We start from the raw sequence: 114,445 nt of genomic DNA on the forward strand, positions 1-114,445 counted from the left end.
AAGCGAAGGAATCAAATATTCTCCGACAATGCCCCACAGCAGTGCAATGATGACCAGCTCAACCAATAAAAAGACCCAGCCAGCATACATCAAATCCCCTCGATCAGCTTCATGCGCTGATTGAATCGAACGAAAGAGCACCACTGCAATTAACTGGAGACCGACAAACATCATCACAGATAAAATGACCGTCACATATGGAATATTCAGCATGGCAAATACAAGCCAAAGGATGGATAAAACCAAAACTGGTACAAGCGCAGCACCAAACTTCATGATCACTACTTTTAGCGATATGTTCCCTTTGAGCATGTACTTACCAAGCACCCAAACCGTCAGCACCATGAGTGTCAACAGAACGAGTGTAAAGACCGCTACCTTCAAAAAGGCATCACCAAAAGAATAATGAATGCCAAAGCCTAATAAACGAGTCTTTGACGCCTTTAATTGAACATAGTTGCCTAAAGCAAAAAACACGCTGAACAACACAATTGAAATCCAAGCGTACTTCAAGCGTAAAGTTTCCGCTTGATTTATAGCATGACTAGGTGATTTTAACATCGCAAGCCCATATGAGCTATAGCGCTGAAAAGCACCTCCCACACCTCTCATCATGCGCTGAAGGGCTGAACGTTCATCATCCGCTGTCTTTGCGGTTCTCCCTCGTTTTGCTGCGCTGCGGCTGAGGCGGGATTGCCTTGTTTCTTGATCTATTGATGGCTCTTCGTTTTTCGTTTCAGATGTGACCTGCTCTTGATCTTTCTCTAACATCTCATATCAACTCCTATCCCAACACAATCCGCACAGGCTCAACGAATGACCTGTTCGGATGACTCCTATTAAAGTAGCGGAGTCTTTCGATTCAGTCAAGATTCCTTGACCTTCATACGAATAGACGGATAAAAGACGGCAGAGGTTTTAAATGGAGAGAAAATAAGACAAAACAAAAAAGCTGATGACTGCATCAGCTTGTATGAGCTCATCATGAACGATAGTGACTCCTCTTTGCTTTCTGTACCCGAAGATTCTCCTGATGAGTAGGGAAACGGGTCTTTTCTGTTGTATCGACTTGTGTAATTTGTCCATTGTGGATGGTGATCACCACCGATCCGTATTCAATGCCTTTTAAGGCAGATAAAATAAAATTCAGCTTTTGTTCATCCATCACTCATCCCCCATCCCACTACTTTTGCTTTCGTTCTTTTAAATAGAGAACCTCATTTTCCAACTCATGAATCGTATAATGCATGAGTGCTTCCTGTTTTTCTTCATGCCCCCATAACAGGAGCTTCTCAATCAAATCCTGCTTTTTCCGCTCAATCACCTGCCTAAGCCAGCGTGACAAGACATCCCCTCCCCTTTTTCATCAATCAAAGAAAAAAAGGCACTCTGAAACCTTCTATTGAAAAAGGAAATCAAAGCGCCTTTGGTGATCCAATCAGCGAATTATGTCTTTTTATCATAAACAGATAATTCCTATAAGTCAACTATGTTTTTAAAATTTTCCTACAAAAAAACAGCAGCTTCCGTGAGCTGCTGTCAGATTGTTGACAAAGGGCTAAAATGAACTTTATTTTAGCCCTTTGTCTTCTTTTCAGCGTGAACTGAAAACCTTTGCAGTCTAGGAAGGACGAGTACCGGCGCGGAGCGAATTTGACATTCGTGAGCACCGGCACGCAGGACTGACAAAGAATGCGAGGGTTTGCCTACACGCTGAAACAGCAGCTTCCGTGAGCTGCTGTTTCAGACGAATGATTAATGATTTAAGAAAGCAAAGTATAGAATAAAGATGACAAACAATCCGTACATAATTGGATGCACTTCTTTTGCTTTTCCTTTAAAGATCATAGTGATCGGGTAGAAAATGAAACCAATCGCAATCCCTGTCGCAATGCTGTATGTGAGTGGCATCATAATCATGGTTAAGAAGGCTGGTACCGCAATTTCAAAACGATCCCATGCGATCTTCGCAAGAGGTGCTACCATCAGTGCACCAACAATGATTAAAGCAGGTGCCGTTACATTCGGTGTCACGACAGATAATAGCGGCGAGAAGAACATCGCAAGTAAGAAGAAAATTCCTGTGACGACGGCTGCAAAACCAGAGCGGGCACCCGCAGCAACACCTGAACTAGATTCAACATAAGACGTCGTTGTTGATGTTCCAAGAATAGAACCGACGACGATAGAAGAAGAATCCGCCAGCAGTGCTTTTCCTGCACGCGGCAGCTCATTATTTTTCATTAAACCAGCCTGCGTTGCCACAGCCACAAGTGTACCAGCTGTATCAAAGAACCCAACGAATAGGAACGTTAAAATGACAATAAGCATTTGAATGGAGAAAATATCTGGCAAGTGAATCAAGGCTTGGCCAAAGGTTGGAGACAAGCTTGGAATGCTTCCGATAATTTGAGATGGAACTGGCACAAGACCAAAGATCATTCCAGCAATGGCTGTCACAAGCATCCCAATGAAGACACCTGCATTCACTCGAAGAACCATTAAAATGACGGTTACAACAATCCCAAACACCGTTAACAGCACAGGGCCACTATGAATATTTCCAATTGAAACGAGCGTATTATCATTATTGGCGATAATACCAGAGCCTTGTAGACCCACAAACGTAATAAACAAACCAATCCCTGCACCAACAGCCAGCTTCAGCTCAGCCGGAATGGCATTGATGATTTTTTCACGAAAACCTGTTAAAGAAAGAGCAACGAAAATTAATCCTGAAACAAAAACACCTGAAAGTGCTGCCTGCCATGAGATTCCCATACCAAGAACAACCGAGAAAGCGAAAAACGCATTCAGTCCCATACCTGGTGCAATCGCAATCGGATACCTGGCGATTAACCCCATCAGGAAACACCCTGCCGCAGAAGCTAACGCCGTAGCTGTAAAGACAGCCCCCTGATCAATTCGTAATTTATCTGGAAAATCCGGTACTGCTACTAAAGCAAGTGTGATCGGATTGACAAACAAGATGTAAGCCATCGACAAAAAGGTCGTTAAACCGCCGATGATCTCTCTGCGATAATTTGTACCTAACTCATCAAACTGAAAAAACTGTTTCAAAGCCAACTGACTCCCTTCATGTCCTTTTGCTTTAGTCTGCCCCATTCACAAGTCAAATAAAAAACGCCCCAACAGTTTTTGGGACGCTTGACTACAATGTGAATTCAGACCGTGACATCAAACAAGAACAATGCATGATTTATATCAAACGAGTGTGAATTGACGTAGTCAAGCCATTTACGGTAGCTTGGTAGAAACTTGCGGGCCATATCCCCGCGATTATACGACTTCTATCTATTTGATTTCTGTGTCTATTGTACCAACTTCATTTTTAAAACACAATACGAAAAGCGAACATTTCTGAAAGAAATGTCCGCTTCATTCGTCTTATTACACGAATTTGGAAAATCACATCTAGTTCTTTATACACCCTTCACTGAATTCCTATCCTTTGCAAAAACCGATTCAGCTACATGGAAAAACTCTTTTACTGCCGGGGAAGCATGTGTAAGCGCTGGACAGGCAAGCGCCACCTCACGATGATGCGCCACATTCAACTGACTAATCTGCACATGCTGCTGCGTTTTCAAGAATAACTTAGGACCTATCGTCACACCGAGCCCTTCCCCAACCATACGGGCAATGGTCGTACAGTCGTGCACTTCAAATAAAGTAGCCGGCTTGATGTGCGCCTTTGAAAAAATATCCTCTACATGTGATTGATACATGCCAGTTGGCATAATAAACGGTTCATCCGCTAACTCTGCCATCTCTACAATCGGTTGCTGCTGAAAACGATGATTTTCATGATAGGCGACCACCATTTCATCTTGAATCAGTGGCAGCAGATCAAATGCTTCATCCGCTTCACCTTTTACAACAAAACCAACATCAATAATGCCGGAATGAAGCCACTCCAATATTTCTTCATATGTCCCCTCATAGAACTTAAATTCAATTTTCGGATGCTTTTTCTGATAGCTCACAAGCAGTTTCGGCAATAAACAAGCCGATGCACTGGCAAAGGTTCCAATCCGAATTAAGCCTGTTTCAATATTTTTCGTCAGCGCAATTTCCTGCTGAATCTTCTCCACTCTATTTAACACTTCTCTTATATGAGGGAGCAGGGTTCGACCGATGTCTGTCAGCATGATACCCTTTTTCCGGTCACGAATGAATAAAGACACGCCCCACTCCGTCTCTAAGCTTGCCACCGCATGACTCACGGCAGACTGCGTCATATTTAATGCTTCAGCTGCAGCGGTAAAACTGCCTAGCTCGATCACCTTTGCCATTGTTTCGAAACGAACAAAACTCATGAGTATTCACTCATCTCCTTCATGAAAAATATCAATTTTACTTATGTTAGCACGCAATTTAAAATGAACACAACGTTTCAACATAAAGGAAGGGTTCAAAATGAAAAGTACATCTTATCCATTGCTCATATTTCTTTTAGCCGTCGGTTCTTTCGTCACAGGCACTTCAGAATTCGTCGTATCAGGCATTCTAGATATCATTTCTGATGACCTGCACATCTCAATTCCGGCTGCTGGACAGCTCATCACCGTCTACTCCCTCTTTTATGCAGTGGGCGCCCTCTTTTTAGTCATGGCCACGTCGAAATGGAACCGAAAAAAGGTTCTTTTATCGGCGATTTCCATGTTTATAGCAGGCAATGTGCTCGCCTTTTTCAGCCATCATTTCATGCTGCTCATGCTTTCGCGGGTCATGATGGCCATGAGTGGCGGCTTATATATTGTGCTTGCAACGAATCATGCAGCGCAGCTCGCCCCGCCAGAAAAAAAGGGACGTGCGATGGCAACGGTGATCACTGGATTTACAGTATCACTAGTACTCGGTGTACCGATTGGAACATTTTTATCAGGATATGTAGATTGGCATGCCATTTTTCTCATCATTGCAATAGGGACCGCTTGTCTCTTGTTTCTTCTGTATCGATTATTACCGCCTATGGAGGGACATTCCCATGTGCCATTCAAACAGCAAATGCAAATTCTTCAAGACCGCAGGGTGTTAAGTGGTTTAGCCACGACAGCTTTTTGGATTTTAGGATATACAATGGTATTTGCTTATATCTCGCCATTATTGCGGCAGACGGCCGGATTTACTCTTGACATGATCAGCATTGCCCTGCTCATCTTAGGAATTTCTGCTTTTATTGGCTCACGCTTTGGCGGCTTCGCCGTCGATCAATGGGGACCAAATCGAACCATTGAAATCAGCATCACGGTTCAGATGCTCACTCTCTTTGCGTTATCCTTTACACAATTCTCTATAGTTGGCGTCTTCATCACGCTCGCCATATGGGGCACCGCAACATGGACGACAACACCAGCGAAACAATTTTATCTGATCTCCCTGAAACCCGAAACATCGGAAACCGTGCTGAGCTTTAATACAGCGATTATGAATATCGGCATGATGCTCGGCTCGTCAATGGGTGGTCTGATTATTCAATATACAAATGTAACGAATTTAAGTTGGATCGGCGGGCTAGCCAGTTTTGTTGCGTTGATGTTGATTCGGTACTCGTTCAATCGTCATCGACTGGCGAATCAACAGATAAAAAGCGAACATGTGTAATTATGTTCGCTTTCTTATTTATCGATTAGCTTTTGATGTTTCTTTTTTGACTGGAATGGTTACCGTTATATCTTTTTGTGGTGCCAACAGATTCAGATTTGACAGATCAAGATACAGCCCATAATCCTTAAATGAAAAATGGTTTAATGATAATTTGTCTAACTCCTTCACATCAAAATCAAAGGTGGATTGCATAGAAGCTGTCTTTAAATTGGTCACCTTTGCATTGTTCCCTTTCAAATAATATCCGTTCTCATAATCTGCTTCAGGGTCTGACCATGATTTCATTTTTTTAACATCACCTAATCCTATCCATTCCCCTGCATTCTTCATCACACCTTCATCTAATTCTTTCTGGCCTACTCCAGTAAATTGATAATCTACTATCACAGAACGGCCTTTTTGCTCAATTTTATTAATTTTAATCCCAATCCCATAATGCTTTGTCTTGAACTGAATAGGCAGCTTCGTCTGGAGGGGAATGATTTTACTTTCTTCATGTTCTACCCATAAAGTAGTAAAAAATGTTAGTTCTGTTGCCTTTGGATCGATTGGCTGATTTAAGATTGTCATATGATTTATCCTAGTTTTTTTGTTTGAAAGTTGTTTTTCCTCAAATCTTGTCCCAGTCTCAAGTCTGTACTTATTTCCTAAATTATCTCTCATTCTATCTATTAAAACTTCATCGTCTTTTGCGATACCATTGTAATCAATCGCATATTGAATCACAGAGGAATTCACTCCATTTTCCACCTTGATATCTTTCAATTGATAACGTCCATTTAAAATAGATACTTCTTTTTGTCCTGCTAATAAGATGGTTTTTTGCTTAACCACAGGCAACTCAAATCGCCAATTCCCTACAATATCTCCAATTTTCGAAATCACGAGTTGTGCTTTTTGACCTTGCTTAATCATTTGTCCATTTGTATAGAATTCTATTCGTCCAGCATATTGACCATCTTTTAGTTTTTTCAACTCTGGACCACTTGTATCTGGTTGGAAATTTTCATTGATTTGATCTGAATCAATGTTGATCGGTATAAAATCTTCATTTGTATGGAAGTTCTCCACAGTAAACGTATAAACAAGCCGCCCGGCATCATAATACACACTGTTCACTTTCACAGTAACCCCTCTTGATTCAGCCCCCTCATTGACATGCTTCACCAACTCACTCTGAAAAAGAGACATTCCTACTTTATCGTGAAACATCATATATAACTGTCCAACAAACGGCACTCGAGCCATCGCTGTATTAAGAGAAGGAAAAAGGAAGCCTGATGAAAAGTAAAGGACAACAAGGGCGATAACTGAATAGATTGGCGTTCTCCAATTCCATGTGAACCAACGTCTTTTCTTTTCCGCTTTCACATCTCCTATTGCTTGGCGAACCGCAGAGGTCACTTCAACCTTTGGTACATCAATCTCATCATAAAGCTTCTTCATTTCTTTTCGTTCCATCGACACTCTCCTCCTTCTCCAATGTTTGCTTTAATAACTTTCTTGCTCGATACAAATGAGTTTTAACCGTTCCTTCAGGCACACCCATCTGCTCAGAAATCATCGAAATTGAATAATCTTGAAAATAAAATAGCTGAATCACGAGCTGATATTGCTCATCTAATACATCTAGTGCATTTTTTAAATCGAGCTTGTCTTCCAAAAAATCATGACGCTCAACGCTTTCATGATGCTGTTCAAACGGAACAACATCTTGCTGCTTTTTCTTCATCGCAAAAATCGTATGAATCAAGATCCTAGTCAGCCATGTAGAAAAATAAGCCGGTTCTTTTAATCCAGATAAATGTTTAAACGCTTTAATGACCGTCTCTTGAACAGCATCTAACGAATCCTCTTTATTTCTTGTATAGAGAAAAGCCGTTTTATATAAACGCTCTTGATACATCAGCATTAATGTCTCAAATGCCGGGACATTCCCTTTTTGTGCTTTTTTAATTAGACGCACTTGCTTCATCTCATCCACACCTCCTACACCTGTTAGAGCACACTTTCTCACAAACGGTTTCAACAAATAGAAATTTCTTTTACTTAGCATATGTCGGACAAAAATAGAAAAAGTGAAGAATGGGCCGCAAAGATCGTGTTGAATATTGATATAATGGAAGAAATATCTACGAAAAGGAAGAGATTGATTGTTTCTATTGGAAGAACCCACATGTGCTAGCTGTCAGAAGAAGATAGAAGGTAACGAAGAAGTGTACGTCAAACTGTTCTATCCAAAGAGACGAGGGATGACAGAAGTAAAGGCTTGGCTGAGGAATGAAGGCATTTTTTATTGTAAGGCATGTTATGGAACATCAACATAAAAATGAGCATTAAATAGAAATGCTCATTTTTACTCTCTATTACTAATCTCGTTTACTACGAAGTTCAATGAGTGCTAGTGTCTCGTCATTGAAAAAGAACTCCAAAATGATGCCATTTGATTGATCTTGGTATTGTATACCTTTGCCATACCCTTCGACAAACCAAAGCTTTTTGAATTGATCTCCGTATGCATTTATCACGGATTGATAATCATCTCCAATAGTCATTCCCTTAGATGTTCGGAGATTCTTTTGTTTCGATTGGTGGTAAATAGACGTCACTCGATAATATTGATCGACTGTCACTACAAATTGGTGATTCCCCTTTTCCATATAGACCTTCTGTTTTGGATTTGAGAATTGAGGATTCTCCACAAAAGAGTGGTTCTCCTCAAATTTCTGGCCAATCTTGAAATGACCTAGCGATTCATCTGACAAAGATATAGAGTGGAAATTGAAAAACATTGTTACCCAAACAAAGAGCGCAGCTCCTCCTAAAACAGCCCCTGCAACAAGTAGCACTTTTGAATTGATGATTTCCTTCGTAAATAAATAGATGACGAAAGTTATAATGATCATAACGATGACGATCATGATTAAAAAAATACCCATTTTTCTGATCCTCTTTTGCTCTTAATCCAATCCTGATTGTGAATTCATTCCACAATTATATTTTCACATTATACCAAAGAATCCCACAAAATCGACCAATACAGATATAATTTAAAAAAACAGACATTAGGAGAAAACTATGACTAGACATAAGCTGATATTCCCCCTATCATTCCCAACGATACATACAGACAGACTGATCTTAAAACAACCAACGATCGCAGATGCTAAGGATATGCACACCTATTTATCAAATGAAACCGTGTGCCGCTACATGGGCATTGATGCTCATGAATCCATCGAAGACACAAAAGGAGAAATCAAGTGGTATGACAATATCTTCAAAGAACAAACAGGCATCCGCTGGGGCATTTCTCTAAAAGAAAATCCAGCCATCATCGGCAGCTGCGGCTTTCTCAATCTAGAAAAACAGCACCGCCGTACGGAAATTGGCTATGAATTACACCAAGATCATTGGCGAAAAGGCATCATGAAGGAAGCAATTACTGCGGTGTTGCGGTATGGATTTCAGGAGATGAACTTGAATCGGATTGAAGCGATCATTGATCCAGCAAATACGTCTTCTGTTCAATTATTGGAGAAGATACATTTTGTACAAGAGGGTTTATTAAGAGAGTATGAATTGGGTCAGAAGGGATTCGATGATGTGTATATGTATTCAATTTTGAAGAGAGATGACGAAAAATCCTATTAAACAGAGGAGAAACAAATGAAAACGGATATTCATTTCATCCAAAAGCCGCAACCAGAGTATGTTTCTTTTCACATTTATGAACTCAATCCGGCGGTTGAAAAACTTGTCCAGCAAGTGGAGCAGTCAGCCCCCTATTTCTTAGCACAAGAACCAACGAAAGAAAGAGTGAAAAAGGTCTATTATCACGACATTTTATATATAGAAAGCGTTGATAAAAGATCGTTCTTGTATACGTCAGATGGAGTGTTTCTCTTAAAGGAAAAGTTATTTGAACTTGAAGAACGGCTTGAAGCGCACGATTATGTCAGGATTTCAAAATCGATGATTCTGAATATAGATTCTATTGCCGCTATTTCTCCTAAAACGAGTGGCCGTTTTGAAGCAAGCCTTACAAATAAAGAAAAAGTAATGATTTCACGTTTTTATATCCAAGCATTAAAAGAGAAGCTTGGATTACGGAGGAAGTGAATAGAATGAAACGTTACATCATCAATCTTTTGATCACATTTTTATGATCTTTACAGCCTTAGTGTTGATTTACTGTTTCACATTTGGATCGATGCCGATTTACATTTTAGAAGCGATCATTTCCAATTCCTTTTTTTCAAGCGCCCTGACTTTCTTGCTATACCCAAAACAAACATATAGCCATCAACGGATTCTTTTTCAACAAATCCTATATATTGTCCTTGTGATGTGTATGATAATGACAACTATCATTATCGTCAGCGGTGAAATCAGTCTCCTTTCGATCATCGTGAATTTCCTTGTGGTCATGGCATTATTCTTTTTAATTAAGTACCTATTGTATAAGAAAGATCAGGCAACCGCTGCGGAAATCAATGACCTTTTACAGCAACGAAAAAAACGAACAACATCTTAATATGCATCTTAGGGTTAAAAATTGACATGTTAGGAAGATTTGATTGAGGCTTCTGCTTGATTCCACTACTCTGACATTAGAGGAGGAATCAACAATGAAACCAATGACAATCATTCGAAAAGCTGTGCTTCTACTGCTGTTTTCTTTAATTATTCCAACAAGTGCAGGTGTCTATATATCCATCAAAGAAGTGACCGATCCTATGACCATCTATTTCATCAATGGCAGCGCCATGCTGGCTGGGTCTCTCTTTCTTCTATTCATTATTCAAAAAAGCCGTTTTCAATTGACAGAAATAGGTTTTCAAAAAGGGTCTCTTGGTATGTGGGTCATTCCCATTCTTCTCATTGAGGCCATTCCGTTTATTGCTGGATTCAACAAGGATTTAACTGTTTCTTCCTTTCTAGCACTTTGTTTCTTCATGGTGTGTGTCGGTCTTTTTGAAGAAGGAATCTTTCGAGGCATTCTGTTTCAATATTTAAAACAAATGAACTTGAGCACTGCCATATGGGGCTCCGCCGTACTATTCGGACTTGGTCATGCTGCGAATCTGCTAAGCGGAAAAAGCATCACCTTAACCGTCGCACAAATCCTATTCGCCTTTTTATTTGGATTCGTCGCAGCTGAAATCGTTGCACTCACGAACAGCTTGCAATGGGTGATCTTATGGCATGCCGTTCATAATATCGTGGATCAAACCACAAATGGGCAAACGCCTGTGGAATTACAAATGCTTTTACTTTCGATTCAATGTGTCATTTTGTTTGTTCTAGCGTTGGTATTGTGGGAGAAATTAAGGAGAAAAAATGAATTTTAATTTTCGCCGAACGATATTTCCTCCAACCATATGAGAACATGATGCAGAATGGACATTAATTGTATTTTAGGAAGGACATTTTGCAGGGAACAGAACTCTAAATCAATTAAAAACTCAAAACGAACAAGAATTATTAGTTACGCTATCAGATAAATTTGAATTTAAAACAATAAGTAATATTTAAAAATGAACTCTATAATTTAATTGCAATTTTCAATAACTCTAAAAGTGATTTTACTTTTTAAGCATAATGTTCTATTAACGAAATAATCGATACTAAATATCTATTTATTTTTTCAAATTCCTTTTGTTCACTTATAATCTCCCCAACCTTCTTTATTCCATGGAAAAATTTATTGCGCATTCTTTTTGCTATGTGAAATAAAAAGATGATTTTGTCCATAATGTTTTGCTTTTTCAATGACTTGACAAAATTCATAAATTCTTTTTTAGCTTTTTGAGTTTGACTATCTGTTTGGTTGTAAAGATGATCGATAAATTTTTCACGATCATTAGTATACTTTTGAAAAAAATGATTAAATGCATCGTTGATATATCCAATTAGCTCAGTGTTTATATATTTATGAGTGCTTGGTTCTTTAATTGAAATCCCATTTTGTTCTTTTTTTATTTCTAAGACTTGCACCCATGAAACGAAATCCGAAGTTCTTAGATTACCTATACAACTCATTATTTGACTCTCAAATAAGCCCCATATTAAAACAAAGTTTTTTGATTCTTGTAATCCATTTTCATCCGAACTATATTTATTGTAAACCCATTCTGTTACACTCACCTTTTCTCCTCCTATAATCTCATCTGAAAATCAAGTATATGCCACGTACGATCAAACATTATTGAAAGGTTTGCAATTGCAAGAAATTCTTTTTCTATTCACTATAAAAAATAACCAAATTTCATATTGATATTTGAATTTAAATTAATTACTTTCTCTAATAATTTTATCTTCTAAAAACAACTAAATTCACAAATGAGATTTGAGTCTTATCGTAAATTTGCTGGACTTGTTTGTGGCTAATAGTGGTTCCCCCATAGTAAAAACAAACCCACTCCACATGCTTGAATAATGTCATCATAATCATCCTAAATAGAAAACAATAATAAGACCTTAAACACCACAATAGTCCGACATAAAGCACCCAACTAACTGGATGCTTTAAATCGTTCATGCTTTTTATATGTTCTAACCGTACTATATTCAATTTCTTGCAAACTAGTTAATCTTTCACCAATAACAAATAAGAATAGTGCTAAAAATACACTACATAAAAACAATAGCAGCTACACCCCATCGTAATGATGAGGAACAACTACACTCCTTCAAATATTACACCAGTACTCTGTATGTTAATGAACTCATATTATCCTTTTTTGATCACAAACTAACACTTAATGATAACTTGAATATATCAGGTTAAAAGACTTAATATAACACCTCTCTGAGCATCTATGAGCGTGTATTTGTATGTTACTGGATTCCTATGCTCACTCCAACCTGCCCGTTATAATTTTTGCCTAATTTTATAAGATCTCAATTTCGCTTCAACAACAGATTTTATTAAGACATCAACAATACTATCAATGGACGCACCTCTATCTGGGTAAACATCGAATGTTCTAGCAAATTTAAGCAATTCATTTTTATTCGAGTAAAGCGGCGAATTTACAATGAGATCCCTAGCTTCTTTTGCATCCATCGAATTTTCGAAAGCAAGGGATAAATGAGATAAATTTTCTTCTTTAGTATTTTCCCGCGTTAATTTATAAACAATCTCACCTTTGAGTTCTTCCGCTTTAGGGATAATCTTTTTTATCAATTCATCTATAGTATCTCGTGATTTCACTTGTATATCTATGAATTTTGCTAACTGTATCAAATCATTCTTTTGGCTGAATTTATTTTTAATTAGTGTTTGTTTGCCTTCAAAGGTGGATTCTGAATTAACCTCTGAAAGAATATTCAAATATACATATTCATCATTAATATTGATGTTTTTTTCAACAACTTTTATTTCTGAAAAACCATTAATCAGACTCTCGTACTGACTATTAGTCATATTTTGAACAAAATTGTGAAATAATTTGAATAAAATTTCACTATCCTTTTTTGAGTTTGACACTTAATAGTCCCTCCTCACAATGTAACTCCAGTTAAAGAAATAAATTCATCTACTAATTTCTCTACTTCACCTCGAATATCTAAGTACACACCTGAGACTTCCGTGTCTAGAACTACAGGAACTCCATCTTCTGGTGATTCAGCAAATAACGTATTATTGTTTCGAATATAGCTATTAAAAACGGGGTATCCTGCACGGTTAACCTGCGAAATGTATACTGATTGAGTTTGAATAGGATCTCCTCCATATATATTAATCATAGTAAAAATTACACCAGACAGCCTAGGATTGATTTCAACCCAATCTCCTGGCCCATCATTTACATAATTATTATATCGAGTTTTAAGATTTTCAATATGACGTACTAACTGGTCAATACCTAAAGTAGATAAAAAATCAGCTTTTGCTGGAACAATAAATAAATCACTAGCTATAATAGCATTTTGGGTCACGATATTAAAGTTAGGTGGACAGTCTATTAATACAATATCATATTCATTCTCAATAGCTTGAAGTCCTCTTTTTAATCGAGTAAATAATCTTAAAAAACTGCTTCTAATAGTTCTTTGTGAATTTCCCCCATACTGAGTAGCTAATTCTAAATCTAAATTAATTAATTCCAGATGTGAACTGATTAAGTCCAATCTTCCTTCAGAACGCATAGCTCTTAGGTGTCCATTTACTTTTTCAGGAGTTACAATTAAGCCACTTAATGAAACATCTCTATTATCATTTAGAAACTCATCATACCAGTGCTTAATAGTCCTTCCTGAAACATCTAATTCTCTCCATTCATCAACGTTTATAAATGAAAATGTTAAATTTGCTTGTGGATCTAAATCTACAGTTAAAACTCTGAACCCCCTAAACGCTAGCTCAGCCGCAATATTAGCAGTCAAAGTTGTTTTCCCAACTCCGCCTTTGTAATTAATAAAAGAAATTATATCCATTTTGTAATACCTCCCTTTTAATTAAATATACCATTATAGGATTATTTTTGAAATATTTAAAAATTAAAGAACTTTTAACATTATTTAAATACTTAAAAAGATTATCGTTTCCGAATTCTTTTTATTGGTTGGTTCACGTTATTAGAGTGTATAAAAACAGCGGAATTGATAAGTGGCATTTACTCTTACTCTTATTAATACCACAGTTTCATTTTCTTTTTCAGATTTGTATTTAAGGGGAGTTAATCCTCATATATTGAATGTAGATTTAGTTATTATGAGGATTCATGGAAAAATAATACCAATGTGCTGTGAAATTACATCGTTCTAGTATATATAACTATGATAAATAAATCAGAACTCGAAAAAGAGGATATGGTTGCAATAGTTCTTCTATTTAAGTCGTAATATTGAAAGAAAAGGTGAAGTATTACAATTAAAATGGTATTCAACCGACGATTAAGCATCCATGAACATATCTCAATATATTTCGGTTACCTCCTTTCGAAATATTGATTCAGTTTAAAATCATCAAGTAGTTCAGCAATTTTTGTCATAGAAAAAGACTCTCTTTTTTCACAAACAATGTGAATAAAAGAGAGTCTCATTTTGAAATACAATTGTTGCGGGTGAATTGCTATTTTAACCACACACAAGCAGTTCAAACAATTGATACAACTGGCTTTAAAGCTTTTTTAATCATTCGGTTCTTAGAAGTTTATTCCCACTCAATCGTAGCAGGCGGCTTACTCGTAATATCATACACCACGCGGTTCACATGCTTCACTTCATTCACGATACGAGTTGAGATCTTCTCAAGTACATCCCAAGGGATTCTTGCCCAGTCACTCGTCATACCATCAATAGAGGTAACAGCACGGATGCCGATTGTGTAGTCGTATGTTCTTGCGTCACCCATGACACCTACGCTGCGGATGTCTGGGAGGACTGTGAAGTATTGCCAGATGTCGCGATCAAGGCCGAAGTTGGCAATTTCTTCTCGTAGAATCGCATCAGATTCACGGACGATTTCTAGTTTTTCTTCAGAAATTTCACCTAGGACACGGATCCCTAGTCCTGGACCTGGGAATGGCTGTCTCCAGACGATGTCGTCAGGAATGCCTAGCTCTGACCCTAGAGCACGAACTTCATCCTTGAATAGTGTATTGAGTGGCTCAATCAATTCAAACTGCATGTCTTCTGGAAGACCGCCTACGTTGTGGTGAGATTTGATTGTTTGTGCCGTTGCTGTTCCGCTCTCAATGATGTCTGTGTAAAGTGTTCCTTGTGCTAAGTAGTCGATGCCTTTTAGCTTGTCCGCTTCATCATCGAATACATAGATGAATTCGTTACCGATGATTTTACGTTTTTGCTCAGGATCAGACACACCTTTTAGCTTGTTTAAGAAGCGATCTTTCGCATCTACTTTAATCACGTTCATGTTGAAACCTTCGCTAAATGTCTTCATGACCCCTTCTGCTTCGCCTTTGCGAAGAAGACCGTGGTCAACGAAAATGCATGTCAGCTGATCGCCGATGGCTTTGTGGATCAATACGGCCACAACAGATGAATCCACACCGCCGCTTAGTGCGCACAATACTTGTTTGTCGCCCACTGTTTCACGGATTTTTTGCATTTCGATTTCAATGAAGTTCTCCATTGACCATTTGCCATCACAATCACACACGCCGAAGACAAAGTTTTTCAATAGGTCATTTCCGTACTCAGAGTGACGTACCTCTGGGTGGAACTGAACGCCATAGAAATTCTTCTCAGCTAAGCTCATCGCTGAGTTTGGACAATGTGCACTTGTTGCATCAACTGTAAAGCCTTCTGGTACTTCAACGACAAGGTCGCCATGGCTCATCCATACGACTTGATCCGTAGGAAGGTCTTTGAATAAAGCAGGTGTTCCGTTAATATGGATGTCTGCTTTCCCATATTCACGCTGGCTAGCGGCTTCTACTTTCCCGCCTAAATAGTGAGTCATCAGCTGCATGCCGTAGCAAATGCCTAGAACCGGAATGCCTAGATCAAAAATCTTTTCGTCACAGCGGAAAGATCCTTCATCATATACACTGTTCGGTCCACCAGAAAGGATAATTCCTTTAGGCGCCATTTCTTTAATTTCTTCAGCAGTTAAAGTGTGCGGATGAAGCTCACTGTACACACCAAATTCACGAATACGGCGAGTGATCAGCTGATTGTACTGACTACCGAAATCGAGAACCAAAATCATTTCATTTACTAAATTTGTCATGGTGTCACCTCTATGTCCAATATAGTTTTTTATAAACGCACAGAAAAAATGAGAGGAGAAAACCTGCTCTCAGTGTGGAATCACGCTTTTGAAGCGCCCAGACTCACATCCGAACGCTTCAATTTCATGTATTTTAGAAGGTTTTAATATTCACCTATTCTAACAACAGGAAGGTACGGGGTCAAGACTATCTCCTGTTTATTAAATTTTCCCATAACTTTGCCGATTGCCGCCAAAGCGCCGATGCATCTTCTCGTCGATAGAGCGCCCGCTCATAAAGCTGCGTCAACTCAGACATGTGATGATCTCCATCCTTGTCATCGATCAAAGAAGCGAATTCTCTTAACGTCATGCTCGGCTTTTTCTCGTTCCCTCTGCGCTTCAGCTGTTTTAATAGAGCCGCATACGCATAGAAAAATGCTTCCTCATCTGGCATACGTTTCACCTTTCGTACAATGAAGAACGGAAGCCATCTTGATCTGAATCGATAAAGCAACCAACTAATGAAGCCAAGAAGGACAATAGCACCTGCTACATAGCCCAAGATTGAACCAATATGCACCATACTCGGCTTTGTTTGAGCTGTTTGTTCCTCTTGCTGCGGCGGCTGTTCCGTCTCCGGCTGCTGCGGCTGCTGTGTCTGCTCGTTTTCTTGTTCATCAGACGCAGGTTGATCTTCTTCATCCTTTTGATCATCCGTTTGGTCGCTGGCAGTGGTTTCATTCGTAAATGTCTCTGGGTTCGTGAACCCTTTTGTCGGTTCAAAGGTCACCCATCCCCGATTTGGAAAATAGACCTCCACCCATGAATGCGCATTGTTATTGGTTACTTCATACACATTGTCTACACCTATCTGTGTTTCATATAACTGGCCAGACGTATATCCTTTCACCCATCTAGCCGGAATCCCGATCGAACGAAGCATCACAATCATTGAGGTTGAAAAATTGTCACAATAGCCCATCATCGTATCAAATAAGAATTGATCCACATAATCTTCATTACGTCCCGGCACCGCAACATTTTGCGTTTCATATGAAAACTTTGCAGATCCTAAATAATCCTCAATTGCTTTTGCTTTATCATACATATTATCCTTCGTTTCCGTTAAACTGTTTGCCAATGTTTTCACACGCTCTGGCAATGTGGAAGGGAGCTGCAAGTATTCACGTCCGACCTGCTGATTTACCTGCTGCTTGGTCGGCACTTTGATCCGCTGTAAATCCTCAAGAATAAATGTAGGTGATAAGAAGCTGATTTGATAGTTCCCTAAATTTTCTGGCGGGTTTTGATTAGCCGGCACAATTTTTTCAGTCTTCCCCATCATTTGTAGTGGAATATTTTCCATTGGCGTCAGATTGGTCGTCCCAATTGGATAGACCGCATGATTAAAGCGATAGTCCGATTCTATATCGACTCTCATTTCATGCTCCTCTGTTTTCACACGGTCGGTAAACCACCGATTCGGCACATCGTCATCTTTTAACCGAGTAGGCTTTGTATCATTTGAAGCATCCTCCCAGCCTTTCCCGGTGTAAATACTTTTGGTTTCTACACGAAAATAAGAAGGCTCCTTTCCGCTCCATTTAAATACTGGTGTGCGGTCCTCACTAAACGGTCCTCCAAGTGACGAATCATCCGCACTATATCCCACCTTATTCTGTCCTGCCGTTCCATCTTGATTCGTAACCGCCTTAAAAAATGGTACAGGGTCAGGCCATTTCGGATCAGACTTTGGTAAAGAAGCACCGAGTGACGCTGATACAAGGACTAGCACCAGCATGGGCAAGAACCAATTGAGACGCGCTTTCTGCGACACACGAACGCCTTCAGCTGCACGAAGTCGATCAAAATATAGCAACCCAAGCAAACAAAAGCCAAATACCATAATTCGAACAATGGCAAAGGTCGCGTCATAAGGCGTAAACGTATCCAGGATCGTGACATACACAATCGTCATAAGTAAAAAGAAAAAGATACGCTGCTGATACACAACCCAATAATGCAGCAAATAGACAAGCAGCCAAAGCAAAATATAAAACAACAATGTGCGGAAAGACGGATACATGTCACTCCACATGCCCATGCTCATTAGAGAGAGATTATCTTTAATATCAGCAAAAAGCGCAGCCAGATAGCTTGGCTCTGATTGATAAAAGATCAAATATAAAGCAAGCAGGATCAATCCAGCGCAAATAGGAAAGGTCACATACCACTTCAGACGAAAGAACGTAAACAAACACGTAAGCCCTATAAAAATGATGAAATAAGACGTATGACTCGTCTCTGTAAAATCTTGAAGCGGACGAAGCCACTCCCAAAGCAGCAGAAATGCTACAGCATAATAGATAAACAACTCAAAACGGCTTTGCCGCTGATGAGTATGCAGCATAAAAGTTTGTCACCTCACAGTTCTTTCGTGCAGCCGGTCTTCAAATAAAAAGGTCGTGTGTATACCAGAAGCTTTGAACCGGTCTACAAGCTGTTTTTCTTTTGTCGTTAATCGGTCAACAGCTCTCTTCACTAAAAGAACAGTGATGTTCTTTCTGTTTCGATTGCCTAGAAGACTCGCAGCCAGCTCTTCCTGCAGCTGACCCGTCACAACATATTTCCCGGTGTGCTGGTACTCACTCGCTGTTAATGATTGATAATCGGGTGCGCGAGAAGGCTGATGCTGCACCCTTGTTAAATAATAGAGCATGTCCTGTAAATGCAGATCTCCTTGATCCACTCGAAATGACTGCTGATCTCCAAGTGGGACAAGGCCTGCTGGCACGCCTTTTTTCACAGCCGTTTGAAGAACAGAAGCGGCAATAGACACAACCGTCTCAAAAGCGGCTTTATCTGTAAAATCAGCAAACACCACAAGGTCCTTTGTCTGATTCTGTTCAAACTCCTTTGTCATCAGCTGACCTCTTCTAGCCGTTGTCTTCCAGTCCACCCAAGCAAACCGGTCTCCTTGCTGGTATTCCCGCACACCTGTTGTTACATTGGTCGGTTCATTTAACCAGGAGTGCACCGCTTTGCCTCCATTTTCATTCACCGATTCAGCAGATTCAACTGGAATATCCAGCATTTTTGGATAGACAAGCAGCTTTTGCTCTAACGGGAGGATCACTTCTTTTTCAACAAACCCAAACATATCACCTGTTTTGATTCTAACCGCAGTTAATTGATGCTCTCCCCGTTTGATATCATTCAATTGATAAGAAACTCGCCACGTTTTTCGAAACCATGGAAACAGCATTCGCTTCATTTCAACCTGTTCCTGCAAATGAAAGGTGTCCGGCGGATTATCCTCAAGGATGACGTACACGTACGGAAATGGATTCGTCCGCTTGATTTCAAGGTCAACAGACAGCACATCCCCTGCCCTCAACCGGGTATGCTGCAATGTCCTTTTGGCTGTCGCGCGAAGCGGAACAAGCGCAAACAGAAGCGAATACAAAGCATATGGCAAAAATGCATAAAAAAGGAACCAACTCACAAAGCCACCCTGAAACATCGCGTAGCAAAAGGCAGCCGCAGTGAGGAGAAGTAGCATAAAAACCCGTAACCATAGTGAAAAAGCGAAGCGGTCACGTGACTTCATTGAGTGATCGACTTCTGAACTGGCACGCCAATGTGCTCAAGCACCTGTCGCAGCAGTGTCTCCGCCTTCTTCCCTTCATATGTTGCTTCTGATGTCAAAATCATACGGTGCGGCAATGTGTAAGGCGCCAAATACTGTACATCATCTGGAATCACATAATCACGCCTGTTCAACAGCGCATACGCCTGAGCCGCTTTCATCAGTGCAATCGACCCCCTTGGGCTCACGCCTAAATAGACGGAAGGATGATTCCTCGTTGCTTGAGCGATTTCGACAATATATTCCTTAATGGATGCATCCACATGTACGGTCTGAACAGCTTGCTGCAAAGCATGAATATGATCCTTTGTCATGACGGCTTGGAGCGTGTCAATCGGGGATTGCTTCTCCTGTAAATTGAGCACCTCCAGCTCCTCTAGCATGGTCGGATACCCCATCTGCAGTTTGAATAAAAACCGGTCCATTTGCGCTTCTGGGAGCGGATAGGTTCCTTCATATTCCACTGGATTTTGAGTAGCCATGACAAAGAAAGGATCTGCAAGCGGCATCGTTTCTCCGTCCACGGTGACACTGCCCTCCTCCATCGCTTCAAGAAGCGCTGATTGTGTTTTAGGAGAGGTACGGTTAATCTCATCAGCCAAAATAATCTGTCCCATAATCGGCCCTTGTCTAAATTCAAACTCATTGGTCTTTTTATTATAAATCGATACACCTGTTACATCTGAAGGCAAAAGGTCAGGAGTGAATTGAATTCGTTTAAAATCACAGCCAATTGATTTTGCCAAAGCACGAACCATCATCGTTTTCCCAACGCCAGGCACATCCTCTAATAACACATGTCCCTTCGCCAAAATCGCAACAAGGCTTAATATCGTAATGTCTTTTTTCCCAACCATGACTTTATTGATGTTATCTACGATTTTTTGTAAATCTGAATGCATCGGTTCATCAAATGCCATCCTGATCCTCCTATCACGTTTCCGTCAATTTTCATATAGTCTAACTTTACCATACAACGCGCATCTGTATAAAACATCAGTACATAGAAAAGGAAAAGAAGCCTTCTCACGATGGAAAAGACTTCTTCTCTTCATTTGATACATTTGCTGGCTCCATATGAACATGAGAATGTAAAATATCATGTTCCGTTTTCATTCTTCGTTCGATTTCATCTGCAATATCATGGCTTTCAGCAATGTTCAAATGCGGTTCTACCTCTACTACTACATCCACATGGACCGTACTTCCAAGATAACGAGCCTTGATATCTTTCAAATCGCCTACTCCTGGTGTCGACTCAATGGTCTCTTTATACTTTGACATATCTTTTATATGGAAACCGTCCGTTAACGAATGAGATGCATCTCTGAAAATCTCCCAAGCCGTCTTACAAATAATTAAACCAATCACAAACGCAGCAAGCGTATCAATCCATGCCAGCTGAAATTGTGAGGCGATGATCCCTACAAACGTCCCGATACTCACATAGGCATCGGATTTATTATCAGCAGCTGCCGCATAAAGAGCCTGGCTATTGATCCGTTTAGATAGATTCCTGTTATAAATATACACAGCATACATGACAACAGCACTTCCTGCTGCCGTCCAAGCCGCGACCATATCAGGCGTTTGATGTTCGGATGAGAAAAGCGACTGGCCTGCACTCAGCAAAACCTGAAGCCCGACAAGCATCATAATAAAGGAAGCCACAAGCGACGCAATATTTTCAGCTCTAAAATGACCGTATGGATGATCTTCATCAGGCGGCTTCTGAGAAATACGCAGCCCAATTAATACCGCAAGCGAGGCAATGATATCTGTCGTATTATTTAAGCCATCCGCCGAAAGGGCTTCTGAATGAAACACATACCCTATGATGAGTTTGACAGCAGATAAGATCACATAGGCAATAATGCTGACCCAAGCACCTGTTTCACCTTGTCTTAATTCGTTATAGCGCTCCATATCGAACAGCGCCTCCTCACACATAACTTTTTCTATTATTTATCTTACAAAGCAAAGCCCGTGTGGGTCTACAGCAACATGATTCGCTTGCGTCAGCAAAATAGGATACATAGAAATGTGTTGACTTAAGCAAACTTATTTTTATAAGGTCAATTGACCTCAAGACCTACTCCCATCAGCATTTTTCCCATTCACTCCGAAACGTGAAAAAGAACAAAATTTCTCTATCGTTAAATTGTCAGAATAATTTTATTTTAAGACACAACTTTTTTTTCTCCTATCTTATGCTAATTTTAAGAATGAGTAGAGAAAAAAGAGGGAACATAATCTCTCAAATCTTTTATACTTTTTAACATCATGTTAATAGGTTTGAAATGTCAGTTTGATAACCTGTCCAATGCTGAATGGCAATTCAGTATGATAAAATTTAAAATATTCTAAAAACAAATTCTCTATTAAAAGAGAAGTGTTTGGAGGTAAAGAAATGTCCAACATGACAAACGGTCTTCAAAAAAACCTTAAGACAAGACATATTTCGATGATCTCCATTGCCGGGGTCATTGGGGCAGGGCTATTTGTTGGTAGCGGCGCTGTCATCCATTCTGCAGGTCCTGGATCCATTCTTTCCTATTCATTTGCCGGACTTCTGGTCATCTTTATTATGAGAATGCTTGGAGAAATGGCATGTGCCTATCCGACAAGCGGTTCTTTCTCAAAATATGCGAGCGATGCCATCGGCCCATGGGCTGGCTTTACAATCGGCTGGCTTTACTGGTTCTTCTGGGTCATCGTCATTGCCATCGAAGCCATTGCCGGTGCTTCCATTATTCAATATTGGTATGGAGATGCACCTGTTTGGCTCACAAGTCTTATCCTCACAATCCTCTTAACATTGACAAATATCTTTTCTGTTAAATCTTTTGGCGAATTTGAATATTGGTTTTCATTAATTAAAGTCGTCAGCATTATTCTATTTCTACTCATTGGTTTTGCATTTATCTTTGGTTTTGGCGGTCATCATACTTCAGGTCTTGCCAATTTAACAGCGAACGGCGGGTTCCTTCCAAATGGATTCGGCTCTGTGCTGCTCGGGATCGTTGTCGTCATCTTTTCCTTCATGGGAACCGAGATTGTGGCAATTGCGGCTGGTGAATCAGCAGACCCTGTCAAGTCTGTTACAACAGCTACTCGTTCTGTTGTATGGCGTATTATTGTTTTCTACGTCGGATCAATCGCTGTCGTGGTTACCTTACTCCCATGGAATTCGGCAAGTATTTTAACAAGTCCATTCGTTGCGGTATTAGATTACATTGGCGTCCCATCAGCCGCTCAAGTCATGAACGTTATCGTTTTAACAGCCGTACTTTCTTGTTTAAACTCTGGCTTGTACACAACGTCCAGAATGCTTTATTCATTAGCAGAAAGAGGCGAAGCGCCGAAACGTTTCATGAAAATCAGCAAAAGCGGTGTCCCTGTAGCGGCTACAGTCGCAGGTACCTTCTTTTCCTACATTGCCGTTATGATGAACTACTTTTATCCTGAAACCATCTTTCTATTCCTAGTCAATGCATCTGGTGCCATCGCACTTCTTGTTTACTTGGTCATTGCCGTTTCACAATTAAGAATGCGTCGTAAAATGGAAAAAGAAAATCCAGAACAGCTCAAAATCAAAATGTGGCTGTTCCCATACCTCACGTACTTTACCATTTTGGTCATTTGCGCCATCTTGGCCTCTATGCTGTTTATTGAATCGATGAGGCCGCAGCTCATATTGACATGCATCATTACCGTTAGTGTACTAGCTGCCTACTTCATCTTTAAACCGAATAAAAAGATGCCTGCAAGTGCGGCGCTTGAAAATAAACACCCTTAATTCTCCCGCTGAAAAGCGGGTTTTTTTAATTTATTCACCTATTTTGATATCCGCACTTATAATGTATCAAATTGAATGTAAGTGAGGATTAATCAACATGAACCTAGAAAAATTTGTTGACGAGCTTCCAATTCCAGAAGTTGCAGAGCCCGTCAAAAAGAACCCAAGACAAACGTATTATGAAATCGCCATGAAGGAAGTGTTCTTAAAAGTTCATAGAGACCTGCCCCCAACCAAGCTATGGACCTACAATGGCAGCCTGCCTGGTCCGACCATTAAAGCGAGTCGAAATGAAAAGGTCAAAGTGAAATGGATGAACAAATTGCCGCTGAAACACTTTCTGCCTGTCGATCACACCATTCACCCCGGGCATCATGATGAACCAGAAGTCAAAACAGTCGTTCATCTGCATGGCGGGGTCACACCAGCAAGCAGCGATGGTTACCCAGAGGCTTGGTTTTCACGAGACTTTGAAGCGACCGGGCCTTTCTTTGAACGGCAGATTTACGAATACCCTAACCATCAGCAAGCATGCACATTGTGGTATCACGATCACGCGATGGCATTGACGCGCTTAAATGTGTATGCAGGCTTAGCTGGATTTTACTTGATCTCAGATTCATTTGAAAAGTCGCTGGAATTACCGAAAGATGAGTATGATATTCCATTAATGATCATGGACCGTACATTTCAGGAAGATGGAGCATTGTTTTATCCAAGCAGACCAAACAACACACCAGAAGACAGTGACCTTCCAGACCCCTCCATCGTGCCCTTTTTTTGCGGGGAAACGATTTTGGTCAATGGAAAGGTGTGGCCGTATTTAGAAGTTGAACCACGAAAATACCGTTTTCGGATATTAAATGCATCCAATACAAGAACTTATGAGCTGCATCTAGACAACGATGCCACGATCTTACAAATTGGATCTGATGGCGGCTTTTTGCCAAGACCGGTTCATCACCAATCCTTTAGCATTGCACCTGCTGAACGTTTTGATGTCATCATTGATTTTTCAGCTCATGAAAACAAAACGATCATTTTAAAAAATAAAGCAGGCTGCGGTCAGGAAGTAAATCCAGAAACAGATGCGAACGTTATGCAATTTAAAGTCACACGTCCGCTAAAAGGAAGAGCACCTAAAACATTACGTCCGATTTTCAAACCACTTCCATCGCTTCGACCGAGCCGGGCAGATAAAGAACGTACACTAACACTTAGCGGCACACAGGATAAATATGGCCGCCCAATTTTATTGCTAGATAACCAATTTTGGAATGATCCTGTCACGGAAAATCCGCGACTTGGCAGTGTAGAGGTTTGGTCTATTGTCAATCCAACAAGGGGTACACATCCTATTCATTTACACCTTGTTCAATTCAGAGTGATTGATAGAAGGCCATTTGATACAGACATCTATCAATCGACAGGCGAAATTGTGTACACAGGACCGAATGAAGCGCCTCCTTTGCATGAACAAGGCTACAAGGACACCATTCAATCGCATGCCGGTGAAGTCATTCGAATCATCGCCAGGTTTGTCCCATATAGCGGCCGCTATGTGTGGCATTGTCATATTTTAGAACACGAGGATTATGACATGATGCGGCCGATGGATATCATTCAGTAATAACCATCATCGTTTCACAAACTATATGCAATTTCGTTTGACATAGATTATCATGAAAAGGCTAACTGACATGAATTCATTAGCCTTTTTTCCTTTTGGCGGTCGATCTATTTGGAAATTGAATAATAAACTTAATGAATGGTTTCTCCGAACATTTAACACTAAAAAAATAGCGTAGCAAACCGATAATACTACTATATACCCATTACCTCTATCAAAAGGCACTGAAGAAACAATACACGAACAAATAGAAAATCGTCATAAAAAACGGAGGAGTTCAATTTGAATGAAGAAAAAGAGACTTGCCAGGTCAATCGAGAAACAGTGGCAGGAAACATAGAGAAGCTTTCAACTCATGAAAACGAGAGCATTCGATCAAACATTGAACAACTAACAATTGAACTCGGTGAACAAAAAGAATTCAATCACTTCATATTGGATGAAAAACAAAAGGCCATCAGCACACTATCTGCTCTGATTACAAAAGGCGATTGTGGTGAAGAGTTAAAAGCTCATTTTGCACAAGCATTACATATCGGGCTCTCTGTTATAGAGATTATGGAGTTGATTAAGCACTGTACAAAGGTTGCAGGATTCCCTCATTCCATTAATGCCTTGTTTATTTTTCAAAACTTACTAGATGAAAACATAAAATAAATAAGAGAAAACGAGAAGTCATCTGTCCTCTCGTTTTTTTATTTCTACTTATCTTAATCTCTTTCGTTGATTCTGTCACAACAGCAAAATATGAAAATACCACTCATTTCCTTGCTTAAAAAATGATTTTCATTTCAACAATCCTTATCTTTCACCGACATATCCCACGACAAAATAAAAAAACGTCCAGTTATATGACATAACTGAACGCACCTTTTATCGATTGACAGTAAAGTTGTTAACAATCCCGCCATCTTTCTCCCAAGCAGCTTCTACTGTTTTCTTCTTGAGGTCGTATTCATAAATGGTTCTAACCTTCGCCTTCCGGCCGGTGTCATCCTTTAATTCCTTTGCGTTCTTTGCAGCACCTAAGAAATAAATCGATGTCCCATCCGAAGAAAATTGCGGCTGTGCAGTACTTAAAATATGCACATCCTTGCTGTTTTTAACGAGTGTCTTCGTTTTTCCCGTATCTACATCAAGCATCTTAATAGAGGAGACTTCTTTTTCGTTTCGAACCTTCACTTCTGTATAAACCAGCTTCTTGTGATCTGGTGAAAATGAAATATCATTAATTGTTTGAGAGATGCGCGCAATGTTTTTCCCCTTCTCACCTGCTTGAAGGGTAATCTTCATGGTCGTTGGCTCAGGGTCCATTCCTTTTTCATTCGCTTCATCAGTCTTCTTATAATCTTCTTTTAACGAATAATGCTGAATGGCCAAAAGATTTGATGCTGGATCGTAGGCAAAAGAGCTCACCGTATCATCATCACTTTTTTTAGGATATAACACTTTCACTTTGTGTTTTTTCAAATCAAAAGATGCTACATAAAATTGCTCACCTGAAGCCTTATTATACCTTAGATATAACTGCTTTCCGTCGCCAGACAGCCTCATACTGTCAATTGAATCTTCACTCGTAAAGAGCGTTTTTTCTTTATCGGTTTTTACATTCAGTTCTCGGATACTCACCTTTTGCGTGTCTTCATTCGTATACGTGTAGTATAAAGTCTGTTTCGCCCGATCATAAGCAATCGAAGGATATGCTGTGAGCTTCTCCGTATGAAGTGCCTTGTCGTGCAGGTAATATGTGTTATTTAACTGTTGATCTGTAAATGAAACAAGCAATTCGTCTTTTGCATCTTGATTTATTTTCACTTTTCCTGCATGTTTCGCCTCTTGACCCGGCTTCATTATGAAGAAAATGACGGCCGCAATCACTGCGAGTCCAATGACCGTGATGATCCACCATGTTGATTTTTTCATTGACTTTCAGACCCTCTCTACAACAAAAGAAGCCAGAAAATGAACTTTTCCCGCTTCTTTGCATGCCTATGTATTAATAAGTGTAATGCCCTTTGACGACACCTTTACTTGTTGAATACCCAAGTGCTTTGAATGCTTTCGGACTTACGTCTAATACTGCGTTTGGCATTCTACCTACATCATATTTATATACTGTAATCACTTTATGTGGTTTCGCTTTTGTTGTCACTCTTAGTTTTGTACCTTTTTTCGGTACGTCAAATCCCATTTTCGTTGCTGCATCCCAATGACCGAGTTTTTTTCCATCTGCGCCTTTTTTGCCGACACCATTATACCAAGTAATATTGCCGCTTACTTTTTTTGCACTTGCTCCATGTGAGAAACTAAACGCTAAAAATAAACTAGCTACTGTTACGATTGTCGCGATAAGCTTTTTATTCATTAAAAAATCCTCCGTATTTGGTTTCTGCACTTATTATACATGAAGATGCACCCAGTTATTTTACAGTCACATTACAATTCGAATACAAGTTAACCACTTTATGACCGATTATCAACATAAATACCACCAAAAACAGTCAGAACTTTGTAAGTCAGACCTGTTTTTCATTTTATATTATATAAGTGAATGAACTATAAGGAGGAATTATCATGAAAAAATGGATCACGATGTTCAGTCTGAGCTTAGCGTTTGTTTTAATGTTTTCAAGTCTGCCTGCCTCAGCGGCTAACCCCCGTCACGGTGCGATTGTGACACAAACGGATGAAGCGAAATGGTCAGGTATCTCTGCTGATATTGTACTGCCGAAAACAGCAACCATTAAAAATGGCTATGCTGACTGGTATCTCGGTCTCGGCTCTGCCGTTATTGAAAGCGGGATTTCAAAAACATCTTCTGGCTATAAGGTCTTTTTGGGCAGCGGCTCCCAAGGCGGCAGTCAATATTGGAACAGCGAATACGATTCAAGTATTAAAGATGGTGCACGTGTCAACTTAAAGCTCATCAACAATGGTGATGGCACAGTGTCACTATATGTCAACGGGAAACTGCGTTATAAACAGCCTGTTTTCAATCCTAGTCGTCTGAAAGACCTCGATGTCGTCAAAATGGTACATGGGGTTCAGGATGATGGGACAAACAGCTACTCACAAGCAAGCTTCTCTAATGTACAGCTTCGTGCAAATACATCTGGAAGTGTCTATAAAAAATGGGACGGCACCGTCAAATCATCTCTTTTACGTAAAAATCTAGAGTCAGGTGCTGCGGCTCCAGCATTCACAGTCATTTCTTCCATTCCACTTAGTACAACCCTTTCAGCACAATAAGAAAAAAGCGCCCATCCTTGGGTGCTTTTGATTGTTCACAGCTTGTCAACATTCTTTTTTAATCAAAACAACGTTTCGTGGTAACATAAGCATACATACTTCGAAGAAAAAAGGAGAAAGAACGTGAGAAAAAGTCTACTTATTTTCTTGAGTCTAGTTGCAAGCTTCTCTATTTTAGCTGCGTGCTCAAATACAACAAAAGAAAAAACATCAGAATCTGTAGCACTTCCGACGATTAATGAACGCATTCAAAATGAAACGAAAGAAGTAATGGAGCAGTCTAAACTCATTAAAGACACAGCGATTACCGTTGATCAAAAGAAAAAAGTCATTTCCCTAAACGTGACGGCCTCATATGATACCAACAGTGATTACGCTGAAGTCATCGGATTAAACTTTGCCAAAACGCTAGCCATTGGAGCATCCACTGAAAAAGAAAACAACCTGCATAAGCCGGAAAATGACAGCCTTGGTGCCCTCTACTCCTTTTATGACCTGGATATCACCGTAAAACAGGAAAACGGCAAGGTGCTGGCAAAAGGAAAGAAAACGACAAATGAAACAAAGATCACCTGGGAGAGAGCCCAGTAATTGGACACAAAAAAGCTTGTAGAGAGCCGCTCTACAAGCTTCTTTTATTGTTCATTCCGTTCAAATCTTCTCTCATTATATGAATCAGTGTATCGATACCCGAGTGAGACCTAGATGCTAATCGCACCAACAAATGATCAATATACTCATACAAATGACGATCTCTCAAAATATACTCCCCATAAAACGGGATAACAAAGAAATAGAGCAAATCAGCAAATTCAAGTGCAACGTCATCTTCATCTTCATCCTCTAGCGCCTCTCCAACACATTGAATCAACCAATCCACATCTTCTTTCTTCTCAATCGGAACATACATCAATTGATGAATACAGTCCGTATCCTTCGTTTGCAGCAGCTGCTCCGCCGCTTCCTTTGATAAAGCACCAATTTCTTTAGAAGATATATTAAGAACCGCTAGTTCATTCTCTGATCTGTCTTGATCCATTTGCAGCACATTTTGGTCCATCTCGACTCACTCCCCGTTCTCAGATACTTTTATTATAAGGAATTCGTCTGATTTTTTATGGAAATGGTGGATTTTTTTATGTAATTTTAAACAAAAAGAGCATCCAACAATTGATGTTCAACTTCAATTCTAAAAAAACATCGCGCTTGATTTGAATCTATGTGTATTAGTAGATTGAAGGGTGAGAGAGTGAAGTTGAAACAGCCATAGATCAAGGAATAATGGTTGAAATGATTCTTGTAGACGGGCTTGGAATCTTTTCTGCGCAGCTGACCTTTTTACACATGACTTAAGCGGCACCAGTTGCAGAAGCAGCGAAACCCACTCCCTTTGTGGAAGTGGGTTTCGAAGTATGATTTCTAGCGCTTTTTTGATCCAAACAATCCAAACACGATGACGAATACAAGAATAATCGCCACCCAAGTCGTCAATCCCATATGTTCACCGCTTTTCTCTTTAAAAGTCTTTTATTCTAACGCCTGAAAAGAGGTGAGGATTTCGATTTCATTTGTTCTTATATTTTTCCATCATTCATTAGAAATCAAATTTGCCGTAAGTGACCAATACGTGACCAGTAAAAAAACAAAACAAAAACCCCTATATTTCAAGGGGTTTTCGGGGGGGTGTTACATCATTCCACCCATTCCGCCCATTCCGCCCATATCCGGCATTCCGCCGCCTGAGCCGCCTTCTTCTGGTTTGTCAGCTACGACTGCTTCAGTTGTAAGAAGCATAGCTGCAACAGAAGCTGCGTTTTGAAGTGCAGAGCGAGTTACTTTTGTTGGGTCAACGATTCCTTTTTCGATCATGTTTACCCATTCGTTTGTTGCTGCGTTGAAGCCTACGCCAATTTCTTCGTTTTTCAAGCGCTCAACGATGACTGATCCTTCAAGACCTGCGTTGTGAGCGATTTGACGGATCGGCTCTTCAAGAGAACGTAGAACGATGTTGACACCAGTTTGAACGTCACCTTCAGCTTCAATTGAAGCGACTTTGTTGTATACATTCACAAGTGCTGTACCACCACCGGATACGATACCTTCTTCAACTGCTGCACGAGTTGAGTTCAATGCATCCTCGATGCGTAGTTTACGCTCTTTTAGTTCTGTTTCAGTAGCAGCACCAACTTTGATGACAGCGACGCCGCCAGCTAGTTTTGCAAGACGTTCTTGTAATTTTTCTTTATCGAATTCAGAAGTTGTTTCTTCTACTTGCGCACGGATTTGGTTCACACGTGCTGCGATTTGAGCAGAATCTCCTGCACCTTCAACGATGGTTGTGTTTTCTTTTGTGACAACTACTTTAGACGCGCGGCCAAGCTGACCAATTTCAGTTGATTTCAGATCAAGTCCTAGGTCTTCTGTGATTAATTCTCCGCCAGTTAGAACAGAAATGTCTTCAAGCATTGCTTTACGACGATCACCGAATCCAGGTGCTTTCACTGCCACTGCATTGAATGTACCACGAAGTTTGTTCACAACAAGTGTTGCAAGTGCTTCGCCTTCTACATCTTCAGCAATGATCAATAATGGTTTACCTTGTTGTACAACTTGCTCAAGTACAGGAAGGATTTCTTGAATGTTTGTGATCTTTTTGTCAGTGATTAAGATGTAAGGATTTTCAAGAACTGCTTCCATCTTATCAGAATCCGTCACCATGTACGGTGAAGCATATCCGCGGTCAAATTGCATTCCTTCAACCACTTCAAGCTCAGTTGTAAAACCTTTAGATTCTTCGATTGTGATAACTCCGTCGTTTCCAACACGCTCCATAGCTTCAGCGATCAAGCTTCCTACTTCTTCATCTGCTGCAGAAATAGACGCAACTTGAGCAATTGATTCTTTGCCTTCGATTGGTTTAGAAATCTCGTGTAAGCCTTCAAGTGCGACTTTCACTGCTTCTTCAATTCCTTTACGAACGCCAACAGGGTTTGCACCAGCTGTTACGTTTTTAAGGCCTTCACGGATCATTGCTTGAGCTAGAACTGTTGCCGTTGTTGTACCGTCACCAGCTACGTCGTTTGTTTTGCTTGCAACTTCAGCCACAAGTTTTGCACCCATGTTTTCAAATGCATCTTCTAATTCGATTTCTTTTGCAATTGTTACACCATCATTTGTGATAAGTGGAGAACCGAATTTTTTCTCAAGAACCACGTTACGTCCTTTAGGTCCTAAAGTTACTTTTACAGCATCTGCAAGTGCATCTACACCACGTAACATCGCACGACGTGCTTCTTCACTGAACTTAATATCTTTTGCCATAATAACGAAACCTCCTCAGTCTTTTTAGAAATATATCTCAATGCGTTTTTATGTGATTAACCAATAACAGCTAAAATGTCGCTTTCACGAAGAATTAAATATTCTTTTCCTTCATATTTCACTTCAGTGCCTGCATATTTTGAGAAGATAATGCGGTCGCCTGTATTGACTTCTAACGCAACGCGCTCACCACTTTCAAGTACACGCCCTGAACCTGCTGCAACAATTTTACCTTCTTGCGGTTTTTCTTTTGCAGAATCCGGTAAGACAATACCGCTAGCGGTTTTTTCCTCAGATTCAACGAGTTCAATGATTACGCGATCGCCTAATGGCTTTAACATAAGAAACAACCTCCTCAATTTTTATATGTAGTCTCTTTTAGCACTCATCAATAGAGAGTGCTAACACATTTATTATAATAAAGAATGTCTTCTGCAATTTCAAGTAAAAAACTCAAAAATTTTTACGCTTTCATGATCTTTTTTTATCACCGATTCTTTCCTTTTCAACGAAAAAGAAGACTTGTGTTACAATAAATCTAGTTCTTTTAGTAAAGGGGTTTTCGTTACTTGAAAAAACAATATTGGTACATCATCTTAACGTATATATTGGTACAGGTTTCTGCGATTCCTTATGTGTTCATTATGAAATGGTTAGGATACATTCAGACACCGATGACACAAGCAGAGCTCTCTGAATTGTCAGGAACCTGGACCATCATCAGCTTCTGTATTGGATTGATCATCATTTTGTTCATTCTTCGAACCGTACCAAAAGCATCACTTCGGAATGAAGCACCTGTTTCCATCGGTTCTGCTATCGCCTGGATCATTGGCGGTTTCTTTCTTTCTCTGTTCACGCAATCGGTTGCTGGCATGATTGAACAATATGCATTCGGCATTGGCCGTGAGTCAGAAAACACACAAAATATTTTATCTATTATGGAGACTTTTCCTTTACTTGTCATCATCATTGCGCTGATTGGGCCAATTCTTGAGGAAATCATTTTCCGGAAAATTATTTTTGGTGTGATCTATGAAAGAACGAATTTCTTCATTGGGGCACTTGTTAGTTCGGTATTTTTCGCTGCTGCACACTCTGATTTTGCCCACTTCTTGCTCTATACCGCAATGGGCTTTACTTTTTCTTTCTTATATGCGAAAACAAAACGAATCATTGTTCCAATCGGCGCACATATGCTAATGAACTCGCTCGTCATTCTTGTGCAGATTGAGCCAGTAAAAAAAATGATTGAAGAACAAACTCAAACAATGCAAATGATTATTGGAGGCTTTTTCTCATGAGAAACCCTGTCGTATGGGGCATTATTTATTTTGCCGTAGGTGTGGCGTTCACCTATATGGCCATTCAAAATCCAGGTGATATGTGGTCATTTTACAACATTTTGCTGATGGTGTTTGCGGCCTATAATATTAATATCGCGTTTAAAATGTTTGCTTTTTCTGTCAAACTGAAAAAACAGCAGCAAAAATAAACCAAAAACCATTTTCCTCTGCTTGGAAAATGGTTTTTTTATGGAGGGGATGTCTTCATGGAACAGGAAGAACTGAACATCATGAATGATCGTCATGAAACGATAGGTACAGCCGCCCGGTCTGATGTTCATGCCCAGGGCCTTTGGCATGAAACATTTCATTTCTGGCTTTTAAAAAAAGAAGATGACACAGTGTTCCTTTATTTTCAGCTTAGAAGTCCCGAAAAAAAGGATTTTCCTTCTCTCCTTGATATCACAGCAGCAGGCCATCTTCTCGCAGTTGAACAGCCTCCTGATGGTATGAGAGAGGTCGAAGAAGAGCTCGGTCTCTCCATCCCTTTTAAGGAAGTGACCTATACAGGTATCATCCAAGATGAAATTCATCTGCCATCGTTCATCGACCGTGAATTTTGCCATGTGTATCTTTATATGGAGCAAAAAGAACACATGGATGTTCATCTACAGAAAGAAGAAGTTGCTGGTCTTTATAGAGCAAAGTTAATGGATGCACAGCAGCTTTTAACAGGAGAATGCAAAAGAATTCAGATCGAGGGCTTTGACGTTGATGCAGCCGGAGAACGACGTGAGGAAAGCAGAGAAGTAGACGTACAGGATTTTGTCCCGCATGAGTCCGCATATTACAAACACCTATTTCATGCAATCCATCAATTCCTTTCACAATAGAAAAAGCATCGTGATCACATGTTGGATCACGATGCTTTTTTTATGAGACATCAGCACTTTCTTTCTCCTCTGTTTGCTGCATTTTGCGATAGGTTACTCTTGAAATGATTATACTCACTTCATACAAAACGAGCATTGGCAAGGTAACCATGAGGTGAGAAACGAGCTCTGGCGGTGTAATCAGTGCGGCAATGACAAGGAGGACAAAATAGGCATACTTCCGTATTTTCGATAAGAACATCGGTGTAATGATGCCAAGTCTTGTGAAAAACATCAACACGACAGGCATCTGAAACAAAAATCCAAATGGAAGTGTTAACTGCATCAGAAATGTAAAATACTCATGAATCCCAATCACTTGCTCCACATGTAAATCATTCGACATCCGCATCATAAAATCGACGACAAACGGGAACAAAATAAAATAAGAGAAAGCCACACCGCTCAAAAATAAAAGCAGTGCAATCGGAATGTAAGCAAGTGTCACCTTTCTTTCTTTTTCATATAAGCCAGGACTCACAAACGCCCAAAGCTGATATAAAATCACGGGACACGTCAAAACGAGTGCAATGACAAATGCGAACTGCATAAACACGTACAGTGGATCTGTGAGCTTAAATGCGTTCAATGTCAATGTTGCCGCTTCATCAGTATTTTGCAAATACACAATGACCGGCTTAGCGAGAAAAAAACCTGCCACCATAAAGGTGACAAAAAACATCGCAATGATCACTAAACGTTTTCGCAGTTCCACAATATGCTCCATAAGCGGCATATCTTTGACATTCATGAAGCTCATCCTATTCTACTGATCTTCTTTTTTCTTTTTTTCTTCCTGATCATCAGCTAAACCTTTTGTGGCATTTTTGAATTCTCGTAATGTATCTCCTGCTGCTCTTCCTAATTCAGGAAGCTTTTTCGGCCCAAAAATAATGAGCGCAACAATCGCAATTAGAATCAAACTTCCAGGACCAATCGGACCCATTTGCTCCACCCCCTTTACCCCTTTTCGTCAGTCCTCCTGCGTAACAGAATAATGCTTTAAGAAATACACAAGAGACTGAAGTTCAACCGCCAAATCTATATGATGAATTCGAATGTGTTCCGGCACATTCAATCGAGCCGGCGTAAAGTTAAGGATTCCTTTGATGCCAAGGGCAATCAAACGATCTGTAATGGACTGAGCTGCTACGGCAGGTACTGTCAAAATCGCAACAGGAATATCTCCTACCTCTTGAACATGCTCTTCAAGCTTATCCAAATCATAGACAGGCACGCCGCCTATCTCACTTCCTATTTTACTCTCATTGACGTCAAAAGCCATTGAAATTTTTGTATTATTATTTTTGATGAAATTATAGTGTAAAAAAGCAGTCCCTAAATTCCCGACACCGATGAGCATGACATTCGTCATTTCATCTTGGTCAAGGGTTTTTCTGAAGAAGGTCAAGAGGTAATCGACATTATAGCCATACCCCTTCTTCCCAAGTGCACCAAAGTACGAAAAATCTCGGCGAATAGTGGCAGAATCCACTTTGACTGCATCACTAAGCTCGGCCGATGACACCCTTTGTTTTCCTGATGCATGCAGATTTTTTAAAAAGCGGTAGTAAAGCGGCAAACGTTTGGCTGTCGCTTGTGGAATTTTTGACTGGTCTATATTCATATAAGATCCTCCAACTTAAATATCAGATGCTCTGTGAAAATCACCGTTTTTCCCGCCTGTCTTTTCAACTAGATAGGTCGGACCGATGATCATGCCTTTATCAATCGCTTTACACATGTCGTAAACGGTCAGTGCACATACTGACGCAGAAGTGAGCGCTTCCATCTCCACACCCGTACTTCCTTTTGTTTTCACCTGTACTTGTATGTTCAGAATGTGCGCATTTCCGTCTTCCTCCCAATCAAAGGAGATATCCACGCCTTTTAGTGCAAGCGGATGACACATTGGAATGATATTGGACGTTTGCTTTGCTGCCATGATGCCGGCTACCTGTGCGACAGACAGCACATCCCCTTTTCCAATTTCACGATGTTGTATTTTATCAAACACTTCTTTTATCATACGAACGCTTGAAACAGCAACGGCGGTTCTCACTGTAGACGATTTATCACTAATGTCGACCATCTTTGCTCTTCCTTGTTCGTTAAAGTGGCTAAATTGACTCATCTTTCAACGCTCCCTCACTCAAATCATACACTATTTTTCCTTATCTGTCTTTCATTTGACCATGGCTGTCGTCTATAAGATTTGCCGGTTTACTGCTGATAAGCTACACTTAACATATTATAGCAGAGGTGAAGTTACATGATGATTCTACAAGTGAATCAGCTGTCAAAATCGTTTGGCGCTGATACCGTTTTAACGAATATAAAATTGGAAGTCAAAGCAAAGGATCGTATTGCCATTGTCGGCCGTAACGGTGCAGGCAAATCCACGCTTTTAAAAATCATTGCCGGTCAAATGTCTTACGAACAAGGTGAGATCATCAAACCGAAAGACCTATCTATTGGTTATTTAGCACAGCACACCGATGTGACGTCTACACGTACGTTAAAGGACGAACTCCTATCGGTTTTTGATCATTTAAAAGAGATGGAACAAGAGATGAGAGCCATTGAAGAACAGATGGCTTCTTCCACAGGCTCAGAACTAGATTCCCTGATGAAAACCTATGACAGGCTGCAACAGGCTTTTAAAGATCAAGGCGGCTATCAATATGAAGCAGATGTCCGCTCCATTCTTCATGGACTCGGCTTTAGCCATTTTGAAGATCACACAACCGTCCAATCCTTAAGCGGCGGCCAGAAAACTCGTCTAGCGCTTGGAAAGCTCTTATTGATGAAACCAGAACTCTTAATTCTGGATGAGCCGACCAACCATCTAGATATTGATACCTTATCATGGCTTGAGCAGTATTTGCAAAATTATACAGGGGCGATTCTCATCGTTTCCCATGACCGATATTTCTTAGACAAAGTCGTGAACCATGTATATGAAGTATCAAGAACAGCCATGAAGAAGTTTGCGGGAAACTATAGCAAGTATCTTGACCAAAAAGCTGAACAGCTAGAGCGTGATATGAAGCTGTATGAAAAACAGCAAGAAGAAATCTCGAAGCTCCAGGATTTCGTCGATCGCAACCTAGCAAGAGCCTCTACAACAAAACGCGCTCAAAGTAGACGGAAGCAGCTGGAACGAATGGATCGCTTAGACAAGCCATTAGGTGATGAAAAATCGGCAAGCTTCCATTTTGATATTACAAGACAGAGCGGTAACGATGTGCTGAAGGTACATGATCTTGATATTAGTTATGATGAAAAAACGCCGCTTCTATCCTCCCTCTCTTTTCATATAAAACGCGGGGATAGCGTGGCACTGATTGGTCCTAACGGGATCGGCAAATCAACTCTTTTAAAAACATTAACGAATACGCTGAAGCCTGTAAAAGGAGATATCATCTTTGGCTCTCATGTGACGATTGGCTACTATGATCAAGAACAAGCCAAGCTCACATCATCCAAGAAAGTACTTAATGAGCTTTGGGATGATTATCCGCATATGACTGAAAAAGAAATTCGGACATGCTTAGGGAACTTCCTTTTCTCAGGGGATGATGTCTTAAAGCCTGTACATGCATTAAGCGGTGGAGAAAAAGCACGCCTTGCCCTCGCAAAGCTGATGCTGCAAAAGGCCAATTTCCTCATTCTCGATGAACCGACGAACCATCTTGACTTAGATAGTAAAGAAATTTTAGAGAATGCACTAATTGATTATCCAGGAACCATTTTGTTCGTTTCGCATGACCGATATTTTATCAATCGCCTGGCAACAAAAGTACTCGAGCTCTCACCAAATGAAACAACTGAATACCTCGGTGACTACGACTACTATCTTGAAAAGAAAAACGAACAATTAGAGCTTGAAGCACTTCAAACTCAGGAGACGCATAAAAAACAAGCAGCAAAACCAGTAGAAACAGCCAAGCTTTCTTATGCGGAAGAAAAAGAATTGAAAAAGAAAGAAAGACAAAAACAACGCAGAATCGAAGAAATTGAAGAGCGGATCGCTGTTATTGAAGACAAGCTCGCTGAAAATGAACAGCTTTTGTGTGATCCTGCTATTTTCCAAGATCATGAGAAGGTACAAGCCATTCAAACAGACAATGATTCTCTCAACCAAGAGATGGAATCCCTTTTTGCAGAATGGGAAGATCTATTAAATGCTTAAAGAGCGCCCTAACGGGTGCTCTTTTTTCTGTGAGCGAAAACTTCTTATCCACAAAAGTACCCACAACAACTTCTTGATTATCCTTAAATATATTAAAGTTATCCACTTTATCCACAGTGTTTTAATCACATATCCACATAAAAGATCCTGTTTATACACATTCTTCTCATTTTAAAACAAAATTTTCTAACAATTGTGGATATATAACGTTTACATGTGAATAAATCGTTTTCATTTTCATAAAAAAACCCCTGTATATCCACAGGAGTTCTCATTCATAGGACACAAGCGGCAATCCCGGCTGACCATTCATAGCCATATCGCCTCTTATTCCTTTTTCAAACGCAATGGTTCCCGCAGCAGCAATCATAGCTGCATTGTCTGTACAAAGAGACAATGGCGGAATGATAACATTGACTTCAGGCAGCTTCGCAAAGGCTGATGTTAATGCTTCTCTAAGGCCTTTATTGGCAGCAACCCCACCAGCTAAAACGACTTGCTTCACACCGTACGCTTCAGCCGCTTTTAATGTCTTTCCGACTAGCACCTCAATGACGCTTTCTTGGAAACTTGCAGCCAAATCCTCTGGCGCAATCGTTTCACCTTTTTGAGACGCATTGTGCAGTGTGTTGATCACAGCTGATTTTAAACCGCTAAAACTAAAATGGTAGGAGCCTTCTTCAAGCCATGCGCGAGGAAGCTTGATTACAGGCTCCCCTTCATGTGCTAATCGATCAATGTGAGGTCCACCTGGATATGGAAGACCCATCGTCCGAGCCACTTTGTCATACGCTTCTCCAGCCGCATCATCCAATGTTTCTCCAATGACCTCAAAAGACCCATGCTCTTTCATGAGAACGAGCTCAGTATGTCCCCCAGAAACGACAAGAGCTAAACATGGAAACACCAGTTCATCAACGAGCTGGTTCGCATAAATGTGTCCAGCAATATGATGAACACCGACAAGTGGAATTTGATGTGCGAAGCTCAGTGCTTTGGCTGCATTGACACCTATCAATAGTGCACCGACTAAGCCCGGTCCTTCTGTCACAGCAATGGCATCTAAATCCTGAAAGGTCATATTGGCCTGAGCCATCACTTCTTCTAATACGATGGTCATTTGTTCCACATGATGTCTTGAAGCGATTTCTGGCACAACACCGCCAAATCGTTTGTGACTTTCTATTTGTGAGGCGACAACGTTCGCTACAATCTCTTTCCCATTTTTCACAATGGACGCAGCGGTTTCGTCACAGCTTGTTTCTATACCTAATATGAATCGATCTTTTTGTTCACTCATTTATATTCACCCACATGACTAATGCATCTTCCCCATTATCTGTATAATATTTCTTTCGAATAGAAGCTGGTCGGAAACCAAGTTTTTCATAAAGGGATTGTGCTGGAGTATTCGATACCCGCACCTCTAATGAAAGATGATCTGTCTTTTTTTCTTTGCAAAATTCCATAACATATCGCAGCAATGCTTCTCCGTAACCTTTTCCTCTATGCTCAGGCAGAATCGCAATGTTCGTAATTTGTGCATCGTCCATGACAATCCAGACCCCGCAATAACCAACAGGCTCACCAGCTTCTTCGATGAGGAAATAATGGCTGTATTGGTTATGGAGAATCTCATAGACAAACGATTCTTTTTTCCAAGGTGCTGTAAACGAATGCACTTCGATCGTATACACCTCAGGAATGTCCTCTACTGTCATTCTTCGAATCCCTACTGTGTGGAGATTATTTTTGTCCTTCAAGCCATTTCACTTCCGCTTCTGCCAAACGAATATAGTTAGGAACTAGCTGATGTACATCTTCAGCAGAGCGATCTGCCCCTAAACATGCAAGCACTGAAGGTCTTGGATTATGAAATGTCCCCTCCGCTAAAACAGCCGTTTCTCCAAGTACGGAGCGAATGCTCTCTTGATGAAGATGCACATCATGTCCAAGAAATAAGACAGGCTTCCCCTCCTTCTTCAGCTCTTGAAGCCAATCTGTGAGCAGGATATTTTGGTCTGGTTTGACTTCTTTTATTTTTCCAGCTTCAAACGTATATAGCCCAGTATAAACTTGTCCTCTTCTCGCATCAAATATAGGCGAGATCCATCCATCAAAATATTGAGCATTAGCTGCCAGCGTTTCTAAACTTGAAACAGCAGATACCGGAATAGACAGCGTCCAAGCGAGTGTTTTTGCAATGGTCACACCGATTCTGACACCAGTGTAAGAACCAGGTCCTTTTGCCACAACAATTTTGCTTAATTCACTCGGCGCTATACCGCATTCTTTCATCAGTGCTTCAACTGTCGGCATCGCTCGGACTGAATGATTCTTTTTTAAGTACGTAATGCTTTCTCCAATCACAGTGTCGTCTCGGACAAGAGCAATTCCTAGTGTGTGGTTTGACGTATCAATCGCCAGTATGGTCAAATTCTTTCATCTCCTTACAAAGGGTCTCATAGCGCTCCCCTTTTGCATAAAACGTGAGATGACGTTCTTCTTCACGTTCTGTTCTCAGCATTTCAATTTTTAAATAGGATGAAGGCAATTGTGGCTCAATGAGATGTGCCCATTCAACCAAGCATACACCCTCTCCCTCAAAATATTCTTCGAGCCCAATATCTTCTTCCGCATCTTCCATACGGTACACGTCCATATGATAAAGTGGCAGCCTGCCATCTGTGTATTCTTTTATAATTGTAAAAGTAGGGCTGTTGACGATACGGGTAATACCGAGGCCTTCTGCAAATCCTTTTGAAAAAGTGGTTTTACCTGCGCCTAGATCTCCTTCTAATGTCAGTACATCTCCTGGCATCACAAGTTTGGCCAAGGCAGCGGCAATTCGTTTCGTCTCATCCGCACCTTTTGTTTTCCACGTTAACTGCACGATGGGTGTCACCTCATTTCTTAAAATGATTATATCCTTTTTTCATTAATATTGTTTGTTGATCATTGTCTTTTAAGATCACACTGGCTGCTTCATCACCTTTGACTTGTCCAATGCACGTAACCTGAATGCCCTGCTTTTTACATTGTGTCTCAAAGCTTTCCCAATCAGCCGCTGGAATCGTACCAGTTAAAACAAAGTCTTCTCCCCCGAACAACACCCATTCAAGCCAGTCTTTACGTAACAACGGTAAATCTGGGTGCTTCGGAAGCTTATCAGCTTCGATTTCCAACGTCACATGACTGGCTTCCGCAATTTCGTTCAGCTCACTCGCTAATCCGTCACTCACATCATTCAAGGTCACCCGGGGGAAGCTTGAACAAATAAGACCAGCAGCAACGTGCGGCTGCGGCATTTTGTGACGCTCAAGAAAAAAAGCAGTGTCGATTGAATGTGCAGCATTCACTTCATTCATTAAGAGTGATAGCCCAGCAGCTGATGAACCTAATTCGCCTGTGACAAAGACAACATCTCCTGCCCTGGCACTGTGACGGTAACAGGCTGCTCCCTTTGGCACTTCACCAATGACCGTCACTGTAATAACAAAGTCACTGCGGGTGGCTACCGTATCTCCACCGATTAAATCCATATGATAGGTGTCAGCCAAAGCGTTCATTCCCTCGTAAAGAGCAGTGACAATTGCCTCATCACCATGAGGCGGGATCGCAATGGATACAAGATAATACTTTGGGGTTCCTCCCATGGCCGCAATATCGCTTACATTAACTGCCAGCGCTTTAAATCCAACTTCAAAGGGTGTGGAAAAATCAAATCGAAAATGTACATGCTCCACCATTGTATCAACACAAACGACCTCTTCACAATGTGAATGAGATTGATAAACACTAGCATCATCACCGATACCCATGACCAAAGAACGCTGATGTGTTTCTTTTGGTGTAATTCGGCGAATAAGATCAAATTCATCCATAAAAGACAGCCCCTTCATCCAATCAAATGATTGAGTAGACATGATGTCAGACACAGTTAGTATTAGTGTAGCGAATATGAGCCTCAGTTCCAACTAAAAATGATATAAAGAAAGCCTGGTATAAAAAAACCAGGCTTTGTTGAATGAAGTCATTATCTTTTCTTTTCACATATAGTGTAGCCAAACAGACGATATTTCATCGCATCATTCATACTTGTTGAAAGAAAAAGACATAAAAAAAAACGAAACTATACGTTTTCGTTTACAAGTCATAAAAATGGCGGTCCGGACGGGACTCGAACCCGCGACCTCCTGCGTGACAGGCAGGCATTCTAACCAACTGAACTACCGGACCATTTTGGTTGCGGGGGCAGGATTTGAACCTGCGACCTTCGGGTTATGAGCCCGACGAGCTACCGAACTGCTCCACCCCGCGACGATATAAAAACAACAAGCTTGGCGGCGTCCTACTCTCACAGGGGGAAACCCCCAACTACCATCGGCGCTGAAGAGCTTAACTTCCGTGTTCGGTATGGGAACGGGTGTGACCTCTTCGCTATCGCCACCAAACCTGATGGAGAGAATGTTCTCTCAAAACTAGATAACAATGTTCATGCTTCACATTAAATATAGGTTAAGTCCTCGATCTATTAGTATCTGTCAGCTCCACGTGTCACCACGCTTCCACCTCAGACCTATCAACCTGATCATCTTTCAGGGATCTTACTTCCTTGCGGAATGGGAAATCTCATCTTGAGGGGGGCTTCATGCTTAGATGCTTTCAGCACTTATCCCGTCCGCACATAGCTACCCAGCGATGCCCTTGGCAGAACAACTGGTACACCAGCGGTGCGTCCATCCCGGTCCTCTCGTACTAAGGACAGCTCCTCTCAAATTTCCTGCGCCCGCGACGGATAGGGACCGAACTGTCTCACGACGTTCTGAACCCAGCTCGCGTACCGCTTTAATGGGCGAACAGCCCAACCCTTGGGACCGACTACAGCCCCAGGATGCGATGAGCCGACATCGAGGTGCCAAACCTCCCCGTCGATGTGGACTCTTGGGGGAGATAAGCCTGTTATCCCCGGGGTAGCTTTTATCCGTTGAGCGATGGCCCTTCCATGCGGAACCACCGGATCACTAAGCCCGACTTTCGTCCCTGCTCGACTTGTAGGTCTCGCAGTCAAGCTCCCTTGTGCCTTTACACTCTGCGAATGATTTCCAACCATTCTGAGGGAACCTTTGGGCGCCTCCGTTACATTTTAGGAGGCGACCGCCCCAGTCAAACTGCCCACCTGACACTGTCTCCCTGCCCGATAAGGGCAGCGGGTTAGAAGGTCAATACAGCCAGGGTAGTATCCCACCGATGCCTCCACCGAAGCTAGCGCTCCGGTTTCCAAGGCTCCTACCTATCCTGTACAAGCTGTACCAACATTCAATATCAGGCTGCAGTAAAGCTCCACGGGGTCTTTCCGTCCTGTCGCGGGTAACCTGCATCTTCACAGGTACTATAATTTCACCGAGTCTCTCGTTGAGACAGTGCCCAGATCGTTGCGCCTTTCGTGCGGGTCGGAACTTACCCGACAAGGAATTTCGCTACCTTAGGACCGTTATAGTTACGGCCGCCGTTTACTGGGGCTTCAATTCGCACCTTCGCTTACGCTAAGCGCTCCTCTTAACCTTCCAGCACCGGGCAGGCGTCAGCCCCTATACTTCGCCTTACGGCTTCGCAGAGACCTGTGTTTTTGCTAAACAGTCGCCTGGGCCTATTCACTGCGGCTTCTCGGGGCTTTAACACCCTAAGAAGCACCCCTTCTCCCGAAGTTACGGGGTCATTTTGCCGAGTTCCTTAACGAGAGTTCTCTCGATCACCTTAGGATTCTCTCCTCGCCTACCTGTGTCGGTTTGCGGTACGGGCACCTCTCACCTCGCTAGAGGCTTTTCTTGGCAGTGTGGAATCAGGAACTTCGCTACTATTTCGCTCGCCATCACAGCTCAGCCTTCACGGGAAACGGATTTGCCTATTTCCCAGCCTAACTGCTTGGACGCGGATATCCATTACCGCGCTTACCCTATCCTCCTGCGTCCCCCCATTGCTCAAATGGTGAGGAGGTGGTACAGGAATATCAACCTGTTGTCCATCGCCTACGCCTTTCGGCCTCGGCTTAGGTCCCGACTAACCCTGAGCGGACGAGCCTTCCTCAGGAAACCTTAGGCATTCGGTGGACGGGATTCTCACCCGTCTTTCGCTACTCATACCGGCATTCTCACTTCTAAGCGCTCCACCAGTCCTTCCGGTCTGGCTTCACAGCCCTTAGAACGCTCTCCTACCACTGTTCGTAAGAACAGTCCGCAGCTTCGGTGATACGTTTAGCCCCGGTACATTTTCGGCGCAGAGTCACTCGACCAGTGAGCTATTACGCACTCTTTAAATGGTGGCTGCTTCTAAGCCAACATCCTGGTTGTCTAAGCAACTCCACATCCTTTTCCACTTAACGTATACTTTGGGACCTTAGCTGGCGGTCTGGGCTGTTTCCCTTTCGACTACGGATCTTATCACTCGCAGTCTGACTCCCAAGGATAAGTCATCGGCATTCGGAGTTTGACTGAATTCGGTAACCCGGTAGGGGCCCCTAGTCCAATCAGTGCTCTACCTCCGAGACTCTTACCTTGAGGCTAGCCCTAAAGCTATTTCGGAGAGAACCAGCTATCTCCAGGTTCGATTGGCATTTCACCCCTACCCACACCTCATCCCCGCACTTTTCAACGTGCGTGGGTTCGGGCCTCCATTCAGTGTTACCTGAACTTCACCCTGGACATGGGTAGATCACCTGGTTTCGGGTCTACGACCACGTACTCATGCGCCCTATTCAGACTCGCTTTCGCTGCGGCTCCGCATCTTCTGCTTAACCTTGCACGGGATCGTAACTCGCCGGTTCATTCTACAAAAGGCACGCCATCACCCGTTAACGGGCTCTGACTACTTGTAGGCACACGGTTTCAGGATCTATTTCACTCCCCTTCCGGGGTGCTTTTCACCTTTCCCTCACGGTACTGGTTCACTATCGGTCACTAGGGAGTATTTAGCCTTGGGAGATGGTCCTCCCGGATTCCGACGGAATTTCACGTGTTCCGCCGTACTCAGGATCCACTCTGGAGAGAATGACATTTCAGTTACAGGGCTGTTACCTTCTCTGGCGGGCCTTTCCAGACCTCTTCGCTTATATCATTCCTTTGTAACTCCGTATAGAGTGTCCTACAACCCCAAGAGGCAAGCCTCTTGGTTTGGGCTGTTCCCGTTTCGCTCGCCGCTACTCAGGGAATCGCATTTGCTTTCTCTTCCTCCGGGTACTTAGATGTTTTTCCCCGGGTATGCCTTCTCATACTCTATGTATTCAAGTATGGATACTACTCCATTACGAGCAGTGGGTTTCCCCATTCGGAAATCTCCGGATCAAAGCTTGCTTACAGCTCCCCGAAGCATATCGGTGTTCGTCCCGTCCTTCATCGGCTCCTAGTGCCAAGGCATCCACCGTGCGCCCTTTCTAACTTAACCATTTCTTACTTTAGAAAGAATCACTATGTGTGATGAACTTTGCATTGCATTCAATGTGAATGTATTACTTATTGTTATCTAGTTTTCAAAGAACAATCCTGTCTCGCTAGAGACATGTTTTGAAGGAATGATCCTTCAAAACTAAACAAGACCAAAACGCACACTGCTCCATATATCCTTAGAAAGGAGGTGATCCAGCCGCACCTTCCGATACGGCTACCTTGTTACGACTTCACCCCAATCATCTGCCCCACCTTCGGCGGCTGGCTCCATAAAGGTTACCTCACCGACTTCGGGTGTTGCAAACTCTCGTGGTGTGACGGGCGGTGTGTACAAGGCCCGGGAACGTATTCACCGCGGCATGCTGATCCGCGATTACTAGCGATTCCAGCTTCACGCAGTCGAGTTGCAGACTGCGATCCGAACTGAGAACAGATTTGTGGGATTGGCTAAACCTTGCGGTCTCGCAGCCCTTTGTTCTGTCCATTGTAGCACGTGTGTAGCCCAGGTCATAAGGGGCATGATGATTTGACGTCATCCCCACCTTCCTCCGGTTTGTCACCGGCAGTCACCTTAGAGTGCCCAACTGAATGCTGGCAACTAAGATCAAGGGTTGCGCTCGTTGCGGGACTTAACCCAACATCTCACGACACGAGCTGACGACAACCATGCACCACCTGTCACTCTGTCCCCGAAGGGAAAGCCCTATCTCTAGGGTTGTCAGAGGATGTCAAGACCTGGTAAGGTTCTTCGCGTTGCTTCGAATTAAACCACATGCTCCACCGCTTGTGCGGGCCCCCGTCAATTCCTTTGAGTTTCAGTCTTGCGACCGTACTCCCCAGGCGGAGTGCTTAATGCGTTAGCTGCAGCACTAAGGGGCGGAAACCCCCTAACACTTAGCACTCATCGTTTACGGCGTGGACTACCAGGGTATCTAATCCTGTTCGCTCCCCACGCTTTCGCTCCTCAGCGTCAGTTACAGACCAGAGAGTCGCCTTCGCCACTGGTGTTCCTCCACATCTCTACGCATTTCACCGCTACACGTGGAATTCCACTCTCCTCTTCTGCACTCAAGTTTCCCAGTTTCCAATGACCCTCCCCGGTTGAGCCGGGGGCTTTCACATCAGACTTAAGAAACCGCCTGCGAGCCCTTTACGCCCAATAATTCCGGACAACGCTTGCCACCTACGTATTACCGCGGCTGCTGGCACGTAGTTAGCCGTGGCTTTCTGGTTAGGTACCGTCATGGTGCAAGCAGTTACTCTTGCACTTGTTCTTCCCTAACAACAGAGCTTTACGATCCGAAAACCTTCATCACTCACGCGGCGTTGCTCCGTCAGACTTTCGTCCATTGCGGAAGATTCCCTACTGCTGCCTCCCGTAGGAGTCTGGGCCGTGTCTCAGTCCCAGTGTGGCCGATCACCCTCTCAGGTCGGCTACGCATCGTCGCCTTGGTGAGCCGTTACCTCACCAACTAGCTAATGCGCCGCGGGTCCATCTGTAAGTGACAGCCGAAACCGTCTTTCATCCTTGAACCATGCGGTTCAAGGAACTATCCGGTATTAGCTCCGGTTTCCCGGAGTTATCCCAGTCTTACAGGCAGGTTACCCACGTGTTACTCACCCGTCCGCCGCTAACATCCGGGAGCAAGCTCCCTTCTGTCCGCTCGACTTGCATGTATTAGGCACGCCGCCAGCGTTCGTCCTGAGCCAGGATCAAACTCTCCGAGGTATGCAGGATGCATATCACACATGCGTTGCTACACGATGTAGCGAACTTAGCATGTGATCATTTCCTGTCTCGTCAGTTTGACTGACTACCTATGATGTTTCATAGGATTTTTTTATTAAAACTCGAATTAACAGGTACGTTTTGTCTTGTTTAGTTTTCAAAGATCATGTTTCAAAATGGAGCGGGTGATGAGAATCGAACTCACGACATCAGCTTGGAAGGCTGAGGTTTTACCACTAAACTACACCCGCACGAATTATTATTGGCGCGCCCGAGAGGAGTCGAACCCCTAACCTTTTGATCCGTAGTCAAACGCTCTATCCAATTGAGCTACGGGCGCTTAATCAGGCGACTTAATTATCTTAACATATCGTTTTTATTAAGTCAACATCTTTTTAGAACTTGATGATCGAATGCGTTTGAACATCCGTGTTTCATTTGCGTCATCAGCGACGAATAATAATATACCACGGATCATCTAAAAGGGTCAATACATTTTTCTGAAAAAGTTTACTATTTTTTAAGAAGTGCTCTTTTCTTAGATAAATAGAGATGCGATAGCTCCATTTTCATTTCTTTCTTCATCATTCTAATGATTCTTAAATAAAATCTTTCTAAATCCAAAGAAGGACAAAACATGACCATCTAGAATTTTTATTTATTGGAAAATTCTTAATATTTTCCTGAGCATTTAAAGGAGGTAGGAGATGATGAAAAAGTTCGTCGCTTTTCAAATCATGATCGCTTTGGTGATAGGGGCTCTTATTGGCCACTTCTTCCCTGATTTCGGAATGGCACTGCGGCCCATTGGGGATGGCTTTATCCGATTGATTAAAATGATTGTTGTTCCTATCGTTTTCTCTACGATTGTCATCGGCGCAGCTGGCAGCGGCGGGATGAAGAAAATGGGCAGCCTTGGTTTAAAGACAATCATTTGGTTTGAGGTCATCACGACCATCGTTCTTGGAATCGGTCTATTATTGGCTAATGTTTTAAAGCCCGGCGTTGGACTTGATTTCTCTCAATTAGCGAAGAAAGATATTGGGGAACTAGATGGTTATACTCAAAAAGTCGTCGACTTTAAACAAATGGTATTAGATATCATTCCAACCAATATCGTCGATGTTATGGCTCAGAATGATTTACTCGCCGTCATTTTCTTCGCCATTTTATTCGGTGTAGCCGCAAGTGGGATTGGTAAAGCATCCGCTCCTGTTTTGACCTTCTTTGAATCAGTGGCACAAATTATGTTTAAACTCACACAAATGGTGATGGTAACAGCACCTCTTGGGGTTCTTGCATTAATGGCTTCTTCTGTCGGCCAATATGGCATTGTGTTATTAATCCCTATGATGAAACTTGTTGGAACTGTCTTCTTAGGATTATTTATTATCCTATTTGTTCTGTTCCCTCTTGTCGCACTGATCTTCCGTTTTAACTACTTCGAAGTGTTAAAAATGATTTGGGATTTGTTCTTAGTCGCCTTTTCCACCACAAGCACAGAAACTGTTCTTCCTCAGCTCATGGCACGAATGGAGAAATACGGTTGTCCAAAAAGAATCGTTTCCTTCGTGATTCCATCTGGTCTTTCTCTCAATTGTGATGGTTCAAGCTTATATTTATCGGTTTCCTGTGTATTTCTTGCGCAGGCGTTTGGTGTCGATATGAGTTTATCACAGCAGCTCCTGATGATGCTTGTCCTTGTTTTAACAAGTAAAGGCATTGCAGCTGTGCCCTCCGGTTCACTCGTCGTTCTTTTGGCAACAGCTCATGCAGTAGGTCTTCCAGCCGAAGGTGTCGCCATTATTGCCGGTGTTGATAGAATTATGGATATGGCCCGAACAGGCGTGAATGTTCCAGGGCATGCGATTGCATGTATTGTCGTCTCTAAATGGGAAAAAGTATTTCGTGAGACTGCGTGGGAAGTTCCAAAAGCAGGTGAGGAAACAAAAGGAATGTAATGATTTCTATGAAGGAAAGGGTTCGCCCTTTCCCTTTCTTACGGCAAAAATGTTTGCTTCAGCACCGCTTTGCCTCCTTGTTGTATGTGCACTTCTGCATATGCTCCATTAATCAGGGTCATTTGCGGCGGGACGTGTCCACAATCAATATCGTAAAAAATCGGCGTTTGCAGTTCCTTGTGTAATTCTTCATATAGATCCGTATATTCATATCCTTCTACAGGGGCATCTACTGCACTTCGGCCAAACATGATCCCAGAGCAGTGATCAAACCACCCTGCTAATTTTAATTGAACAAGAGATCTCTTCATGCTCGCAGCATTTAATGCGCAGTTTTCGAAATACCAGAGAATGGGTTCACCTTTCAGGAATGTATCTTGAAAGGCTTTGACATCTCCAAAAGGCGTTCCTGCTAAGTGGCGTATCACATCAATGCAGCCGCCCATCAATCTCCCCTTCACCATCATCTCCTGCTGATCAACAGTACGCCATGCGGTTGGCTCGGTTAAATGAAAGACATGTATACTTGGATTGTCATGCTGCCATTCCTTTTGATACATATAAGAAGAAAATTGAGTAACGTCCTTCTTCTCTGGAGTGGAAAGTATTTGTTCCCACATCGCTGTCACCTGATCAAGCTCTTCCCCCCGAAGATCTACAAAGTTCGGTCCATGCGCTGTCGCAATGCCTGTTTTTAATGTCAAGGCCAGCAGAAGTACACTCGTATCTGAGTAACCAAGAATCCACTTTTTTGGCATCACTGAGAAATCAAGATGCTCTAATATTTCAATAAGTAGCTGTCCACCCCATGGCGGGATGATGTGGTCAATCTCATCACTTGTCATCATGATCTGAAGCTCGTTTGCGCGTTCTATGGCAGGGGCTGATTTTGCTTTTTCCTGCTGCCATACCGTCTTTCCACATATAACCTCATACCCTCTATTTTTCATCCGCTCACATGACAGCTTAAACATCTCATGCAAAGATGGTTGTACACCTGAGGACGGGGCTGTAACGCCAATCGTTTGTCCTTTTTGCAAATGCGGATACTGTATCATCCTGCTTCCCTCCCCCTTCTATTCATTGTAAAGAAGATACCCCTTGGTAAAAGGGGCATCTCGTCTTACTCTTTCTGACGCAGTACAGTGTATACACCTGCAAAGATACATAGAATTCCAATGAAAGAGCGTAAACCCATCTCTTCACCCAGAAGCAGCCAGCCAAGGACTGTGCCAACGATTGGTTGAAAGAAGAAAAACAGACCTCCGCTCGCGGCATCCATCAGTTGAAGCCCCCTATTCCACAAAAAGAAAGCAAGGGCTGTTGAGATGATACCAAGATAAAGAATACCACCCCAAATTTCCGGTCTCGCCATTTGCTGCACATCTAAATGTGGCAGACGAAATAGAACAGGCGGAGTTAATACGATAAAGGCAATAATGATCGCATATGTTGTTATCACTGCCTGAGGGTACTTTCTTGGAACCCGTTTCAGCAGAACAGACATCAGCGCCCATGTTAATGCAGCGATCACCAATGAGAGACCGCCAACAAACTCATCTGTTTGAACAGTGACAGGCCCAATCATGGTGAGTACACCTGCTGTAGCAAGCAAGATAGAGACACACTTCCTAACAGTGAATGATTCTTTCAATAGAAAGAAAGCGAAAAGCACCATAAAGGCAGGTGTTGCCGATGTGATGACAGCACCCATTTGCGCAGACGTGTACATCGTACCAATTTCTTGAGTCACGATTGAAAGAAAGTTACCGATCAATCCAATGGCCGCAATAAGCGGGATATCTTTTTTATCTAACCGAAAAGAATATCCTAAACGCCAAATGGTGAACACAAGAACGACTCCTGCTACTGCGTATCTCATCCATACGAGTTCAAGTGGCGGGACAACCGCTACTGCTACTTTGACAACTACGTACATACCACCCCAAATACTAGCGGCTGCCGCTAAGTAAAGGGCTCCTATATATTTTCCATTCATCTTTTTTCCCCTCCGTTACTGGATATATCATTTGCGATATCCACAAACGGAGATCACTCTCCGTTATGGACGGAGGTGATTTGGTACATCATCTTCAAATAAAGGTTTCCATTGCATGACAGTCACCCCAATTGTTATTATTTTCTGATTACTTTATAACAAATTCTGGTTGACTTCAATCCTTTTTTATCGCCATGTTTCTTCATATAATAGAAGTTACATAGGATTGACATGATAAATTCGTTTTCATATAGTAAATAAAACGATAGACGGTCAAGAGAAAAGGAGTAGAGGTCGTTGGATATTGAAGCTAGAAAACGCATTCCCAGCGCGGGACACGAGCCGTTTTTCGAGGGAATAAAAGATTGTGTACCGACCTTACTCGGCTATATGAGTATTGGGTTTGCCTTTGGAATTGTTGGCATAAGTGCACAATTAAGTATATGGGATATTGCGCTCTTATCCATCTTTATTTACGCAGGCGCTTCACAGTTTATCATCTGCGCACTGCTCGTAACGGGGAGCCCTCTTTCCGCAATTATTTTCACCACATTTATTGTGAATTTGCGCCATTTATTACTCAGCCTTACGCTCGCCCCTCATTTTACACGCTACTCTGTGAAACAGAACATTGGGTTTGGTCTTTTGCTGACAGACGAATCCTTCGGTGTGGCGATGAATAAATTAGCGCAGCAAGGAAGGTTGAATAATCGGTGGATGCATGGACTGAATGTAACGGCTTATTTGTGCTGGATTGCGGCATGTACACTTGGCGGCATCTTTGGACACTGGATCTCAAATCCAGAGGCGCTTGGTCTTGATTTTGCTTTATCGGCGATGTTTGCTGCGCTATTGATCCTTTCTTTGCAAACAGTCCCCAAAAATAAGTTAATCCATCGCCTGTCGCTTGTTTTGTATATGGTCGTTGCGATGTTTGTTCTGCTTCATTTTGTTCCTTCACACGTGGCTGTTCTGTTAGCAACTGTGCTTGTCGCAACCATTGGGGTGGTGACAGATAAATGATCAGCAGCTTTATGATATGGCTGATTCTTGGTTGTATGCTCGTAACCATCATTCCAAGAATCCTTCCATTTATATTTGTACGGAGTATTCGGCTGCCTGAAGTGGTGCTGAAATGGCTATCGTTTATTCCAATTTGTATATTCACTGCTTTGATTGCTGAACACCTTTTCATACATACAACAACAGGCGTCACCATTCACTGGATGTATCTTGCTGTGTTGATTCCAACGGTGCTTATGGCTGTTTGGACAAAAAGCTTGTCCCTCACTGTTCTGGTTGGCGTCTTGCTGATGGGTACAGCTAGATGGTTTTTCTAAAAGAAAAGGCTTAACCGTTTGCGGTTAAGCTTTGTTTCATTTGACGATTCCGTATATAAACCCGTCATAGCCTTTTTCACCAACAGTTTGAATAGCTGTTGCCTCAATTCTCGGCTCTTGTTTGAGTAAATCAAATAATTCACGAGTTCCCTTCACTCGCTCATCTTGATCAGAGGCATGAATGACTGCTCCATTTCTGACAACATTGTCTGCAATAATGACGGTTCCCTTCTTTGAGAAGTGTAACGCCCACTTCAGATACTTCGGGTTGTTTGGTTTATCTGCATCAATGAAAATCAAATCGAATGGGGGCGTATCCCTCTCTTTTAACTGAGATAAAGTATCTAACGCTTTTCCTTGTAAAATCGTTACCCGTTCTGTCAAGCCTGCTCTGTCGATGTTTTGCTGCGCGGTTTCTACATGATAGCTGACAGCCTCTAATGTCATGAGTTCTCCATCCTCTTCAAGAGCTCGTGCCAGCCAAATGGTGCTATATCCGCCAAGTGTCCCGATTTCTAAAATACGCTTTGCTCCTTTGGTTTTTGCTAATAAATAAAGCATTTTCCCTTGGGCCGGAGACACATCAATTTCTGGCAGCCCCGCTTGTTTATTATTGGTAAGCGCTTGCTCCAATACGTCATCTTGAGCCATCAATTTGTCTTTGATATACTCGTCAACTTTCCCCCATACTTGCTCCATTTCATCCATCTCCCTTGATTCATGTCTTCTACCTAAAGTCTACATGACGTACAAGAGGACGTATAATCAATTCTTTTCACACACCTATTCATTTAATTGATGAAAGGCATGTGATGATGGAGACATGAGGCGAGTACCTACAGCTATGTGCAAACTACTGATTCAGCTTATTTTTCACGTCACCTTTTTTATCTTGAAGCTTTCCTTTTGCTTGATCTTTCTTTCCTTCTGCTTTCAGGTTTTCATGATCTGTCGCTTCGCCAAGCTTTTCTTTCAATTGACCTTTGACTTGATTTGTTTTTCCTTTCGCTTTATCCATATGTCCTTTTTGTTCACTCATTTGCTCCACCTCCACGTTTGATACTGCTTATTTAGCCTTTTTGAACATGACAAAACATCTGAGTGTGCTGCGTGCACGTTTCAGGTATGATAGACATAATGGAATGAAAGGCTGGTGGTCTGTTTAATGATCATATCTGAAAACATGTTCACTGTTCGTGGTTTGACCTATCGTATTCGATCTGCTGCACTAGCAGATGCCAAACCGTTATCTGCTCTCAGACTAAAAATTGATGGGGAAACAGAATATTTAGACCGTGAACCAGGAGAAGCCTTTCTTGATGAAAAAGGATTTGCAGCTCTCATTCAAGAGGATTCTAAGGAAAGCCGGCATCTATTTTTGGTCGCGGACATTGAAGGGGAAATTGTAGGCTTTTCAAGATGCGAAGGGCATTCACTAAAGCGCTTCGCTCACAAAGTGACGTTTGGCGTCGCTGTACAGAAGGCAGCTTGGGGCTATCACATCGGGAAAGAGCTTTTAGCCGCATCGATCAAATGGGCAGGCAGCGGCCGGCCTCCTAACCGCTTACATGACATAGCCCCAGATCATCGAAAATGCACTATACATAAGCAGAAGTCCCATGACGAGCTGGAACGGCCGTTGATAAAGATTCAAAAAACGCTTGAATACAGAGCCAAATAGACTCCAGCTGAACGTACCTAAAAATCCAATGAGTGCGAGAATCAGTGTCATTAACATGTACTGCATATTGGACTGTCCATATGGCAGAACAAAGGTTGAAATCACCGTTAACCCATACAAGATCGCTTTCGGATTGATAAATTGCAGTAGCGGTCTAGTGTATCGTCATTGCCGCCCTTACTTTTCATGATTTTGACAGCCAAAAAAATCATGTAGCCAGCTCCGATGAATGCCATCACCCAGCTTATTTTCGGCATGACTTGATAAAGAATCATATTGAAGAAACCACTCAAACACAAAATGACGAAAAGCCCGATACCCACACCTAAACAAAATCGAAATGTTTGCTTGACCCCATATTTGTTTGTAAAGACCATGGCCATGATATTGTTTGGTCCCGGGGTGAAGCTGGTGACAAAAGCATAGATCAGCATGGAAACAATCAAGATGTTACCCCTCTTTCATACGTTATTTAGACCTAAAAGTCTTTATTGCGTATATTACGTTTTATTGTACCATTCGGTCGTTATAAAGCAAATGCAGAAAGGAGTTTTTTGATGGAAGATGTACAATCGATTATTGCTAGAAATGTAAAACATCTAAGAGAACAAAAGAAATTAAGCCTAGAGAAGATGGCTGACATAACGGGTGTGAGTAAGACGATGATTGGACAAATCGAGAGAGGAGAATCAACCCCCACCATCACGACTTTGTGGAAAATTGCGAATGGATTAAAGGTGTCTTTTAGTGAACTCATTTACGCACCGCAGCCTGAAATCAAGGTAGTGCGAAAAGAAGACGGACAGGTTTTAACTGAGGATGAGGGAAGGTATCGTGTGTATACGACTTTTCCCTTTGATGATCGAAGAAAATTCGAAGTGTATCAGGTAGAAATTGATCCCGACGGGTCGTTAAGTGCCGAAGAACATATTGGCGGTACAGAGGAATTGATTACCGTTTTTGAAGGAACGCTTGATTTATCCATCGGTGATGAGCAATATACATTAGAAGCTGGCGACTCTATTCGTTTCAAAGCGGATCGTGCCCATGAGTATAAACAATCAGGAGAACAGATGGTCCGAATGCAAATGATTCTTTATTATCCTCATTAAAAAAGCTGACAGGCTTGTCCACCTGTCAGCTTTTATTTATTCAAACCCCGGATCACGCACAACCGTTCCAGTAAATGTGACGTTGTATTTTCCAAGGCCTAACTCTTCAATTGATGATTGATATAAAATACCGACCCAGCCATCCTTTGCATATGTAATACTTGATGGGATATTTGACGTCGTATAAGTTCTTGTTTCCGAGACCGTTCGACTCGCTTGAACCGTTATGGCACTGTTCGCTTTCTCTTTTGCTTCCACCGGGACAGTAGTGACCCCAGCACCTGTTAAAACGATTGCTCCAACCAAAACAGAAGACATGACCTTTTTCATAAAAAAATCCCTCCCTTTTTTTGTTGAACATATTAACCATACCATAATCTAGAACTTTCGTAAGTTATTTTTTCATTTTTTTGAAAATTATGATATGATTGTCTTATACTGGATAGAGATCGTTACATACTACTATGATTTTCTCCTCATCTCATTCTAGTGAAACAATTGATAACGGAGGTGATTTCATGAAAAAATGGCTCATCTGTTTTCAACTTGTTTTCCTCTTTACCTTGACGGCCACACCACTTGCTTCTGCTGCTTCATGTCCTACAGTGAAACCATGTGTTATTGATCCTTAAGCATAAGAAAAGGTCGATCAAGCCTATTCACTTGATCGACCTTTTTGTTTATTCTTGCTCTGCTTCCCAGCGGGTAACTTCTTCTCTTACTTTAGGAGCGACTTCTTTTCCAAATAGCTCAATGGCTTTCAGCACTTGATCATGCGGCATTGAACCAACTGGTACATGCAGCATGAAGCGTGTGATTCCTACATTTTTTCGCAGATGAATGACTTTTTCTGCAACAGTATCTGGATCTCCCACATACAAGGCACCTTCTAACGTTCTCGCTGCATCGAACGTAGAACGAGTATAAGGTCCCCAGCCTCTTTCTCTTGCTAATGTATTCATGACATGCTGTGTAGAAGGGAAAAATTGATCTGCTGCCAGCTCTGTTTCTTCCGCTACAAACCCATGTGAATGTGAAGCAACTGTTAATTTCTCAGGATCATGTCCCGCGTGAACAGCGGCTTGCTTGTATAGCTGAACAAGCGGTGCGAATTGTCTAGGACTACCACCAATGATGGCAAGTACAAGCGGTAACCCTAATAATCCAGCACGTACGACAGATTCTCTGTTTCCTCCGCTGCCAATCCAAATTGGAAGCGGGTCTTGAACAGGTCTTGGATATACGCCAACATCCTGGATGGCTGGACGGTGCTTTCCGCTCCACGTCACACGCTCTGACTGCTGTAATTTCAACAGTAAATCTAATTTTTCTTCAAATAATTCTTCATAATCATTTAAGTCATAGCCAAAGAGCGGGAATGATTCAATAAATGATCCTCGGCCAGCCATGATCTCTGCACGTCCGTTAGATAGTCCATCTAATGTCGCAAAGTCTTGAAATACACGCACAGGATCTGCCGATGAAAGGACTGTGACAGCACTTGTCAGGCGAATATTCTTTGTTTGCGTGGCTGCCGCTGCTAATACGACTGCTGGATTCGATGCGGCGAAATCTTTACGATGATGCTCTCCTACTCCAAATACATCAAGACCTACTTGATCTGCTAAAATAATTTCTTCTACGACTTCTCGAATACGCTGTGCGTGGCTGACTGTTTTCCCTGTTTGAAAATCAGGTGTTGTTTCTACAAATGTACTAATTCCTAGTTCCATGGATGGAACCTCCTATCTTATAAATATGTTACAAATTCAGAGACAGGCTTTCGGTAGCCTCTCGCTTGTCTGCTTTCTACTTTTTCTTTACCGAGCGTGATCATTAACACAGGAACCAGATCGGATTCGATGTTTAACACTTTTTTCATTGCTTCGGGATCAAAACCGATCATCGGGCACGTATCCCAGCCCTTGTTTTTGGCGGCAAGCATAAATAGCATGGCAGATAATGAAGCATTGCGAATCGCTTCTTCTTTCTGAAAATCTGACCCTCTCTGCTCATAAAAACTCTTTGTCTCTCTGACCATTTCCTCATATTGCTGCGCATTTAAGATGCCGAGCATTTTTAGGCCTTCATAAATGTTTCCTGCTTGCTCATAAGCTTTCGGATCGCCGAGCAAAATGATCGCTGCTGAAGCGGAATGTACCTTATATTGTCCAAATGCTGCATCTCTTACTTGCTCTTTAAGCGCTTCTGATTGGACGACGACATATTGCGTATGCTGTAAATTAAAGGCTGAAGGTGCCAGCTTCACTTCTTCAAAGATGCTGTTAAGCTCTTCTCTCGAAATCGAGATATTTGGTAAAAAATTGGATGCTGATCGTCTTTCACGTACCAATGTATCAAAGCTGAGTGTCATCCTGTTTCCCCTTTTCATGAAGTTGTTTTGCACCTAAACCGATTTTTTTTAGCAATTCAATGAGCTGCTCTTTTTCTTCTGATGTAACAAAGGACAGATTTTGTGAAATGACATCTGTATGTTTTGGAAAAATGTCGTCAAATAGCTGCTTCCCTTTATCCGTCAGCACTACATGGAATACACGTTTATCCGTGGGTGCACATTGCCTTTTGACCAGTTCTTGTTTTTCTAGCTTGTTGACCACATATGTAATGCTTCCGCTTGGAATGGACAAGATCTCACTGATTTTTTGGACGGGATGCGGTCCTTTACTATAAAGCAATTCAAGGATTTGAAAATTTTCAAATCCGATATCATAGCGTTCAATGTCTTTTTGGATATTTGTAAAAAGGGCTTGATAGGCTTTCATCCATACACGGAAAAGCCTTAAGTCTAATTCATGTTCTGGCTGCACCATGGCAACTACTCCTTTTTCAAGAAATCCTAAAACTAGGATAAATTTATCCTAACACTAGGATATTTTCTTGTCAACGTGTTTGTTTCATCAAAAAAAGACCACCCCAGGTCAGTGATCCTCTTCTTTTAAGACAACATGCATTTCAGCTATTTGCTTATATTGTCGTACTTCTTTTAATGAAAATCTGGATTCCATATCCGCTGGGGAAAACAGAGGAATGCCTCTCCCAATCATGACAGGTACGATTTGAAGATAAAGCTCATCAACCAATCCTGCTTTTATGAAAGATTGGAGCAGTTCCCCGCCGCCGACAATCCAGATATGCTGACCTGTTTCATTTTTTATTTTCTTCACAAATGATAGGATATCTTCGCGAATGATGTGAGTTCCTTTCAGACTGTCTTGTAAAGTACGTGACATGATATAACAAGTCTTTCCTTCATAAGGAAACTCCTCTGGTGACAGCTGAAGAACCTGTTCATATGTATTGCGCCCCATGATCAGCGTATCAATTGACGCATAAAAGTCATCATAGTTCGTATCTTCTTCGCCCTCTGTCCCTATTAGCCAATCGAGCCGGTGATCCTCTCTCGCTAAATAGCCATCAATACTCATTGCCCCATAAAAAAGCAATTTCCTTTTCTGACTCAATCTCATCACTCCTTAACCTAAATAAGAACACACATTCTATTTTGATTGTATCAGAAAGGAAAGACAAAGGATACATGGATTTGTCATCATCCAGATTCATGTCTTCAACACCGTGATTCAATAAGGTATCCTCTTCAGGTAATGATATAATAAAATCAGTTCAATCAATGATCATACTTGGAGGAGAGGCTGATGATACGACGACTTGATCATATCGTGTTGACTGTTCAACATATGGAGGAAACCATTCGCTTTTATACAACCGTATTAGGAATGAAGGAAGAAACTTTTGGAGAAGGCCGTAAAGCCCTTCGTTTTGGTTTGCAAAAAATCAACCTTCATGAAGCCGGACATGAATTTGAACCAAAAGCGGCTCACCCCCAGCCTGGATCTGCTGATCTATGCTTTATCACCGATTTAGATATGGACAGTTTGCTGCTGCATTTGCGAAAGCAAGTTGTTCCCATTGAAGAGGGACCCGTAAAGCGAACAGGTACATTAGGTCCGATTGAATCCATTTATATCCGTGATCCTGATATGAATTTAATTGAAATCTCCCGATATATAGAGGAGGATGATCCATCATGAGTCGTTTATTTTTGAGACCGATTGAAGAGCCAGATTATCCTGGTATCCATCGAGGTTGCCAGCATGAAGAAACTCTTTACATGACTGGCACACGCAAAACGTTCACACTAGAGGAAATTCGTTCAGCCTATACCCGCTTTCTGCAGGATGACAGTAGACGGGACTTCGCCATTTGTCTGCTTGACACAAAGGAGATGATTGGGGATGCGGCGATTGTGGACATTGATCCAATCAATCATACGGCCAGCTTTCGCATTGCACTTCATGGACCAGAGCATTTTCACAAAGGCTACGGGACAGAGGCGGCTCGGATGGTTCAAGCATTCGCTTTTGATACATTAGAACTCAACCGCCTTGAGCTTGAAGTCTTTTCCCATAATCAAAGAGCTTTTCGAAGCTATGAGAAAGCCGGATTTCAATATGAAGGAAAAAGACGTCAAGCGTTCTATTTCAACGGGACTTATTCAGATGTCATCATGATGGGCATCCTGCGTGAAGAATACAATCAAATCAACAATCAAGATACCCCCATCTAAGAAGCGTCATCTTTTTTAAAAAAAAGAAGCCCTGTGACGATGATCAAACAAATCATAGAAGATAGAACGATAGAGACGCCTGATATACTAAGCATCATTCCTTCCCATCTGCCAATGAAGAAACTGCTCACCAATAAGACCAATCCAAACAAGGTGATACATATCGGAACAATTAGCCCAGCATGGCGGTGTCTTCGCCTTTTTCCTGCCCACCATGAGAGGCAGAGCACAACGATCGTAAAAATAGCGGTTTGCAGCCAGAACATATAACAACAACTCCTATTCTCTTTTTATCCTACGACAACGGAGGTTTTTCCAATGAACATTAGACCTATTCAACCACAGGACAATCCTTTTATCGCGGACATTATTCGTCAGTCATTAGAATCAGCGAATCTTGCGATTGAAGGTACAGCCTATACAGACCCACATCTGGATCAGCTTTTCGAATACTATCAATCATTGACTCATGCAGCCTATTGGATTGCAGAAAAGCATGGTGAAATTGTTGGCGGCGTTGGCATCGCCCCTTTCACAGATAGCATATGTGAGCTACAAAAGCTTTATTTAAGTCCAAAAGCACAGGGAAAAGGGGCGGGCAAGAAGCTGTTGGATACGGCACTGCAATACGCCTCTACATATTATGATGCCTGTTATTTAGAAACCCGACGTGAATTAAAAGCTGCTACTGGCCTTTATCAACGGTATGACTTTTCTCTGCTTTCTAAGCCACTTGAAGGCTCGGAGCATTCTGCCATGGATGCTTGGTATCTCAAAACCTTCTCAGCGTGAGGCATAAAATAAGACATACGTTTTTGTCCAATGAAATCCCAGCTTCTCTGCCAATTTGGCTGAGACTAGGTGATGGACATCGCAATCCCAATGAGGCGTCTTCCCTTTTTCAACACAGATGCTGATCATTCGCTGAGCTGCTAACAAAGCCAATCCTTTTCCACGGCAGGGTTCATCTGTCCAAATATCGATTTCCACACGTTTTTCACTTGAAAAAATAGAGATACATTCGCTGACCACATCTTCACCATCTACAACGGCCACCCCGATCCCATTGGATAGAAAATGATCTATTTCTCCCCAATAGGCTTCGTAATAGCTAAAGTGCATATTTGTGAATGGAGGGATGATTCTGTATCTTATGGATCAACTTATATAAAGGAGCGATTCAAATGATTAAGGAAATGAAACATCAATTTATGCAAACGTCCTTTGTCTCGATTGTGTGGCTGACTCTCATCCTGTCGATGACTCAATCGTCAGCTGCTGTCCCTGCTGCCGCTTCTGTCACCTTCCCCTTCCAAATAAGGGTTAAGCCTAACCCAAGACATAAAACAACACCCGCGAATAGGAAGGGGAAATGAATATTTTGATCGAATAAAATACCGCCAAGCGCTGGACCGAAAATTGTACCGAGGCTCGTGTAGGTAGAATTCATGCCCGCGACAAATCCTTGCTGATTACCAGCGATTTTTGATAAGAAGGTCGTTAATGCCGGCCGCAATAAATCAAACGCAAGGAAAATGACGCATGTGACGATCAGCACGACCAAAAAGCCTGAAACGACTGTCGAAACAAAAGCGAGGACCGCCCCGATAATCAAGCATAGCTGAATGACTCGTTTCTCCCCAAGAGCATTCACCAGTTTACCGAACACAAGCACTTGGATGATGACTGCTACAATCGAACTGACAGTAATGATAATCGCAATATCTTTTGGACCAAATCCAAACTTATGATTTGTAAACAAGCTAAAGACCGTTTCATATGCAGATAGTCCAAACGCCAGAACAAACACAATGATGAAGGCGATGAGATAGCTTGGATGAATAGATTTTTTCAAATCTTTAAAGAAGGTCGATTCCTTCGCTTGATCTATTTGTTTCGCTCGTTCTTCTTTTGTTAACGGCTCCTTTAGCATAAACATAGACGAAATGACGGCAATAAATGCAATACCAGCTGCAAAGAAAAATGGCAGGCGAACACCGTATTCTGCAATAAACCCGCCAATTCCAGGTCCAATGATAAAGCCGGTACTAATGGCCGCAGATACATATCCCATCGCCTTTGATCTTTCTTGAACAGTTGTAATATCTGCGACATAGGCAGTGACAGCCGGCATGATAAATGCCGCACTAATGCCGCCCAGAACCCTTGCAAAATAAAGAACATACACATGTGTCCCTAAGCCAAAGACGAGTTCTGATAATGCGAATAGAAACAGCCCTGACACGATCATCATCTTTCTTCCGTAGCGGTCTACCCATCTTCCAGCAATGGGTGATGCTATGAGCTGCGCAACAGCAAACGCAGCCACAAGGTATCCCATTGTACTGCCCGTTAAATGCATCACATTCATAAAGAGCGGCATGACAGGAATGATGAGGCCGATGCCTAAAAACGCAATAAATATATTACTTAATAAAATAACGAGTACCGCTTTTTGCTCACGAATCGCTTTTTGCATGATGTTTGTTTCTCCTTTACTGACTCACTTGTTACTCATGATGGTTGATTCCGTGAATAAACAATGAGATCGCCTCTTTTTGTAATTCCTTTTTCTCCTGCATCGTGTCATTTCTATATAACACGTCTAATCCGTAAAAAACGGAAAGTAAGATTTTCACTTTCGATTCAACATGCTCAATCGACCAACTGCCGTCTTCGTTCCCTTCAAGCAATATGTCTCTCATCACATCATCAAAGTCGGCATCAATTTTATTCAGCCGTTCCATGACTTCATCTGATGTAAATGCACTGGCACAAAATTCTTCACTAGCTCTCATTAAAGGATAGTTAATCCCCATTTGACTGAGCAGCTCTGCAAACCCTGCGAGCTTATCAATGGCCAGATGCAGCGTTTTCTTCTTCTCATGCCACGTCTCCATCATCAATCGATGATCCTCTTCCATAATATGAAGGAACAAAAACTCTTTTCCTTTAAAATGATGATAGAGGTTGCCTTTACTAATCTCAGCAGCCTCTAGAATATCTCGCACAGATGTTTCGGAATATCCTTTTTTCGCAAATAAATCACGTGACGCGGTGACAATCTTTTGCTTCGTCTTCTCACTCTTTTCAGCGCCGCTTTGTGTACTTGTCATCTCTTTACAATCCCTTCTCCCTTACATTTCTTCATACGGACAAAATAAAACCGACCAGTTGGTTTATTTTTATTATAAAATGATCTTACCCACAGCACAATGAAAAAGCGCCCATCCACAAGGATTGAAACACGTAAAACTAAGCCGGGCATTTCCAATAATTAATTTATCTAAACATTTAACTTCACTTAACTATTAAAATGGCATATAATAAAAAAGAAAAGAGGTGATGTATTTGGATGAGGAAATCCTACATTTCAGCAAACAGATTATAGATTACTCGAATGCATTAGGCTCTATTTATGTAGAAGAGTACCAACGATTTTTAAAAAATGAATATGCGGATTTATCAACGAAGCAACAGCTGACTCTAGAATTATTGCGTACCAAAACGAGAACAATCAATGAACTAGCTGATTATTTTTCGATTTCTTCTAGTGCCGCTAGCCAGCTCATTTCAAAGCTTGAACAGCTAGGATATATCAAACGAGAAATTAATCCACATAATCGAAGAGAGATTATTGTTGATTTTGCGCAAAAGGGGCATGAATATCACAAAAATATCGAAAAAATTCAACTGCACCTTATTCAAAAATACTATGCAAAGCTTCCAAAGGAAGATTTAAAAACACTCTTATCTCTTTATGAAAAGCTCTATACAATTGCAAAAGAAACACCTTAACAGGGTGTTTCTCCGTTCAATATTTAAGATAACTTAACTATTAAGGAGTTGAATGTATTAATGAATATAATTCATTTGCAAGATGGACGTAAATTGGGGGTAATCGAATACGGTGATCGTGAAGGCTATCCCGTGTTCTTTTTTCATGGTACACCTGGTTCTAGAATCATGTTTTTAGAAGATGATCCTCTTTCAAAAGAGCTTGGCATTCGTCTCATTTCTTTAGACAGACCGGGTTTTGGTTTATCTGATCCGAAGCCTGACCGTACCATTTTAGACTGGGCAAAAGACGTACAGGAAGCGGCCGATCACCTTGGCATCTCTCATTTTTCAGTCATTGGAGTCTCTGGAGGCGGAGCATTCGCTGCTGGTTGTGCCTATCAATTGCCAGACCGCATTCTTTCAGCTGCTCTCGTCTCAAGTGCCACCCCGTTTCAGGACGGTAAACCACCTAAAAGTATGCTAAAGGAAAATAAGCTTGCCTTTTTCCTCAGTAAAAGATTTCCTTGGCTGTTAAAGGCAAGCTATCGCGCTCAGAAAAAATTAATTGAAAAAAAACCAGAGAAATTCAAGAAACTCACGAAAAAAGGGAACAAACATTTACATCCTTGGGATCGTCAATTCCTTCAAACCGATGAGCAGCTGGAGCTAATGATGCTTCATTTATACGAAGCTACTCGTCAATCTGTGGATGAATGCATTCATGAACCAGATTTGCTCACTCGACCGTGGGGGTTCGCTATAAAAGATATACAAATCCCGGTTGATGTTTGGCATGGAAAGGAAGATACGATGGCTCCATTTGCAGAGATAGAAAGAATAGCTGCAACGATTCCAAACGTCAAAACCTCTTATATAGATCAAGCGGGACATTTTCTTACTGACGTAGACGAGATTTGGCGAGATATTTTACTCTCTTTAAAGAAGCGTGCTGAACATCAGGAACATGTATAAAAGAAGACCTACTATGTGAGATGATCCCCCTAGGTAAATAGTGTGAAATTCCTGTTTTTCATTCGGCTGTTACACTATACTTGGAGGGGGTTTTTCTTTATTAATACTGCTCGAAATAGGCTTGAATTTTATCTGGATCTTTTGTTTTCGTCAATGCGAGCATGAGCAAAATACGTGTTTTTTGTGGATTTAATGAATCCGATGACACAAAATGAAGCTCGTCATCCATCTTTTCATGTGTGACAATGCCATTTCCTACGCGGCTTGATCTCACGATAACCACATCTTTTTTCACTGCCTCTTTTGCTCCTTTGATCGCTTCGGTGGACATCGTTCCATTTCCTGCTGCGGCAACAACAATGCCCTTCGCTCCTGCTTTGACCGCTGCATCATACATATATTTTTGATCATTTTGATAGCCGTATAAGATATCGACTTGCGGAAGTTCTTTTAGTTTAGATATATCAAATTCACTGTCAGCTGTGTGTTTTCTTGTCGGTTCGTTGTAAAAAGACACCACTTCACCAGCCACTTCTCCAATGTATCCTTGCTCAAGAGACTTGAAAGAATCTGTTGTGGTGGTATTCGTCTTTGTAATAAACCGGGCAGAGGCAATTCGGTCATTTAATGTCACCATCACACCTTTGCCTTTTGCTTCTTTTGTGGATGCAATTTTTACAGCATGGTACAAGTTAAGCGGACCATCTGCACTGATAGCTGAGGCAGGTCTCATAGAGCCAACGACCACAACCGGTTTATCACTTTTGACAACCAAATGTAAAAAATAAGCCGTCTCTTCAAGCGTATCTGTGCCATGTGTGACCACAATGCCATCCACTTCGTCATCATTTAACAGTTGATTGACTCGTTTGGCTAATTTTAAAAGAAGTGCGTTATCAACATTTTCACTGCCAACATTCGCTACCTGCTCACCTGTCACGTTCGCAATATCCTTCAGCTGAGGAACTGAATCAATGACTTTATCAATGCCAAGTGAACCAGATTTATACCCCGTCGTATCTGTATCGCTGTCCGAACTACCAGCAATTGTCCCGCCTGTTGCGAGCACCTTAATATTGGATAATGACTTGTTCCCTGTCTCAACAGTCGTGTTTTTTTCTTTTGTTTCACTGGTTGCGCTTTCTTTTTCGCTTTGATTATTATTCTCTTGCGTGTTCGTGTTGGCACAAGCTGCTGTCATCAATAATGAAACAGAAAGAAGAACAGCTCCAAACCATTTTGTTACGTTCATTCGATCATCTCTTTTCTTAAATGTAATGGATGAAAGGCTATATCTGTGTCTATAGGATTTACTTTATACCATTCCTTCATTCATCAGCATGAGGCAAAAGAGCTAGTGCCAAATAAAGGTAAAAAATCATGGTGATCAACATTTATTTCTATCCAAATACCTAATTTCACAGAATATAGAGTGAGCCGGTCCCACTTAACCTATTGATGATAGCCCGGCATCCGTTCCCATAATGATCCTAAGCAGTCTCATCTACTGGATTTGTGATTCTTTGTTTTAGCAGAGGATTCAGGGACTGACCCCCGTTTTTGAGACAGGGATCAAAACACCTTTACGAAACAGCCAGTTGCCGAAACTCTTTTGGTGACTGGCTGTTTCATTTCAATTGAATTCGGATATTGTTATAATAATCAATATACTCCCTGACTGTTTTTTCTACAATGGCTGTTGTAGTGTTTGTCAGGTGGTGGAGATAAAATACTTCTGATTTTAAACTGGAGTGGAAGGATTCGATGGGGCATTATCAGCGGGCATTCCCTTACGGGACATGCTCATGGTAATGCCTTTTTCCTTTATCTCCTTTTGATAAGCATATGAAGTGTAGACCGAACCTTGATCGCTATGAAGTACGCAGCCTTTAGGCAGTGTCTTTAACTGCTTCAATATATCTAAAACTAGAGAAACATCCTGTTTATCACCAATCGTATAAGCCACAATCTCACTTGTATATAAATCTTTTATGCTGGATAGATAAAGCATTTTTTGCCAAAATGGCAAATACGTGATATCAGTCACCAATTTTTCAAGTGGCTTGGTCGCAGAAAAATCTCGTTTTAAGTGATTTTCTGCAATGTAATAGGGTTGACCGGTCTGTTTACGCTTTTTCACTTTCACACGACACTGCAAACCGTAGGTTTGCATCATTCGTTGTACTCTCTTATGGTTGATCTTCATTTCTTTGCGTAGAAGATCCGTTATTTTACACCCATACATATACTTGTGCAACTTACAAAGTGTTGAAATAAGCTTGATTAACCCATGTTGCTTTGAGTGATGATGATCTTGTTTTTTCCAACGATAAAATGTTGATTTAGCCACTTCAAATAGCTGACAGAATTCACTGACACTCACTTTATCTTTTACCGTTTCGTAGATCGACACGAGTGCTTCTTTTTCCACCACCTTTCCCATTCTCGGTACTTTTTTAATATGTCTATTTGTTGATTTAGATAGCGATTTTCTGTTTTCAATCTCTCGTTTTCATCTTGGTATTCAGGTCCTTTACCGTATGAATACTGCTTTCCAACAGGTTGATGAAACCGGTGGGTTTCACCATTGTGATACCATTTCATCCAAGTTTTCACTTGTGTTTTATTCTTAATTCCTAGCTTGTCCATGATTTCTTTTGTTGAGACTCCTGCCAACTTCATCTGAACCGCCTCTTCTTTTACACTTGCGGGGTAACTGGCTCTTGTTCCCATACAAAAAACACCTCCAAATTGTTTTCAGGTATGATATACCCGATTTTCAACTTAAAGGTGTTTTTATTTGTCTCACTTTATGGGGTCAGTCCCCAATGCCCTCAGTGCTTTGAATATGTCTTATGATACTTGCTGTTCAACCTTCACTCGTTTTATAAAGAAAGCAATGATCAAACCTACGACGGTCATGATGACAGCAAAGATAAATGCATGCTGTACGCCGTTTGTAAAGGCTAGCAGCTGATTGACCGGATTTGACGGATCAGCCACATTTTTCATAAAGCTACGAGCACCTGAAGACAGGATCGAGATCCCGACCGCTGTGCCAATCGCTCCAGCCACCTGCTGCAATGTATTCATAATCGCTGTACCATGCGGGTATAGCTCTGGTGGGAGCTGATTTAATCCGTTTGTTTGAGCTGGCATCATAATCATAGCGATCCCTACCATTAATGTAATATGAAGCGTCACGATATAGCCGATTGACGTATTCACACTTAAATTCGTGAAGCCAAACATCGTGACTGCGACAATGGCAAGGCCTGGGATGACAAGCCATTTCGGTCCGAATTTATCAAATAGTCCCCCCATAATTGGAGATAGTAATCCGTTGATAATGCCGCCTGGGAGCAGCATTAAACCAGCTGTAAATGTAGAAAGCGCCAGAGACGTTTGCAAATATAACGGTAAAATCATCATAGCAGATAACATCACCATCATACATACTAAGATCAGAAGTAATCCTATGACAAACATCGGATATTTAAATGGGCTTAAATTCAGCATTGGTTCTTTCATGTTCAGCTGTCTGAGGGAGAACACAAGAATACCAATCACACCCACTACAATCGCCACAATCACATGCATACTGCTCCAGCCGCCGCCTTCACCGGCACTGCTAAAGCCATATACAATTCCACCGAAACCGATCGTTGAAAGCACAATTGATAGGATGTCGATTTTTGGTCTTGTTGGTTCCGTAATATTTTGCATAAAGATATAACCAAATACAAGTGCAGCCATTAATAACGGAAGCGAAATCCAAAAAATCCAATGCCATGTTAACGATTTAAGAATAAGACCTGAGACCGTTGGACCAACTGCTGGTGCAAACATAATCACAAGACCAATAATCCCCATTGATCTGCCTCGCTTATGAGGTGGAATGATGACCAAAATCGTATTAAACATCAATGGAAGAAGTAAGGCTGTTCCGACTGCCTGCACCACACGTGCAATCATTAAAATACTAAAGACTGGTGCAACTGCGGCAATAAATGTCCCAATGATCGAAAAGACGAGCGACGTAATGAAAAGCTGTCTTGTTGTAAACCATTGAAGAATGAGGCCTGAAATTGGAACGAGAATACCAAGTGTTAATAAATATCCTGTTGTCAGCCACTGAGCAGTCGTCGCTTCAATGCCAAAGTCTAATGTTAAGCTTCTGAGCGCCATGTTTAGTGCCGTTTCACTAAACAGACCAATAAACCCAGCTGTGATAAATGAAATAATTATGGGCAGCGTTCGAATATCAGAAGCTGCCGCTTGCTGTTTGTTCATATTAAGTTGGCTCCTTTTCTTTTTCAAATAAGGGTAAATCATAAGAAGTCAGGCTGGTCAGAAATGAGCCACTTCAAAGTCTATGAAAAGACGGATAAAACCTGTCTTTCTGCAGCGAATTGTGCAATTTTCTCGATTGAATAGCCAGATTCATGAATATAAAACATGAGTTCAGGCGTCATTGGAGAGGACATACATAATGTCGTCAGCTCAATATCTTGTATGTTCGCTTCCCCTTTTTCTTTCGCTTCCTCCAGCAAACCGCGAATGATTTGTTTGAGTGATTGACTGTAATGACAATCATATACTTTACTTGTCTGCTCTAAATTCCCAGAGATCGTGAGCATCCGAACCCAGTCTAAGTGGTGTCCGACAATCAGATGGATCTCCTCGAGAACATATTGCAGACGATCTCGAACCGGTTGATCACTTATTTTGCTCAAATACAGATGTAAAGCAGGGATCAGCTGTTCAAATTTTTCTCCTAATATAGAAAGACACAAGTCACTTTTATTTGCATAGCGGCGGTAAAGAGTCCCTTGACCGACACCAGCTGTTTTTGCGATCTTATGCATGCTGACATTTTCTACACCAAACTCTTCAAACAAGGAGAAGGCGACCTCTTCAATTTCCTTTCCAATATCCTTTTCCATGATGCCTTACCTTCTTTCCCTTCATCCACACTGCACTTATCTCTATATTTTACATCAAGACTCTTTAGGTTCTTTTCAGGACAATTGTCCCGGTCTTATGTTACGGACAATTGTCCGCCTTGTCAATTGTTATTTTCGACTCATCCTCCTTCTTTCCCTTCAAAAAAGAACCTCATAACAAAACCTGTGACTCGTCACAGGTCTTCATTTTTAATAAAGAAAACAAGATGCTTTTGGTTCAATTCTTTATTCAAGGATGATGCAAAAGCCTGAATTGATGGCAGCAGAAGGTTCTCTCTTGACTTAGAGTTCACTTTAAGACGTACAGTATAGTGGAACAACCGAAACTTACTTTTGAAAGGATGATCAAGAATGTGTCAGACGCATCAATCAAACGTTTTAAGTGTTTCACATGCAAAAGCGAATTTTGAACGGACAACCATAATCACCGGCCGGCGTAGCATTGCCGGGTCACTCGTTGGCGGCATTCAAGAAACACAAGAAATGCTTGATTTTGCAGCTGCTCACAACATCGCGCCACAAATTGAAGTGATCAACGCCAATCAAGTCGATGAAGCGTACGAACGTGTGCTGAAAAGTGATGTGCGTTATCGCTTTGTTATTGATATTTCAACATTATGATCGAAATTGATTTTGAAAGGCTGGCCTGATTAGCTGGCCTTTTGATGCTTCAACCATTTATGGTGAAGGTGGAGATATCCTGTTTAAACATTTCTTGCTTATCTTCGTTTTCGTGATGTTATGGAATAAATCAATAACCCTCTTATATTTTGATCAAAAATCGTTGACATAAAATAATTAATCGTGTTATTATTAAAAATTTGATTATTTTACTCTTATGTGTGGTACCCTTAAAGTAGGTTCTATATATGGAGGTGGATGATATGTTTCAAGTCGGTGATAACATTGTTTATCCAATGCATGGTGCAGGTATAATTGAGGCCATAGAAGAAAAAGAATTTTCTGATAAAAAACAATCGTATTATGTCATTAAGATGGCCGTTAGCCATATGAAAGTGATGATTCCTACAAAGAAGATGTCAAGGTCAAGGATAAGACCTGTTACAGATATACTTGCCTTAAAGAACATCATATACACTTTTCAAAATGGAACATCAGATAAGTTATTGCCATGGAAAGAGAGATATAAAATCAACACGGACAAAATAAAAACGGGTAACATATTAGAAGGCGCTGAAGTGGTACGTGATCTCATGCGAATGAAGAAAGAAAAAAGACTGAATGCAAGCGAAAAGAAAATGCTTGACGATGCTTATGGGTATTTGCTTAGTGAGCTAGAAGTCATCAAAGGAATCACTGAAAAACAAATCAAGAGTTTCTGCTAATATTGTCTACCTGCTTCCCCATTTTTTGAATACATGTTCTCTACGAACAAATCCCCCTATCTTCGGCTCAGTAAAGAAAAAGAAATTATTTAGGAAAATTCCGCATTTTGTAAATCTAATATGCTATACTGTAACTAAACCTTTGAAGCATGAATTTTTTTGCGATTACCTTGTAACATCTCCCTACTTGCACGCTGAGTAGGGTTTTTTGATGCAAAAAAACAGGCTCTCTGTTAGAGAACCTGTTTAAAAAAAATGAAGATTAAGCAGTTTTTTGAACGTTAGCAGCTTGAGCTCCACGAGAACCTTGCTCTACGTCAAATGTTACTTTTTGACCTTCGTCTAAAGATTTGAATCCGTCACCTTGGATAGCTGAGAAATGTACGAATACATCGTCTCCTTCTTCACGTTCGATAAATCCAAAACCTTTTTCTGCGTTAAACCATTTTACTGTACCTTGTTCCATGATTGTTGCCTCCTCGTGCGTTTACCACACAATGTATTATACTATCCTTGCCCAAAGTACCCTCAAGACGAAAAGTCAATCTTCATGCTATCCTTTACGCCGAACAAAAATAATTATTTTTATTATAGCATGAATCGGAAATTATTGCAATTTGTTGATTTGAAAAAGAATCACACATGACATAGTGACACAAATAAGACAGGAGAATGATTCAACGTCAGATTACTCCTAAACAAGTCTTTGAAGCGGTGAAATACGGTAAAAAGTATTATGATCCAAAGTATAACTCTACAATATATCATTATAAGGGTGTAGCAGTAGCTAAACAGGGCAATACTTTGACTACAACATATAAAAGTGGAATTAAAAAGAGGTGGAAATAATGAAGATAATGAAAAATAGGATAACTTTTGATAAAGCAGCTAACTTTGGATATATATATGTCTTTAATAAAAAATATAAATATAAAATTAAGGAAACAGAAGAGTTAGAAGCTAACGAGTTAATAGCATTAGATATTGATAGAGAAAACAAGATAGTCGGTTTGGAGATTTTCGGGGAAGAAGCAATTTATATAAAAAATAACGAAATTTCTCAAATGTATAAACAAATAGATGATTCATATTATTTTTTATTGGTTGATAAACCTGTAAAAAGCTCATCCACATTTTTAGGGATTGAATTCCTTTTTGAAAATGAAGATTATACTAACTTTATCGGTTATAAAATTTTAGATAATGAAAAATATAAAAAAGAGCTTTTAATTTAAACAAGCTCATGTAGCCTGATTTATTTATATTTAAAACACTCACCTAAACAGTGAGTGTTTTTGAGATAGATTATTCAATTTCTATATTTTTTGGCTGTGTCATTAATCAATGTTTAGATATGAAGGTCACATTTATAAAAGCATTGCTAAAAGATCCTCTATAGCCTTTAAAAATTCCCCCGTCTCCTCTAGGAAGTAAAAAATTTCTTTATCACCTGCAAAGAGATTTCAACGCTTTTAATGACCATTATTATGTTATTTTGAGGGGAATTCCTCCAAATGCCACAGTTTTCTATTTTCCAGAACAAACCCAAATAATCATAAATAAATCTTTTAGTACCAACAGAAGATTTATTTTTAACGACCGAAGTCAATCACATCTAAAGACAGTAGCGTCACCGTTCCAATTGGAACAGCTTTATGATTAAAGCTTAAAAGAGAGAATAACTTCAAAGACCACGGCAGAAAAATCAGACGACATTATATAATAAAAATTCAATCTTAAACAAAAAAAACACTTACATAAAATAGGTGGGTAGATACTGATTAGATTCACATTTAGAAACTAAAAAACCAAAGGTTTAACCACCTTTGGTTTCATTAATGCGGCCGAGAGGACTTGAACCTCCACGGGTTATTCACCCACTAGGCCCTCAACCTAGCGCGTCTGCCATTCCGCCACGACCGCGTGTATGGTGTGCTCATATGTTCATATGTGCACTGTTTGAAAAAACAATGCGGGTGAAGGGACTTGAACCCCCACGTCATAAAGACACTAGATCCTAAGTCTAGCGCGTCTGCCAATTCCGCCACACCCGCGTGACAATGGTGAGCCATGAAGGACTCGAACCTTCGACCCTCTGATTAAAAGTCAGATGCTCTACCAACTGAGCTAATGGCTCATCTGCTATGCAGAAAAACATATATATAAAAATGGCTGGGCTAGCTGGATTCGAACCAACGCATGACGGAGTCAAAGTCCGTTGCCTTACCGCTTGGCTATAGCCCAACGAATCAAAAAACAAAACATGACCCGTACGGGATTCGAACCCGTGTTACCGCCGTGAAAGGGCGGTGTCTTAACCGCTTGACCAACGGGCCATATGATCATGGCGGAGAAGGAGGGATTTGAACCCTCGCGCCGCTCGCGCGACCTACACCCTTAGCAGGGGCGCCTCTTCAGCCACTTGAGTACTTCTCCATTATGGCTCCGCAGGTAGGACTCGAACCTACGACCGATCGGTTAACAGCCGATAGCTCTACCACTGAGCTACTGCGGAATAATAAGACATGTTTCATTATATCTATGCCAGAAAAATGTGTCAAGAATTTTTAAGCGTTTCATTCCTGCTCCATTTGCGACGGCTTTTATAATTTAACATATACTAATATAACAGTCAAGCCTTTTTCCCTTCCTTTTGGTAACATGGCAGAAAGACCCCGACCTCTTAACGGAGACCAGAGTCCCTTGATACAGGCTTCTTCCGGATGATTACGACAGCCTAAACTTTCGCATCCACTTGTAAAAAGTGCTTCTTGGCACCCCTGCTAACCTCGCTGCTTCTGACACATGACCTTTCGTTGTATGCAGTGCCTCTATCACTGTTTGCTTTTGAATCTGCTCCCTAAACGTGAGTTCTTTTGGAATTTCGGTACATTGTGGTGGGTGCAGCTTCTGTTTTTTCTGATCGATCGTTTCTAATACTTCAGCATATTGTGATGCACCCATCCATCCTCCTTCAGGAAACAGTACCCTTATATGTTCAAAAAGATTAAAAAGCTCACGTATGTTTCCTGGCCAATGATACGCTTCCAGTTTATGAAAAAATGATTCAGGAAACGTCGCATTCCAGCGGTTTTTCTTTTGATAGTAACGATATAAATCAGGAATGTCTTCCTTTCTTTCTCTCAGTGGCGGGATGTTGATTGGATAGACATGAAGACGGTAATACAAATCTTCACGTATTTTCCCTTCCTTCAATAGTTCGTTCATATTACGGTGTGTCGCTGTAATGATTCTAATATCCAAAGGGATTTCATGTGTCCCGCCAAGCGGTACGACTTTCCTTTCTTCTATGACCCGAAGAAGCGCCACTTGCATCGCATATGGAATTTCGCCAATTTCGTCTAAAAAAAGAGTGCCTTTATGGGCTTGTTCAAATTTCCCTTTAGCTCCATGACGCCTTGCCCCAGTAAAAGCCCCTTCAGCATAACCAAATAATTCGCTTTCTAATAGGCTTTCAGGAATGGCCCCGCAATTAACAGCAACAAACGGTCCTTTATGCCTTTCACTGGCTAAGTGAATTGCTCTAGCTACCAGTTCTTTCCCTGTACCTGTTTCTCCCCATATATATACATTTGCATCTGTTTGTGCCGCTCGCTTCATTTCACTGAGCGTCTGTTGAAATACCTTACTTGTACCAGATTCCCCGGGAAATTGAGCAAAAGAAACGGTTATGTTGCTTTTGGCTGCTTCTTCAAGCGAAAAAGACATGCCAAGCATCTTCCCGTCTTGCTCCGACTGAATGATCTGCGTGCCCCGGATCGCAAATGGTTCGCCCATCAGCCGCTCGACATCCATTCCGTACCAGTCTGAAAATCGTTTTCTAATCGGCCTGCTCGCAGAAACAATCTGCTTTTTTTCATTACAGACAACATATGGTTCGTCCGCTTCCACCTGATGGAGACAATGACTGATCAGCTCCATCTCTCTCTTTTTTTGCTGGACTTGAATATCTCTTTCTATGGCATAAGCAACTGTTGAAGCCATTCCAAGCATAAAAGGGTGCCTGTTATCCGCCATACAGGAGATATCAATCACCCCGATGATCGTACCGTCTGCATCACGGATAGGAGCAGCTGAACAACTCCAATGATGGGAAGCGACAGAAAAATGCTCCGTTCCGTTTATCGTCACAGCCTCCCCGATGACCAGTGCCGTTCCAATAGCATTCGTCCCTACATCTGTTTCGGTCCAGCGCGCGCCCTCCATAAAGTTAATTTTTCTTGCTTCTACCATCGTCCTTTGGCTACCTGTCAGACTTAGCACATAACCGTCTGCATCGATGAGTAAGGCCACCATGTCAGATTCTTTTAATTGCTGACTGATTTTATTTAAGTAGGGAAGAGCGGCATTTAGACATAATGAATATTTCTTTTTTTGGGCACTGAATAATTCATGATCTAACAACGACTGTCCTTTATCTAAATACGGATTTACATTTGCCTGTTTACACCTGTGCCATGACTCCATCACTCTCTTATTCAGACGTGACCTATCAAGCAAACCTTCACGAACAAAACGTTTCCATGTATTTAAATAACAAGGCGTCGGATTCATTCCATCCTCTCCTCTGGGGGCTTTTTATTCATTATAGTTAATTATAAAAGCGCTTTCAATTAACGTTGCTAACCCACGAAGTCAGGCGGATAGAAAAAAGTCTCTTTCAGCAGTGCACTGCTCGTCCAATTGTTTGCAGCAAGGCTTCGTGTATCGCCTCTGAAAGTGTCGGATGTGCCGCAATAAACTGCTCTAATGAATCAGCGGTCGACTCTGTATGCATCATCACCGCCGCTTGTCCAATCAGTTCTGTTGCATTCGGCCCAATGATGGATACACCTATAATTTCTTGATGTTGCGGTTCTACAATGACCTTTACGTGACCAACTGGTTGATTTAAGATTAACGCTTTTCCATTTGCAGAAAATGAAAATGTCCCTATCTGAATATCCCCATATTGATGTCTAGCTTTCTCTTCATTTAAACCCACACTGGCAATTTCAGGAGATGTGTAGATGCATCTCGGAATCACTTGTTCATTGACCTTTAAATCTTCTCCTGATGCATGTGATGCCGCAATTGTCCCTTCATGAAAAGCAGCATGAGCAAGCTGAACACCGCCTGTCACATCACCGCACGCATAGATATGCGGGAGATTGGTTTGCATATGCTCATTGACGTAGATTCCGTTCCTGTCATATTCAAGGCCAATCTGATCAAGGTTCAACTCTCCAAGCTGCGGCGTTCTGCCAATTGCCACTAAACAAAGATCAGACTGGATTTCACACCGCTCACCTTGACTTTTCTCAATGACAACTTTTCTTGAGGTTGAATCAAGCTGTTTGACTGAAGACGACGTCAACATTTCCACCCCATCTTCTTCAAGTTGATCGTGAAGACATTGTGCAATATCGCGATCTTCTTCAGGTAAAATGTGTACTGCCTGCTCAACCATGACAACCTTTGTCCCCATTCTGCTAAAGATGCTCGCAAACTCACAACCGATCACCCCTCCACCAATGATACAAAGCGAATCTGGTATCGAAGAGAGCGACATGGCATCCTTACTGTGAATGATCCAATTCCCATCGAATGGAGCAAAAGGTAAGGAAGCAGGCACAGCCCCTGATGCAATGATGATTTGTTTTGCTTGAATGATTTCAACATTTCCGTCACGTTCAACCAACATCTCATGTGCAGAAAGAAATGATGCCTTCCCATGTAACACGTTGATTTTGTTTTTTTTCATCAAATAGCGAACACCATCAGTCAGTTGCTTGATGACTGACTGTTTTCGCTTTTGAACAACATCCCATTGGATGATAGGCTTTGGGTCTGAAAGTTCAATTCCAAAATGTCTAGCCTTCTTCACCTGCTCGTACATATCAGCGCTTTGTAAAAGTGCTTTGGTTGGCACACAACCTTCATTAAGACAGGTTCCCCCCAACTGACCTTGATCAATTAACACAACCTCCCTGCCAAAACGAGCGGCTGTCAATGCCGCTACATACCCTGCAGGTCCACCTCCGATAATGACAAGTGTCATCGTGTTTTCACCTTCTTCCTATAAAAGAATGGATGCTGGTTTTTCTAAAAATGATGTAACCGTTGATAAAAATGCGGATGCTGGTGCCCCGTCTAGTACACGGTGGTCAAACGTAAGGCTAAGTGGCAGGAAGGTACCTTTGCACAATTCATCCTCTTGGTAAACAGGGGTTTCATACATGGTGCCGATGCCAAGGATACCCGCTTCAGGCGGATTCAAAATTGGCGTAAAATACTCTACACCATAGGCTCCAAGATTGGTCATCGTAAAGGTAGAACCTTTGATTTCATCATGCTGAAGTTTGCCTTCACGTGCTTTTTTGCCATACGATTTAATCTTCCTCGCAAGCTCTATGAGCGTTAACCGCTCTGCTTGGCGAATAACCGGCACAGCCAGCCCGTTATCTAAAGCAGCCGCTATCCCAAGATGAACGTCGTCAAACGTTTCCACTCTGTCATTTTGATATTGACTGTTCATCGCAGGGTGCTCTAGTAATGAAAGGATGGCTGCTTTGGCTACAAAGTCGGTGATGGTCAACTTTGTATCGTAACGTTCTATGGCTGTTACATTCAGTTCATGTTGTAATTTTGTCAGTGTTGTCACGTCCGCTTTCATCGTAATTGTTAATTGTGCACTTGTTTGCAGGCTTTCCATCATCCTTGAGGCAATTGTTTTCCTCATCATGTTAACAGGTGGATGCGCTGGCTCATTTTGCTTTTTCTCTGTCTGTTCTGGAAGCGCATGAAGCACATCCTCTTTCGTAATTCTTCCTCCGGGTCCTGTCCCCACCAGGGTATCAATGTCTAGGTTGGCGCTATTAGCAATTTTCCGAGCAACCGGGGAAATTTTCTTTCTCTCTTTCTTTGGTTTTGACTGCACGTCTCTTTCTGTCTTTTCCTCCGCCTGTTCATTCCCTTCACCGATATAACAGATGACCGTGCCAGGCGGTACACCTTCTCCTTCAGACACTTTTATATCCAATATGGTGCCTTCAGCAGGTGATTCGATCTCCATCTCAATTTTTTCAGAGTTGATGCTTGCAATGCTTTCCCCTTTATTTACGGTCTCTCCGACTGACTTATTCCAGACGGATACCATTCCTTCTTTCATCGACATGCCCAATTTCGGCATCACAACCTCAACAGCCATCTCCCTCTCTCCTTTCTTTAGTTCAATATCTTGTCATGACTCTGGCCAACCATCTCTAATACGGTGTTCACCACCTTATCAGGTGTTGGCAAATATATATCTTCAAGTGGCGGTGAAAACGGTACTGGTGTATGAGGAGCTGTCACTTTTTTGATTGGGGCGTCGAGTAAATCGAAGCCTTTATCCGCAACCAAAGAAGAGATATCTGCGGCAATTCCGCATCTAGGATTGGCTTCATCTACAATGACAAGCCGATTTGTTTTTTCTACCGAAGCCAAAATGGCCTCTTCATCGAGTGGTGACAAGCTTCTTGGATCAATCACCTCAGCTTCAATACCACGTGCAGCTAATTGTTCTGCCGCTTCGAGTGCTGTATACACTTGTTTGCCTACTGCAAAGATGGTCACGTCCGAGCCTTCTCTCTTCACATCTGCTTTGCCAAGCGGCAGCGTGTAATATCCTTCCGGAACATCTCCGGTGATATTGTACAGCGTTTTGTCTTCAAAAAAGATGACAGGGTCCTGATCCTCGATTGCTGTAAGCAGCAGCCCTTTGGCATCATATGGTGAGGAAGGCACAACCACTTTCAATCCAGGGATACTTGTAAATAGCGCATATAAGCTTTGCGAATGCTGAGCAGCTGCTCTAAAGCCCGCTCCATGTGTTGTTCTAATGGTGATCGGCACCTCTGCTTTTCCGCCAAACATATATCGAAATTTGGCGCCTTGATTCAGCACCTGATCCAGACAGGTACCGATAAAATCATTAAACATGAGTTCCGCAATGGGTCTTAGCCCTGTTGAAGCAGCTGCCATGGCGGCCCCTACATAGCCCGCTTCGCTAATCGGCGTGTCAAGCACACGCTCACGTCCAAATTCCTGAACAATTCCTTTGGTCACACCAAGAACACCGCCCCATGCTTCATCATCCTGTAAGTGATCTACATGAGCGCCTCCAGCAACATCTTCCCCCATTAAAATGACATATTCGTCTCTTCTCATTGCCATTTTCATTGCTTCATTTAATGCACTAGACATGCTGATTTCTCTTGTCATGTTCCTCTCCCCTTTCTGATTTATTGGTACGAAACATACACGTCGGTCAATAATTCAGTATGATCTGGATATTCACTTTCTTCACTGAATCTAACGGCTTCATCTATCGCTTCCGTTACAGCCGCTTCGATATTTGCGATCTCTTGATCCGTAAGTAGCTGTTTTTGTATCAATTTATTTTTAAAAAGAGCGATGGCATCTCTCTCTTCTTGATGTTCGGTTCTTTCTTGAGTTGTTTTGTAACGCTGGGCGTCTCCTTCAAAATGGCCATAGTTTCGATATGTCATGCATTCAATCAGTGTTGGACCTTCTCCATTTTTTGCTCGTTGTATTGCTTGTTCTGCTGCCTGATAAACTGCTGTCACATCTTTTCCATCTACTTGAATACCAGGAATGCCATAACCGGCGGCTCGATCCACAATCGATGTACAGCTTGAAGCATAGGAAAAAGGTGTCGCTTCCCCGTATCCATTGTTTTCTGCGATGAAAATAACAGGCAGTTTCCAGATGGCCGCGAGATTGATTCCCTCGTGAAATGTCCCTTGATTGTTTGCACCATCTCCAAAAAAGCAAACGCTTACATTATTCGTCTTTTTATATTTGGTCGTAAGGGCTGCTCCACACGCAAGAGGAAAACCACCTCCAACAATTCCGTTGGCACCGAGCATTCCTTTATCAAAATCTGCAATGTGCATGGATCCACCTTTTCCTTTACAGAGACCTGTGGCTTTTCCATAGATTTCTGCCATCATTCCTTTTAAATCACAGCCTTTTGCTATACAATGGCCGTGGCCACGGTGGGTACTTGTGATGCTGTCTTGTTCATTCAGATGAGCGCAGACTCCTACAGCAACAGCTTCTTCGCCAGCATAAAGATGGACAAAACCCGGCAAAATCCCTTTTGTAAAAAGCGTGTGTACTTGATCTTCAAATTGGCGGATCTCCTGCATCTTTTGATACATCCAGACGGCTTTTTCTTTTGTCAATGCTATTTCCATGTTGTAAAACCTCCTATCTTTTTTGCTTGCACTTATATACAAGCAAAAAGCGTGCCAACATGATGACACATGAAAATTGAGATTTTGAACGATTCAAACCGATAAAAAAAGAAACAACATGAGACACGCGTCTCTCTTTGTCTCAATCTGTCTACTTCTCTCGCATCTATCATGATGATCCATTTTACTTGGACAATAAAAAAACATTCCCATAGAGGAATGCTTCTCACACTCAATCGTTTGTACGGAGCCATTTCAACTTCCCTTTGCAGACACCGCACACATAACGAGTGGTATCAAATCGTCTTTTCCTTATAAAATGCTGTCCGCATTCTGTACAAACATATTCATGTCGTTTTTGCACACGCCGCTTGTTTCGTACAGTTTGTAGCGGCGTGCAAAATCGAGGGGCTCCCACTCGCTGCAAGAGCTCACGAAAATCCCGGTCCCGGTGCTGATAGCCCTTTCCTTCTAGATGCAGATGATAATGGCACAGTTCATGCTTAATGATACCGATCAATTCGTCTCTTCCATGCTCCTCTAGATATCGGCGGTTCAGCTCAATATGATGTGTACCCAGTAAATATCGCCCGCCTGTCGTTTTTAGACGGGCATTAAAAACAGCCTGATGGCGGAACACCTTTCCAAAGAACTGCTCGGAAATGTGCTCTGTTAACTGCTGTAGCTCTCGCTCGTTCAATCAAGATCGTTCCTTTCTATAAAAACCTCGAACGGGACAATTTCCCCTTTGCATACATTGAAGGTACATCCACTGTTTCGATCAAAGGAGGAATGGGCGATGCCCAATTGGCTGAAAAATCAGATGCAGAAAGCATTTTATGAGAAAAATCATTATCAAATCAAATTGCTCAATCAATGCTGGTACTTCTATAGAAAAAAACATTCAGTCACATCAAGGCACACCCCATCCTAAGGTGCGCCTCGTTTTTTGTTTACTCTGGTTTTAGCATGGAAAGAGCCACTCGGCCTTTTGCTTGGTCGACGGAGTCTACCCATACAGTCACAATATCACCGACTGACACGACATCAAGCGGATGCTTCACAAAACGGTTGCTTAGCTTCGAAATGTGGACAAGTCCATCCTGCTTTACGCCAATATCAACAAATGCGCCGAAGTCCACGACGTTTCTCACCGTTCCTTGAAGCTCCATTCCCTGCTTCAAATCCTCTAATTTCAATACATCTGTTTTTAAAAGCGGTTTTGGTACTTCATCGCGCGGATCACGCTCAGGTCTTGTCAGTTGATCAATAATATCTTGAAGGGTGATTGAACCAATTCCAAGCTGCTCTGCTGCTTCTTCCAGCTTCACCTCAGCGATTTTCTCTTTTAATTGCTCTGTTCCAAGATCGTCTGGCGTCATTTTCATCATGCGTAAGAATTGTTTTGTTTCTTTATAGCTTTCAGGGTGAATGCCCGTGCGGTCAAGTGGGTCTTGTCCGTCAGAAATGCGTAGAAAGCCGATACACTGTTCATATGTCTTAGCGCCAAGTCTTGGGATATCCTTCAGCTCTTTTCTGCTTGTAAATCTACCAATCTCTTCGCGGCGCTTGATGATATTCCCTGCGACAGCTTTTGAAAGACCAGACACATACTGCAGCAGCGCCTGCGAGGCCGTATTGACGTTTACACCAACTTGGTTGACGACCATCTCTACCACGAAGGTTAACGAGCTGTTTAATTGCTTTTGACTGACATCATGCTGGTATTGACCAACCCCGACAGATTTCGGATCAATTTTCACAAGCTCTGCTAATGGGTCTTGCAATCTTCTCGCGATGGAAATGGCGCTTCTTTCTTCCACTTGCAGGTCTGGAAACTCCTCTCTCGCCAGCGCAGATGCGGAGTATACACTTGCCCCTGCTTCATTCACGATCAAATATGAAACGGGCTGATCCAGCTCTTGAATCAAGTCTGCGATAAATTGTTCGGTCTCTCTTGAGGCTGTTCCGTTTCCAATTGCAATGACTTCAATATTGAACGATTGAATGATCTCTTTGACTTTTTGTTTGGCTTCCGCTTTTTTATGGACAGGTGGATGCGGATAAATGACGCCAATATGATGGACTTTTCCTGTATCATCCACGACGGCTAATTTACAGCCTGTACGAAACGCAGGGTCTACCCCAAGTACACGTTTTCCTTTCATCGGCGGCTGAAGCAGGAGCTTTCTTAGGTTTTCAGCGAAAATATGAATGGCTTGCTCCTCAGCTTTTTCTGTCAGCTCTTTTCGTATTTCCCGTTCAATTGACGGCTGGATGAGGCGCTTGTATGCATCATCAATGGCCGCTTCAATATACGGTCTCGCCGTCGTTTGCTTGCCTTTTATGACTTGCTTATCGAGATAGAAACGAATATTTTCAGCAGGTGGTTCGATGGCTGCTTTCAAAATGCCCTCTTTCTCTCCTCGGTTGACCGCAAGTACACGATGGGGCACAATTTTTTTAATCGGCTCTTGATAATCGTAATACATTTCATAGACGTTTTTCTCATCGCTTTCCACGTCTTTCCCTGTTGTGACAAGGCTGCCTTTTTGATACGTTTCACTGCGAATCCATTTCCGCATATCAGGGTCATCTGCCAGATGTTCCGCAATGATGTGCAGTGCGCCCTCTAGCGCTTCTTCTACACTTGTCACTTCTTTCTCTTCGTTAATAAAAGCAGACGCTTTCTTTTCAATATCATCATTCGGCAGCTTCAGTAAATATTCCGCCAGCGGCTCAAGTCCTTTTGCTTTGGCTACATTTGCCTTCGTTTTTCGCTTTTGCTTGAATGGTCTATATAAATCTTCGACCTCTTGCAGTTTATGAGCCTGTTCGATCTTCTTTTTTAACTCATCGGTCAATTTGTCTTGTTCAGCAATTAAGCGAATGACTTCTTCTTTTCGGTTCGTCACATTTTGAATATATGTATAGCGCTCTGATATGGTTTGAATTTGCACCTCGTCCAGTGAGCCTGTCTGCTCTTTCCGGTAGCGTGCAATAAATGGGACGGTGTTGCCATCCTCTAATAGCTGGATCACCTGGTCAATTTGTTTTGTTGAAAGCTTTAATTCTGTTGCAATTTGTTTTAATAAAAAGTCAGATGTCTTCATACTTTGCATCCTCTCACTGTGTCTTCTCTTTTAGTGTATCAAAAAAACCGGCAAAACAGAAAAAAGGTCAGCTATTTTATATGAGCTGACCAAGTACATAGGTGAGATCGTCCTTCTTGTCTTGTGTGTATGTTTCAAGTTGTTTTGCGATGTCTGCAACTGAATGGCTGTGCTTTAAACACATTCGCATGTTTGGCACATTCAGTCCGTCTGAATACATAATGAATGTCGATCCTTTTTCGTAGGAATAGGTGTATGTTTTATATTTTCTAGGTTTACCTGATAGATATCCTGATGTCGGAAGTGGATATATATAGTCGCCAGAAGGTGCATTCAAGATAAATCGGATATTACCAACCGAACAATAGGTAAATTGCTGCTGGGAAAAATTCACCTTTAATATGGCTACAGTGGCCCCGCGTTTATTTTTCATGGCCTGATTGCATCTGTCAATGAGGGTCGTCACATCCTCATGTCCATATTCTTCGACAATTTCGCTGACTAAAGAAGATGATTCATTGGCGAACGGGCCGCTGCCTAATCCGTCTGCTACAGCACAAATTAGTTCTTCATCATCTGCTTTAATAAAAAAACTGTCCCCGCAGCATGATTTCCCTTCTTTATTCGATTGATAGATGATGGCATTCACATGCTCATGCTGTTCAATCTGCTTCATTATCCTAGCTCCATAGACGCATCTTCTGATAATGCATCTCGTAGCTTTTTAACTGCCTTCCGCTGCAGTCTTGATACATGCATTTGAGATATGCCGAGTAAGTCGCCTGTTTCTTTCTGACTTTTATTTTGCAAATACGTGAGATTGATAATTTCTTTTTCTCTATCTGTCAGAACGTGAAGCACACTCTCAAGCATCATTTTTTGATTTACGCGTTCGTAGCCTTCTTCTTGTGAGCCGACGACGTCTAAAATCGTCACAGTGCTTCCTTCAGAATCAGCCTCTACGCCTTGGTCAACAGACAGCGCTTGATAGCTTTTGCCCATCTCCATTGTTTCAAGAACTTCTTCTTCTGTTACATCTAGATATTCTGCAATTTCTTGTACTTTAGGTGACTTTTGCGTTTCCGTTGTCAGGTGATCCACTGCCATCTTGATTCTTGGTCCAAGCTCTTTAATCCGCCTTGGTACATGGACACTCCATGTTTTATCACGTAAAAAGCGTTTGATTTCCCCGATAATGGTTGGAATGGCAAATGCCTCAAATGATTTACCGACAAGCGGGTCGTATCGCTTCATTGCGCCGAGTAAACCAATCATTCCAACTTGTCTTAAATCTTCATGAAAGCTTTTTCCTTTGGAATATTTCTTTGCCAGCATATCAACAAGGTTTGTATAGCATTCAACTAGCGTCAGCTGTGCCTGCTCGTCTTGATTGGATTGATAGCTTTGGATGAGGCGATCCACTTCATCTTTAGTTAGTTTCATAGTTTTGGATGGTTGTGTCATGGTCAACTCGCTCCCTGTTTAAAAACTTTGTCATCGCCACGGTAACGCCGGAGTTTGCTTGCACCTCGACTTCATCCATCAATGTTTGCATTAAGTATAAACCAAGACCTCCTTCTGCCAATTGATCCACCGTATGAGCAGATGTGTACGGCCCAAGGTCTTCCTGCTTTTGCTTAAAGTCAAAGCTGCCGCCTTTGTCCGCCACAATGATTTCTAGACGATCCTCAAAGACAAGAAAGCGAACCGCTACCTCTCCATCTTCGCCATCTGCACCTTCATAGGCATGCTGAACTGCGTTTGTACAAGCCTCGCTGACAGCAATTTTCAAGTCCTCAATCTCTTCGTAGGCATAGCCCATCCGGCTTGCTATGCCTGAAAGAGTTAGACGAATGATCCCTACGTACTCTGGTTTCGCCGGAATTTTCATCTCAATTAGATCTACTGATTCGTTCATTGTACCCCACCTTCTGACTTTGCAGAAATGTCAATGATGTCCTTTAATCCAGTGATTTCAAACAATCTGACAAGCCGATCTGACAAGTTCTCAAGCTTTAATGATCCTCCAGCTTTTTGAACCGCTTTGAACAGCCCAACAAACACACCTAAACCTGTACTATCCATGTAAGTAACATCCTTCAGACAGATTTCAAGATGCTCTCCTTGCTCTGCCTTAGGCATTAGCGTTTCTCTTAGCTCTGGAGCGGAGTACACATCGATTTCTCCGCTGACACTAATTTTTGTCTTCTGATCTATTTGATGCTCTTTTACAGACATATTCATTATGCATTCACCTCGAAATTCTTGTTTCCTAAAGTTTTATATACCCGCATAGCCACTTTCTAAACCTTTCTTTTGAGGACAAGTAAAGTAAAGTCATCGTGAAGCTGAAAATCTTGTAACTTGAGTAAGCTCGCATAGATGGCATCCACCATTTCCTGCGCTGAGTAAGATAGGTTCTCTGATATGAGCGCTTTGATATCCTCCCGCTCTAAGAAACCGTCCTCTACCTTGGATTCTGTGACACCATCAGAGAATAAAATCACCATATCTCCTACGTCCAAATGCTTCTCATACTGTCTGTAATCAAAATCTGGTGCGATCCCAAGGACAAGTCCTTTCGCATCTAAATCGTAAAATTGATTCTCTTTTTTACAATAGAAAAAGCCCGGCTCATGCCCAGCCGATGCATACTTAAATTCATGTGTTTCTTTATTATAGCTCCCATAAAACATGGTGATAAACATGCTTGGGTCTACGTTTTGTTCGACAACACGATTCAGGGTTTTCAGCACTTTTGTTGGACCGCTTCCTGACTCCGGCAAGGAATCCATCGCATACTTAATCATCGACATACAGAGCGCAGCTGGGATACCTTTCCCAATCACGTCTGCGATCGCGATATTGATTGTATCGTGATCAGTGACAAAGTGATAATAATCTCCACTCATCTGTTTTGCCGGCACACTAATGGCTCCAATATCAAATGTGTCTCCTTCTGGAATTTTTGTTTCCAGAAGGGTTTGCTGTACATTTGCAGCAATTTCAATTTCTGATTTAATTTCTTGCTGGATGCCTCTTAGTGTTAAATGTTCCTGATAGGCAAGTCCATATCCAATCATGACTTCAATTAAGAAGTCTAGTGAATGAAAGACATCTTCTGGTAAATCAGGATAAAGCTCCTGAATCACTTTTCGGTGAACACTCACTATTTCCTCAGGAGGTATTTGATGCTCAATGGTTTTTCGGCTGAATTTTTGAGCTTGATAAAGCGATGTTTCAGTTAAATCACTGATATAACGACTGAGCAGTTGATGGTACCGCTGCTCCATTACCTCCTTAAAATCCATGGTTTCCCTCCTAGCGAAGCCACTTGACAGCTTGAATCTCAGTTCCTTGTTCTGGTGCAGAGTCTAATGTAAAATCATCCATCAGCCTTTTCACTCCCGGAAGGCCTGCTCCGAGTCCGCCTGATGTAGAGAATCCATCTTCCATCACTTTGCGTATATCCATAATGCCAGGTCCCTCATCGGCTGCGATGACTTTGAGTCCGCGCTTTCCGCGCTCCATTACTTCTTCTATACAAATCTGACCTTTACCAGCGTATAAATAGATATTACGAGCTAATTCTGAAATGGCCGTCGTAATTCTTGCTTGGTCAACAGTTCCAAAACCAAGTTCTTTTGCAACATTGCGCCCCAATTGTCTTGCTGCGACTATGTCCCATTCCGTCAATATTTTTACACAGGATTGGTCTTTCATATCTATTCCCCCAATTCCCGCTTCAGTGTCTCAAGCCCTTGTTCAAGATCTAGTGCTGTCTGAATTTCTTCCAGCGAAATGCCAAGTTCAATCAGCGTCACAGCGACCGCTGGTTGTATTCCTGTTAATACTACTTTTGCCCCCATGAGCTTAGACATTGTGATGACATCACCTAATACTTTTGCGATAAATGAATCAATCATATCAACAGACGTTAGGTCAATCACAACACCGCTTGCTCCTGTTTCGTGAATTTTATTCAGTAAATCTTCTTGAAAGTGAAGAGCAGTTTGGTCGTCAAGCTCCCACTGTATTGAAATCAGTAGACAGTTATATAATTTTAAAATCGGAATCTTCGGGTGATTTCTCACTGGGTTATCCCTCCAATGAAACAATTTTTCGATTTGTCATTTCTAAAGCAGTTTGAATTCCTTTTTGAAGGGTATTCTTTGTTGTAACCTGAGATAAATCAATTCCAAGGTTGACGATGGTTTGGGCAATTTCTGGACGAATTCCGACAAGCAGGCACTTTGCACCTACTAATCTCACAGCCTCTGACGCTTGAATGATATGGTGCGCGACCATTGTATCAACGACAGGTACACCCGTAATGTCAATCAAGACAACCTGTGAACGATGTTTCACAACGCCATTGAGCAGATTCTCCATAATTTTTTTCGCACGTTCTGTATCAATTGTTCCAACAAGCGGCATAACAGTGATGTGCTCAAACACCGGGATTAGAGGAGCAGACAGTTCCTGCAGCGCAATTTTTTGAAGGTTTACGGTTTTCTCCCATGAGATGGAATACTGATTCAAGATTTCGTTATGAACTGGTGTGATGAATCGGTCAATTTGCCAGATGAGGTCATGACTTTCTTCTGCTGTATCTTTGTCATTATTCATTTTTTGATATAAGTGGGTACGAATTTTCGTTAGACCATTTGCCAGTAACTTAAGTGATATACCCATTTGAACAATTTTTAAAGCAAAAGTTTGCACTTTTTCTTCAAAATCTTCAGCATATCCCTCTGAAAGGGATGTAATAATCAGCTGAACGTATTCCGAACAGATGGTTTCATACATTTTGTCGTTCAGCATCATGTCCGTTTCTTCTTCCCCAAGTCGTTTAAAAATGTCCGTCCACTCTTTTTCTAATTCCTTTTGATGCTCTCTTGCGAATGCTAACACGATATGATTCGACATGATTTACCCCCTGCGTACATAAAAAAGCACTTCTTATTAGTCTTTCTTCATTATAACGTTAATAAAAATTGAACACAAAAAAAGTTGCTCCCAAGAGAGCAACCAAATCTCACCATATTAAAAATCAATAAGAGCCAAACTAACTTGTAAGGCTTCATCAACCTTCTCCATCATCTCATCATCAAGATGTGTAATTTTATCTGTCAATCTTTGTTTATCAATCGTACGAATCTGTTCCAAGAGAATGACAGAATCTCGTTCAAAGCCGTAGCGCTTTGCATTAATTTCGACGTGAGTCGGTAATTTCGCTTTTTGTATTTGGGCTGTTATGGCTGCAACGATAGCAGTCGGGCTGAAGCGATTTCCAATGTCATTTTGGATCACCAATACCGGGCGAACCCCGCCCTGCTCGGAGCCAACAACAGGAGATAAATCAGCAAAGTAAACATCACCGCGTTTAACAATCAAATGTTTAACCCCCGCTGACTAATCGCTCAACTGTATTCTCAGCCTCAAATTCTGCGTATTGTGCCTCTGAAGAGATATTCAGATTAATTTTCGCCATCTCCATGTAGCCGCGTCTCATCGATTCACGATTTTGTCGAATATTACGTTCACGAATATACGTTTTTGTCGCTCGGTAGATCAATTCATTTCTTGTTACCTTATCCTGCTCTGCTACTCGTTCGATTTCAGACATTAAAGCCTCCGGCAGTTGAATCTTCATTTCGTTTGTTGCGCTGGATTCAGACAAAAAACATACACCTCCACAAAACTTACGGATACCGTTTCGATCCATTCCAAGATTAATCATACCATTATTCAATGCACAAGCAAAGCTGTTTTTTCATGATTTCTTATTAGAACATGAAGCGGCCCGCCACCCGTAAATCAAGATGATAATGGAGTTCCTCTTTCCCATTATACGCTTTTTTCCGAAAATCATACGGAATTTCCAAAATCTCTAAAAAAGGGAGAATGTTTATTCTTTGTTTGTAGAATAAAAGAGAACGATGTCCGTTTGACCATCGTTCCCGTGAAAGCTGTTGATCAAAAGTTTGGTCCGTCTTGAAGGAGCGAATTCCGTACATAAACCCTTTTGCCGTCCTCTATATAGACTCTTGGGACGCGGTGACCTATAGAGCAAGTGACTTCATAGTTAATCGTTTCAAGTCGTTTGGCAATTTCATCAACTGATACCTTTTCCGCGCCTTGTGCTCCGATGAGAACGACTGGCTCTCCTGCCGGCATGTGCTCTTTCAATTCAACCATGAACTGATCCATACATACCCTTCCAGCGATCTTCCGGCGCTTTCCGCCAACGAGTACTTCCGTTCCCGCCAGCTTCCTGATCCAGCCGTCTGCATAGCCGACTGGAACCGTGCCAATCCATGTATCTTGATTGGCTGTATAAGTCGCTCCATAGCTGACACTCTCACCCTTTTGAATGAGCTTTACATGTGCAAGCTTTGTATGAAGAGACAATGCTTCCTCCAGCTTAAAAGGCAATTCATCTTTGATTTCCTCTGAAGGTGACAGCCCGTACATACTGATGCCAAAACGAACCATATTAAACAACACTTCTTTGAACCTTAGACCTGCTGCACTGTTGGCGCAATGAACGAGCAGTTGGTCTGCACGAAGCGGCTGAAGCAATGTGTGAAAGGTATCTACCTGCCTGTTAAAGTAGTCCTCATCCTGTTCATCCGCTGTTGCAAAGTGAGTAAATACACCTTCCAGCTTTAAATATGAATGTTCGCGGACAAGCTCTTTTACTTCGTTGACTTGCTCTAATGTTTTAACACCTAAACGATTCATGCCGCTGTCCATTTTCAAGTGGAAACGAATCGGTTGTCCCATCTGCCCTTGCACCACTTTGGCCACTTCTCTCAGCCATTCGATGGAGTATGCTGTCATGATCACGTTGTATTTCACGGCGACTTTGACATACTCTGCCGGTACTGCTCCGAGTACAAGAATCGGTGCTTTGATGCCTTTATTTCTTAAAGAAATGGCCTCATCTAAAAAGGCTACGGCTAACAAGTCTGCTCCTGCTTTGAGGGCAGCTCTTGCCACTTCTATATCTCCATGACCATATGCATTGGCTTTCACAACAGCCATCAGTTGAACGTTTTGACCGATATGATCTTTCATATGTGAAACATTATGCTTGATTGCGGTTAAGTCGATTTCTGCCCATGTGTCTCTATAAAAGGCATTTGTGTCCATTCGTCACACTTCCCTATTGAATGATTCAATACCTTCATTATGATACTAAAAATCAAGAATAATGTGAAACAAATCAAAGAACATCAACCCTTGCACAGGGCTGATGTTTCATTTTCAAGGCTTTCACCTGATATATTCAGTTATTTGGCTGACTGGCCCTCTACACTTTTTGCGACCATTAAGAGCTCTTCCTTCGTTAAATCATTTGAAGAAATTAAGTAGTCTACTCCGTCAGATGTCCATGAAAGGGATTGATCTGTCAGAACACCCACTGTCATGCCAAGATCGACTGGCTCACCGTTCATCGTCACAGGTGTAGACGCTTGTGCTACCCGCGCTTTTTCCTGAATGAGTGTGAAGGATTTCTTTCCGCCATACGTCATCACATACCGCTTCCCAGCATCTGTTGTCATTTCTTTCTCTTCCATCTTCTTCACGCCCTCTGGCACATCCACCGGTGTTTTCACTGCAAAGCTGTCAGATGGATCTGCACTTGTGGCCACATCCATTTGAGAGAGTGTCATATTTTTCTTCTCATCAAATGCATCTTTGTCAAAGGATTTATTGAATTCAAAGTGAGAGAATTCTACTTTCACCATTGGCTTTTTATCGCTATCCAGTACTTTCACACTGGCTGGTGCCATTGTTTTTTTGTGAAAGGTAATCTCTTGGGTTGGCAGCATTTGGTTGTGCTGATAGTTGGTTTTTGTTTCGAAAACATACTTCGACTCTTTCGCCTTGAACTGCGCTGCACTGTCGTTTTTAATGTCTTTTACTAGTGATTCAAATAAATAGACCTGACTGCTATTATTCGGCCAATCACTATGGAAACGGAAGCTTTTGTTTAATGAAGGTGTCAGCACAAACACACCATTGCCATTCCTTAAAATGACTTGACTCTGATCCTTTTTCGGATTTTCTAAATAGACACGGTAAAGCTCCGGCTTCTTGTACCAAATTTCTACATGGTATTCCTGCGGATCATTTCCTGTCTCAATGGTCATTTTTGCTTTGGCTTTGTATGATGTCATTTCCTCTGCCTTTTTGTTTAAATCTCCAACGATATCCTGTTGAGATTTTTGACCGCATGCGGAGAGAATCAGTACAAAAAGGATTCCCGTTACAAGCAAAACAAAGCTTTTTCTCACCCTTTTCAACCCCTTCGTTAATTGTGTTAAAAGGAAGAAACCGCTTGTTTGACTTTAACAGTACGCCTCAAGAGTTAACTGCGTACCGCGAACCATCAAAGCCTGTTAGCAACTCGCCCTTCCTTATCGCACTACCCAATATATGAAGGGGGGACAAACAATATGCAGACTAGCTTGACAACCTTTCAATTAAAACTTGTGCAGCAGCATATTCTCTTGTGTGTGTAATGGACAGATGAACGTGATCTTCCTTCGTTTTCTCACTTTTGATGAAAGGCTTTCCGCTCGCATCTTTTTGTATCTCGATGTCATGAAAGCTTAAATACTGACCAATTCCCGTACCGTATGCTTTAGCGAATGCTTCCTTTGCCGCAAAGCGTCCTGCCAAAAATTCGAGCTGTCTCTTTTTACTTAGTGTGTGAAAGGCGTCCTGTTCACTTAAAGTCAAAATTCTTTCTGGTAAACGGGGCTGCCTTCCGAGCACTCGTGACAGACGGTCGATCTCTACAATATCAATGCCAATTCCTTTGATCATGGGGTACCTCCTAGGATACTCGTACTAATTTGGATGTTCGCTTCATAAACGTGTTACTATAAACTTACCATTATCTAGTCAAAAGGGGTTTGTTATGTTTATTCGAACGGAGAGCTTTCAACAATTTATTAGATCGTATCCAATCGTCACAGCCATTCTTGCTTTACAAATAGGCCTATGGCTTGTATTTGCGATTCCCATCCCTATTATACAGCTTGGGCAGGACCATCTCGTTGGTTTCAATTATGGTGTCGCCGCAGGAGAATGGTGGCGGCTTGTGACGCCTATTTTTCTCCACGGGAGTCTGACACATATTTTGTTCAATTCCATGTCACTCTTTCTATTTGCTCCAGCACTTGAATCTTTGCTTGGTAAGGTGCGATTTCTCCTGATTTATATTGGTGCAGGATTCATTGGCAATCTCGGAACCTATTGGGTCGAGCCTTTAGAGTACGTACATGTCGGGGCTTCTGGTGCTATATTTGGTTTGTTCGGCGTTTATCTTTATCTTGTCCTATTTAAACCGCACATGATGGACCGCGGCAATTCTCAGGTCATCTTAACGATTCTTGGTGTCTCTGTCATCATGACGTTCGTCAATTCGAACATCAATATCATGGCCCACTTGTTTGGATTGATTGGCGGCATGATCCTAGCACCGATCACCCTATTCTTCCACTCAAAAAAAAGACGCTATTAATCTCATAAAAAATGTCGATCACTCCTTTTAAGGGAGCGGATCGACATTTTTTTGGTTTAAGAAGATTTGTTTGTTTCATAGGAATACCAATCACATACACGTGCCGCATCTTCCTCTTTAAGATGATGCACACCAAAGGAATCAAGCAGTGCAGAGGATTTCACGAAGGTGTGAATACTCGCCACTCGGCCTTTTTTTTGAAAGTATGATTGGGTCATCGTATAGTTTTGCATTCGTTTTCTCAAGATGAGTCCAGTGGTTTTGCCGATCCCTCTTGTCGTTAACTGAATCAATTGATCTTTTATGACATACCCTGATTGTTTATAGGCTAAATACCCAAAGAACAAGGCAAATGGTAATGGAATGAGCGCCAAATATCCCCATGGCGGAAACCGTACGGAAAGGATGATCCCTACAAGTAATGGAACAAATCCATAAGAAATCAGATAACGTTTCAGTGAACGCTTCGGCACCTTATTCAGCTCACGTTCCGGTGTCAGATGATATTGATCTGTAAATTGAGATAACAATTCATTGATTTTTTTCTTCCGTATGAGTGGAAATAAGACAGAAGAGGTTTCTTTTTCTGTAATCGAACCTCCTGCACTAACAAGCATTACCGTCGCAAAACCAAAGGGTTCACGGAGAATATTTTCTTTCAATTTCACTGCTTGAATTCTCGCAAGTGGAATGGTCATTTGATGCCTCTCAATCAGTCCTCTTGTAATGATGATGTCATTTCCTTTTCGTTTTGCAGCAAAATTCGCATATTGGAGCGCTGTGACCCCAACACTAAGTATCCACGCAATCAATACTGCCAGAAAAATGAGAATCGCATATATTTCAATGCTCGCATGACTTAAAAAGGAGAATTGCTTGACGAACCCGTCCAATGGAAGAATTTCATCTATTTGTGTGTAGATGGCGAGACACCCTGAAATGATCACACCGATTCCGCTGGAGGTGGTCGCCGCCAAAAGCAGCTCCGGGACACCCATGCGATAGGAAACATTGACTTCTTCCTCCATAGGTTTTTGCACGGTCAGATGTTCATTCGTTCCCTCACCATTTTCATTGAATGGTTCCCCTTCTTCTTGCTGTAAGCTTTTCTTTCGGTTGAAAATCGACTGTTTCAACTGTTCTGCTTCCGCTTTTGTAATCGCCGTCAGGCTCACTTCTGGACCATCCGTCCCGCCTGCCGTTTCAATTTGAACTCGCACCAAACCGAAAATCCGCTGAAAGATGCCTTCACTTGTATTGACCGTTTGAATTCGTTCGAACGATATATATTTTTTCTTCTTTGTGATGACACCTGATTCCACGCGAAATTCATCGTCTTCCATTCGGTAGGTGAATCGTCTCCATGCTAAAACGGTTAAAACCGCTTTCCATAATAGAAGCACCCCAAGTATGATAAACGCATAAAAACGAATACTTGAATTCGAATTCACAAAAATCAGCACGAAAAAAGGGATAATGAAGTTTTTGATCATGGATACGGCATCTGAGATAAAATCAATGAACATCGAGATGGGATGTACTCGTTTTGGTTCAGACATCATCTTCAGTCACCCTTGCTAAACGAGATATGTAATCACGAAGCTCATCTGCCTCTTCTAATTCCAGTGCTGGAATATCATGCACTGTAGCAGCAGTAGATATTTGAACAGATGCCAGACGATAGCGTCTTAAAAGCGGCCCCTGAGATGTATCGACATGCTGGACACGTACCATTGGCACAATCACACGTGTGACACGAATAAGTCCATGCTGTATTTCAATTTCGTTTTCGAATACTTCGTAGCGCCAAATGTGATGACGGATTTTCGGTATGAGCCAGATTCCGAAGATGACCTGTAGAATCCACAATCCGACGAGGATGGCCCCAATCCAATATGGCCATTGAAAATAATAACTAGCAACAAATACCCCAATGATAACGAGTAAGAAAATCAATGAGATAATTCCATTTTGAAGACGCCATACCTTTAAACCATTTAAACTAATTTGACGTTGCGGCTGTTTTCTCACATTCTTCCCCCATTCTCTTACTTTTCTATCAATATATTACGAAACAAAGCCTGAAAAGTTTCAATCAGCCTGTTAAAAAAAGCGAACCCTGCAAAGGATTCGCTCTTGTATGTTAGCTGTTATAAGATTTCTTTTGACGACGATCGTTAGAAGAACGATTGCGGTCATTTGAAGAACGTTTTTTATCACCGTAAGATGAACGGCTTTTTCCGCGATAGCCGCCTCCGCCGCCACCGTCTCTACGTTTTGAAGAGCTGCGGTTGTTACGATTGCGTTTTGAAACCATTGGTGCTTCATCTGTTAAACGAACAGGTGTTGCATCTGGCTCTTTTGTCATCATTTTGATAGCAGCCGCAACAACTGTGACAGAATCATGATCTTCTAGTAATTCAGCAGCTGCTGTCATGTAGAAGTTCAAGTTGTTTTCACTAATGATTGTGCGTAGACGGTCAACTGTTACTTGTTGTTGTCCTTCAATCGCCTCGTCTAAAGTTGGCTCTTTCATACGATCCATTTTACGTTTCGTCGTTTGCTCAATCGCACGAAGCATATCTTTTTCACGTGGTGTGATAAATGTCATCGCCATACCCGTACGTCCAGCGCGGCCTGTACGTCCAATACGGTGTACGTAGCTTTCTGGATCTTGTGGTACGTCGAAATTATATACGTGTGTAACACCTGAGATATCAAGTCCACGTGCTGCAACGTCTGTCGCCACAAGTACATCGATTGAACCTTCTTTGAATTTACGAAGCGCAACCATACGTTTCGCTTGAGTCAAGTCACCATGAATTCCTTCAGCTGTATAGCCTCTAAGGTTCAGTGCTTCAGTCAATTCGTCCACACGGCGTTTCGTACGTCCGAAAACAATTGAAAGCTCTGGTGATTGAATGTCAAGAAGACGAGTCAATGTGTCGAACTTCTTACGCTCATGGATATCCAAGTAGAACTGCTGAATGTTAGAAACAGTCATTTCTTTCGCTTTTACTTTTACATGTTCTGGGTTTGTCATGAAACGCTCTGCAATACGCTTAATTGGTGCAGGCATTGTCGCAGAGAATAAAAGTGTTTGGTGTTCACTTGGTACATTTGAAAGGATCGATTCAATGTCTTCGATGAAACCCATGTTGAGCATTTCGTCTGCTTCATCAAGCACGACTGTTTCAACATTTTGAAGACGCATTGTGCGACGATTAATGTGATCGAGTAAACGTCCTGGAGTCCCTACAATGATATGAGGATTTTTCTTGAGCGAACGGATTTGGCGGCCGATATCTTGTCCACCGTAAATTGGAAGTACACGTGCACGCTTGTCTTGGCCGATTTTGTATAGCTCTTCAGATACTTGAATCGCTAATTCTCTTGTTGGCGCAATGATAATCGCTTGGATGTTAGGAGACGCTGGATCGATTTTTTCTACCAGAGGAATACCAAATGCTGCAGTTTTTCCTGTTCCTGTTTGTGCTTGTCCGATGACATCTTTATTCTGAAGACCGAGAGGAATGGTTTCTGCTTGAATCGGTGTTGCTTCTTCAAATCCCATGCGGTTAATAGCTTTCATGAGACTTTCGCTTAATTGAAAATCTTGAAACGTTATAGTCAATTTATTCAAACTCCTTCTAATTGCTGTTTCAGTAATCTCGTGAATGATCATTAAAAACTGCCCTTTGATGAAAGGACAGGTCCATTATATACAAAGCCCGAATTACCCTACATTATATCTTACCATTACACTATTTGTTTTTCAACAAGACAGAAATGGATATATCTACTGCTCGACAATGACAGATTCACCTTCACTTTGATCTCCGTCCATCCATTTCCACTTTTCGAACAGTTGGATTTTTCCGTTATCCAGCTGCTTAGGGGTCGAATGACAAGAACCACTTCTCATGCTGCCATCCTTGCTGACATGGTGATATCTAAAATGAAGTGTTGCGTCTTTATTCACAGTTCCTACAAGTACCCCAGATACAATACTGCCGCCTTGATATGTGCCCGTTAATATATTTCCGTCCTGACGATATTGAAATATGGTTCCTTCCGATACTTCCCCGTTGCTCGAATTAAACTGCGGGATAAAGGTTTTTCCATCATATTGAAACAACCGAATCGACCACCTTTTCTTCCCTATTGTAACATAGGCCTGTCACTCATTCGACAAAAATGATGCAAATTTTAACAAGTGGGATTCAATTTATATTAGTTTAGCCACATTTTAGCTTTTCTATAGATTAAATTGCTTTTTTTAAAAATTGTTCTACTTTTTCAAACAATTGCTGTGCACATGGCTCATGACAAACATGATGTTTACAATCGGGTAAATAGAACATTTCTTTATGACGAGACGGGATTTTATGATAAATAAACTCTGCACTAGAAGCCGGTACAATCCCATCACTTTCACCTTGAACGATTAAAACGGGTAGATGAAGCTTTTCAAGAGAGCTCTTCGTTTGCTTCACCAGCTTCATAAATTCTACAGCTGCTGACAAAGGTGTGCTCGCTAGCTTATGACGGTACCGCTCATACAAAGGATTCGTATCAATTAATCCGGACAAGGATTCCTTTACCATCTGCCTTGTATCTTGAATCATCTGTTTTGGATTCACATATTTCGCCGCAGCGCTTAACAGGACAAGACGGGCAACCGGATACTTCGCTGCTAAGTAAGAGGCAATCATCCCGCCCATTGAAAAGCCGATCAAATAAATGGTGCCACATGTTCGGTAGAGGGATAGGAGTTCAAGTTCAGCGGTCGCAATCCATTCTTGATAGAGAATGCCTTTGAGCTGAAGCTCCTCCCCATGCCCGGGGAGCGTGACAGACTGCACGTTCCAATCTGTCGTCTGCTTTAAATATTGCGCCAGTGGTTCTACTTCATAAGGGGCACCCGTAAAACCGTGTATACATAGACAGCCAATCATTTGATCACCTTCTTTGCCGCTCTCTTTTATAGTGCCGTAATGACTTCTTCCAGCCTCATGCCGCGAGAGGCTTTGACAAGAACCACATCGTCAGGTCCTGCCACATCAGCTAATTTTGCCTTTAGATCTTCTTTGTCCATGTAAGAGGACACACGCGCGTCTCCAAATGCTTTCTTCGCTCCTTCAGCAATGAATGCACCTAGACGACCATACGTTAAGACATGGTCAATAAACTCAGGCTTGATGTATTCGCCTAGTTCATAATGATATGTTTCTTCTTCACTGCCCATCTCCAGCATATCTCCAAGAACTAGAATGCGATTTGCAAAGCCGTCCATATCACCTACAAGATCAATCGCCGCTTTCATTGACGTCGGACTCGCATTATACGCATCATTTATGACTGTGATCCCTTTATCTGTTTTAATCAACTCAAGACGCATTCCAGTTATTTTCGTTTGCAGCAGTCCTTGGGCTATCTGACTTTCATTCAGCCCAAAATGCTGGCCAATCGCAATGGCAGCAAGTGCGTTCTTTACATTGTGTTTCCCTAATACAGGAATGAGAAACGCCTGAGCGTACCCTTCTACCTGAAATTCAGTTCCTTCTGCGAGCTGATTGATGTGAGTCACCTTGATATCACAGTCATCTGCTTCTCCAAACGTCTTTGCTCTGCGGGTCAGCTCATTCGCTCTTGCGCGGAGTAAAGGCTCATCTCCTAAGTAATAAAAAATGCCGTCCGATTTTAACCCTTTTGTGATCTCACATTTTGCATCTGCGATGGCCTCTCTTGATCCTAGGTCTTGCATATGAGATTCACCAATATTGGTGATGACAACAGCATCAGGTTCAGCCAGCTTTGATAAAAATTCGATCTCCCCTTTGGCACTCATGCCCATTTCCAAAACCGCAATGTCTGTTCCTTCTGGCATTGCAAGAATGGTGAGAGGAAGACCGATATGATTATTAAAGTTCCCATCTGTTTTATGGACTCGGTAGGCCGTTTGTAATACAGAATGAATCATATCTTTCGTCGTTGTTTTGCCATTACTTCCGGTAATACCGACAACACGAGGGTTTTCCTCTGCTAAGTATGATTTAGCAAGCTGTTGAAGTGCAGACAGCGTATCCTCTACAAGAATGACTGGAACGCCCTCCGGTGGATTGGCTTCATTTTGATTCCACAGAACAGCTGCGGCGCCAAGCTCCACTGCTTTTGAAGCAAAATTGTGACCGTTAAAATGTTCTCCAATAAGCGGGATAAACAGTGCGCCCTTTGATACTTTGCGTGTATCTGTTGTCACCCCGTGAATCTGTTCTTCGCCAAAAGCTTGATTTGATAATGTTCCACCAGCCATTTGGGCGACTTGTTTCACTGTACGTTTGATCATGATTTTTCGCCTCTCTTTCTCATTTCACGTTTGAAGGAAAAGAGACACTACCTGTAGGATAGTGTCTGCTTGTTACTCACATTAAAAAGTTGTTTTAATGGTTTGTTTTTCTTGATGACGCTCAATCGCAAGTGACACCAGCTTCTCAATCAACTCAGGATATTCTACACCAGTATGTTTCCAAAGCAGCGGAAACATACTAAATGGTGTGAACCCAGGCATCGTATTCACTTCATTGATCAGCACTTCGCCTTCTTCTGTCAGGAAGAAGTCTGCACGCACAAGGCCAGATCCATCAATGGCTTTAAATGCCTTAATCGCCATCTCTTGAATCTTCTTGTATTCTTCGTCTGACACACTTGCAGGAATGATCAAATCTGTATCGCCATCTTCATATTTTGCTTTGTAGTCATAAAAGTCTGTTTTAGGTGCAATTTCACCAACGACTGAGCATTTCGGCTCATCATTTCCTAACACACCAATTTCGATTTCTCGTCCTACGACGCCTTCTTCCACAACCACACGGCGATCATATTGGAAAGCCAAGTCAAATGCAGCTTGCAGCTCTTTTTTGCTGCGGCATTTACTAATTCCAACACTTGACCCCATGTTGGCAGGTTTCACAAAACAAGGATAGCCAAGTACTTGTTCTACTTGTTCTAAGCTGTCCTGTGTCGTTTTCTCATAGTCTTTTTTATTGAAGGAAAGGTGTTTCGCTTGTGCAAGTCCTGCTTGAGCAAAAACATCTTTCATCATGACTTTATCCATACCCGCAGCAGATGCGAGAACGCCGTTGCCAACATACGGGATATTTAATAGTTCAAGTAATCCTTGCATGGTTCCGTCTTCACCATTTGGTCCATGCAGCAATGGAAAGACGACATCAATCTTCTCATCGGCTGATGCAGGCTGTGGGAACATGCTTTCATTTAAAGAAGTTGGTAAAAACGTCTTTGCATTTTGTTCGAATTGAAGCATTTTGACGTTTGATACTGGTTCAGTGAGTTTTTCTCCTCTTAGCCATTCGCCCTCTTCTGTAATATAAATTGGATGTATATCGAACTTCTCAGTGTTAAGTGCTTTTGTCACTGCAAGGGCTGTTTGCAGTGATACATTATGTTCGGCTGACTTTCCGCCGTAAACCAATCCTAAACTTATTTTCAATGGATACTCCCCCCACTAAAATTCATCTTTACTATCTTATCACTTTCAAGCAAAAATGCTCTAATTAATTTTTGTTGTTACGTAATTGAAATGATTTGTAAAGGTTGTAAGCGCCCCCCGAGCATTTGTATGTCATTCGCCTTTATTTTATATTAAAATGACATTGAAAAGGAGTTGTGACAAATTGAAAACAATCACAAGCACTGAACAATTCAATGAAATCATTCAATCAGACAAAGAAGTCATCGTGAAATTCTTTGCGACATGGTGTCCTGATTGCACAAGAATGGACATGTTCATACCAGACATTTTAGAGGCTTATGCTCAGAATGAATGGTTTGAAATAAACAAAGATGACTTCCCTGAATTAGCGGAAACCTATCAGGTCATGGGGATTCCAAGCCTGCTCATTTTCAAAAATGGTGAAAAAACAGGTCATTTACACAGCGCAAACGCAAAATCACCTGAAGAAGTAACTGAGTTTCTTCAAGAACACGTTTCATAATTGGTTGAATCAAGACATCAGCAAATTCTTGCTGGTGTCTTTTTTAGCTCTTCTGTATCCTCTTATATCAAATCTCTACATAAGACGAGATGTCCGGCCAAAACGTTTCAACGTAAGCAAGAATGTTTGATGTGATTTCACGACAAGAATTGACAGTGGATTATTTCCTGGGAAAGAATTCACCGTCGATATGAATGGGAATATGTCGGTTACGTGAATTTTCTGAATTGAATCTTTACTTATGACATTTGGCTTTGTATAATGGAATTGCTAATTGAAAATGATTATCAATTTCATCTGTGTGAAATCCTATAGACGTCCATTCTTATAAAGGAGCGATGAGTCACATGTCTAAGAAGAAAATCAAAACATACCAGCAATTAATTGAAGAGAACAAAAAGGCGATCATGCACGATCCTAAAATGATGGAAAGTATATACGAAACCATCGACAAAAAGCATCAGAAGCAGCTTGCAGCTGCTGGACGTGAATCATAAGCACAAGTAGAGCAGTCAAACAGTTGGCTGCTTTTTTTGACTCCAGAATGAAAAAAGCCGATAAAATCTTTATGCGATTTTATCGACTTTTGCTGGTTTAATGTGATTTCGCTACACGGTCTTGCTTCATCCCTAAATAGATAAGCATATATGTCAGATAGCCCATTGTCATCGTTAAACCACCGAAGAAGAATTGAGAAAACACAGGTTCCTCAAATGTCGTAACGGCAGCAAGAATGATCCAGCTCGCATATAAATAGACCATAAACCATTTCATATTTCTTTTAAGTGTATACAGAAAGAAAAGACCCGCTAATGAAAAGATCCCTAGCGCTAGTCTGAAATAAACAAGATGATCAAACTGGAAGGCAAAAGACACAAACGAAAACGACAGCAACAACAAAATTGGTAAAGCCGTAATGAAATTTTTCACGATAGTGCCACCTCCATGACTCCTTCTTATTATAAGACAAAATCAGCCGCTTATCGTGAAATACAGACCCGTTTTCACAAAGATGTCACGAATTTTCCTTGTTATTTGACACATTTTTTACACATTTACATCACGCTTCCAAAAAAGGAGCCAAGCCGTGCCAACAAAGAAAACAAAATGCGCCCCCACAATGAATAGCGAAAATAACGGACTCATGCCTTGGAAAGGCGGCGGGCCTTGAAAACTGTACTGTGTAAAGTCCGTATTGGCGAAAAGCAGGATTTTCCCCCACTGATTTTCTAACAGAGACATAATCGGCACAAGTGATTTCGCCGCATATAAAACAAAAAATGAAATCACAAGCGCAATCAGGCTGTTTCTAAACAGACTGGAACACATAAAAGCGAAGCTTGCCATCATGACCACTTCCACCCACTGAGATCCAATGACCGCAAATGTATGCTGAAATAACCGCCCGGTACTTTCATCAAAATCAGTCCCAAAGAAAATAAGGCCAAAAAGGAACGCTAGTACATAATAAAAAACAAACAGGTAAATAACCGTCAGCACAAGTGTCATGTATTTCGCTAGAAAAATCTGCAGCCTTGTCTTTGGCCGGATCAATAAGAATTTAATCGTCCTTTTTTGAAACTCTGTTGAGATCAGTGTGGCGCCAATGACGACAGCGAGCACTTGTAAAATAAATACGACATTCGTTGAATAGGCAAAATAATTTGCGACTGTGTCTTGCCCACCAAAGCCGGATATGACTCGTTTCAACGTTAGCGCCATTGTCAATTGAAAGACAGTAATCAATCCAAGTGCAATGAATGTGATCTTTTGTCTCATGATTTTTTTATGCTCATTCTTGATGAGTTGAAGCATCTGCTGTCCCGCCTTCCGTCCATTTCATAAAAGCCTCTTCAATCGATTGTTTTTGAGGCGTTATTTCAAGTACATCAAACCCTGCCAAAACTAGCTGTTTATTGAGCTCTGGCACACGTTCTTTGTTTAGTTGAAGCAGCACATGCTGACCATTTTGTTCATATGTATGTCCATGAGTGTCGAGCCATGAAACGGCCTTTTCAATTGGCTGAATATTCATCAGAACCTGCTCTTTGCCATCCATATCTCGAAGATTGGCATTGACTTTGATCTTTCCTTTTTGAATGATCATCATGCGGTCACAAAGCTCCTCGACCTCATGCAATAGATGCGTAGCAAATAACACAGAGGTACCTTCTTCTTGTACAAGTGTTTGCAAGTGCTCTCTGAATTCCTTCATTCCTGCAGGATCAAGTCCATTTGTCGGTTCATCTAAAATGAGCAGATGGGGCTGATGCAAAATGGCTTGTGCGATCCCAAGCCTTTGTTTCATCCCTAAGGAATACGTTTTAACCTTCTGATGAATGGCGTGCTCCAGTCGTACTCTTTTCACTACTTCATGAATGCGCTGATCGGAAACCTCATCATGCATGGCCGCATACAATTCAAGGTTTTCAAAGCCTGTTAAATATGTATAAAATTCAGGGTTTTCTATGATAGCACCAACAGATGACAACGATTTGACAAATTCGTCATCTTGAGAATACCCATTGATCATGATTCGTCCGTTGTTTTTTTTCATCAAACCGACAATCAGTTTTATTAAGGTCGTTTTTCCAGACCCATTTGGCCCAAGTAAACCGACAATCTCTCCTTGTCCAATTTCAAACGAAATATCTTGCAAGATCATATGACGGCCAATTCGTTTATCGACTTTCTCTACTTTTAGAACAGCAGACTGCAAAGTAGTTCCTCCTTCTGATGTAAAGCCTACGGCGGCAGCTAGGACCGCTCATCCTGTAAAAAGTATATCACGCTAGACAAGCCTTCCCATGAAAAAAAGGGCTGATCCAGTCAGCCCTTACAGATTACTGACAAAGGGCTAAAATGATCTTTATTTTAGCCCTTTGTCTTCTTTTCAGCGTGACCTGAAAACCTTTGCAGTCTAGGAAGGACGAGTACCGGCGCGGAGCGAATTTGACATTCGTGAGCACCGGCACGCAGGACTGACAAAGAATGCGAGGGTTTGTCTGCACGCTGAAAGGGCTGATCCAGTCAGCCCTTCTTGCTTATTACAGTGATAAGTGAGGTGTTGGTGCTTCCTTCTCATGCTTCTTTTCGGTTTCAGTAACAATGACCGCACATGCTGCGTCACCTGTAATATTAACTACAGTTCTTGCCATGTCTAATAAGCGGTCTATGCCCAGGATAAGCGCTATACCCTCAACAGGAAGATTCACCGAATTTAAAACCATGGCTAGCATGATGAGCCCTACCCCTGGGACACCTGCTGTACCGATACTTGCTAATACAGCGGTTAAGACAACAGTCAGCATTTGAACAAGCGTCAATTCAACCCCATACACTTGTGCGATAAAAATGGTTGCTACCCCTTGCATGATCGCTGTACCATCCATATTAATGGTTGCACCCAGCGGCTGAACAAAGCTTGAAATAGGCTCTGGCACCTTTAAACGCTTTTGAGCTGTTTCCATTGATATCGGCAAGACTGCGTTACTGCTTGATGTACTAAATGCCACAACCATTGCTGGAGAAAACCCTTTGAAAAATGCCATTGGATTTCGTTTAGCTAAAACAGCAACAGTTGTGCCGTATGTCAGGAAGAAATGCAGGATGAGCGCAATTAAAACGACCGAGAAGTAGAGTCCCATCGCTTTCATGGCATCCAGCCCCTGACTGCCGATCGCCGTTGCGATCAAACCAAATGTCCCATACGGTGCGAATTTCATCACAACACCGACAAGATACATCATTAATTCATTTCCTTGTTCAAACAGTTTCAGCAAGCCTTCCGTTTTTTTACCGAGCATGGCAATGCCAAGGCCTAAAAATACACAGAAGACGATAATTTGAAGCATATCTCCTTCAACTAAAGATTGGACTGGATTGGTTGGAATAATGTTGAGTAGTGTGTCTGCCATTGATGGGGCTTCCTCTGCGGAATAATCAGCCGCTTTCGTATCAAAATTGCCGAACGCGCCCGGCTTAATGAGTAAGGCCAATGTAATGCCAATAATGATGGCAAAAGTCGTCGTGAGTAGAAAGTAAGTAATGGTTTTTGCACCAATTCTGCCAAGCTTTTTCGGATCGCCAAGGCCTGCTACACCAAGTGTGATCGAGAAGAAGACAATCGGCACAACTAACATTTTAATTAGGTTTAAAAAGATTTGACCTAGAGGTGTAAATAGATAAGGGTCTAACACTTTGAATACATTTGGAGCAAAAATGTTGAGTATTAATCCTGTGATTGCACCTACAAACAAGGCAATAATAATTTTCGTCGCCAGCTTCAATAAAATCTCCCCTTCCTCGTCAAAAAAGCCCACGAGAGAGTCTTCTCGTGGGCCTGCGTGTCCATACGTGTACCACTGTTTACTCTCTTCACGCTGATGAGGTTAGCTGACGGGTTAGGACGAAGAGATGTCCTTTTTTCTCATGAAAGAAAAATTCACCCCAAAAACATGGGTCCCCCATTCCTTTAGAAGGATTAAGCGTGTGGTAATATGATATTTTCATACCATTTATACCTTATTTTCGGAAAGTTGTAAACAGGTTCATATGAACTTTTTAATTACTTTCTTCCTTATTTGTGACCTCAAGAATATCTAAAATAAACACAAAGATTGGGATACCGATAATAAGTCCCCAAATGCCAATATAGTGTTCAGAGAAGATCAGCACAATAAATGTGAAGAAAATAGGGAGTTCTGTTTTAGCTGACATGAGCTTTGGATTTAGGAAGTACGCTTCAATTGCATGGATAATCACAATGACCAGCACAATATAAAGGACGTACACCCCGCCTCCAAGTGTATACGCAATGATGCTAAGTGGAATAAGGGAGATGACCACACCCGCTACAGGAATCAAGCCTAACAAAAAGACCATGACCGCTAGTCCAAATAATTGCGGGAAGCCCATAATGCCAAGCGCAATGGTTGTTAAGACACAGTTAACCGTTGCAATGATGAATTGTGCTTCAAGCACCTTTCCAAACGTTCTGGAAAACTTACGTCCAAAGAAGGCAATTTCATGATAGAACACGGAGATTTTACTCGTTTTGAACTTATTCATGAATTGAATAAGGCGTTCCTTTTCGAACAGGAAGAACATGCTTAATATTAAGGACATAATGACCTGGATACTGAACGTGCTGAAATCTGTTAAGTATGTATAGAGGAAATTAAACCCTTTCTCGAAGAAAGAAGATATTTTGAAATCTCCGAACACGTTGGTGATGACATCAAAGAAGGGTAAATCTTGTGGGTGATCTGCAATTTTCTTCCCTAAATGAAATAACTGCTCCACTTGTTTGGCGATAATTGGCACAAATACAAATCCGCCAAACGTCAATCCTCCAGCTAAGAGAATGTACAAAATGGTAATGACTGATTTCTGTCCTATTTTCAGGAAGCGATTTAAAAAACCTCTAATGACCTCTTCTAACCGGTTCATCAAAAAGGTGAAGATGAAGGTCAGGAGGATTAAATTCATCATTCCTCTTAATAGATATAATACTGTGGCTAATACTACAAATACTGAAAACCTCTTAACACCAGGTTTTTCGAACAATTTTAAAAATGCCGCCATACGTTACACACCTGCCAGGACTAAAGTCTATTTTTCATTGGATCTCATATTCATTATATCGGATCTTTCTGTAAATTATATAACAAAAGGTCAATGAGGTCTTACGATTCGGTCTAATTTTATCTAGCTTTCATGTTTTTTCTTTTCATCACAAGAAAAAAACCGAACCTCATGAAAAACATAAGGTTTCGGTTTTGAGTTGTGTTTATACTAAACAGCTTGCTTCATATTGCGCATTTCTTGAAGGGCTGTTTTACTCTTTGCTTCGTCAAATTCCCCTTCACTCTTCGCTACAACAATTGTGGCAATTCCATTTCCAATCAGGTTCGTAATCGCTCTTCCTTCACTCATAAATCGGTCGACCCCAAGCAGCAGTGCAAGACCCTCTAGCGGGATAACCTGAAGTGCAGCGAGTGTAGAAGCCAGCACGATAAATCCGCTTCCTGTGACCCCAGCTGCTCCCTTTGATGTGAGCATCAGAACGAGAATAATGGTGATCTGCTGTCCAATGGATAGATCCACCCCAAACACTTGCGCTAAGAAAACAACGGCCATAGACAAGTAGATTGAGGTTCCATCTAAGTTAAAGGAATAGCCTGTCGGAATGACAAGTCCAACAACTGACTTGGAGCACCCGTAGCGTTCCATTTTATCCATCATTCTTGGCAGTACGGATTCTGAAGAACTTGTGCCAAGGACAATGAGTATCTCATCCTTGATAAATCGGAGATAACCGAACAGGCTAAAGCCATACATTTTACAAATGATATTCAGCACAACGAATATGAACAAGAACATCGTCATATAAACGGAAAGCATCAGACTCGCAAGCGGTCTAATCGAAGACAAACCAAAGTGTCCGATCGTATAAGCCATTGCCCCAAATGCACCTAAAGGCGCGGCACGCATGATGTATCCGATAATTTTAAAGAAGACAAGTGACAACTTATCGAGCCATTCGATGATTCCTTTCCCCTTATCACCAAGTGCAGCAAGCGCAACACCGAATAAAATAGAGAAGAACAAGACCTGTAAAATATCTCCTTTTGCAAAGGCATCTACCATGTTAGATGGCACGATGTGGGTGACAAATTCCATCCAGTCAATACCCTGTCCCCCATTTTGGGTATACTGCGAGACATCCCCTTTTTCAAGCTTACTATAGTCAAGACCCGCTCCCGGCTTCATAATATTGACAACAAAAAGTCCGATGACAAGCGCAAGCGTCGTGACAACCTCAAAATAGATAAATGCTTTTCCTCCAACTTTACCAACTTTTTTCATATCCCCCATCTTGGCAATCCCAAGAACGATGGTTAAGAAAATAATTGGTGCGATCACCATTTTGACGGCATTAATAAATGTATCACCTAACGGCTTCATTTCTTTCCCGACGTTTGGCCAAACCATCCCGACAATGATCCCGATAATGACAGCTGCAATCACCTGAAATGTCAGGTTCTTCAAAAGCCTTTTCATAAAAAATCAACTCCCTCACCTTTGATGTAAAACGCTTAACTGTTATCTGTAGATAAATGATAGCGATTTCATCAAAAGCTGTGAAGCTTATGAACATATCGTACATTTTGGTCTTTTTGGTCTCTTAGTCTGAATGTACGATATATTTATTCACAGGCCGTCCCACGCCGCCATATTGCATATCTAATTTCAGCTCGCCTTCTTTCACAAGGAAGTCTAAATAACGGCGTGCAGTGACACGGGCAATGCCAAGTGCATTGGCGACTTCCTCTGCAGACTGCGCGCCTTCTTGTAAACCCATATAGGCCTTGATTTCATTCATCGTATGCACATTCAGCCCCTTAGGAAGCCATGTATCTTCCTGCTTAACAGCAGGCTTTCGTATGATATCATCCAGCATCTCTTGAGAAAATTCTGCTGCTGTACGAATTTTTGATTTAAACGCTTTATAGCTTTCAAGAGATTCTTTCATTCGTTCAAACTTGAACGGTTTGATAATATAATCTCGTGCGCCATTTTGAAGCATGATGCCGATCGTCTCTTTGTCCTTCGCTGCAGAAATCACAATCACATCCACCTGCATCTTTTGCCTTCTGATGTCTTGCAGCGTTTTGACACCATCCTTTTTTGGCATATAAACATCAAGCACAACAAGATCTGGCCGAATCTCTTTGATGAGCTGCATGCCCTGCTCGCCATTCCCTGCTACCGCCGCAACTTGAAAGCCAGGGACACTCATAATGAACTCTTTATTCACTTCTTGCACCATCGGGTCATCTTCAATTAATAGCACCTTAATCTGAGTCATCTGTCTCTCTCCTCTATTGTCATTGGGAATTCGATTGAGAAGGTGGTACCAATGCCGATGCTTGATGTGACTTCTACATTTCCCATCCCTTTGTCGATAATCGTTTTTACAATATACAGCCCATAGCCTGTTCCGCCTTCTTTTCCGTGAGTAAAGCCTTTATCGAAAATATGAGGAATCATGTCCTCTTCTATTCCAGAGCCATGATCTTCAATTAAGATCGCAAGAACATCCTCCGTTTGATCAATACTAATTGAAATGAGTTTCGTGTCTCTTTCTACCGTATCATACGAAGCAAAGGCGTTTTCGATCAGGTTGCCAAGCAGCTTCGTCATATCATGCTGATCCAGTCGCTCTGGAAAATCGCGCAGACGGCTGTTTTCATCTACTTCGACTTTTATCCCAAGCTCCTTACCCCTTCTGATCTTGCTCATCAAAAGACCAGCGACTGCATCGTGCTGAATGACGCGGTGAAGAAAGTCTGTTACATGTTCCTGTTCTTCCGTCGTTTGAAACGCAAGGTCGAGGGCCTGATCGGCTTTCCCCAGCTGAATTAATCCCGCAATTGTATGAAGCTTATTCATATGTTCATGATTTTGCACCCGCAGGCCATCAACGAAGTTCTTCACCCCTGTTAATTCCTCCGCCAATTTGGCCGCCTCTGTCCGATCCTGAAAAATCGCAACTGCTCCGATGATTTTCTTTTTCATCACAATCGGGATCCGGCTGCTCATAATCCGCTTTCCGCTCATATGAATTTCTTCATTGTAGACTGGTTCTGCCCGATCAATAATCTCAGGAAGCCTTGTGTCAGGCAGCACATTCCAAATATTCCGGCCCACGACATCACCTGTCACACCGAAAATTTGCTTCGCCTTTTCATTAAAAATGGTGATCATATGCTGATTATCAATGGCAATGACTCCTTCATTAATCGAGTGAAAGGTAGCGGTGCGTTCCTCTAGCATTCTGACAATCTCATGCGGCTCCAGCTTAAACATTTGCTGTTTAATATGACGGGCGAGCAAAAATGAGCCCACAAGCCCAAAGCTGAGCGTCAGCAGCAGGATCATGAGGATATCCTGCTTCATTTCTTCTAATATATCTGCCATGCTTGGCAGTGTTCTTCCTACTAGTACAACCCCTGTTTGGTTAAACTTTTCATCCTTTACTGGATAAAACGCTCTAATGGCAGTCCCCAGCTCTCCCTGTGCTTCTGAGAAATAAATATGCTCTGCAAAAGCCGGTTCTTCATCCGCCCCCTCTGAGCGCTGGCCTATTCTTGTTTTCACTGGATGCGTCAATCGCACGTGATCCATATCCATGACGACAATGTAGTCAGCATCTTGAATAATACGAATCTCTTCAATCGCATGCTGTAATCGAGAACGTTCCTTTGCCTGATCAGCTAACGCCTGCTTCACCTCATTCATCTCAGCCACAGTTCTTGCTGTGTTCATGAGCCTTTTTCGAAGTTCTCGTTCCTCCGTTTGCTGGATTCCCCCAACAAGCACAATTCCTCCGATTAAAAGGGCGAAAATGACAACGAAATATGTGAGGATGGTGAGCTTCCATCTGATAGATAATTGTTGTAATTTCAGTCGATTTCTCATCATTTTTTCACCTGTATCTTTACGAATTCTTCCTCTGTCAAGTATGCTTGACATAAGGGGGATCTGACGCATGAAGAATTTACTCGCCTATACGCTATTACTGATCATCGGTTTTGTAACCGCTTTATACTTTGGTTTTTATCATATGATGCCAAAATCAACAACGATATTCGATGATGAACAGACAGGGCTGAAGGATCAGCTTGTGTTCAAATTTAGCCATGTTGTGGCAGACAACACACCGAAAGGACTGGCTGCCAAGAAATTTGCTGAGCTCGTTCAAGAGAAATCCGATGGCAGAATCAGCATTCAAATTTTTTCAAACGGAAGCCTTTATTCCGATATCGAAGAAATTAATGCACTAAAAGAGAATCAAGTTCAATTTATCGCTCCGTCTACGTCAAAGCTGGGCATGCTGTCTCCTGAATGGATGGCACTTGATCTTCCCTTTGCCTTTTCTAACTATGATGCTGTTCAAGAAGGCTTACATGGTGCAATTGGTCAGAGATTGTTCGGCACGTTGCAAAAAGACGGATTAAAAGGGATGGCCTACTGGACAAATGGCTTTAAGCAAATCACCTCTAATAAAGGTCCAATCAAGCAGCCTAGTGATTTAAAAAACCAATCTCTCCGCATTATGCAAAGTGACATGATTGAAAAACAATTCAAACTTCTAGGCGCAAAACCGTATCAGGAATCGTTTAATTCAACGTTTCAACTGTTAGAATCCAAAAAAGTAGACGGTGAAGAAAATACAATTTCAAATATTTATTCAAAAAAATTCTATCATATACAAGACTATATGACGATCAGTAATCACGGGTATTTAGGGTATGTTGTCTTAACAGATCAATCATTTTTTGATCGCCAGACACCTGAAACGAAGCGAATCTTGCTTGAAGCGATGGAAGAAACAACCGTTTGGAATGAAAAACATGCAGAGCAGATGAATAAAGATCAGCTGGAGGACATTAAACGGGAATCTCCGATTGCAATCCACGAATTAACATCAGCAGAGCGGCAAAAATGGATGAAAGCACTTGATCCGTTGTACGATGAAGCCGAAAAAACCATTGGTTCTACCTTGATCAAACAAATCAAGGAGCTCCGGACACGATATGAATCTTCTCCGATTCATTCGGTAGAAGAAGGTGTTGAGACCAAATAAAAAATCCCTTCGAGAAAGGGATTTTTTATGCGTCTGAGTCACGCTGTTCTTGCTGCGAGAGCTCTTCTAATCTTGTTAATATTCTGCGCTTTCGATATTGCATGATGCCTGTTTCGGCAATTCCTTTTAACTGTGAGCGGTTGGACGCTGCGCCAAACAAAATCCCCGCAATCGGAACAAGCTGAAACAGCTTCTTCCAGCCAAACGAATCTCTATAGTTATACACAACCTCACGCCATCCTTGAATTTGGGAAATCATGTTTTCGTGCTTCCCTTCTGATGCATGATAGCTCATAAGCTCTTTTAATATAGACTTTTTTCCAACGACGTCAGCAGAGTTCAGCTGTAAACATTTCATGATAAATACCCGTTCTTCCTTGTTTTTCGGATCATAGCCATAGGTGACGGCAATATCCTGTAATGTTTTTAGAGAGAGTCCAAGCACAGCAGGTATATCTGCAGCTAGTGTAAACATGCCGCCAACACCTGTTGTTGCCCCTTGCACCGTGGCAAGATTCGTTCTATTTTTCCCCATTTGCTCACTAATGGCATCCATGATTTCAATAGGCGCTTTTTCAATATCTTCTATGCGCTGAATGGATTCATCGGCACATTTCGTTTGGAATTGATGAATAATGCCTTTTTCTGAGGTCAAATAAACACCGCCTGATTGAATGTAATGCCCCATTTCATCTAATAACACACCGATTTTCTTTTGAATAAAGGCAGGAGTCAGCTTGTCCAGCATTTGAAATGGAAGCCGGCTGAGTTTCTCCCAAAACCACACCTTCTGCTGGTCTTTCTCCCATTTTTCAATCTCCTTTAATTGTGCGTTTAACCACTCTCTTTCCTCCATGCCATGTGCCTCCTTAGATGCCGTTCTGTGTTTGACTGTTATTATACACAATCCTTGTCGATAATACGTATCAAACATTGAAGCGGTTCCGAAAGGTTTTAATCCCCTTTAAAACGGTTATTGCTTAATAAACCAAACAAAAGAGGAGTGATCAACATGTTAGGATTTCTGATTTCATTAGTTGTAGCGATTGTTATTGGTCTCATTGGGAGTGCACTCGCTGGAGGCAGTGTACCTGGAGGCTGGATCGGCTCAATGATTGCCGGGCTTGCAGGTGCTTGGATTGGTCATGGATTACTTGGAACATGGGGTCCTAGTCTGGCAGGCTTTGCGATCATTCCAGCGATCTTAGGAGCAGCTATATTTGTTATTATTTTAAGCCTGATCTTCCGCAGTGTGGGATCAAGGGTTTCTTAAAAAACGGAATAAGAGGAAGCAGAGGGGCACCGCCTAAGAGGCGGTGTCAGATTGTTAACAAAGGGCTAAAATGATCTTGATTTTAGCCCTTTGTCTTCTTTTCAGCGTGATCTGAAAACCTTTGCAGTCTAGGAAGGACGAGTACCGGCGCGGAGCGAATTTAAGATTCGTGAGCACCGGCACGCAGGACTGCGGGAGAATGCGAGGGTTTGTCTACACGCTGGCACCGCCTAAGGGGCGGTGTTTTTTTATGTATTGATTGACAAGGTATCTATTTTTTTCACTTACATATGATAAACAAACCTATTAGTTCAGATAGTTGACTTTTCATGAAGATGGGCATATGATGATTAAAAATTGCATCAAGGAAACTTTTTGTGCCGAAGCAAAACTTTTAGAATCTAGGTGATGACATATGACAAACAAATACATCGAGGCACAGGCACACATGTCAGTGGCCGCAGAGCGTGCACTTGAAGGAAAGGTCAAAGGATTTAGAAGGCTTCTTCCTTTTCTAGGACCTGCTTTTATCGCTGCCATTGCATATATTGATCCAGGGAACTTTGCGACCAACATTGCGGCTGGCTCAAAATATGGTTACCTTCTTTTATGGGTCATTCTCATATCGAATCTCATGGCTTTGCTCATCCAGTCTTTGTCTGCAAAGCTTGGAATCGCAACAGGTAAAAATTTACCTGAAATCGCTCGTGAAGAGTTTCCGAAACCCGTCTCTATTGGGTTATGGATTCAGGGTGAGCTCGTCATTATCGCCACAGATTTAGCCGAATTTATCGGCGCGGCTCTTGGTTTATACTTGCTCTTTCGGATCCCGCTGCTTGAAGCATCCATCATTGCAGCCATCGGATCATTTGCGATTTTAGAGCTTCAAAGACGCGGATATCGAGCATTGGAAGCAGGGATTACTGGCATGCTGTTTATTGTAGTGATAGCATTCGCTGTGCAAACTTTTGTCGCCAAACCTGATATCGCAAGTGTCGCAGGCGGACTGTTGATGCCAAGATTTGATGGCGCAGATAGTGTCCTGCTTGCTGCTGGGATTTTGGGCGCCACTGTGATGCCGCACGCAATTTATCTGCATTCAGCTTTAACTCAAAGAAGAGTCGTCGGCAGAACAGAAAAAGAGAAAAAACAGATTTTCCGCTTTGAGTTTTTAGACATCCTCATTGCAATGTTAGTCGCTGGAGCCATCAATGCCAGCATGTTGATTGTAGCAGCTGCTTTGTTTTATAAAAATGGTCTCTTTGTTGA

Annotated in this window: 118 protein-coding genes, 11 tRNA genes, 3 rRNA genes, 3 pseudogenes and 2 riboswitches (2 of these 137 only partly in view); of the genes and pseudogenes, 36 read left to right on the forward strand and 99 right to left on the reverse strand. The window is 41.7% G+C overall.

Annotated features, from left to right (window positions below; all coding sequences use genetic code 11):
• The 5 genes from GPA07_RS16450 to GPA07_RS16465 all read right to left on the reverse strand — a co-directional run.
• Nucleotides 1–771 carry the 5' portion of a hypothetical protein gene (locus GPA07_RS16450; RefSeq protein ID WP_071167955.1) on the reverse strand. Its footprint begins 21 nt before the window's first position, so only the first 771 of its 792 coding nucleotides appear in the window; its start codon is at nt 769–771; the stop codon falls past the left edge of the window.
• Between the two features lie 211 nt (nt 772–982).
• Nucleotides 983–1,165 carry a YezD family protein gene (locus tag GPA07_RS16455; RefSeq protein ID WP_008355746.1) on the reverse strand — a complete coding sequence of 61 codons (183 nt, stop codon included), beginning with the start codon at nt 1,163–1,165 and terminating at the stop codon, nt 983–985.
• Between the two features lie 18 nt (nt 1,166–1,183).
• Nucleotides 1,184–1,345 carry a hypothetical protein gene (locus GPA07_RS18695; protein ID WP_167358855.1) on the reverse strand — a complete coding sequence of 54 codons (162 nt, stop codon included), beginning with the start codon at nt 1,343–1,345 and terminating at the stop codon, nt 1,184–1,186.
• A gap of 410 nt (nt 1,346–1,755) precedes the next feature.
• On the reverse strand, nt 1,756–3,081 hold the full coding sequence (locus tag GPA07_RS16460) for an NCS2 family permease (protein ID WP_157292991.1): 1,326 nt from the start codon (nt 3,079–3,081) through the stop codon (nt 1,756–1,758).
• Between the two features lie 145 nt (nt 3,082–3,226).
• A riboswitch (purine riboswitch) is annotated at nt 3,227–3,328 on the reverse strand.
• 115 nt (nt 3,329–3,443) lie between these two features.
• On the reverse strand, nt 3,444–4,340 hold the full coding sequence (locus GPA07_RS16465) for a LysR family transcriptional regulator (protein WP_008355741.1): 897 nt from the start codon (nt 4,338–4,340) through the stop codon (nt 3,444–3,446).
• Nucleotides 4,341–4,440: 100 nt separating this feature from the next.
• Here GPA07_RS16465 and GPA07_RS16470 point away from each other — a divergent pair, with 100 nt between their 5' ends.
• Entirely contained in the window at nt 4,441–5,628 is a 1,188-nt protein-coding gene (locus GPA07_RS16470) for an MFS transporter (RefSeq protein ID WP_157292992.1), read from the forward strand.
• A gap of 18 nt (nt 5,629–5,646) precedes the next feature.
• Here GPA07_RS16470 and GPA07_RS16475 read toward each other — a convergent pair whose 3' ends face one another.
• Entirely contained in the window at nt 5,647–7,092 is a 1,446-nt protein-coding gene (locus tag GPA07_RS16475; RefSeq protein WP_157292993.1) for a DUF4179 domain-containing protein, read from the reverse strand.
• On the reverse strand, nt 7,061–7,606 hold the full coding sequence (locus GPA07_RS16480; RefSeq protein WP_060780829.1) for a sigma-70 family RNA polymerase sigma factor: 546 nt from the start codon (nt 7,604–7,606) through the stop codon (nt 7,061–7,063). The genes GPA07_RS16475 and GPA07_RS16480 overlap by 32 nt, the downstream gene beginning before the upstream one ends.
• 178 nt (nt 7,607–7,784) lie before the next feature.
• Between GPA07_RS16480 and GPA07_RS18915 the strand changes: the two genes are divergently transcribed.
• Nucleotides 7,785–7,958 carry a Fe3+ hydroxamate ABC transporter substrate-binding protein gene (locus GPA07_RS18915; RefSeq protein ID WP_157292994.1) on the forward strand — a complete coding sequence of 58 codons (174 nt, stop codon included), beginning with the start codon at nt 7,785–7,787 and terminating at the stop codon, nt 7,956–7,958.
• Between the two features lie 42 nt (nt 7,959–8,000).
• Here the strand turns inward: GPA07_RS18915 and GPA07_RS16490 are convergent, their stop codons facing one another.
• Complete coding sequence (locus tag GPA07_RS16490; RefSeq protein WP_157292995.1) at nt 8,001–8,570, reverse strand: hypothetical protein; 570 nt, start codon at nt 8,568–8,570, stop codon at nt 8,001–8,003.
• 139 nt (nt 8,571–8,709) lie between these two features.
• Between GPA07_RS16490 and GPA07_RS16495 the strand changes: the two genes are divergently transcribed.
• The 4 genes from GPA07_RS16495 (at nt 8,710) to GPA07_RS16510 (ending at nt 10,985) form a co-directional block, all read left to right on the forward strand.
• Nucleotides 8,710–9,285, forward strand: a complete 576-nt coding sequence (locus GPA07_RS16495) for a GNAT family N-acetyltransferase (protein WP_157292996.1) — start codon at nt 8,710–8,712, stop codon at nt 9,283–9,285.
• 15 nt (nt 9,286–9,300) lie between these two features.
• Nucleotides 9,301–9,753, forward strand: coding sequence for a LytTR family DNA-binding domain-containing protein (locus GPA07_RS16500; protein WP_157292997.1), 453 nt, complete (start codon nt 9,301–9,303; stop codon nt 9,751–9,753).
• A gap of 238 nt (nt 9,754–9,991) precedes the next feature.
• Nucleotides 9,992–10,168 (forward strand): hypothetical protein, encoded by a 177-nt coding sequence (locus GPA07_RS18920; protein ID WP_232532066.1) that lies wholly within the window; start codon nt 9,992–9,994, stop codon nt 10,166–10,168.
• Between the two features lie 94 nt (nt 10,169–10,262).
• Nucleotides 10,263–10,985 (forward strand): CPBP family intramembrane glutamic endopeptidase, encoded by a 723-nt coding sequence (locus tag GPA07_RS16510; protein ID WP_157292998.1) that lies wholly within the window; start codon nt 10,263–10,265, stop codon nt 10,983–10,985.
• Between the two features lie 241 nt (nt 10,986–11,226).
• On the opposite strand, the gene GPA07_RS16515 is transcribed toward GPA07_RS16510, so the two are convergent.
• The 8 genes from GPA07_RS16515 to GPA07_RS16550 form a co-directional block, all read right to left on the reverse strand.
• Nucleotides 11,227–11,781 (reverse strand): hypothetical protein, encoded by a 555-nt coding sequence (locus tag GPA07_RS16515; protein ID WP_157292999.1) that lies wholly within the window; start codon nt 11,779–11,781, stop codon nt 11,227–11,229.
• A gap of 727 nt (nt 11,782–12,508) precedes the next feature.
• The gene (locus tag GPA07_RS16520) at nt 12,509–13,126 is read right to left on the reverse strand and encodes a hypothetical protein (RefSeq protein ID WP_157293000.1); all 618 of its coding nucleotides are present in this window, start codon (nt 13,124–13,126) and stop codon (nt 12,509–12,511) included.
• Nucleotides 13,127–13,140: 14 nt separating this feature from the next.
• A complete protein-coding gene (locus GPA07_RS16525; RefSeq protein WP_157293001.1) occupies nt 13,141–14,076 on the reverse strand; it encodes a ParA family protein in 936 nt (311 codons plus the stop codon).
• 718 nt (nt 14,077–14,794) lie between these two features.
• Nucleotides 14,795–16,336, reverse strand: a complete 1,542-nt coding sequence (gene guaA / locus GPA07_RS16530) for a glutamine-hydrolyzing GMP synthase (RefSeq protein WP_157293002.1) — start codon at nt 16,334–16,336, stop codon at nt 14,795–14,797.
• 187 nt (nt 16,337–16,523) lie between these two features.
• On the reverse strand, nt 16,524–18,728 hold the full coding sequence (locus tag GPA07_RS16535; protein WP_157293003.1) for a transglutaminase TgpA family protein: 2,205 nt from the start codon (nt 18,726–18,728) through the stop codon (nt 16,524–16,526).
• 9 nt (nt 18,729–18,737) lie between these two features.
• Entirely contained in the window at nt 18,738–19,928 is a 1,191-nt protein-coding gene (locus GPA07_RS16540; protein ID WP_071167969.1) for a DUF58 domain-containing protein, read from the reverse strand.
• Entirely contained in the window at nt 19,925–20,887 is a 963-nt protein-coding gene (locus GPA07_RS16545; RefSeq protein ID WP_008355715.1) for an AAA family ATPase, read from the reverse strand. Before GPA07_RS16545 ends, GPA07_RS16540 begins: the two co-directional genes overlap by 4 nt.
• A gap of 106 nt (nt 20,888–20,993) precedes the next feature.
• Nucleotides 20,994–21,893 (reverse strand): cation diffusion facilitator family transporter, encoded by a 900-nt coding sequence (locus tag GPA07_RS16550; protein WP_008355713.1) that lies wholly within the window; start codon nt 21,891–21,893, stop codon nt 20,994–20,996.
• Nucleotides 21,894–22,377: 484 nt separating this feature from the next.
• Between GPA07_RS16550 and gabP the strand changes: the two genes are divergently transcribed.
• The 3 genes from gabP (at nt 22,378) to GPA07_RS16565 (ending at nt 26,053) form a co-directional block, all read left to right on the forward strand.
• Complete coding sequence (gene gabP / locus GPA07_RS16555; RefSeq protein ID WP_008355711.1) at nt 22,378–23,766, forward strand: GABA permease; 1,389 nt, start codon at nt 22,378–22,380, stop codon at nt 23,764–23,766.
• Nucleotides 23,767–23,863: 97 nt separating this feature from the next.
• A complete protein-coding gene (locus tag GPA07_RS16560; RefSeq protein ID WP_071167971.1) occupies nt 23,864–25,396 on the forward strand; it encodes a multicopper oxidase family protein in 1,533 nt (510 codons plus the stop codon).
• Nucleotides 25,397–25,678: 282 nt separating this feature from the next.
• Nucleotides 25,679–26,053, forward strand: a complete 375-nt coding sequence (locus GPA07_RS16565; RefSeq protein ID WP_008355707.1) for a carboxymuconolactone decarboxylase family protein — start codon at nt 25,679–25,681, stop codon at nt 26,051–26,053.
• Between the two features lie 216 nt (nt 26,054–26,269).
• On the opposite strand, the gene GPA07_RS16570 is transcribed toward GPA07_RS16565, so the two are convergent.
• Nucleotides 26,270–27,319, reverse strand: a complete 1,050-nt coding sequence (locus GPA07_RS16570; protein WP_157293004.1) for a hypothetical protein — start codon at nt 27,317–27,319, stop codon at nt 26,270–26,272.
• A 73-nt stretch (nt 27,320–27,392) separates the two neighbouring features.
• Complete coding sequence (locus GPA07_RS16575) at nt 27,393–27,761, reverse strand: RlpA-like double-psi beta-barrel domain-containing protein (RefSeq protein WP_008344356.1); 369 nt, start codon at nt 27,759–27,761, stop codon at nt 27,393–27,395.
• A 209-nt stretch (nt 27,762–27,970) separates the two neighbouring features.
• Between GPA07_RS16575 and GPA07_RS16580 the strand changes: the two genes are divergently transcribed.
• Both GPA07_RS16580 and GPA07_RS16585 read left to right on the forward strand, forming a co-directional pair.
• On the forward strand, nt 27,971–28,645 hold the full coding sequence (locus tag GPA07_RS16580; RefSeq protein ID WP_157293005.1) for a hypothetical protein: 675 nt from the start codon (nt 27,971–27,973) through the stop codon (nt 28,643–28,645).
• A gap of 123 nt (nt 28,646–28,768) precedes the next feature.
• Nucleotides 28,769–29,236: a hypothetical protein gene (locus tag GPA07_RS16585; RefSeq protein WP_071167974.1), complete on the forward strand. Its 468-nt coding sequence runs from the start codon at nt 28,769–28,771 to the stop codon at nt 29,234–29,236.
• Between the two features lie 31 nt (nt 29,237–29,267).
• On the opposite strand, the gene GPA07_RS16590 is transcribed toward GPA07_RS16585, so the two are convergent.
• The 3 genes from GPA07_RS16590 to groES form a co-directional block, all read right to left on the reverse strand.
• On the reverse strand, nt 29,268–29,705 hold the full coding sequence (locus GPA07_RS16590) for a hypothetical protein (RefSeq protein ID WP_157293006.1): 438 nt from the start codon (nt 29,703–29,705) through the stop codon (nt 29,268–29,270).
• A 626-nt stretch (nt 29,706–30,331) separates the two neighbouring features.
• The gene (gene groL, locus GPA07_RS16595) at nt 30,332–31,966 is read right to left on the reverse strand and encodes a chaperonin GroEL (RefSeq protein WP_008355697.1); all 1,635 of its coding nucleotides are present in this window, start codon (nt 31,964–31,966) and stop codon (nt 30,332–30,334) included.
• 56 nt (nt 31,967–32,022) lie between these two features.
• A complete protein-coding gene (gene groES, locus GPA07_RS16600) occupies nt 32,023–32,307 on the reverse strand; it encodes a co-chaperone GroES (RefSeq protein ID WP_003214120.1) in 285 nt (94 codons plus the stop codon).
• Between the two features lie 228 nt (nt 32,308–32,535).
• Between groES and GPA07_RS16605 the strand changes: the two genes are divergently transcribed.
• The 3 genes from GPA07_RS16605 to GPA07_RS16615 are packed head-to-tail and all read left to right on the forward strand — an operon-like array spanning nt 32,536 to nt 34,145.
• On the forward strand, nt 32,536–33,270 hold the full coding sequence (locus GPA07_RS16605) for a CPBP family intramembrane glutamic endopeptidase (protein WP_157293007.1): 735 nt from the start codon (nt 32,536–32,538) through the stop codon (nt 33,268–33,270).
• Complete coding sequence (locus tag GPA07_RS16610) at nt 33,267–33,461, forward strand: YdiK family protein (RefSeq protein ID WP_008355695.1); 195 nt, start codon at nt 33,267–33,269, stop codon at nt 33,459–33,461. The genes GPA07_RS16605 and GPA07_RS16610 overlap by 4 nt, the downstream gene beginning before the upstream one ends.
• A gap of 57 nt (nt 33,462–33,518) precedes the next feature.
• The gene (locus GPA07_RS16615) at nt 33,519–34,145 is read left to right on the forward strand and encodes an NUDIX hydrolase (protein WP_157293008.1); all 627 of its coding nucleotides are present in this window, start codon (nt 33,519–33,521) and stop codon (nt 34,143–34,145) included.
• Between the two features lie 40 nt (nt 34,146–34,185).
• Here the strand turns inward: GPA07_RS16615 and tatC are convergent, their stop codons facing one another.
• The 4 genes from tatC to moaC are packed head-to-tail and all read right to left on the reverse strand — an operon-like array spanning nt 34,186 to nt 36,318.
• Nucleotides 34,186–34,944 (reverse strand): twin-arginine translocase subunit TatC, encoded by a 759-nt coding sequence (gene tatC, locus GPA07_RS16620; RefSeq protein ID WP_145939393.1) that lies wholly within the window; start codon nt 34,942–34,944, stop codon nt 34,186–34,188.
• Between the two features lie 6 nt (nt 34,945–34,950).
• On the reverse strand, nt 34,951–35,130 hold the full coding sequence (locus GPA07_RS16625; protein ID WP_008355689.1) for a twin-arginine translocase TatA/TatE family subunit: 180 nt from the start codon (nt 35,128–35,130) through the stop codon (nt 34,951–34,953).
• A gap of 27 nt (nt 35,131–35,157) precedes the next feature.
• Complete coding sequence (locus tag GPA07_RS16630) at nt 35,158–35,811, reverse strand: redox-sensing transcriptional repressor Rex (protein ID WP_008355687.1); 654 nt, start codon at nt 35,809–35,811, stop codon at nt 35,158–35,160.
• A gap of 15 nt (nt 35,812–35,826) precedes the next feature.
• Nucleotides 35,827–36,318, reverse strand: a complete 492-nt coding sequence (gene moaC / locus GPA07_RS16635) for a cyclic pyranopterin monophosphate synthase MoaC (RefSeq protein ID WP_071168023.1) — start codon at nt 36,316–36,318, stop codon at nt 35,827–35,829.
• 138 nt (nt 36,319–36,456) lie between these two features.
• Between moaC and GPA07_RS16640 the strand changes: the two genes are divergently transcribed.
• Nucleotides 36,457–38,379 carry an ABC transporter ATP-binding protein gene (locus GPA07_RS16640; protein WP_157293009.1) on the forward strand — a complete coding sequence of 641 codons (1,923 nt, stop codon included), beginning with the start codon at nt 36,457–36,459 and terminating at the stop codon, nt 38,377–38,379.
• A gap of 271 nt (nt 38,380–38,650) precedes the next feature.
• On the opposite strand, the gene tsaD is transcribed toward GPA07_RS16640, so the two are convergent.
• From tsaD to GPA07_RS16700, 12 genes are all read right to left on the reverse strand, one after another.
• The gene (tsaD, locus tag GPA07_RS16645) at nt 38,651–39,679 is read right to left on the reverse strand and encodes a tRNA (adenosine(37)-N6)-threonylcarbamoyltransferase complex transferase subunit TsaD (protein ID WP_008355682.1); all 1,029 of its coding nucleotides are present in this window, start codon (nt 39,677–39,679) and stop codon (nt 38,651–38,653) included.
• On the reverse strand, nt 39,672–40,100 hold the full coding sequence (gene rimI / locus GPA07_RS16650; RefSeq protein ID WP_157293167.1) for a ribosomal protein S18-alanine N-acetyltransferase: 429 nt from the start codon (nt 40,098–40,100) through the stop codon (nt 39,672–39,674). The genes tsaD and rimI overlap by 8 nt, the downstream gene beginning before the upstream one ends.
• 25 nt (nt 40,101–40,125) lie before the next feature.
• Nucleotides 40,126–40,815: a tRNA (adenosine(37)-N6)-threonylcarbamoyltransferase complex dimerization subunit type 1 TsaB gene (gene tsaB / locus GPA07_RS16655; RefSeq protein WP_157293010.1), complete on the reverse strand. Its 690-nt coding sequence runs from the start codon at nt 40,813–40,815 to the stop codon at nt 40,126–40,128.
• Nucleotides 40,796–41,275, reverse strand: coding sequence for a tRNA (adenosine(37)-N6)-threonylcarbamoyltransferase complex ATPase subunit type 1 TsaE (gene tsaE / locus GPA07_RS16660; protein ID WP_034738314.1), 480 nt, complete (start codon nt 41,273–41,275; stop codon nt 40,796–40,798). The genes tsaB and tsaE overlap by 20 nt, the downstream gene beginning before the upstream one ends.
• Nucleotides 41,276–41,285: 10 nt before the next feature.
• Complete coding sequence (gene thiL / locus GPA07_RS16665) at nt 41,286–42,263, reverse strand: thiamine-phosphate kinase (RefSeq protein WP_157293011.1); 978 nt, start codon at nt 42,261–42,263, stop codon at nt 41,286–41,288.
• A 278-nt stretch (nt 42,264–42,541) separates the two neighbouring features.
• Nucleotides 42,542–42,618 (reverse strand) — tRNA-Asp (locus tag GPA07_RS16670).
• 4 nt (nt 42,619–42,622) lie between these two features.
• Nucleotides 42,623–42,699 (reverse strand) — tRNA-Met (locus GPA07_RS16675).
• 18 nt (nt 42,700–42,717) lie between these two features.
• Nucleotides 42,718–42,833, reverse strand: a 5S ribosomal RNA gene (rrf, locus tag GPA07_RS16680).
• A gap of 60 nt (nt 42,834–42,893) precedes the next feature.
• Nucleotides 42,894–45,819 (reverse strand): 23S ribosomal RNA (locus tag GPA07_RS16685).
• A 182-nt stretch (nt 45,820–46,001) separates the two neighbouring features.
• Nucleotides 46,002–47,550, reverse strand: a 16S ribosomal RNA gene (locus GPA07_RS16690).
• Together the 16S, 23S and 5S rRNA genes with 4 tRNA genes alongside form the textbook arrangement of a ribosomal RNA operon.
• A gap of 177 nt (nt 47,551–47,727) precedes the next feature.
• Nucleotides 47,728–47,801 (reverse strand) — tRNA-Gly (locus GPA07_RS16695).
• A 12-nt stretch (nt 47,802–47,813) separates the two neighbouring features.
• Nucleotides 47,814–47,890 (reverse strand) — tRNA-Arg (locus GPA07_RS16700).
• A gap of 370 nt (nt 47,891–48,260) precedes the next feature.
• Between GPA07_RS16700 and gltP the strand changes: the two genes are divergently transcribed.
• Nucleotides 48,261–49,511 carry a glutamate-aspartate/proton symporter GltP gene (gene gltP, locus GPA07_RS16705; protein WP_157293012.1) on the forward strand — a complete coding sequence of 417 codons (1,251 nt, stop codon included), beginning with the start codon at nt 48,261–48,263 and terminating at the stop codon, nt 49,509–49,511.
• A gap of 38 nt (nt 49,512–49,549) precedes the next feature.
• On the opposite strand, the gene GPA07_RS16710 is transcribed toward gltP, so the two are convergent.
• Both GPA07_RS16710 and GPA07_RS16715 read right to left on the reverse strand, forming a co-directional pair.
• Nucleotides 49,550–50,569 (reverse strand): S66 family peptidase, encoded by a 1,020-nt coding sequence (locus tag GPA07_RS16710; protein WP_071168027.1) that lies wholly within the window; start codon nt 50,567–50,569, stop codon nt 49,550–49,552.
• Between the two features lie 65 nt (nt 50,570–50,634).
• Nucleotides 50,635–51,510 carry a DMT family transporter gene (locus GPA07_RS16715; protein WP_008359809.1) on the reverse strand — a complete coding sequence of 292 codons (876 nt, stop codon included), beginning with the start codon at nt 51,508–51,510 and terminating at the stop codon, nt 50,635–50,637.
• A gap of 297 nt (nt 51,511–51,807) precedes the next feature.
• On the opposite strand from GPA07_RS16715, the gene GPA07_RS16720 reads away from it, so the two are divergent.
• On the forward strand, nt 51,808–52,533 hold the full coding sequence (locus GPA07_RS16720; protein WP_157293013.1) for an AzlC family ABC transporter permease: 726 nt from the start codon (nt 51,808–51,810) through the stop codon (nt 52,531–52,533).
• Nucleotides 52,530–52,850: an AzlD domain-containing protein gene (locus GPA07_RS16725; RefSeq protein WP_008359806.1), complete on the forward strand. Its 321-nt coding sequence runs from the start codon at nt 52,530–52,532 to the stop codon at nt 52,848–52,850. The genes GPA07_RS16720 and GPA07_RS16725 overlap by 4 nt, the downstream gene beginning before the upstream one ends.
• 36 nt (nt 52,851–52,886) lie before the next feature.
• Here GPA07_RS16725 and GPA07_RS16730 read toward each other — a convergent pair whose 3' ends face one another.
• On the reverse strand, nt 52,887–53,549 hold the full coding sequence (locus GPA07_RS16730) for an O-methyltransferase (protein ID WP_157293014.1): 663 nt from the start codon (nt 53,547–53,549) through the stop codon (nt 52,887–52,889).
• 154 nt (nt 53,550–53,703) lie between these two features.
• Entirely contained in the window at nt 53,704–53,889 is a 186-nt protein-coding gene (locus GPA07_RS16735; protein WP_008359801.1) for a CsbD family protein, read from the reverse strand.
• 126 nt (nt 53,890–54,015) lie between these two features.
• Between GPA07_RS16735 and GPA07_RS16740 the strand changes: the two genes are divergently transcribed.
• Nucleotides 54,016–54,531 (forward strand): GNAT family N-acetyltransferase, encoded by a 516-nt coding sequence (locus tag GPA07_RS16740; RefSeq protein ID WP_232532068.1) that lies wholly within the window; start codon nt 54,016–54,018, stop codon nt 54,529–54,531.
• On the opposite strand, the pseudogene GPA07_RS16745 reads toward GPA07_RS16740, so the two are convergent.
• Nucleotides 54,415–54,977 (reverse strand): annotated as a pseudogene (locus tag GPA07_RS16745) (LysE family transporter). The gene GPA07_RS16740 and the pseudogene GPA07_RS16745 overlap by 117 nt on opposite strands.
• 111 nt (nt 54,978–55,088) lie before the next feature.
• Between GPA07_RS16745 and GPA07_RS16750 the strand changes: the two are divergent.
• Entirely contained in the window at nt 55,089–55,643 is a 555-nt protein-coding gene (locus tag GPA07_RS16750; RefSeq protein WP_008359792.1) for a helix-turn-helix domain-containing protein, read from the forward strand.
• Nucleotides 55,644–55,679: 36 nt separating this feature from the next.
• Here the strand turns inward: GPA07_RS16750 and GPA07_RS16755 are convergent, their stop codons facing one another.
• The 5 genes from GPA07_RS16755 to GPA07_RS16775 form a co-directional block, all read right to left on the reverse strand.
• A complete protein-coding gene (locus GPA07_RS16755) occupies nt 55,680–55,973 on the reverse strand; it encodes a hypothetical protein (RefSeq protein WP_157293015.1) in 294 nt (97 codons plus the stop codon).
• 350 nt (nt 55,974–56,323) lie between these two features.
• On the reverse strand, nt 56,324–57,376 hold the full coding sequence (locus GPA07_RS16760; RefSeq protein WP_071168029.1) for an LLM class flavin-dependent oxidoreductase: 1,053 nt from the start codon (nt 57,374–57,376) through the stop codon (nt 56,324–56,326).
• A 17-nt stretch (nt 57,377–57,393) separates the two neighbouring features.
• On the reverse strand, nt 57,394–58,017 hold the full coding sequence (locus GPA07_RS16765) for a nitroreductase family protein (protein WP_071168030.1): 624 nt from the start codon (nt 58,015–58,017) through the stop codon (nt 57,394–57,396).
• Nucleotides 58,001–58,474 (reverse strand): MarR family winged helix-turn-helix transcriptional regulator, encoded by a 474-nt coding sequence (locus GPA07_RS16770; protein ID WP_008359787.1) that lies wholly within the window; start codon nt 58,472–58,474, stop codon nt 58,001–58,003. Before GPA07_RS16770 ends, GPA07_RS16765 begins: the two co-directional genes overlap by 17 nt.
• Nucleotides 58,475–58,582: 108 nt before the next feature.
• Nucleotides 58,583–59,125 (reverse strand): dihydrofolate reductase family protein, encoded by a 543-nt coding sequence (locus GPA07_RS16775; RefSeq protein ID WP_174549224.1) that lies wholly within the window; start codon nt 59,123–59,125, stop codon nt 58,583–58,585.
• Between the two features lie 192 nt (nt 59,126–59,317).
• On the opposite strand from GPA07_RS16775, the gene GPA07_RS16780 reads away from it, so the two are divergent.
• Nucleotides 59,318–59,713 carry a VOC family protein gene (locus tag GPA07_RS16780; RefSeq protein WP_008359778.1) on the forward strand — a complete coding sequence of 132 codons (396 nt, stop codon included), beginning with the start codon at nt 59,318–59,320 and terminating at the stop codon, nt 59,711–59,713.
• Complete coding sequence (locus tag GPA07_RS16785; RefSeq protein ID WP_008359776.1) at nt 59,710–60,249, forward strand: GNAT family N-acetyltransferase; 540 nt, start codon at nt 59,710–59,712, stop codon at nt 60,247–60,249. The genes GPA07_RS16780 and GPA07_RS16785 overlap by 4 nt, the downstream gene beginning before the upstream one ends.
• Here GPA07_RS16785 and GPA07_RS16790 read toward each other — a convergent pair.
• Nucleotides 60,246–60,515 (reverse strand): YesK-like family protein, encoded by a 270-nt coding sequence (locus GPA07_RS16790; RefSeq protein ID WP_071168031.1) that lies wholly within the window; start codon nt 60,513–60,515, stop codon nt 60,246–60,248. The genes GPA07_RS16785 and GPA07_RS16790 overlap by 4 nt on opposite strands.
• 52 nt (nt 60,516–60,567) lie before the next feature.
• Here GPA07_RS16790 and GPA07_RS16795 point away from each other — a divergent pair, with 52 nt between their 5' ends.
• A complete protein-coding gene (locus GPA07_RS16795) occupies nt 60,568–61,041 on the forward strand; it encodes a GNAT family N-acetyltransferase (RefSeq protein ID WP_071168032.1) in 474 nt (157 codons plus the stop codon).
• Here the strand turns inward: GPA07_RS16795 and GPA07_RS16800 are convergent.
• From GPA07_RS16800 to GPA07_RS16810, 3 genes are all read right to left on the reverse strand, one after another.
• Nucleotides 61,033–61,305 (reverse strand): GNAT family N-acetyltransferase, encoded by a 273-nt coding sequence (locus GPA07_RS16800; protein WP_232532069.1) that lies wholly within the window; start codon nt 61,303–61,305, stop codon nt 61,033–61,035. The two genes, GPA07_RS16795 and GPA07_RS16800, sit on opposite strands and share 9 nt — an antisense overlap.
• Before the next feature lie 208 nt (nt 61,306–61,513).
• Complete coding sequence (locus tag GPA07_RS16805; protein ID WP_008359768.1) at nt 61,514–62,728, reverse strand: MFS transporter; 1,215 nt, start codon at nt 62,726–62,728, stop codon at nt 61,514–61,516.
• A 31-nt stretch (nt 62,729–62,759) separates the two neighbouring features.
• On the reverse strand, nt 62,760–63,365 hold the full coding sequence (locus tag GPA07_RS16810; protein WP_008359765.1) for a TetR/AcrR family transcriptional regulator: 606 nt from the start codon (nt 63,363–63,365) through the stop codon (nt 62,760–62,762).
• A 229-nt stretch (nt 63,366–63,594) separates the two neighbouring features.
• Between GPA07_RS16810 and GPA07_RS16815 the strand changes: the two genes are divergently transcribed.
• Nucleotides 63,595–64,047 carry a MarR family winged helix-turn-helix transcriptional regulator gene (locus GPA07_RS16815; RefSeq protein ID WP_157293016.1) on the forward strand — a complete coding sequence of 151 codons (453 nt, stop codon included), beginning with the start codon at nt 63,595–63,597 and terminating at the stop codon, nt 64,045–64,047.
• Between the two features lie 60 nt (nt 64,048–64,107).
• Entirely contained in the window at nt 64,108–65,001 is an 894-nt protein-coding gene (locus GPA07_RS16820) for an alpha/beta fold hydrolase (protein WP_157293017.1), read from the forward strand.
• 100 nt (nt 65,002–65,101) lie between these two features.
• Here the strand turns inward: GPA07_RS16820 and GPA07_RS16825 are convergent, their stop codons facing one another.
• The 4 genes and pseudogenes from GPA07_RS16825 to GPA07_RS16840 all read right to left on the reverse strand — a co-directional run bounded on the left by GPA07_RS16825 (nt 65,102) and on the right by GPA07_RS16840 (nt 69,947).
• Nucleotides 65,102–66,253, reverse strand: coding sequence for a type II asparaginase (locus GPA07_RS16825; protein ID WP_157293018.1), 1,152 nt, complete (start codon nt 66,251–66,253; stop codon nt 65,102–65,104).
• A 376-nt stretch (nt 66,254–66,629) separates the two neighbouring features.
• Nucleotides 66,630–67,734: pseudogene (locus GPA07_RS16830) on the reverse strand (IS3 family transposase).
• Nucleotides 67,735–67,854: 120 nt separating this feature from the next.
• Nucleotides 67,855–69,294, reverse strand: a complete 1,440-nt coding sequence (locus GPA07_RS16835; protein WP_008359750.1) for a DHA2 family efflux MFS transporter permease subunit — start codon at nt 69,292–69,294, stop codon at nt 67,855–67,857.
• Nucleotides 69,295–69,374: 80 nt separating this feature from the next.
• Complete coding sequence (locus GPA07_RS16840) at nt 69,375–69,947, reverse strand: TetR/AcrR family transcriptional regulator (protein WP_157293019.1); 573 nt, start codon at nt 69,945–69,947, stop codon at nt 69,375–69,377.
• Nucleotides 69,948–70,385: 438 nt separating this feature from the next.
• On the opposite strand from GPA07_RS16840, the pseudogene GPA07_RS16845 reads away from it, so the two are divergent.
• Nucleotides 70,386–70,589, forward strand: a pseudogene (locus GPA07_RS16845) (NADP-dependent alcohol dehydrogenase); the annotation flags it as partial.
• A gap of 263 nt (nt 70,590–70,852) precedes the next feature.
• Nucleotides 70,853–71,314: a CarD family transcriptional regulator gene (locus tag GPA07_RS16850; RefSeq protein WP_034739418.1), complete on the forward strand. Its 462-nt coding sequence runs from the start codon at nt 70,853–70,855 to the stop codon at nt 71,312–71,314.
• A 262-nt stretch (nt 71,315–71,576) separates the two neighbouring features.
• Here the strand turns inward: GPA07_RS16850 and GPA07_RS16855 are convergent, their stop codons facing one another.
• Nucleotides 71,577–71,780: a cold-shock protein gene (locus GPA07_RS16855; protein ID WP_003214229.1), complete on the reverse strand. Its 204-nt coding sequence runs from the start codon at nt 71,778–71,780 to the stop codon at nt 71,577–71,579.
• A 206-nt stretch (nt 71,781–71,986) separates the two neighbouring features.
• On the opposite strand from GPA07_RS16855, the gene GPA07_RS16860 reads away from it, so the two are divergent.
• Both GPA07_RS16860 and GPA07_RS16865 read left to right on the forward strand, forming a co-directional pair.
• A complete protein-coding gene (locus tag GPA07_RS16860) occupies nt 71,987–72,163 on the forward strand; it encodes a hypothetical protein (protein WP_232532070.1) in 177 nt (58 codons plus the stop codon).
• Nucleotides 72,163–72,549 carry a DUF2283 domain-containing protein gene (locus tag GPA07_RS16865; protein ID WP_157293020.1) on the forward strand — a complete coding sequence of 129 codons (387 nt, stop codon included), beginning with the start codon at nt 72,163–72,165 and terminating at the stop codon, nt 72,547–72,549. Before GPA07_RS16860 ends, GPA07_RS16865 begins: the two co-directional genes overlap by 1 nt.
• A 604-nt stretch (nt 72,550–73,153) precedes the next feature.
• Here the strand turns inward: GPA07_RS16865 and GPA07_RS16870 are convergent.
• From GPA07_RS16870 to GPA07_RS16930, 13 genes are all read right to left on the reverse strand, one after another.
• Nucleotides 73,154–73,237, reverse strand: a tRNA-Leu gene (locus GPA07_RS16870).
• 48 nt (nt 73,238–73,285) lie between these two features.
• Nucleotides 73,286–73,368: transfer RNA gene (locus GPA07_RS16875), tRNA-Leu, on the reverse strand.
• Between the two features lie 7 nt (nt 73,369–73,375).
• Nucleotides 73,376–73,451, reverse strand: a tRNA-Lys gene (locus GPA07_RS16880).
• Between the two features lie 32 nt (nt 73,452–73,483).
• Nucleotides 73,484–73,558 (reverse strand) — tRNA-Gln (locus GPA07_RS16885).
• 20 nt (nt 73,559–73,578) lie between these two features.
• A tRNA-Glu gene (locus tag GPA07_RS16890) sits at nt 73,579–73,650 on the reverse strand.
• Between the two features lie 9 nt (nt 73,651–73,659).
• Nucleotides 73,660–73,750: transfer RNA gene (locus GPA07_RS16895), tRNA-Ser, on the reverse strand.
• 4 nt (nt 73,751–73,754) lie between these two features.
• Nucleotides 73,755–73,829, reverse strand: a tRNA-Asn gene (locus GPA07_RS16900).
• A 212-nt stretch (nt 73,830–74,041) separates the two neighbouring features.
• Nucleotides 74,042–75,889, reverse strand: coding sequence for a sigma-54-dependent Fis family transcriptional regulator (locus tag GPA07_RS16905; protein ID WP_157293021.1), 1,848 nt, complete (start codon nt 75,887–75,889; stop codon nt 74,042–74,044).
• Between the two features lie 106 nt (nt 75,890–75,995).
• A complete protein-coding gene (gene lpdA / locus GPA07_RS16910) occupies nt 75,996–77,375 on the reverse strand; it encodes a dihydrolipoyl dehydrogenase (protein WP_008359582.1) in 1,380 nt (459 codons plus the stop codon).
• Between the two features lie 18 nt (nt 77,376–77,393).
• A complete protein-coding gene (locus tag GPA07_RS16915; protein WP_157293022.1) occupies nt 77,394–78,524 on the reverse strand; it encodes a dihydrolipoamide acetyltransferase family protein in 1,131 nt (376 codons plus the stop codon).
• Between the two features lie 17 nt (nt 78,525–78,541).
• The gene (locus GPA07_RS16920) at nt 78,542–79,579 is read right to left on the reverse strand and encodes an alpha-ketoacid dehydrogenase subunit beta (protein WP_008359579.1); all 1,038 of its coding nucleotides are present in this window, start codon (nt 79,577–79,579) and stop codon (nt 78,542–78,544) included.
• A gap of 20 nt (nt 79,580–79,599) precedes the next feature.
• Nucleotides 79,600–80,577 carry a thiamine pyrophosphate-dependent dehydrogenase E1 component subunit alpha gene (locus GPA07_RS16925; RefSeq protein WP_008359577.1) on the reverse strand — a complete coding sequence of 326 codons (978 nt, stop codon included), beginning with the start codon at nt 80,575–80,577 and terminating at the stop codon, nt 79,600–79,602.
• Between the two features lie 232 nt (nt 80,578–80,809).
• The gene (locus tag GPA07_RS16930; protein ID WP_008359575.1) at nt 80,810–81,277 is read right to left on the reverse strand and encodes a SprT family protein; all 468 of its coding nucleotides are present in this window, start codon (nt 81,275–81,277) and stop codon (nt 80,810–80,812) included.
• Between the two features lie 99 nt (nt 81,278–81,376).
• Between GPA07_RS16930 and cmpA the strand changes: the two genes are divergently transcribed.
• Nucleotides 81,377–81,511, forward strand: a complete 135-nt coding sequence (gene cmpA / locus GPA07_RS16935) for a cortex morphogenetic protein CmpA (protein WP_008346893.1) — start codon at nt 81,377–81,379, stop codon at nt 81,509–81,511.
• A 19-nt stretch (nt 81,512–81,530) separates the two neighbouring features.
• Here cmpA and GPA07_RS16940 read toward each other — a convergent pair whose 3' ends face one another.
• From GPA07_RS16940 to acpS, 14 genes are all read right to left on the reverse strand, one after another.
• The gene (locus tag GPA07_RS16940) at nt 81,531–83,690 is read right to left on the reverse strand and encodes a Tex family protein (RefSeq protein ID WP_157293023.1); all 2,160 of its coding nucleotides are present in this window, start codon (nt 83,688–83,690) and stop codon (nt 81,531–81,533) included.
• Nucleotides 83,691–83,766: 76 nt separating this feature from the next.
• Complete coding sequence (locus tag GPA07_RS16945; protein ID WP_008359571.1) at nt 83,767–84,366, reverse strand: PP2C family serine/threonine-protein phosphatase; 600 nt, start codon at nt 84,364–84,366, stop codon at nt 83,767–83,769.
• Entirely contained in the window at nt 84,366–85,154 is a 789-nt protein-coding gene (gene sigB / locus GPA07_RS16950; RefSeq protein WP_008359569.1) for an RNA polymerase sigma factor SigB, read from the reverse strand. The genes GPA07_RS16945 and sigB overlap by 1 nt, the downstream gene beginning before the upstream one ends.
• A complete protein-coding gene (rsbW, locus tag GPA07_RS16955; protein ID WP_008359566.1) occupies nt 85,120–85,608 on the reverse strand; it encodes an anti-sigma B factor RsbW in 489 nt (162 codons plus the stop codon). Before rsbW ends, sigB begins: the two co-directional genes overlap by 35 nt.
• Entirely contained in the window at nt 85,605–85,934 is a 330-nt protein-coding gene (locus tag GPA07_RS16960; RefSeq protein ID WP_008359565.1) for an anti-sigma factor antagonist, read from the reverse strand. The genes rsbW and GPA07_RS16960 overlap by 4 nt, the downstream gene beginning before the upstream one ends.
• A gap of 59 nt (nt 85,935–85,993) precedes the next feature.
• Nucleotides 85,994–87,001, reverse strand: a complete 1,008-nt coding sequence (locus GPA07_RS16965) for a PP2C family protein-serine/threonine phosphatase (protein ID WP_008359562.1) — start codon at nt 86,999–87,001, stop codon at nt 85,994–85,996.
• Nucleotides 87,002–87,011: 10 nt separating this feature from the next.
• On the reverse strand, nt 87,012–87,413 hold the full coding sequence (locus GPA07_RS16970) for an anti-sigma regulatory factor (protein WP_008359561.1): 402 nt from the start codon (nt 87,411–87,413) through the stop codon (nt 87,012–87,014).
• A 2-nt stretch (nt 87,414–87,415) separates the two neighbouring features.
• Nucleotides 87,416–87,784, reverse strand: coding sequence for an RsbT antagonist protein RsbS (gene rsbS, locus GPA07_RS16975; protein WP_008359559.1), 369 nt, complete (start codon nt 87,782–87,784; stop codon nt 87,416–87,418).
• A 4-nt stretch (nt 87,785–87,788) separates the two neighbouring features.
• Nucleotides 87,789–88,619, reverse strand: coding sequence for an RsbT co-antagonist protein RsbRA (locus GPA07_RS16980; protein WP_008359555.1), 831 nt, complete (start codon nt 88,617–88,619; stop codon nt 87,789–87,791).
• Between the two features lie 117 nt (nt 88,620–88,736).
• Complete coding sequence (gene ndoA / locus GPA07_RS16985) at nt 88,737–89,087, reverse strand: type II toxin-antitoxin system endoribonuclease NdoA (RefSeq protein ID WP_003214169.1); 351 nt, start codon at nt 89,085–89,087, stop codon at nt 88,737–88,739.
• A 4-nt stretch (nt 89,088–89,091) separates the two neighbouring features.
• Nucleotides 89,092–89,373 carry a hypothetical protein gene (locus GPA07_RS16990; RefSeq protein ID WP_008359553.1) on the reverse strand — a complete coding sequence of 94 codons (282 nt, stop codon included), beginning with the start codon at nt 89,371–89,373 and terminating at the stop codon, nt 89,092–89,094.
• Nucleotides 89,374–89,669: 296 nt separating this feature from the next.
• A complete protein-coding gene (alr, locus tag GPA07_RS16995) occupies nt 89,670–90,848 on the reverse strand; it encodes an alanine racemase (protein ID WP_157293024.1) in 1,179 nt (392 codons plus the stop codon).
• Nucleotides 90,849–90,988: 140 nt separating this feature from the next.
• Entirely contained in the window at nt 90,989–92,005 is a 1,017-nt protein-coding gene (locus tag GPA07_RS17000; protein ID WP_145939394.1) for an outer membrane lipoprotein-sorting protein, read from the reverse strand.
• 160 nt (nt 92,006–92,165) lie between these two features.
• Nucleotides 92,166–92,531 (reverse strand): holo-ACP synthase, encoded by a 366-nt coding sequence (acpS, locus tag GPA07_RS17005; protein WP_008359547.1) that lies wholly within the window; start codon nt 92,529–92,531, stop codon nt 92,166–92,168.
• A gap of 94 nt (nt 92,532–92,625) precedes the next feature.
• Here acpS and GPA07_RS17010 point away from each other — a divergent pair, with 94 nt between their 5' ends.
• On the forward strand, nt 92,626–93,231 hold the full coding sequence (locus GPA07_RS17010; RefSeq protein WP_008359545.1) for a rhomboid family intramembrane serine protease: 606 nt from the start codon (nt 92,626–92,628) through the stop codon (nt 93,229–93,231).
• Between the two features lie 56 nt (nt 93,232–93,287).
• Here the strand turns inward: GPA07_RS17010 and GPA07_RS17015 are convergent, their stop codons facing one another.
• From GPA07_RS17015 to GPA07_RS17045, 7 genes are all read right to left on the reverse strand, one after another.
• Nucleotides 93,288–94,793, reverse strand: a complete 1,506-nt coding sequence (locus GPA07_RS17015; protein WP_157293025.1) for a PH domain-containing protein — start codon at nt 94,791–94,793, stop codon at nt 93,288–93,290.
• On the reverse strand, nt 94,783–95,262 hold the full coding sequence (locus tag GPA07_RS17020) for a PH domain-containing protein (RefSeq protein ID WP_008359543.1): 480 nt from the start codon (nt 95,260–95,262) through the stop codon (nt 94,783–94,785). The genes GPA07_RS17015 and GPA07_RS17020 overlap by 11 nt, the downstream gene beginning before the upstream one ends.
• A 112-nt stretch (nt 95,263–95,374) precedes the next feature.
• Nucleotides 95,375–96,865, reverse strand: coding sequence for a degradosome RNA helicase CshA (gene cshA, locus GPA07_RS17025; protein WP_008359541.1), 1,491 nt, complete (start codon nt 96,863–96,865; stop codon nt 95,375–95,377).
• 165 nt (nt 96,866–97,030) lie between these two features.
• The gene (locus tag GPA07_RS17030; protein WP_008359539.1) at nt 97,031–97,369 is read right to left on the reverse strand and encodes an avidin-fold protein; all 339 of its coding nucleotides are present in this window, start codon (nt 97,367–97,369) and stop codon (nt 97,031–97,033) included.
• A gap of 127 nt (nt 97,370–97,496) precedes the next feature.
• Complete coding sequence (locus GPA07_RS17035) at nt 97,497–98,189, reverse strand: alpha/beta hydrolase (RefSeq protein ID WP_008359537.1); 693 nt, start codon at nt 98,187–98,189, stop codon at nt 97,497–97,499.
• 26 nt (nt 98,190–98,215) lie between these two features.
• The gene (locus GPA07_RS17040; RefSeq protein ID WP_157293026.1) at nt 98,216–99,580 is read right to left on the reverse strand and encodes a UDP-N-acetylmuramoyl-tripeptide--D-alanyl-D-alanine ligase; all 1,365 of its coding nucleotides are present in this window, start codon (nt 99,578–99,580) and stop codon (nt 98,216–98,218) included.
• Nucleotides 99,581–99,661: 81 nt separating this feature from the next.
• Entirely contained in the window at nt 99,662–100,744 is a 1,083-nt protein-coding gene (locus tag GPA07_RS17045; RefSeq protein WP_008359534.1) for a D-alanine--D-alanine ligase, read from the reverse strand.
• A gap of 184 nt (nt 100,745–100,928) precedes the next feature.
• On the opposite strand from GPA07_RS17045, the gene GPA07_RS17050 reads away from it, so the two are divergent.
• Nucleotides 100,929–101,249 (forward strand): thioredoxin family protein, encoded by a 321-nt coding sequence (locus GPA07_RS17050; RefSeq protein ID WP_008359532.1) that lies wholly within the window; start codon nt 100,929–100,931, stop codon nt 101,247–101,249.
• A 347-nt stretch (nt 101,250–101,596) separates the two neighbouring features.
• Complete coding sequence (gene fbpB, locus GPA07_RS17055; protein ID WP_008359530.1) at nt 101,597–101,746, forward strand: Fur-regulated basic protein FbpB; 150 nt, start codon at nt 101,597–101,599, stop codon at nt 101,744–101,746.
• Nucleotides 101,747–101,843: 97 nt separating this feature from the next.
• Here the strand turns inward: fbpB and GPA07_RS17060 are convergent, their stop codons facing one another.
• The 8 genes from GPA07_RS17060 to GPA07_RS17095 all read right to left on the reverse strand — a co-directional run bounded on the left by GPA07_RS17060 (nt 101,844) and on the right by GPA07_RS17095 (nt 110,738).
• Complete coding sequence (locus tag GPA07_RS17060; protein ID WP_008359528.1) at nt 101,844–102,179, reverse strand: hypothetical protein; 336 nt, start codon at nt 102,177–102,179, stop codon at nt 101,844–101,846.
• A gap of 117 nt (nt 102,180–102,296) precedes the next feature.
• Nucleotides 102,297–103,064 (reverse strand): ABC transporter permease, encoded by a 768-nt coding sequence (locus GPA07_RS17065; protein ID WP_008359526.1) that lies wholly within the window; start codon nt 103,062–103,064, stop codon nt 102,297–102,299.
• The gene (locus GPA07_RS17070) at nt 103,042–103,968 is read right to left on the reverse strand and encodes an ABC transporter ATP-binding protein (RefSeq protein WP_071168050.1); all 927 of its coding nucleotides are present in this window, start codon (nt 103,966–103,968) and stop codon (nt 103,042–103,044) included. The genes GPA07_RS17065 and GPA07_RS17070 overlap by 23 nt, the downstream gene beginning before the upstream one ends.
• A gap of 328 nt (nt 103,969–104,296) precedes the next feature.
• Nucleotides 104,297–105,538 carry a dicarboxylate/amino acid:cation symporter gene (locus tag GPA07_RS17075; RefSeq protein WP_034739976.1) on the reverse strand — a complete coding sequence of 414 codons (1,242 nt, stop codon included), beginning with the start codon at nt 105,536–105,538 and terminating at the stop codon, nt 104,297–104,299.
• A 77-nt stretch (nt 105,539–105,615) separates the two neighbouring features.
• Nucleotides 105,616–105,749: riboswitch (cyclic di-AMP (ydaO/yuaA leader) on the reverse strand.
• A gap of 63 nt (nt 105,750–105,812) precedes the next feature.
• Nucleotides 105,813–106,835, reverse strand: coding sequence for an AI-2E family transporter (locus GPA07_RS17080; RefSeq protein ID WP_008361852.1), 1,023 nt, complete (start codon nt 106,833–106,835; stop codon nt 105,813–105,815).
• Between the two features lie 210 nt (nt 106,836–107,045).
• Complete coding sequence (gene dctP, locus GPA07_RS17085) at nt 107,046–108,314, reverse strand: C4-dicarboxylate transporter DctP (RefSeq protein ID WP_008361851.1); 1,269 nt, start codon at nt 108,312–108,314, stop codon at nt 107,046–107,048.
• Between the two features lie 124 nt (nt 108,315–108,438).
• Nucleotides 108,439–109,122 carry a response regulator gene (locus GPA07_RS17090; protein WP_157293027.1) on the reverse strand — a complete coding sequence of 228 codons (684 nt, stop codon included), beginning with the start codon at nt 109,120–109,122 and terminating at the stop codon, nt 108,439–108,441.
• Nucleotides 109,119–110,738, reverse strand: coding sequence for an ATP-binding protein (locus tag GPA07_RS17095; protein ID WP_442859321.1), 1,620 nt, complete (start codon nt 110,736–110,738; stop codon nt 109,119–109,121). Before GPA07_RS17095 ends, GPA07_RS17090 begins: the two co-directional genes overlap by 4 nt.
• A 67-nt stretch (nt 110,739–110,805) precedes the next feature.
• On the opposite strand from GPA07_RS17095, the gene GPA07_RS17100 reads away from it, so the two are divergent.
• Nucleotides 110,806–111,903, forward strand: a complete 1,098-nt coding sequence (locus tag GPA07_RS17100) for a DctP family TRAP transporter solute-binding subunit (protein ID WP_157293029.1) — start codon at nt 110,806–110,808, stop codon at nt 111,901–111,903.
• A gap of 25 nt (nt 111,904–111,928) precedes the next feature.
• Here GPA07_RS17100 and GPA07_RS17105 read toward each other — a convergent pair whose 3' ends face one another.
• Nucleotides 111,929–112,759 (reverse strand): EcsC family protein, encoded by an 831-nt coding sequence (locus tag GPA07_RS17105; protein WP_157293030.1) that lies wholly within the window; start codon nt 112,757–112,759, stop codon nt 111,929–111,931.
• Nucleotides 112,760–112,915: 156 nt separating this feature from the next.
• Here GPA07_RS17105 and GPA07_RS17110 point away from each other — a divergent pair, with 156 nt between their 5' ends.
• Together GPA07_RS17110 and GPA07_RS17115 are read left to right on the forward strand one after the other, a co-directional pair.
• Nucleotides 112,916–113,176 carry a GlsB/YeaQ/YmgE family stress response membrane protein gene (locus GPA07_RS17110; protein ID WP_003214275.1) on the forward strand — a complete coding sequence of 87 codons (261 nt, stop codon included), beginning with the start codon at nt 112,916–112,918 and terminating at the stop codon, nt 113,174–113,176.
• A 415-nt stretch (nt 113,177–113,591) separates the two neighbouring features.
• Nucleotides 113,592–114,445, forward strand: partial view of an Nramp family divalent metal transporter gene (locus tag GPA07_RS17115; RefSeq protein WP_157293031.1) — the 5' portion only. The gene runs 424 nt beyond the window's last position; 854 of the gene's 1,278 nt are visible here — the first part of the coding sequence; its start codon is at nt 113,592–113,594; the stop codon falls past the right edge of the window.

It is taken from the genome of Bacillus sp. ms-22 (assembly GCF_009759805.1).
Lineage (GTDB): Bacteria > Bacillota > Bacilli > Bacillales > Bacillaceae > Bacillus > Bacillus xiamenensis.

What these genes read in the sequence shown, in the direction of transcription:
- GPA07_RS16455 (WP_008355746.1), bottom strand. Translation starts at nt 1,165, where the DNA reads ATGGATGAACAAAAGCTGAATTTTATTTTATCTGCCTTAAAAGGCATT.
- GPA07_RS16465 (WP_008355741.1), bottom strand. Translation starts at nt 4,340, where the DNA reads ATGAGTTTTGTTCGTTTCGAAACAATGGCAAAGGTGATCGAGCTAGGC.
- GPA07_RS16470 (WP_157292992.1), top strand. Translation starts at nt 4,441, where the DNA reads ATGAAAAGTACATCTTATCCATTGCTCATATTTCTTTTAGCCGTCGGT.
- GPA07_RS16475 (WP_157292993.1), bottom strand. Translation starts at nt 7,092, where the DNA reads ATGGAACGAAAAGAAATGAAGAAGCTTTATGATGAGATTGATGTACCA.
- GPA07_RS16480 (WP_060780829.1), bottom strand. Translation starts at nt 7,606, where the DNA reads ATGAAGCAAGTGCGTCTAATTAAAAAAGCACAAAAAGGGAATGTCCCG.
- GPA07_RS16490 (WP_157292995.1), bottom strand. Translation starts at nt 8,570, where the DNA reads ATGGGTATTTTTTTAATCATGATCGTCATCGTTATGATCATTATAACT.
- GPA07_RS16495 (WP_157292996.1), top strand. Translation starts at nt 8,710, where the DNA reads ATGACTAGACATAAGCTGATATTCCCCCTATCATTCCCAACGATACAT.
- GPA07_RS16500 (WP_157292997.1), top strand. Translation starts at nt 9,301, where the DNA reads ATGAAAACGGATATTCATTTCATCCAAAAGCCGCAACCAGAGTATGTT.
- GPA07_RS18920 (WP_232532066.1), top strand. Translation starts at nt 9,992, where the DNA reads ATGACAACTATCATTATCGTCAGCGGTGAAATCAGTCTCCTTTCGATC.
- GPA07_RS16510 (WP_157292998.1), top strand. Translation starts at nt 10,263, where the DNA reads ATGAAACCAATGACAATCATTCGAAAAGCTGTGCTTCTACTGCTGTTT.
- GPA07_RS16525 (WP_157293001.1), bottom strand. Translation starts at nt 14,076, where the DNA reads ATGGATATAATTTCTTTTATTAATTACAAAGGCGGAGTTGGGAAAACA.
- guaA (WP_157293002.1), bottom strand. Translation starts at nt 16,336, where the DNA reads ATGACAAATTTAGTAAATGAAATGATTTTGGTTCTCGATTTCGGTAGT.
- GPA07_RS16535 (WP_157293003.1), bottom strand. Translation starts at nt 18,728, where the DNA reads ATGCTGCATACTCATCAGCGGCAAAGCCGTTTTGAGTTGTTTATCTAT.
- GPA07_RS16540 (WP_071167969.1), bottom strand. Translation starts at nt 19,928, where the DNA reads ATGAAGTCACGTGACCGCTTCGCTTTTTCACTATGGTTACGGGTTTTT.
- GPA07_RS16545 (WP_008355715.1), bottom strand. Translation starts at nt 20,887, where the DNA reads ATGGCATTTGATGAACCGATGCATTCAGATTTACAAAAAATCGTAGAT.
- GPA07_RS16550 (WP_008355713.1), bottom strand. Translation starts at nt 21,893, where the DNA reads ATGGAGCGCTATAACGAATTAAGACAAGGTGAAACAGGTGCTTGGGTC.
- gabP (WP_008355711.1), top strand. Translation starts at nt 22,378, where the DNA reads ATGTCCAACATGACAAACGGTCTTCAAAAAAACCTTAAGACAAGACAT.
- GPA07_RS16560 (WP_071167971.1), top strand. Translation starts at nt 23,864, where the DNA reads ATGAACCTAGAAAAATTTGTTGACGAGCTTCCAATTCCAGAAGTTGCA.
- GPA07_RS16570 (WP_157293004.1), bottom strand. Translation starts at nt 27,319, where the DNA reads ATGAAAAAATCAACATGGTGGATCATCACGGTCATTGGACTCGCAGTG.
- GPA07_RS16575 (WP_008344356.1), bottom strand. Translation starts at nt 27,761, where the DNA reads ATGAATAAAAAGCTTATCGCGACAATCGTAACAGTAGCTAGTTTATTT.
- GPA07_RS16580 (WP_157293005.1), top strand. Translation starts at nt 27,971, where the DNA reads ATGAAAAAATGGATCACGATGTTCAGTCTGAGCTTAGCGTTTGTTTTA.
- GPA07_RS16590 (WP_157293006.1), bottom strand. Translation starts at nt 29,705, where the DNA reads ATGGACCAAAATGTGCTGCAAATGGATCAAGACAGATCAGAGAATGAA.
- groL (WP_008355697.1), bottom strand. Translation starts at nt 31,966, where the DNA reads ATGGCAAAAGATATTAAGTTCAGTGAAGAAGCACGTCGTGCGATGTTA.
- groES (WP_003214120.1), bottom strand. Translation starts at nt 32,307, where the DNA reads ATGTTAAAGCCATTAGGCGATCGCGTAATCATTGAACTCGTTGAATCT.
- GPA07_RS16610 (WP_008355695.1), top strand. Translation starts at nt 33,267, where the DNA reads ATGAGAAACCCTGTCGTATGGGGCATTATTTATTTTGCCGTAGGTGTG.
- GPA07_RS16615 (WP_157293008.1), top strand. Translation starts at nt 33,519, where the DNA reads ATGGAACAGGAAGAACTGAACATCATGAATGATCGTCATGAAACGATA.
- tatC (WP_145939393.1), bottom strand. Translation starts at nt 34,944, where the DNA reads ATGAGCTTCATGAATGTCAAAGATATGCCGCTTATGGAGCATATTGTG.
- GPA07_RS16625 (WP_008355689.1), bottom strand. Translation starts at nt 35,130, where the DNA reads ATGGGTCCGATTGGTCCTGGAAGTTTGATTCTAATTGCGATTGTTGCG.
- GPA07_RS16630 (WP_008355687.1), bottom strand. Translation starts at nt 35,811, where the DNA reads ATGAATATAGACCAGTCAAAAATTCCACAAGCGACAGCCAAACGTTTG.
- moaC (WP_071168023.1), bottom strand. Translation starts at nt 36,318, where the DNA reads ATGAGTCAATTTAGCCACTTTAACGAACAAGGAAGAGCAAAGATGGTC.
- GPA07_RS16640 (WP_157293009.1), top strand. Translation starts at nt 36,457, where the DNA reads ATGATGATTCTACAAGTGAATCAGCTGTCAAAATCGTTTGGCGCTGAT.
- tsaD (WP_008355682.1), bottom strand. Translation starts at nt 39,679, where the DNA reads ATGAGTGAACAAAAAGATCGATTCATATTAGGTATAGAAACAAGCTGT.
- rimI (WP_157293167.1), bottom strand. Translation starts at nt 40,100, where the DNA reads ATGACAGTAGAGGACATTCCTGAGGTGTATACGATCGAAGTGCATTCG.
- thiL (WP_157293011.1), bottom strand. Translation starts at nt 42,263, where the DNA reads ATGGATGAATTTGATCTTATTCGCCGAATTACACCAAAAGAAACACAT.
- gltP (WP_157293012.1), top strand. Translation starts at nt 48,261, where the DNA reads ATGAAAAAGTTCGTCGCTTTTCAAATCATGATCGCTTTGGTGATAGGG.
- GPA07_RS16710 (WP_071168027.1), bottom strand. Translation starts at nt 50,569, where the DNA reads ATGATACAGTATCCGCATTTGCAAAAAGGACAAACGATTGGCGTTACA.
- GPA07_RS16715 (WP_008359809.1), bottom strand. Translation starts at nt 51,510, where the DNA reads ATGAATGGAAAATATATAGGAGCCCTTTACTTAGCGGCAGCCGCTAGT.
- GPA07_RS16725 (WP_008359806.1), top strand. Translation starts at nt 52,530, where the DNA reads ATGATCAGCAGCTTTATGATATGGCTGATTCTTGGTTGTATGCTCGTA.
- GPA07_RS16730 (WP_157293014.1), bottom strand. Translation starts at nt 53,549, where the DNA reads ATGGAGCAAGTATGGGGGAAAGTTGACGAGTATATCAAAGACAAATTG.
- GPA07_RS16735 (WP_008359801.1), bottom strand. Translation starts at nt 53,889, where the DNA reads ATGAGTGAACAAAAAGGACATATGGATAAAGCGAAAGGAAAAACAAAT.
- GPA07_RS16740 (WP_232532068.1), top strand. Translation starts at nt 54,016, where the DNA reads ATGATCATATCTGAAAACATGTTCACTGTTCGTGGTTTGACCTATCGT.
- GPA07_RS16750 (WP_008359792.1), top strand. Translation starts at nt 55,089, where the DNA reads ATGGAAGATGTACAATCGATTATTGCTAGAAATGTAAAACATCTAAGA.
- GPA07_RS16755 (WP_157293015.1), bottom strand. Translation starts at nt 55,973, where the DNA reads ATGAAAAAGGTCATGTCTTCTGTTTTGGTTGGAGCAATCGTTTTAACA.
- GPA07_RS16760 (WP_071168029.1), bottom strand. Translation starts at nt 57,376, where the DNA reads ATGGAACTAGGAATTAGTACATTTGTAGAAACAACACCTGATTTTCAA.
- GPA07_RS16765 (WP_071168030.1), bottom strand. Translation starts at nt 58,017, where the DNA reads ATGACACTCAGCTTTGATACATTGGTACGTGAAAGACGATCAGCATCC.
- GPA07_RS16770 (WP_008359787.1), bottom strand. Translation starts at nt 58,474, where the DNA reads ATGGTGCAGCCAGAACATGAATTAGACTTAAGGCTTTTCCGTGTATGG.
- GPA07_RS16780 (WP_008359778.1), top strand. Translation starts at nt 59,318, where the DNA reads ATGATACGACGACTTGATCATATCGTGTTGACTGTTCAACATATGGAG.
- GPA07_RS16785 (WP_008359776.1), top strand. Translation starts at nt 59,710, where the DNA reads ATGAGTCGTTTATTTTTGAGACCGATTGAAGAGCCAGATTATCCTGGT.
- GPA07_RS16790 (WP_071168031.1), bottom strand. Translation starts at nt 60,515, where the DNA reads ATGTTCTGGCTGCAAACCGCTATTTTTACGATCGTTGTGCTCTGCCTC.
- GPA07_RS16795 (WP_071168032.1), top strand. Translation starts at nt 60,568, where the DNA reads ATGAACATTAGACCTATTCAACCACAGGACAATCCTTTTATCGCGGAC.
- GPA07_RS16805 (WP_008359768.1), bottom strand. Translation starts at nt 62,728, where the DNA reads ATGCAAAAAGCGATTCGTGAGCAAAAAGCGGTACTCGTTATTTTATTA.
- GPA07_RS16810 (WP_008359765.1), bottom strand. Translation starts at nt 63,365, where the DNA reads ATGACAAGTACACAAAGCGGCGCTGAAAAGAGTGAGAAGACGAAGCAA.
- GPA07_RS16815 (WP_157293016.1), top strand. Translation starts at nt 63,595, where the DNA reads ATGTATTTGGATGAGGAAATCCTACATTTCAGCAAACAGATTATAGAT.
- GPA07_RS16820 (WP_157293017.1), top strand. Translation starts at nt 64,108, where the DNA reads ATGAATATAATTCATTTGCAAGATGGACGTAAATTGGGGGTAATCGAA.
- GPA07_RS16825 (WP_157293018.1), bottom strand. Translation starts at nt 66,253, where the DNA reads ATGAACGTAACAAAATGGTTTGGAGCTGTTCTTCTTTCTGTTTCATTA.
- GPA07_RS16835 (WP_008359750.1), bottom strand. Translation starts at nt 69,294, where the DNA reads ATGAACAAACAGCAAGCGGCAGCTTCTGATATTCGAACGCTGCCCATA.
- GPA07_RS16840 (WP_157293019.1), bottom strand. Translation starts at nt 69,947, where the DNA reads ATGGAAAAGGATATTGGAAAGGAAATTGAAGAGGTCGCCTTCTCCTTG.
- GPA07_RS16850 (WP_034739418.1), top strand. Translation starts at nt 70,853, where the DNA reads ATGTTTCAAGTCGGTGATAACATTGTTTATCCAATGCATGGTGCAGGT.
- GPA07_RS16855 (WP_003214229.1), bottom strand. Translation starts at nt 71,780, where the DNA reads ATGGAACAAGGTACAGTAAAATGGTTTAACGCAGAAAAAGGTTTTGGA.
- GPA07_RS16860 (WP_232532070.1), top strand. Translation starts at nt 71,987, where the DNA reads ATGATTCAACGTCAGATTACTCCTAAACAAGTCTTTGAAGCGGTGAAA.
- GPA07_RS16865 (WP_157293020.1), top strand. Translation starts at nt 72,163, where the DNA reads ATGAAGATAATGAAAAATAGGATAACTTTTGATAAAGCAGCTAACTTT.
- GPA07_RS16905 (WP_157293021.1), bottom strand. Translation starts at nt 75,889, where the DNA reads ATGAATCCGACGCCTTGTTATTTAAATACATGGAAACGTTTTGTTCGT.
- lpdA (WP_008359582.1), bottom strand. Translation starts at nt 77,375, where the DNA reads ATGACACTTGTCATTATCGGAGGTGGACCTGCAGGGTATGTAGCGGCA.
- GPA07_RS16915 (WP_157293022.1), bottom strand. Translation starts at nt 78,524, where the DNA reads ATGGCTGTTGAGGTTGTGATGCCGAAATTGGGCATGTCGATGAAAGAA.
- GPA07_RS16920 (WP_008359579.1), bottom strand. Translation starts at nt 79,579, where the DNA reads ATGACAAGAGAAATCAGCATGTCTAGTGCATTAAATGAAGCAATGAAA.
- GPA07_RS16925 (WP_008359577.1), bottom strand. Translation starts at nt 80,577, where the DNA reads ATGGAAATAGCATTGACAAAAGAAAAAGCCGTCTGGATGTATCAAAAG.
- cmpA (WP_008346893.1), top strand. Translation starts at nt 81,377, where the DNA reads ATGCCCAATTGGCTGAAAAATCAGATGCAGAAAGCATTTTATGAGAAA.
- GPA07_RS16940 (WP_157293023.1), bottom strand. Translation starts at nt 83,690, where the DNA reads ATGAAGACATCTGACTTTTTATTAAAACAAATTGCAACAGAATTAAAG.
- GPA07_RS16945 (WP_008359571.1), bottom strand. Translation starts at nt 84,366, where the DNA reads ATGAAGCAGATTGAACAGCATGAGCATGTGAATGCCATCATCTATCAA.
- sigB (WP_008359569.1), bottom strand. Translation starts at nt 85,154, where the DNA reads ATGACACAACCATCCAAAACTATGAAACTAACTAAAGATGAAGTGGAT.
- rsbW (WP_008359566.1), bottom strand. Translation starts at nt 85,608, where the DNA reads ATGAACGAATCAGTAGATCTAATTGAGATGAAAATTCCGGCGAAACCA.
- GPA07_RS16960 (WP_008359565.1), bottom strand. Translation starts at nt 85,934, where the DNA reads ATGAATATGTCTGTAAAAGAGCATCAAATAGATCAGAAGACAAAAATT.
- GPA07_RS16965 (WP_008359562.1), bottom strand. Translation starts at nt 87,001, where the DNA reads ATGGATTTTAAGGAGGTAATGGAGCAGCGGTACCATCAACTGCTCAGT.
- GPA07_RS16970 (WP_008359561.1), bottom strand. Translation starts at nt 87,413, where the DNA reads ATGAAAGACCAATCCTGTGTAAAAATATTGACGGAATGGGACATAGTC.
- GPA07_RS16980 (WP_008359555.1), bottom strand. Translation starts at nt 88,619, where the DNA reads ATGTCGAATCATATCGTGTTAGCATTCGCAAGAGAGCATCAAAAGGAA.
- alr (WP_157293024.1), bottom strand. Translation starts at nt 90,848, where the DNA reads ATGGACACAAATGCCTTTTATAGAGACACATGGGCAGAAATCGACTTA.
- acpS (WP_008359547.1), bottom strand. Translation starts at nt 92,531, where the DNA reads ATGATCAAAGGAATTGGCATTGATATTGTAGAGATCGACCGTCTGTCA.
- GPA07_RS17010 (WP_008359545.1), top strand. Translation starts at nt 92,626, where the DNA reads ATGTTTATTCGAACGGAGAGCTTTCAACAATTTATTAGATCGTATCCA.
- GPA07_RS17015 (WP_157293025.1), bottom strand. Translation starts at nt 94,793, where the DNA reads ATGATGTCTGAACCAAAACGAGTACATCCCATCTCGATGTTCATTGAT.
- GPA07_RS17035 (WP_008359537.1), bottom strand. Translation starts at nt 98,189, where the DNA reads ATGATTGGCTGTCTATGTATACACGGTTTTACGGGTGCCCCTTATGAA.
- GPA07_RS17040 (WP_157293026.1), bottom strand. Translation starts at nt 99,580, where the DNA reads ATGATCAAACGTACAGTGAAACAAGTCGCCCAAATGGCTGGTGGAACA.
- fbpB (WP_008359530.1), top strand. Translation starts at nt 101,597, where the DNA reads ATGTCTAAGAAGAAAATCAAAACATACCAGCAATTAATTGAAGAGAAC.
- GPA07_RS17065 (WP_008359526.1), bottom strand. Translation starts at nt 103,064, where the DNA reads ATGCTTCAACTCATCAAGAATGAGCATAAAAAAATCATGAGACAAAAG.
- GPA07_RS17080 (WP_008361852.1), bottom strand. Translation starts at nt 106,835, where the DNA reads ATGGCGGCATTTTTAAAATTGTTCGAAAAACCTGGTGTTAAGAGGTTT.
- dctP (WP_008361851.1), bottom strand. Translation starts at nt 108,314, where the DNA reads ATGAAAAGGCTTTTGAAGAACCTGACATTTCAGGTGATTGCAGCTGTC.
- GPA07_RS17090 (WP_157293027.1), bottom strand. Translation starts at nt 109,122, where the DNA reads ATGACTCAGATTAAGGTGCTATTAATTGAAGATGACCCGATGGTGCAA.
- GPA07_RS17095 (WP_442859321.1), bottom strand. Translation starts at nt 110,738, where the DNA reads ATGATGAGAAATCGACTGAAATTACAACAATTATCTATCAGATGGAAG.
- GPA07_RS17100 (WP_157293029.1), top strand. Translation starts at nt 110,806, where the DNA reads ATGAAGAATTTACTCGCCTATACGCTATTACTGATCATCGGTTTTGTA.
- GPA07_RS17105 (WP_157293030.1), bottom strand. Translation starts at nt 112,759, where the DNA reads ATGGAGGAAAGAGAGTGGTTAAACGCACAATTAAAGGAGATTGAAAAA.
- GPA07_RS17110 (WP_003214275.1), top strand. Translation starts at nt 112,916, where the DNA reads ATGTTAGGATTTCTGATTTCATTAGTTGTAGCGATTGTTATTGGTCTC.